Here is a 115,343-nt window from a genome sequence, read left to right as displayed (position 1 = left end):
GTCGTCGCCGCATTGATGCGCGAACGTGCGTGAACGCGCGCCCGTCGCGACGACGACATGATCGAAGCGGCGCGCCTCGCCGTTCATGCGCAACGACACGCCTTGCGCGTTCGGCTCGATCGCATCCACTTTCACGCGTTCGAGACGCGCGCCTTGCGCGGCAAGACGTTCGTATAAAGCCTGAAGAAACGCGGCCGGATCGCTGAAATGCCAGCTATCGCGAAACAGCACGCCGCGCTCGAAGATCGGCGCAAGCCGTGGCTCCAGTTCGCGGATCGCGCCGCTATCGAGCACATCGAAGCCCACGCCGAGCCGTTCGCGCAACGCGAGCGAATCGCGCGCCGCATCGAACGACGCCGCGCTCGAATAGAGATACAAGCATTCGCGCGGCCGGATAAAGCGCTGCAAACCGTCATCGGCGAGCAAAGGCGCATAGCCTTCCTGCGCACGCGACAACAGCGCCGCCAGCGCCTTCGCGCTCGCTTCGTAATTCGCGCGCCGCGAACTCATCAGAAAGCGCGCGAGCCACGGCGCGAGTTGCGGCAGATAGCGCCAGCGCAATCTGAACGGGCTGTCGTTCGAGAGCAGAAAGCGCGGGATATCGCGGAACACGGAAGGGTTGTTCACCGGCACGCAGCCGTAAGGCGCGAACGTGCCCGCATTGCCGAACGACGCGCCCTGCGCCACGCCCGACGGATCGAGCAGCGTGACGGCGTGACCGTCGCGCATGAGCCAGGCCGCGCTCGCCATGCCGATGAACCCCGCGCCGATGATCGCCACGTTCGACATCAGTCGCGCCCCTTCCATGCAAGGCCGTCGTCGCTCGACAGAAAGCCTGTCGCCGCCGCGCCTTCCTCATGCCGTTGATGACGCTTCGCCGCGACGACATACGCCGCCGACGCCACCGCGAGGCTCGCGAGACTCGCCATCAACTGGCCGCGCAGCTCGGCGTCCGCGCCCATCGCCGCGAGCACGCCCACGATCGCGATGACGACCGCATACGACAGCCACGGGAAGAGCCACATCTTCAGCGTGAGGCGCTCGGGCGCCTGCTTTTCGATGCGCCGGCGGATGCGGATCTGCGCGAGCGCCGTCGCCAGATAGACGAACAGCATCACCGCGCCGGATGCGTTCACGAGGAACAGGAACACGCCCTGCGGCGACACGATCGCGGCGATGATCGCCACATAACCCACCACGCTCGAGAGCAGCACCGCAAGACGCGGCACCTTGTGCGGCGTGAGTTTGAGCAGTGACTTCGGCGCATCGCCGCGTTCGGCGAGACGGAACAGGATGCGCGACGACACATACAGCCCCGAATTCAGCGCGGACAGCACGGCGACGAGCACAATCGCATTCATGATGTCGGCGGCGTAGGGAATGCGCATCGTCTCCAGCGCGGCGACGAACGGCGAATGGCCCGTCACGATGCTGCCCCACGGCACGATGCACGCAATCAGGAACAGCGAGCCGACATAGAACGTGATGACGCGCAGGATTACCGAGCGCGTCATCGCGGCGACGCTCTTCGCGGGGTCGTCGGATTCGGCGGCGGCGATCGTCGCGATTTCCGCGCCGCCCACTGCGAAGATCACCGTGGGCACGGCGGCGAACACGGACATTGCGCCGAACGGCAGAAAGCCGCGATTGCCGGTGAGATGCGCGAGTGCGCCGTGCGTGTGGCCGAAGCCGAGCAGATAGCCCGCGCCGATGGCGATGAACACGATGATCGCCGCAACCTTGATCGACGCGAACCAGAATTCGAACTCGCCGTACGACTTGACCGAAAGCAGGTTGATCGCGGTCATCACCGAGAGCAGCACGAGGCCGATGACCCAGACCGGCGCGGGGATCCAGCGTTGCAGGATGGCCGCGCCCGCGACCGCTTCCACCGCGACGACGATCACCCAGAAATACCAGTAGAGCCAGCCGCTCGTGAAGCCGGCCCAGTTGCCGAGCCCGATGCGCGCATATTCGGTGAACGAGCCGACGCCCGGCACCGCGAGCGCCATTTCGCCGAGCATGCGCATGACCATCAGCACGACGATTCCGGCGACGAGATACGACACGCACGCAGCCGGACCGACCGTCGCGAGCGTTGCGCTGCTGCCGACGAACAGACCCGCGCCGATGATGCCGCCGAGCGCGATCATCGTGACGTGACGCTGGCGCAGCGCCGAGCCGAGTTTCGGCGGGCTGCCGGACAGCGTCGATTGAGTGGATTGAGGCAAGGACATCGAGAAATCTCCCGCGGACAAAGATCGAATGATCGGAGAAGCGCCGATACAAAAACCGGGCACACACCAGACAAACTCTGATACTAGAATCACACAAGATTTTTTTGTGTGCAATAAAAGCGTGATTGTGTGGTGCCGGGACTTTCCCTAACGGAAGGCTGGAGCGGGTCTTGCAGAGCCTAATGAACGCTGCCGACACGCGCAGGAGCGTTGCACGCGCCCGACTCTGGGTTAGAATCGGCAGACTTCCGCACAAATCGCGGACAAAGCACGCTTTGTATGGAGACAGAGGTTCATGGCTTCCGGCAAGGATCAGACGCTGGCCAATGGCGAGACCGACGGCGCGGCGAAGCGATCGACGTATATCGAGGTGTCCAGCTCCATCGAAAAGGAGATTCGCAGCGGCATTTATCCGCCCGGCAGCCGTCTGCCGCCGCAGCGGCAACTGGCGAGCGAACTGGGCATCAACGTGTCGACGGTGTCGCGCGCGTACAAGGAATTGCAGTTGCGCGGCCTCGTGATCGGCAGCAAGCGGCGCGGCTCGCTCGTGACCGGCGGCGCCATGCCGAGCGTCGAGACGCCGGCGGCGAGCGCGGGCAGCACGGTCATCGATCTGACCGTGAACCGGCCCGCCACGGGCGAATATCTCAAGTGTCTGGCGCGCACCATGGCCGAGCTGCCGCGCGATCCGCGCTTCGCGCAATTGCAGGAATATCAGCCGCCGCAAGGGCCGTCGTGGGCGCGCGCGGCCGGTGCGCGCTGGATGAGCGCGCCGGGCTTCGCGCCGACAGCCGAGCAGGTCGTCGTCACGAGCGGCGCGCAGCATGGGCTGTATGCGGTGCTCAACAGCCTGATCGGCACCGACGGCGTGATCCTCGCGGATCAGCTCACGTATTACGGCCTGAAGGCGCTGGCGCCGGTGTTCCAGTTCGAGATCGTGGGCGTTCCGAGCGATCGCGACGGCTTGCTCGTCGAGGAGATCGAGCGCGTGTGCAAGCGCGTGCCGGTGAAGGCGATCTTCACCGTGCCGAATCTGCAGAATCCCACCGTCACGACCATGAGCCTCGAACGGCGCATGGCGCTCGTCGCGGTTGCGCGGCGGCACGGCGTGGCGATCATCGAGGACGATGTCTACGGTCCGCTCATCGCGCAGCGTCTGCCGACGATCGCGAGCCTGTGTCCCGAACTGACGTTTCATATCTCGGCGACATCGAAAATCCTCGCGCCGGGTTTGCGGCTCGGCTATCTGTCGAGCCCGCAGGACAATGCCGCGCTGTGCGCGGAGGCCGTGCGCACGACGGCGTGGATGCCCGCGCCGATATCGATGCTGATCGCGACCGTCTGGATGGAAGACGGCACCGCGCAGCACATCATGAATGCGCAGCTCGCCGAGATTCGCGCGCGGCACGATCTCGCGCGCGAGCTGTTGCCGCAGGAGCTGCTGCAGGCCGATCCCGCCTGCATGTTCGTGTGGCTGAAGCTGCCGCCGCCGTGGCGCGCGGACGATTTCGCGGCGAACGCGAAGGCGCGCGGCGTGGTGGTGATGCCGTCGTCGGCGTTTGCCGTGGACAGATCGGAAATCGAGCACGGCGTGCGCATCAACCTCGCGTGCGCGGAGAGCCGCGATCAACTCGTCAGCGGATTGCGGATGCTGGCGAGCACGCTGAAGGACCGGCCGCGGGCATTGTTCGGGCATTTATGATGCGCACGACTGATCGTCGGACGGCGCCCGGCCGGTCGCGACGAATCCGCAAACCATCCATATTCTCGTTCATCGTTTCATGAATCGGCGCGCCGCCCCGGCGCGCGCCGACGTCACCCCTGCCCCCCAGCGCCGAAAAAATCCCCACGCGGGCGTCGAACAGAAATGGCAATAAACGCTATGGCGTTTTCAGCCGAGTTCGGCTATTAGTAGACTCGATACAGACGTCACGCACGTCACGCTTACGCGACGGCGAAGCATGAGCAGCTCTCTCGTTAAAAATCGACGGTCAAAACCGGAGGCAGCTACGGCATATCACAAGCATCAGGCTCGCGCTCGTTGACGTCTTAAAGTCCTGTCCCGCGCGAGCATGTCGTGGCGAGGCGCACTGCACGCGCGCTCGCTCATCAACGATCGGCCACCCCAAGAGGGAGGCGCCTATGGCGTTCGTGTCGGAACAGATGCTGGACTGCTGCCGGTTCGCTCATCCGTCGCGCTCGATGCGTGCAATGCGTTTCATCGTTGCCGCCGCGATCGCGTCGCTCTCGCTCGCGGCGTGCAAGAAGCCGCCGCCCGAAGCGGCGAAACCACCCGTCGAAGTCACCGTCGTTACCGTCGCCGCGCAATCGACGCCCGTCGATTTCGAATTCACCGCGCAGACACAAAGCTCGCGCGAAGTGGAAATCCGTGCGCGCGTCGACGGCTTTCTGGAAAAGCGCATGTACACCGAAGGCTCGCTCGTCTCGGCGGGCCAGGTGATGTTCATCATGGACAAGCGCCCGTTCGAGGCCGCGCTGCAAACCGCGAAAGGCTCGCTTGCGCAGCAGCAGGCGCGGCTTCTCGTCACGCAGCAGAACCTCGCGCGCGTCAAGCCGCTCGCCGCGATGAACGCGTTGAGCAAGAAGGATCTCGATGACGCCGTCGGCAACGAAAAGAGCGCCGAGGCCGCCGTTATCGCCGCGAAGGGCGAAGTGCAGACCGCCGAACTGAATCTCAGCTACACGACGATCCGTTCGCCGCTGAAAGGGCTGTCGAGTTTTGCGCGCGTGCAGGAAGGCAGTTACGTGACGCCGACGCAATCGGGCCTGCTCACCTATGTCTATCAGCTCGACCCGATGTGGGTGAACTTCAGCATCTCGGAGAACGAACTGCTCGGCTATCGCGAGCAGATTCAAAAAGGCCAGTTGCGCTTTCCGCCCGACAACCAGTTCGATGTGACCGTGATTCAGGCCGATGGCTCCGTCTACCCGCAGACGGGCCGTATCGACTTCACGAATCCGGCATTCAGCACGGAGACGGGCACCTTCCTCGTGCGCGCGGTGTTCGCGAATCCGAAGGGCTCGCTGCGCCCCGGCCAGTTCGTGAAAGCGCGGGTCGCGGGCGCGATCCGGCCGAACGCGATCCTGCTGCCGCAGCGCGCCGTGCTGCAGGGCGCGAAGAGTCATTTCGTCTGGGTGCTCGATCAGCAGTCGAAGCCGCATCAGCGCGTCATCGAAGTGGGCGAATGGCACGGCGACGACTGGTTCATCACGAACGGGCTGAAGGCGGGCGAACGCGTGGTCGTCGATGGCGCGATACGCGTCAGCGCGGATTCGAACATCCGTGTGGTCGATGCTCCCGCCTCGGGCGCCAAGGAGGCATCGCTCGGCGAGACGAAGAACGCAAGCGGCGGGACCGAAAAGTGACCTGATCTGACCATTATCGGAACCACGTCGCGCGGAAGAGGCCTATGAACATTTCACATTTCTGCATCGACCGTCCGATTTTCGCTTCGGTCATTTCGATCATCATCACGCTGGGCGGCGCGCTCGCGATGCTTGCGCTGCCCACCGCGCAATACCCCGACATCACGCCGCCGCAGATCACCATCTCCGCGACCTATCCGGGTGCGAGCGCGGATGTCGTCGCGAACAACGTGGCCGCGCCGATCGAGCAGCAGGTCAACGGCGCGGACAACATGATCTACATGAACTCGTCGAGCTCCTCGACGGGCAATCTCACGATCAACGCGTACTTCGAGATCGGCACGAATCCGGAACTCGCGCAGGTGGACGTGCAGAACCGCGTGAACCTCGCGATGCCGCAACTGCCGCAATCGGTGACGGCGCAGGGCGTGCAGGTGCAGAAGAAATCGCAGGCGTTCATGATGGTGATCGCCATCTATTCGCCCGACGAACGCTACGACGCGACCTATATCGCCAACTACGCGAACGTGTATGTTCTCGACGCGCTCAAGCGCATTCCCGGCGCGAATCAGGCCGCGATCTTCGGCACGCCCGATTACGCCATGCGCATCTGGCTCAAGCCCGACCGCATGGCGCAGCTCGGTATCACCGCGTCCGACGTGCAGCGCGCCGTGGCCAACCAGAACCAGCAGTTCGCCGTCGGGCGGCTCGGGCAATCGCCGACGGGCGCGGCCGTCGAGCAGTCGTTCGCGGTAACGACGACGGGCCGGCTCACGGAGCCGTCGGAGTTCGAGAACATCATCATTCGCGCGGAATCGGGCGGCGCCGCGATCGTGCGCCTGAAGGACGTGGGCCGCGCGGAGCTGGGCCAGAAAGACTATTCGATCCGCAGCCGCTTCCAGGGCAAATCCGCGACGGTGCTCGCCGTCTATCAGCAGCCCGGCGCGAACGCGCTCGACGTGTCCAAGCAGGTGCGCGCGTCGCTCGCCGAGATGAAAAAGACCTTCCCGCAAGGCATCGATTACGAAATCGCGATGGACACGACGGAGTTCACGCGCGCGTCCATCTCCGACGTGGTGCACACGTTCTTCGAAGCGGTCGTGCTGGTGGTGATCGTCGTGTTCGTGTTCCTGCAAAGCCTGCGCGCGACGCTGATTCCGGTGATCGCGGTGCCGGTGTCGATCGTCGGCACGTTCATGGGCATGGAAGCGCTCGGCTTCTCCATCAACATGCTGACCTTGTTCGGCATGGTGCTCGCGATCGGCATTGTCGTGGACGATGCGATCGTGGTGATCGAGAACGTCGAGCGCAACATGACGGTCTTCAAGCTCGATCCGAAGACCGCCGCCAAGAAAGCGATGGACGAAGTGGCCGGGCCGGTCGTCGCGATCGTGCTCGTGCTGTGCGCGGTGTTCGTGCCGGTCGCGTTCCTCGGCGGCATCACGGGGCAGATGTACAAGCAGTTCGCCATTACCATCGCGATATCGGTGGTGATATCGGGCATCGTCGCGCTCACGCTGTCGCCGGCGCTTGCCGCGCTATTGCTGAAACCGGGGCATCACGAGAAAAAGGGCTTTTTCCGCTGGTTCGACAACCAGTTCGAGCGCATGACGCACGGCTACACGCGCATGGTGCGGCTCATCATCAAGCGCTTCGTGATCGCGCTGCTGCTGTTCGTGGGCATGATCGCGCTCGCCGTCGTGATGATGAAGGACATTCCCACCGCCTTCCTGCCGCCCGAGGATCAGGGCTATCTGCTCGGCGCGGTGATCATGCCGGACGCGGCCTCGCTCGATCGCACGGGCGCGGTGTCCGAGCGTGTCACCGAGTACTTCATGAAACAGCCGGCGGTGGGCAGCATCACGACCATCGATGGCTTCAGCATTCTCGACAGCCAGAACAAGAACAATTCGTCGACTTTCTTCGTCGGTTTCAAGAGTTTCGATGAACGCTACAAGTCCGCGAATATCCGCACGCAGAACGCGCGCGCGGTGCTCATCGACGCCTACAAGAATTTGTCCGAAATCAGGCAGGGCATCGTGATACCGCTGAATCCACCGTCGATACCGGGTCTCGGCACGACCGGCGGCACCGAAATGTGGATTCAGAGCAAAGGCGATGCGACCACCGCCCAGTTCGCGGGGATCGTCGACGATTTCGTCGCCAAGGCGAAAGCGCGGCCGGAACTGACCGGCGTCACGTCCACGTTCAACGCGTCGTCGCAGCAACTGCTCGCCAACGTCGACCGCGACAAGGCCGAGACGCTCGGCGTGCCCGTCGAGGACGTGTACAGCGCCATGCAGACGATGTTCGGCTCGCTCTACGTGTCGCAGTTCAACCGGTCGAGCCGGCTGTGGCAGGTCATTCTGCAGGCGGAGCCGCAATACCGCCTGAAACCCGACGACCTCACGCAGATTTTCGTGAAAAGCACGAGCGGCCAGATGGTTCCGCTCAAGTCGGTGGTCAGCACGCGTTACGTCACCGGGCCGGACCTCATCACGCGCTTCAACAATTTCCCGGCGGTGAAGATCACGGCGAACGCCGCGCCCGGCTATGCGTCGGGCCAGGTGATCCAGGCGCTCGAAGACATCGCGGCAGGCTTGCCGACCGACTACGGCATCGGATGGAGCGGCGAGGCGTACGAGGCGAAGAAATCGGGCGGCACGTCCGGGCTCGTATTCGTGTTCGGCCTCGTGATGGTGTTCCTGATCCTCGCCGCGCAATACGAAAAGTGGAGCCTGCCGTTCGGCGTGCTGATGGCGGTGCCGTTCGCGCTCTTCGGCGCGCTGCTCGCGATTCTCCTGCGCGGCCTCAACAACGACGTGTATTTCCAGATCGGCCTCACGATGCTGGTCGCGCTCGCCGCGAAAAACGCGATTCTCATCTTCGAGTTCGCCGTGCTGAACCGCGAGCAGGGCAAATCCGTTTTCGATGCGACGATGACCGCCGCTGAAGAACGCCTGCGCCCGATCGTGATGACCTCGCTCGCGTTCATTCTCGGCTGCGTGCCGCTCGCGATCGCGACGGGCGCATCGGCGAACAGCCGGCATTCCATCGGCACCGGCGTGATCGGCGGGATGCTCGGCGCGACGGCCATCGCCGTGTTCTTCATCCCGATGTTCTTCTGGGGCCTCGAAACGATGTCCTCGCGCTCGAAGAAAAAAGGCGGCGAGACGCCCGCCGCCGATGCGACGCCAGAGTCGAAGGCATCGGGAAGCGGCCCGAACGCCACGCCGTCCGCTCCGGACAAAGGACACTGACATGCGGCGCGCCCGGCTCATCCACTCTTTCGCGGGCATGGCGGCCGCGCTGTCGCTCGGCGGCTGCCTGCTCGGCCCGAACTACACGCGCCAGCCGGTCGAGACGCCTGCGACGTATCGCTTCGCCGCGGCCGAAGCCGCCGATACCGCCAACACCGAATGGTGGAAGCAGTATCAGGATCCCGTGCTCGACGACCTGATCGCCACCGCGCTCGCGAACAACAAGGACGTGAAGATCGCGGCGGCGCGCGTCGATCAGTTCATGGGCCAGTTCGCGACGACGCGTTCCGCGCTCTTTCCGCAGATTTCCGCGGGTGCGCAGGCGGCGCGTCAGCGCACGCCGCTCGCCCTGTCGAACGGATTCGGGCCGGTTTACAACAGCGTCGAGCTGTCCGTTTCGGCGGCGTGGGAAATCGATGTTTTCGGCCGCAACCGGCGTCTGACCGAGGCTGCGCGCGCGAATCTGCTGTCGAGCGAGGAAGGACGGCGCGCGACGATCCTCTCGCTGGTGGCGTCGGTGGCGACGTCGTATCTGAATCTGCTGAGCCTCGACAAGCAGCTCGATATCGCGAAGGCGACGACCCAGAGCCGCGCCGAATCCGTGCATGTGTTCACGCTGCGCTTCGAAGGCGGCGAAGTCTCGCAGATGGAACTGGCGCAGAGCCAGTCCGAGTACGAAGCCTCGCTCGCGACGATTCCGCAGCTCGAAACGCAGATCGCGCAGCAGGAAGACGCGCTCTCGATCCTGCTCGGCGCGAACCCGGGGCCGATCGTCCGCGGCCGCCCACTCGGCGAACTCGCGACGCCCGTGGTTCCGGCGGGCCTGCCTTCCGACCTGCTGGAGCGACGCCCCGATCTGTTGCAAGCCGAACAGGATCTGGTCGCGGCGAACGCGCTGATCGGCGCGGCGCGGGCGCTCTACTTCCCGCAGATTTCGCTGACCGGCCTCTTCGGCACCGCGAGCACCGCGTTCTCGTCGCTCTTCACGGGGCCCGCGCGCGTGTGGTCGTTCGCGGGTCAGGTCACGCAGCCGATCTTCACGGCGGGCAATATCTCGGGCCAGGTGCAGTCGGCCGAGGCGCAGCAGCAGCAGGCGCTGCTCACTTATCAGAAAGCGATACAGGTCGCGTTCCAGGAAGTCGACGACGCGCTCATCGCATCGCGCAAGCTGCACGAGCAGCTCGAAACGCAGGGCCGCCAGGTGGTCGCGCTCAGCACCTATTCGCGCATGGCGCGGGCGCGCTACGAAGGCGGCTATACGAGCTATATCGAAGTGCTCGACGCCGAGCGCAGCCTCTTCAACGCGCAGCTTTCGCAGACCCAGACGCAGGCCGCCGCGCTCGCGTCGTTCGTCACGCTCTACAAGGTCATGGGCGGCGGCTGGGTCGTGGCCGCCGACAAGATGACGACGCAAACCAGCGACGCCGCTAAAGCCGCGCAACCGAGCCCGCAGGCGGTCCAATGAACGCGCCGACATCCGCATCCGGCGACCGCCCAGCGCGCGCGCTGATCGCGTGTCACGAGTGCGATCTGATGCAGCGCGAAAGCGACGTCCCGCCCGGCGGCATGCTGCGCTGCTGCCGCTGCCGCGCCGTGCTCTACCGGCGCCGGGGCCGCGGCTTCGACCGCGCCCTCGCCTATGCGCTCGCGGCCTGCGCGCTGTGGGTCATCTCCAACGCGTTTCCGATCGTCGGTCTCGCGGTCAACGGCGATCTCGTCGAAACCACGCTCATCGGCGCGGTGCGCGTGCTCTATCGCGACGGCATGTGGCCGCTCGCCGGCCTCATCTTCATCACGACGATTCTGATGCCCGCGCTCCAGTCGCTCGGCATGGTGTGGCTGCTGCTGCCGCTGCACCTGAACCGCAGGCCGTGGCGCGCCGACGCCGTGTTTCGTGTCCTGCGCATCGCGCGCAACTGGGGCATGACCGAAGTGCTGATGCTCGGCCTGCTCGTCGCGCTCGTGAAGCTCGCGCATATCGCCGCGGTCGTGACGGGACCGGCGCTGTGGTCGCTCGCCGCGCTGATGCTGCTGCTCGTCGCGGCGGCCTCCGCCTTCGACGAGCGCGCGATGTGGATGCGCATCGAAAAAGCGCCGCCCGGCATGCCCGCCGACACGCCGCTTGCCGGGCGCACGGCGGCCGCGAGCGGCATCTGCGTATGTCACGACTGCGGCCTGAGTACGCGCGGCGTGCAGCGCCATGCGCATTTGTGCTGCCCGCGCTGCGGCGCGCGTCTGCATCTGCGCAAGCCCGCGAGCCTGTCGCGCACGTGGGCGTATCTGATCTCGGCCGCGATCCTGTACGTCCCCGCGAACCTGCTGCCGGTGATGAACACGAGTTCGCTTTTCGGCGCGCAGAAGGACACGATCATGAGCGGCGTCGCGTACCTGTGGCAGTCGGGCTCCTGGCCGCTTGCGATCATCGTGTTCATCGCGAGCATCGCCGTGCCGATGCTCAAGATTCTCGCGATCGGCTATCTCGCCACGACCGCGAATCTGCGCATGACGCAGCAGAACGTGCAGCGCGCGCGCATCTATCGCGTCGTCGAGCTGGTGGGCCGCTGGTCGATGCTCGATATCTACGTGATCGCCGTGCTCGTCGCGCTCGTGCAGTTCAGCGCGATGGCGACGATCGAAGCCGGGCCGGCGTCGATCGCGTTCGGCGCCGTCGTCGTGCTGACCATGTTCGCGGCGATGTCTTTCGATCCGCGCCTCATCTGGGACACGGAAAGAACACCCTCGCCGCCCTCTGCCGAAGGATCGCGATGAGCACGCCCGACGAAACGCCCGACGCCGAAGTCGTGCCGAAAAAGCGCTGGCGCATACCGTGGGTCTGGGTCGTGCCGGCCGTCGCGGTAGCGGTCGGCGTCTGGCTCGCGGTGCAGGCCGTGCTCGCGGAAGGCCCGACCGTCACCATCAGCTTCAAGTCCGGCGAAGGGCTCGAAGCGGGCAAGACGAAGATCAAGTTCAAGGACGTCGATATCGGTCTCGTGAAGACGGTCGCGCTCTCGAAGGATTACAAGCGCGTGATCGCCACCGCCGAATTGACGCGCGACGCGACCAACATGCTCGTCGACGACACCCGCTTCTGGGTCGTGCGTCCGCGCGTGGCGGGCGGCTCGGTGTCGGGCATCGGCACCTTGCTGTCGGGCGCGTATATCGGCATGGACATCGGCCACACGAAGGAGACGCGGCGCGATTACACCGGCCTCGAAACGCCGCCGGTTTTCGCGAGCGACGTGCCCGGACGGCGCTTCGTCCTGAAGGCGGTGGATCTCGGTTCCGTCGATGTCGGCGCGCCGGTGTATTTCCGCCGCCTGCAAGTGGGCCAGGTCACGTCGTTCGAGCTCGACAAGGACGGCGCCGGCGTGACGCTGCACGTTTTCATCAACGCGCCTTACGACCGCTATGTGAACGCCGATTCGCGCTTTTGGCAGGCGGGCGGCATCGACGTGACGCTCGGCACCGACGGGCTCAAGGTCAATACGCAATCGCTCGTGTCGATCCTGATCGGCGGGCTTGCGTTCGAGACGCCCGCGGTCTCGCTAAGCTGGGCCGAGGCGCCGCCCGATACGACGTTCAAGCTCTTCTCCACGCGCGCCGACGCGCTGCGCGTGCAGGAGCGCATCGTCGAAACGTATATGTTCAGTTTTCAGGGCTCGGTGCGCGGGCTTGCGGTGGGCGCGCCTGTCGAGTTCCGCGGCATTCAGATCGGCGAAGTGTCGGCGATTTATACGCGCTTCGACCAGGCGACGAAGCAGATCAGCATTCCGGTCGAAGTGAAGCTTTATCCGGAGCGCTTCACGTCGCGCTTCGCGAACGAGCCGAAAGGCGGGCGCGTGGCGAGCGATCCGAGAGCGCTCGCGGATTTCCTCGTGTCGCGCGGATTGCGCGCGCAATTGCGCACGGGCAGCCTGCTGACGGGCCAGTTGTACGTGTCGCTTGATTTCTTCCCGAACGCGAAGAAGGCGAGCATGGACTGGAACAGCGTGCCGCCCGAAATGCCGACGACGCCGAGCGGCCTCGACTCGTTGCAGGATTCGGTGAACCGCATCATGACGCGCATCGACAAGCTGCCGATCGAGGAACTCACCGCGAGCGCGCGGCAGACGCTCAACAGCACGACCGCGCTGATGCAGGGTCTCAACACGCAGGTCGTGCCGCAAGCCGCGACGACCCTCGCCGCCGCGCGCGCCGCGCTCGATGCCGCGCATTCCACGCTGATGCCGGATTCGGGTCTGCAGCAGGACACGGCCGAAGCGATCCGCGAACTGACGCGCACTGCTGTTTCGTTCCGCAGTCTCGCGGATTATCTGCAGCAGCATCCGGAAGCGTTGCTGCGTGGCAAACCGGAGGACAAGAAGTGATGCGGCCCGCTCTCGTTCTCTTTCTTTTCGCGCTGCTCGCCGCATGCAGTTCGCCGCGCGCGAGCTTCTACCGCTTGAGCGCGGACCCCACGCTCACCGCGGCCACCGCGCGCGCGCCCGCGCGGCCCGTGATCGTCGGGCCGGTGACGGTGCCCGATCTCGTCGATCGTCCGCAAATCGTCACGCGCAATACGAACAACGAAGTTTCGCTCAACGAGTTCGCGCGCTGGGGCGAGCCGCTCAAGAGCAGCATCGCGGACGCCATCGCGGCAGACCTCGCGGTGCTGCTCGCCTCGGATCGCGTCGCGCCCGCCTCGCGCGCGATCGCCGATCCGGACGCGTTGCGCGTGCGTGTGGATATCCAGCAGTTCGAGTCCGTTCCCGGCGATGCCGTTTCGATCGACGCGCAATGGACGGTGCGGAGATTCGGCGACGAGAATGCGATGAGCGGGCGGTCGAAAGTGCGCGAGCCGGTTAGCGGGCCTGATTACGATGCGCTCGTGGCCGCGCATAGCCGTGCGTTGGCGGGGGTGAGCCGGGATATCGCGGCGGCGATTGGAAGGGGTGGGAACTAGCGTCGGCGCGATTAACGGCCAATTCCCTATTGGCTCGCTTCTTTTTTATTTAGGATAAGCAACTATCAATTGCCGAAAGCCAATTATCTAGCCTCTGCTTTCACTAAAATCCACACACGCGTCGTCTTGTAAACGATAGCGTTTCAGGCCCGCCAGTGTTGGCGCTTCCTGATAATGAATAACAAGATGGTCATGCCAGTTCATCTGTCCTTGAAAGACGATCAAGGACGCGACCTTCGAGGGTCCTCCACAGTGCAAGGTCGTGAAGGAACGATCGAAGTAATTGCCCTCTCGCATTGTTTCAGCGTGCCCGTGGATCCTCTCACAGGACGAGTGGTCGGACAGCGGACACATACGCCCTTCACAATTCATAAAGAAATCGATTCATCGACGCCGCTGCTCCATCAAATGTTGCGCGATTCAAGAACGCTGCAATCGGCCGATGTCGTTTTCTTCCGGATCAATCACGCGGGCATGGAAGAAGCGTATTACACGGTGCATCTGGATAACGTGAAGATCGGTTCTATCATGACCCTGATGCCGAACATGAAGGATGCAAGCTGTGCGCTTTTCAATCACATGGAAAGCATTGAATTGTTCTACGAGAATATCTCGTGGCATTACCACGATGGCAATCTGAAGGTGTCGGATGCGCTGAGCGCTGCACGCGAACAGGCGGTATGACATGCCGGTGAATTGCACGTTCAAGCTAAACAACAGGGAAACGTCTACGCTCGTATGCACGGGATACGGCACGGTAGAAGCGTTTTCCGGTCAGAAGCACGGCCGCGACAATCCCGATGCAGTCACCATCGCGAAAATTGGTCCGATTCCACGCGGTACGTATTATCTTGTCGATCGCCAGTCCGGGGGGCTGCTTGGAAGGGTGCGAGATGCGCTAGCGCCTTATGTCGGTTCAACAGAGCGCACAAAATGGTTCATGCTTTGGAATCCGGAAACAGGAGATATGAGCAACATCAAGGGCGTGATGCGCGGTCAGTTTCGACTGCATCCTGTAGGAAATGAAGAACGAAGTGAAGGCTGTATCACCCTCGTCAATCCTGCCGAGTTCGAGCTATTGCAGCGCTTTATTCGCACTTCCCCGCCCATTCTTCCTGTGCCAGGTTCCACGCTCAAGGCCTACGGCATGGTCACGGTGAAATGACACGCGAAAGACTCATAACGCTCGCCCGAATCGTGTTGCTGATTTTCGTGTCATTTCTCGTAGCCAGCGCGATGACTCGATTCACCTACACATGGGCGCCTGCGATTCCCGACTGGATAGCTGACACCATACGCGCTTCGTACGAAGCACTGGGCTATCAAGGCGTTGGGATCGAGGACATCATGGACGGCGACATTCTAGGAAGGCTGAGTGTCTGCTGGTTTTTCGCTGCGCTTTTCATCGGCGTGTGTCGTCGCTCGACTCGCAGAACCATTCCGCGTACTTCATGGTTTCTTGCGTACATCGTTGGCACTTTCGCCAGCGCGTATCTGCTTGCAGATTGCATTTGTCAGGTGGTGCCTGGACCGGTGCATGACGGGACGCTGGGAAGTGAACTGGATCCTCTTCGGGTGATTCATGTATTGGGCGTACTCATGGTGTGCTGGATCGGCATGTTCATCGTCTTGCGGCCACTTCTCGCAGCGCTTAATCGACTTCGCGCACGCCCGCGAGGCGATGCGAGAAACTCTTGAAAGACACACTCTTTGGCCATTCTCTTCGAGTGCCAACGGGTCCTACAACACCATCCGCTCCGCCTCCGCAAACCGCGCCCCCCCAGCCGGCACATCCCGCCGCGCGATACGCACGATCTCCACAGCCCGCGTCTGCGGCGGCTGTGTCGGAAGACGCGCCAGATGAATCGCGATATCGGCGTGCGGCTCATCGCAGCGCGTGTCCATCAGCAGATTCATATGATTCAGGCACAGCGTGCGCTCGGTGACGGAAATCATCCTCACCGGTTCGTCGAGCACGTCGAGAATGGTCTGAAGCTGCGTCTCGATGGAATCGGCGGGCGAGCCGAGCGCGGCGAGCGCGGCCTCGTTCTCTTCGACATCGCGCTGCAGCCGCGTGGCGTCGCCGGCGAGATCCGCCGAAGCTATCAGGCTGCTCATGCCCGCGCCGCGCCGGCCAAGCATCTGCATACGCGCCGCGAGCAGCGCGCGATGTTCCTGCAGCGCATCGCGTCGCGCTTCCGTCTGCGCGACGCGCGACATCGCTTCGAGCGCGAACTGCTCGACGATCCGCTGCACGAGATCGCCCCTGAGCGCGTCGTCGGATTCGTGGCAGAAGCGCATGCGCTTGTCGTCGAAGCCGATCGCCGTGCGCGCAACATCGGAGCGCATCGTGCCGCCTTCGAGCGCCGCGACGAGCACCTGCCGCTCGACGAGCGTCGCGCCCAGAATCGCGAAAGCGTGGTCGGCCGCGATGTGATCGCCGAACCAGTCACACACGTCGCGCGACTCGCCGATCACGCGCGCGATGTCGTCGGGGGTCGCGAATTTCGCGCGCAAGTACGGATCGTCCGACCATGCGCCGGGCGTCGCATCGCGCGGCGCGGGCAGCGCGGCGACCAGTTCGCGCACGTGATCGATCGTCTTGCCGACGGCAGGTGCAAGCCGCGCCTCGTAGCGGCTCGCGAGGCGCACCTGAGGCGCCACCGTCACGATGCGCGCGAGCGCCTGCCGCACGTCGTCGCGCGTGGCGCTATCGTCGCGTTTGAAGAGCCAGTTGAACATGCTCATCCCATGATGTGCACGCCGCCATCCACGTACAGCGTTTCGCCCGACAGACGGCGCGCGTAAGGCGTCGCCAGAAAGGCGCAGGTGAACCCCACGTCCATGATGTCGACGAGCTCGCCGAGCGGCGCGCGCTGCGCGGCTTCCGTCAGCAGCAGATCGAAATCCTTGAGCCCCGATGCGGCGCGTGTCTTGAGCGGGCCCGGCGAAATCGCGTGCACGCGGATGCCCTGCGGACCCAACTCGTAGGCGAGATAGCGCGCGCACGCTTCGAGCGCGGCCTTCACCGGGCCCATGACGTTGTAGTTGGGGACCACCTTGTTCGCGCCGTGATAGCTCATCGTGAACATCGTGCCGCCGTCTTTCATGAGCGGCGCCGCGAGCCGCGCCATGCGCACGAACGAATGACAGGAGATGTCCATCGCTTTCGCGAAGCCGTCCGCGGAGCAGTTCAAAAGGCCGCCCTGCAGATCGTCCTTCGGCGCCCACGCGATCGAATGCACGAGGATATCGAGCTCGCCCCACTCGCTGCCGATGCGCTCGAACACCGCGTCGAGCTGATCCTGCCGCGACGCATCGAGCGGCATGAAGATGCCAGCGTCGAGCGCTCGCGCAACCGGCTCGACATAAGGCCGCGCCTTGTCGTCGGCATAGGTGATGGCGAGATCCGCGCCCAGTTCGCGAAACGCCTTCGCGCAGCCGTATGCGATCGAATGCTCGTTGGCGATGCCGGTGACGAGCGCCTTTGCGCCCTTCAGCACGGCATGCGGAACATGCTCCATCATGTGGATGCTCCCTCGCGTTTGTCGTCGATCAGCGCGAATGCATGACGCGCGATCATCAATTCCTCGTTGGTCGGAATCACCCACGCGCTCACCTTGCCCGACGCCTTGCTAATGCGCGGGCCGCCGCTTTCGTTCGCCGCTGCATCGAGCTCGATGCCCCACCACGCCGCCTGCTCGCACACGCGCTGGCGAATCTCCTTCGAATGCTCGCCGATGCCCGCCGTGAACACGATCGCATCGAGCCCTTGCAGCGCGGCGCTCATCGAGCCAAGCTCGCGGCCGATGCGATACACGTAGAGATCGATGGCGAAGCGCGCGCGTTCGTCGTCGCTTGCGAGCAGGGCGCGCATGTCGCCCGACACGCCCGAGACGCCGAGCAATCCCGAGCCGCGATACAGCAGGTCTTCGATCTCGCGGGGGTTCATGCCGAGCTCGTCGAGCATGTAGAGGATCACGCCGGGATCGAGATTGCCGCAGCGCGTGCCCATCATGAGGCCGTCGACGGCGGTGAAGCCCATCGTGCTCGCCACGCTCTTGCCCGCGTGCATCGCGCACAGGCTCGCGCCGTTGCCCAGATGCGCGACGACGGTGCGCCCGCGCGCCGCGTCGGGCGCGATCGCCGGCAGCGCGCTCGCGATGTATTCGTACGAGAGGCCATGAAAGCCATAGCGCCGCACGCCGTTTTTCGTGATCGACTCGGGCAGCGCGAACGCCTGCGCGATGGGCGCCTGTGTCGCATGGAACGCCGTATCGAAGCAGGCGACTTGCGGCAGGCCCGGATTGCGCTCGGCGATGATGCGTATCGGCTTGAGATTATGCGGCTGATGCAGCGGCGCGAGCGGCGTGAGCTTGTCGAGTTCGTCGAGCACCTCGGGGGTCGCCAGCACCGGCTTCGTGAAACGCGCGCCGCCATGCACGACGCGATGCCCGACGCCGATCAGACGATGCCCCGCGCCATGCCCGCGCAGAAACGTGCCGAGATACGCGATGGCATCGGCGTGCTGGAGCGTTTCGCCGTCGCCCCATTGATGCTCGCCGGTCTTCTCGCCCTTCGCGTCGAACGCGACGAAATGCGGCGAGCTGAAGAGGCCTTCCACCTGCCCGCGCGTGACGAGTTCGAGATCCTCGCCGTCGACGTCGAACGCGCTGAACTTGATGCTCGACGAGCCCGCGTTGAGAACCATGATGACGTCGGCCATGTCATCACCCCGTCACTTGCGCTTCTTCGCGACGCTTGGACGCCACGAGCGCCGCCACGGCGCACGACGCCAGGCGCGAACGCAGCGTATCGGCGCGACTCGTGAGAATGATCGGCACGCGCGCCCCCAGCACGATGCCGGCCGAATGCGCGCCCGCGAGAAACGACAGGCTCTTCGCGAGCATGTTGCCCGCTTCGAGGTCCGGCACGATCAGCACGTTCGCCCGGCCCGCGACGGGCGAGTCGATTTTCTTCGTCTGCGCCGCTTCGAGGTCGATCGCGTTGTCGAGCGCAAGCGGGCCATCAACGAGCGCGCCCGTAATCTGATGCCGGTCCACCATCTTGCACAGCGCGGCGGCTTCGAGCGTGGAAGGCACTTTCGGGTTCACCGTTTCCATCGCCGACAGAATCGCGACGCGCACCTCCGGGAAGCGCAACGCGTGTCCGAGGTCGATCGCGTTTTGCAGGATATCGACCTTGTCGGCAAGCGTCGGCGCAATGTTGATCGCGGCGTCGCTGATGATCAGCACGTTCTCGTGCCCCGGCACATCCATGATGAAGCAGTGCGACACGCGCCGCTGCGTGCGCAGACCGCCTTCGCGCTTCACGACCGCGGCCATCACTTCGTCGGTGTGCAGGCTGCCTTTCATGATCGCCTCGGCCTTCGCCTCGCGCACGAGTTCCACCGCCTTGTCGGCGGCGGCGTGACTGTGCGGTGCATCGACGATAGGCAGGCCGGTGATGTTCAGCCCGCATTCCTCCGCGACTTCGCGGATACGCTCGCGCGGCCCGACGAGCAGCGGCGCGATCAGGCCCAGCTCATGCGCCTTGACCGCGCTTTCGAGCGAGGTGCGGTCGCAGGGATGCGCAACCGCTGTCGCGAGCGGCGGCAGCGCGCGGCAAATCTCGATGAGCCGTTCGTACTTCTCTTCCTTCTGATTCATATCGCCTCCCGGGAGAACGTGAGATGCGCCGCCGGCGCATCAGTGCGCGGGTGCGGAACGCCGGGGCGCGCGCGCGGGCTTGAGGGGCAGCGCCGCGCGAATGCGCGCGAGCGTGTCGTGTTGCGTCGCCGTGGGCTCGTAGCCTTGCAGACGGCTATCGTCGCGCAGCTTGTCCATGAAGGTGAGGAGCTTCTTGCGGTCCTCGTTGTCGTTGAGAAGATCGGGCAAGGTCGACAGCGCCTGTTCCGGTTCGTAGCGTACGATGATCTCCTGCTCGCCGCGAATGCGCCGCCATTCGTCGCGCGGCTTCTCCGGCAGATAGTCGGCGTAGGCGGCCATGAGTTCCTGGCGCAGCACCATGCGCGCGAGCGGCAGCGGTTCGTCGTGATCGACGAGCAGGCATGCGACGCGTGCGACGGCTTCCGCATACCCGCCATGCGCGATCGACGCCAGCGCGTCCTGCACGAAAGGCAGTTCGCGCGGATCGGTCTTGTGCTCGTGCGCTTCATGCTCCTGCGTCTGCGGCTGATGCGCCGAGAACATGTTGCCGTACACGGAGAAGAACATCGCCTCGGTCGCCGCATCGCGCATGGCGCGGTAGAAGTCGAGGCTCGCGCTGATCATGTCGGAGCCACAATGCTCGGCTTTTCGCAGCACGTCGCGTTCGGTCGCGGGCACAGAGGCAGGCTTGCGCGCGGCCTTCACCGCATCGGCGGCGGGGCCGAGCCACGCGAGCCACGGGTTCAGGTCGGAGAGCATCCAGCGTTGCGCGCGCAACGGATGGAATGCGCGCAGCATGGCCGCGGTGGTGTCGTTGGCCATCGACTGCACGAAGGGCTGCGCGAAGAGTTCATACGCGCGCTGATTGAAATCCGATACCTGTTTTACCGCCTGAAACGGCAATTCGTCGGCGCGCTCGAAGCGATTGAAGCGCGCGGTGAGGTCTTCGAGACGGCGCTCGTGAAAGCTCACGTCGTACTCTGTCTTGCCGTCCGCGCCTTTGCGCTCGGCGATCTCCATGCCGTACAGCCCCGGCGGAAACGATTCGATCGCCTCCAGCACCGACGCGATCTGCGTATGCTCCTTCTTCGCGACCTTGCCGCTCACGAAAATGCCCAGATGCCCGATGTTCTTGTGCATCAGCCCGACGATCACCTGCCCGCGCGACTTGATCTCGTCGGTGCTGCCGTAGATGTCCGCGACCCAGTTGAACGCCTGTTGCGGCGGCGTGATGTTGTCGCCCATCGAGGCGAACAGAATGATCGGCGTCTTGATCGCGCGCAGATCGAACGACGTGCCCGAAAGACCGCGCGTTTCGCCCGACCACAACTGATTGCCGACGAAGAGATTGCGCGTGATCCATTCGATCTCTTCGCGGTTCATCAGGTAATAGCCGCCCCACCAGCGCTCGAAGTCGAGAAAGCGCGGCGGCTCGGTGTCGATCTTGTCGAACAGATGGTAGTACTTGTCCCACAGGCTATTCGCCGGATTCAGGTTCTCGAAGTTCTCGACGAGATACGCGCCGTCGAACTTGCCGTTGCCGAGGTCGGCCGTCAGCGACGCGAGCCACGTGCCGCCCAGCATGCCGCCCGAATAGCGCATCGGGTTGTCGCCCTCGCCTTCGCTCCACGCGCCGCTCCAGTACGACATCGGCGCGCCGTTGATGACGATCGGACCGGTATCGTCGGGCTGCGAGCTCGCGATCATCATCGCGGCCCAGCCGCCCTGGCAATTGCCGACGATGGCGGGCTTCGGGCTCTCGGGATGCAGCTCGCGCACGTGCTTCACGAAGCGCTGCTCGGCCGCGCAGACATCGAGCAAGGTTTGGCCCGGCTGCGGGTCGCGGAAGAACGTGACGAAGTACACCGGATGGCCCGCGCGCAATGCGACGCCCACTTGCGAATCGTCCTTGAAGCCGCCGATGCCCGGACCATGCCCCGCACGCGGATCGATGACGAGATACGGCCGCTTGAGCGGATCGACGACGACGCCTTCGGGCGGCACGATACGCAGCAGCGCATAGTTCACGGGCCGCTCGAACGTGCGGCCGTCCATCAGCGTGTCATAGGCGAAATGCAGCACGGGTTCGAGGCCGCGCTTGGTCTGCTCGATGAAGTTGTTGCCGCGCTGACGCAGCGTGTCCCAGAAGAGCACGGTGCGCTGCATGACGTCGACGGCGTACGCGTAGCCGTTGAAGGGGCTCACCCCGCCCGCGGCGCCGGCTTGATCCGCGCCGCCGTTGCCGAACAGGCGCAGGCCGGCATCGCGCGCGCGTTCGCTGAACTGATGCTGCGCCGTTTCCGCGCGCTTCTGAAACACGCGGGACACTTTGTCCGCGATCTCCTTGCTTCGATGCAGTCGATCTGCATGCGTCATGACGTGACCTCCGCGACGAAAACGTGCATGGGATGACGAACTTCCCTGGACAGATGATCTGGATAACATCATTAAAATATAAGCGCAACGTGCGACAGCAAGGTGGCAAAAAAGGCGACCTAATGACGCGCAATAGGGCCCGCGCCGGACGAAACAAGCTCCTGATATTTCGTCACCACATGCTCCAGGTTGTAGAACATGCGCGCTTCGCCGAGCGCCTGGCCGAGCGGCGCGCGCCTGACCGCCGCGAGCACGCCGGGATTCAGGCCCGCGAGCCAGAGCGTCGTGCCGTTCGCGGCGAGGCGCGCGTCGGCTTCGGTCAGCATCTTGAGCGCGGTGTATTCGACATCGAAGACGCGGCTGAGATCCAGCACGACGATGCTTGCGTGCGAATCGCGCACCAGCGGCCGGATTTTTTCGGCGACACGTTGCGCATTCGCAAAGAATATCCGTCCTTCGGTACGCAACAGCAACAGTCCGGGAAAGGCTTCGTCTTCGGGATGGCGCGGCGAATCGCGCCGGAAAACGTTGGTGCCCGGTATGCGTTTAAGGGCATACACCGGCGGATTCGACACCTGATGCGCGAGCGCGAAGAGCGACACGACGATCGCGACGAGAATGCCTTCCAGCGTGCCCAGCAGCACGACGCCCGCGCATGCGGTCAGCGCCCACACGAATTCGGTACGGCGAACCTTCAGGATGGCGCGGAACTCGGCGGGACTGAAAAGCCCGATCGAATAGAACACGACGACGGCGGCGAGCGTCGCATGCGGCATCAGCGCCATCAGGGGCGCGAACAGCAGCATGACGGCGAGCGCGATCGACGCCGTCACGAGGCCCGCGAGTTGCGTGCGCGCGCCCGCCTGCCGGTTGACGGCCGTCTGGCTCGTGCCGCCGCCCGCCGCCATCGCGCCAAGGAGCGCGCCGCCCGCGTTCGCCAGTCCGGTCGCGAGCAGTTCGCGGTTCGCGTCGGGCGCGGGCTCGTCGTTGCGGGAGAACGCGCGCGCGGCCGCGATGCTTTCGGTGAAGCTCATCAAGGCGATGCCCAGCGCATCCGGCCACAGTTTCAGCGCGAGCGAGAGATCGGGCGGTGTCCATGACGGCAGACCCGCGGGCACTGCGCCGACCGTTTCGACGCCATGCGCGCGCAGACCGAATGCGGCCACCGCGATAATCGCCGCCGCGACCACGAGCAACGGCGCCGGCGCGCGCGGCGTGAAGCGTTCGAGCAGCACGAGCGCGGCGAGCGTGAGCGCCGCGAGGGCGAGCGTGCTCACAGACAAGTGTGGCAAGCTCGCGACGAACGCGCCCACGTTATGCGGAAACGAACCTTTCGGATAGTGCAGGCCGAAGAGCTTCGGCAACTGATCGACGACGATGACGATCGCCACGCCCGCCTTGAAGCCGACGAGCACCGGCTCCGAGATGAAGTTCGCGACGAAGCCGAGCCGCAGCACCGCCGCCGCGACGAGCAGCGCGCCGACGAGCAGTGTGAGCGTCGCATTGGCGGCGGCGAGCGCCTGCGGATCGCCGTTCGCGACGACGTTGCCGAGCGCGTTCGCCGCGAGAATCGCGAGCGTGGTCGTGGTGCTGACGGAGAGCGCGCGTGACGATCCGAAGACCGCGTAGACGATCATCGGCACGCACGCCGTATAGAGCCCGACCTGCACCGGCAGGCCGGCGATGGTCGCGTAGGCGAGCGCCTTCGGTATGACGACGGCACCGGCCGTCAGCCCGGCGACCACATCGGCGCGCGCCCACTGTTTCTCGTAGCGAAACAGCCATTCCGCGACGATGGGCGCGCGCTGCGTCATGGCCGCTCAGAAGCGCTCGGGCACGTAGCGGAGCGGCCTGGTGCTTTCGCGATAGCCCTCCGGCTTCTGCCGCTTGGGCAGCTTCACCTTTTCGCGCGGCACGGACTTGTACGGAATGCTCTTCAGCAAGTGGGTGATGAGGTTCAGACGCGCGCGGCGCTTGTCGTCCGAGCGCACGACGTACCACGGCGCGCGCTCGGTGTCGGTGGCTTCGAACATCTCGTCGCGGGCGCGCGAATAGTCGTACCAGCGGCTGTACGAACGCAGGTCCATCGGCGAGAGCTTCCAGATCTTGCGGCCGTCGTCGATACGGTCTTCGAGCCGCCGCGTCTGCTCGTCCTCGCCGACTTCGAGCCAGTATTTGAGCAGGATGACGCCCGAATGGATGATGGCCTCTTCGACGAGCGGCACGCTCTTCAGAAAGGCCTGCGCCTGCTCGTCGGTGCAAAAACCCATCACGCGCTCGACGCCCGCGCGGTTGTACCAGCTTCTGTCAAAAATGGTGATTTCGCCCGCCGCGGGCAAATGCGGCAGATAGCGCTGCAGATACATCTGCGTTTTTTCGCGGTCGGTCGGCGCGGGCAGCGCCACCACGCGAAAGACGCGCGGACTCACGCGCTCGGTGATGGCCTTGATCGTGCCGCCCTTGCCGGCGCCGTCGCGCCCCTCGAACACGATGCAGATTTTTGCGCCCGTATGCACCGCCCATTCCTGCAGCTTCACCAGTTCGACATGCAGGCGCGCCAGTTCCTTGTCGTACTCCTTGCGGGAGAGACGCCCGCCCGCGCCTTTCGACTCGCTGATGTTCTTGTCTTCTTTCTTGTCTTCTTTCATCGGCTTCCCCTCGGTATTTATCCGGTATGGACCGCGCGGCCACGCCGATGCCGCCATCGCGGCGATACGCGCGGCGCGCGGTGCGGACGTTTGCCGTCCGTCAGGTTTCGTTGCGCTCGGGCACGACCTGCACATTCAAGGTGCGGTCTTTCCAGAACATGTTATGAATGCGCGGCTGAAACGTGCGCAGCACGTGCGGCTCGATCGCATCGAAGCTCACGACCGCGGCCGGATGCTCGCCGGTGCCGGTCACGCGCTGAATCGAGTCGTACGGCGGGAAGCCGTAGCGGCAGAGGAAGTCCCGGATTTCGTCGTCGGTCGTGGACTCGTCGACATTGCCCATCCAGAGGTCGCCCATTGCGAAGTTCTCCATTGAGTAGTCCTGCGCTATTGTAGCCGCATCGCCCGGATGGCTGGCTCACGTCGACCGGTCGCGCTTGTCCGGGCGTCGCTGCGCGAGCGGATTCAATGCAACGACAAATATCACGATGCCGATGCCGAGCGCCCACATGCCATAGTGAAATTCCCGGCTCACGTCGTATATCAGACCGTGAATCGTGAAGTACAGCCCGGCAAGCCAGATGAAAACCCCGATCGAGGCAACCACCATGCGCGGCTCGTTGAATTTCATCGGCGTCTCCCAGATGTGTTGCACGAGATAACTTCAGTTTAGGAAATCCTGAACGGTCGTGTGAACAGAGTCGAAGCAACAGGCTTGGCGCGCGCCCGTCCGTAAGCTACATTCTTTGCGTGTCACCGTGGGATCGGGCCCCGGCTGCGTTCGCGCGATCGAGAAGCGGCGCAGCGGCCGAATGCAACGTACGCGATGTAACGACCAACCAGCCGTACAACGTTCAAGCGGACGCAGCCCATGCGAAAGCCGATTCTCTTCTCGACGCTCGCGTTCCTGCTTGCGGCGGCGCCCGGCGCGGCGTACGCGCAGGCCGCGCCGGAGCGTGCCGTCGTCGGCACCAATGTGAAGAATTACGCGAACGCCGTGCTCGCGATCATGTCGTACACCGCGGTGCCGGATGTCACCACCAGCTCGCTTTCCATCAACAGCGGCACGAGCGGCAATCCGGGCTTCGGGCAGACGCAGCTCGGCGGCGGCTTCACCCTCAGCCGGTCGTTTCCGCTCTATCTCGAAGGCACGCTCGCCTACAGCCGCTACGATCCGACCTTCATCGCCAGCGACGGCAATCAGGAGCGCCCCGTGCCCGCGAAATGGAACACGGCGAGCACGACCATCGGCGTGGGCTGGGACTTTCCGATCACGGACGAATTGCGCATCAGACCGATTCTCAATGGCATGATCGGCCGCGTCGCGAGCGATCTGCGCGTCGCGCAAACGGTTTTCAATCACGTCGCGGACGCCAACCTGCAGTTTCTCGAAGACGGCGCGCTCAATGCTTACGGCCTCGGCGGCTCGCTCATGCTCGATCTGGAGCACTATCGCGAGCACTATGAAATCGACCTCGAATTGCGCGCCACCGACATCTATATCCGCAGCTTCGGCGGATCGTCGCCGGCCGTGCAAGGGTCGGCGACCGCGCAGCAGTTCAGCCTGTGGGCGCGCTGGCGAGCGCCCACGGGCCTCGCCGCGCTCGACCGCCCGGTGCGCTACGTGCTGGAAACCGCGTACTCCCACTATTTCGGCGAGAGCGCCGGCGTGCTCGGCTTCAACGACCTGACTTCCGTCGGCGTCGGGCTCGAACTCGACAGCAGCCGGTATCCGGTCATCGTCACGCGCACGCGGGCCATGGTGCGCTATGTGTTCGGCCACAACGTGCATGGCGTGTCGTTCGGGTTCGCGGTCAGCTTCTAGCCGCCGGGCCACTGCATTTCACGTCACTGCTTCTCGATTTTCCAGTCGCCGCCGTCCTGCTTGCATGCCGTGGGTGTCCAGGACTGCGTCTGCCCCTTCGCGACGGCGGTGAGCGTGACCTTGCGGCATGTCCTGCCTGCGTGCTTCACGGTATCGCGCGGGGTCACGGTGCCCGCTATGCGCACCGAATTGCCCGTGCCTTCGTTGCTCCATCTGACCGATTCGCCATCTTTCTTCGTGTCGAGCACATCCTGCGCCGCGCGGTTGAGCGCCTTGCGGTCGGCGGGCTTCATGTAGCTGATCGGCGTGTCCTTGAGGAAGTTCAGGTTGGTCGCATGCGCGAACGTGCATGCCAGCATGAGCGCGGCCAGTAAGCCGCACGCGATGCGGTTCGGATGAGCGCGCATGTCCGCCTCCCCTCAAAACTTGTTGCGCTGGCTCGGATCGAATTTCGGGTCGGGCTGCTTCTGCGTTTGCCTGAGCACGCCTTGCGGATCGAAATAGAAGTTGAAGATCATGTGATTGATGTTGTTCTCCATGTACCGGTATGACCACACTTCACGATCCATCCGTTTGAAATACGCCGTCTCGAAGGGCCTGCCGAACGCGACCATCACGTCGTTGCGGGTCCATTTGTTGACTTCGGCGCGATAGAACTCGTTTTCCTGAAGCACTTGCCGCACGCTGATCGCGTTGCCCTTCGCATCGAGATCGACGGCCGTGGTCGTCGATCCCATCGGCTGCGTGGGCCACATGAGACGCTTGCCGCCGTTGGGCAGGTCGTAGGTTTCTTTCGGCGGACCGAGCTTCGCGATGATCGCCTGCTGGTCCATGCCCGTCTGCACGCGCTGCTCGGGCTGCGCGCACGCGGTGAGCGCGAGCACGATGGCGCACGCAAGGAGTGGTCTCATGGGTCTCTCCCGCAACGTTTCCGCTGGTGTTTCCGGCTATTTTTGCGCGGCGGGCTCCACGGAAATCGCGAGCGCTTCCGTGTAGACCGCTTTCACCTGATCGCCCTTTTTCACGCGTTTCAGGCGCTCGGGGTCCTCCACGTGCAGATCCACCGTGTGGCCGCGCGGACCGCGCAGCGTGACCGTCTTCGTGTGACGATCGACCGCCACCACATCGGCGATGATCGTCACTTCGCGGCCCAGTTCGCCGCCCGGTTTCGCGCCGGGCGGCGCGCGCTCGGCCGTGTCCTTTTCCGAACGCGACGGCTGCGCCTTCCTGTCGAGGAGACTCAGCGAGAGCGACTCGCGATACTGCGCGGTCACGACATCGCCGAGCGAGAGCTGCTCGAAGTTGCGCGCCTCCTTCGTCACTTCGAGTTCGATCACCTTGCCCGCGGCGGTTTTGAGCGTGACGGTGCGCGTCGCCGGATCGATGCCGACGATCGTCGCCGTGACCTTCGTGACGCCCTGCACGGTGGCGCCGCTCTGATCCCGCACGACGCTCACGTCGGTTTCGGGACCGGCGGAATATGCGCTCGCGGAGATCGCAAGGCATGACAAGACAACGAGGCTCACGCGCTTCATGATCGCGCTCCCTGTTTCGGTTGCCCGGCAACGGACCCTGCGACGGCCCGGACGCTGCGGTTACTGAATCGAGTAACCGCGGCCCTGCATGCACGCCGCCCACGCGCGGTAGTACGTGGACATCGCGCCCTGGCTCTGCGCCTGCGCATTGGCTTCCTGCGTGCGCTTGTTCTGCCGTGCGCGCATGCCGCCCGCCACCGTGCCCGTGGCCGCGCCGATGGCTGCGCCCTTGCCCGCATCGCCCGCGATCGCGCCGATCACCGCGCCGCCCGCCGCGCCGCGTGCCGCGCCGCCCACGCGTTCGCCGCCGCCCACGGCCGGCCCGCCTTGGGGCGGCGGCGCAGCCGATGCGGTCGTCGGATCGATGCCCGTGTTGCTCTTCGCCCAGCTATAGCATGCGCCGTCGTCCTTTTGCTGCTGCTGCGCGCTCTGACCTTTCGACGGATACGCGATCGGCTTGCTCTGCGCAACGGCGTCGAGCGTCATCATCGCGATCACGATGGCGCAGCACGCGCGCACTTTATTTACATTCATGGTGACTCCTTAACGAAGTTTGAGGAATTAAGGATTCTACGAGATCTCTCGCCGGTCGTTTATCAAGGTTCGTGTACGCGGGACCAGGATGCGTCGGGATCGAACTCGGTGAGCGGGCGTCGTTCACGGACAGATTTCCTCGATCGGGAAACCGGCAATCCGAAAATGAGTAAGCGAAGGCGAAAAGCAGATGCCTATTTGAAGATATCCGAACCCTTTAGCGATTTCAAGAATCGTGGTCTAGGTGTTTATTCGCTTCCTTTTCCCAATGCTCAAAACACTTCATTAACCGCCTAAAGCGATGATCGCCATGGTCAGCAGCACGCCGAGCGCCATCATCGAAAGTCCTGCTTTCCAGCCGCTCCAGCCCGCATAGCCGCCGAGTGCGAAGCCGCAGATGAACAGCATCGCGAGCGTGAGAACACGCGATATCAGCAAGGCCGTCGGCACATGCGTGAAGATGACGAAGGGCGCGGCAACGGGAAACGTCGACAGCACGATGATGATGAAAATAGCGAGCGCCGCGAGAAAATCGGCGCGCACGAAGCGCGCGCGTTCGGGCAAGGTTTCGCTCGCCGCGATGCGCTTGCGGATGGCTTCGAGATCGGCGTCGGAGATGAACGGATCGAGCGCCGCGGAGACGCGCTCGCGCAAGGCGCGCACGCCCGCCGCCGCATCGCGCTCGCGCTGCACGGCGAGCGCGAGCGCGTGCCTGCGCGCGCGGTCCGCGATCGTACGCACGAGATACATGACCGCGTCGGCGAGGCCCCACGCGAGATTGCAGCCGAGCGCCGTAAACAGCATCTTGCGGCCTGCGTCCTCGCCGCCCGTCGCCGCCGACACCGTGCCGACGAACGTCAGCGCCATGAAGAGGCCAAAACACATCTCCGATACGCGATCCACGGTATCGAGCACACGTTCGCGCTCGCGCGCCTGCGGCGGTTCGTCGGCGGACATGGCCGCGCACCGCTATTTGACCTTGACCTCGTTTTCGAGCGGCTGGCCATGTTCGAACGCGGTGATGCTCTCGAGCGTGGTTTCGCAGATCGTCGTCAGCGCCTCGCGCGTCAGATACGCCTGATGTCCCGTCACGATCACGTTCGGAAACGAAACGAGCCGCTGAAAGATATCGTCGGTGATGATCTCGCTCGATAGATCGCGGAAAAAGAGATCCGCCTCCTGTTCGTAGACATCGATCGCGAGACCGCCGAGCTGGCCCGTCTTCAGCGCTTCGATGACGGCTTCCGTATCGATCAGCGCGCCGCGGCTCGTATTGATGAGCAAGGCGCCGGGCTTCGCGCGCTTGAGCATCTCGGCGTTGATGATGTGATGCGTCTGCGGCGTCAGCGGACAGAACAACGCGATGATGTCCGACTTTCCGCCGATCTCGCCGGGCTGCGCGTAGCGCAGCCCGAGCGCTTCGAACTCCTTCGACGGATACGGATCGTAGCCGAGCACATGGCAGCCGAAGCCCTGCATGATCTTCGCGAACACGCAGCCGATCTTGCCCGTTCCGACCACCGCGACCGTCTTGCCGTACAGATCGAAACCGATGAGGCCATCGAGCGAGAAGTTGGAATCGCGCGTGCGGTTGTAGGCGCGATGCACTTTGCGGTTGATCGCGAGCAGCAGCGCGACCGCATGCTCGGCCACCGAATTCGGCGAGTAATTCACGACCCGCACCACTTTGATGCCGAGCTTCGCCGCCGCATCGAGATCGACATTATTGAAGCCCGTGCAGCGCAGCGCAACGAGACGCGTACCGCCCTTGTGCAGCGCTTCGAGCACTTCGGCATCGGCTTTGTCATTGACGAAAATGCATACGGCGCCATAACCCGCGGCAAGCCCGACCGTGTCCATGTCGAGCGACATGTCGTGGTATTTCAGCTTGTGCTGCGCAGACTTGTTCGCCTGGTCGAGATACTGGCGCTCGTAGGGCGTCGAACTGTAGATCGCCACTTCCATGATGTGCTCCTTACGATTGTGTCCGATAGCGCCAAGCCTACCCCGCTGCAAGCGATATGGCGATCTGCACGAAAAGCACCTTGACGATGGTCATCGAAGGAAAAATCATCGCGTACATGATGTCCGGCTGATCCGTCGGCGCGATGCGGTTGGCGAACGCGAGGATCGCCGGATTGCCGGTCGCGCCGCAGATCACGCCGACCGACGTATCGAAGGGCAGCTTGAAAATCCACAGGCAGCACACGGCCGTGACGGCCACCAGCACCAGCAGCGTGATCACGCCGTAGAGCAGCAGGAGCGGCCCGGCGGTGCCCACCGTCGCGACGAACTTCGGCCCGCATGAAATGCCGACTTGCGCGAGAAAGATCGTGAGGCCAAGATTGCGCAGCACGAGATTCGCCGAGAGCGGCATCACCCACACGAACGGCCCGTTGCGCCGCGCCTTGCCCAGACACAGCGCGACCAAGAGCAGCGCGGCGAGGCCCAGACTGAAGGCGCCGAGACCGGGCACGGGCAGCGGGATCGCGCCGACGAGCAGGCCCAACGCCGCGCCGATCCCCAGGCAGATGAAGCTGAGATCCGCCGTGCCCTTGATCGAATCGCCGAAGAACGTGCGCATCGTTGTCCGGTGCGCGCGGTTGACGAGCAGGCCGACGCGGTCGCCCGCCTCGAGGATGAGATCGGGCGTCGAGAGCATGTCGGCGTCGCCGCGGCGCACGTGCGCGATCGCGCAGTTCACGCCATCGGGGAAGCGTATGTCGCCGAGCGCCATGCCGACGACCGACGGATTCGACGCGAACACGCGCATGTAGTCCAGATCTTCGCGATGACTCGAAAAGCGCCCCGGCTGCGACTCGCCGCATAGCGCGGTCACTTCGTCCAGCAAGCGCCGCTCAGTCGAAGTGGCGAGCAGCACGTCGTCGCTGCGCAGCGTGAAATCGGGCGTGGGCAACTGGTTGTGATGCGCGCGGCGCACCGCGGCGATCGCCACGCCCGCGGGCAGGCGGCCCGTCAACTGCGCGAGGGTCAGGCCGAAGAGACTCTCGTTGCGCAGCGCGATCTCCGCCGTTTCCACGACCTTCGCGGCCGGCTTCTGGATCTTCACCTTCAGCGCGACGTTCAGGATGTACAGAAACAGGATCGGCCCGGCGACGCCGAACGGATATGCGACGCTGTAGGCCACGGCGGCATCGTTGTTTTTCATCGATGCGATCGCGACCTGAAGGCTCGCCGTGCTGGTGCCGCTGCCCGCGAACATGCCGAGCGCGTCGGCGAGCTTGATGCCGAGCGGAATGAAGCCCACCGACACGAGACCCGCGACGATCACGCCGATGCACGCGGCCACGTTCGCCTTCACGCCCTCGCGGCTCGTGAGCCCGCGAAAGAACTGCGCCCCGTACTGAATGCCGATGCCATACAGAAACAGCAAGAGCCCGAGCGTGCCCAGGAGCGCGGGCGGCGCGGACTTCGGCGCGAACGCGCCGATGGCGAGCCCGACGAACAGCACCGCGCCCGAACCGAGCGCCACGCCCTTGATATTGATCTCGCCGATGAGATACCCCAGCGCGATCGTCAGAAAGAGCGCGAAAAGCGACTGATTCTCGAGAAACGTCCTGACTGCCTCCATGCCGCCTCCTGTGGAAGGACAAGCTGCCCCGCAGTACAGGAACACTAATAAGCGCTTTGCGCCACGCAGTCCAGCACCGCCGCGCGCACAGATCAGCGCGATTCGAGCACCACGACGCTGCGCCCTTCGACACGGCATGCACCGCGTTCGACCGCCGCCGTTTCGATATCGGGAACAATATCGCCCGGCGCTTCAGCCGACGTATCGACGATGCGCCGCCAGGCCTGACCGTCGAGGACAGGCAGCGCGGCGTCGCGGGCGTCGTCGTTCATGTTGAAGACGATATGCAGCATCGCTTCGCCCGGCGTGCGCCCCGCGAGCGTCAACGCGACGAAGCGCGCGCCCCCGTCGTGCCACGCGGGCTCGTGAAGGCGCTCGCCGTGCCAGGCCACGTCGGGATGCGTCTGTCCGCCTTCGGCGAGCCCCGTCAGGAAGCGGCGGCGGCGCAGGCTCGCGTGACGCTTGCGCAGCGCGATCATCTCGCCCACGAAACGCAGCATGTCCTCGGCATCGGCCGAAAGACGCCAGTCCATCCACGACACCGCGTTGTCCTGACAGTACGCGTTGTTGTTGCCGCGCTGGCTGCGCAGGATTTCGTCGCCGGCGAGGAGCATCGGCACGCCCTGGCTCAGCAGCAGGATCGCCATGAAGTTGCGCGCCTGCCGATGGCGCAGGCCGATGATCGCGGCGTCGCCGGTCTCGCCTTCCGCCCCGCAATTCCACGACAGATTGTCGTTGCTGCCGTCGCGATTCTCGTCGCCGTTGGCCTCGTTGTGCTTCGCGTCGTAGCTGACGAGATCGTTGAGTGTGAAACCGTCGTGACACGTCACGAAGTTGATGCTGTTCGCGGGCAGCCTGCCGTCGTCCTGATAGAGATCCGCGCTGCCCGCGATGCACGTGCACACCTCGCCGACGAGGCCCGCATCGCCGCGCACGAAACGCCGGATCACGTCGCGATAGCGCCCGTTCCATTCGGACCACGCCATGCCCGGAAACGCGCCGACGTGATACAGGCCGCCCGCATCCCACGCCTCGGCGATGAGCGGCACGCGCGCGAGCACGGGCGAGGCCTCCATCGCCCACGGCAAGGGCGGCGTGCGCAGCAGTTCGCCCTGCTCGCCGCGCGCGAAGACGCTCGCGAGATCGAAGCGAAAGCCGTCCACGCCCAGCTCGCGCACCCAGTATTCGAGACAGCGCATGATGAACGCCGACACGAGCGGATGATTGCAGTTGACGGTATTGCCGCAGCCGGTGTAGTCGCGGTAGTGCCGCACATCGTTCGTATCGATCTGATAGAAGGCCTCGTTGGCGAACGCCTTGAAGTGAATCAGCGGCCCCTCCTTGCCCGCTTCCGACGTGTGATTGAACACCACGTCGAGCAGGATGCGGATACCGGCGGCATGCAGCGCATCGACCAGTTGGCGAAACTCCTGCGGCGCGCGCGCAGGCTCGACGCAGTAGCGCGGATGCGGGCTGTAAAAGCTATGCGTGCTGTAGCCCCAGTAGTTGCGAAGGCCGCGCGCGACGGCGGCGGCGGGAATGTCCTGCTCGTCGAAGGCCATCACCGGCAGCAGTTCGACATGCGTGACGCCGAGCGCCTTCAGATACGGGATTTTCTCGATCAGGCCCGCGAACGTGCCGGGATGGCGCACGCCGCTCGACGGATGCCGCGTAAAGCCGCCGACGTGCAATTCGTAGATGATGGCGTCGTCGAGCGTGCGGACGTCGATGCCTTCGTCGGGCAAATCGAGCGGCTCCGTGACGATCGCTCTAAGCGACGCATGGCCGGCCGTATCCGCACCGGCCGCGTGCCGGCGTTCATAGAAGCGGTCGCTTACGCCGCGCGCATGCGGATCGAGCAGTTCCTTTCGGCTTGCGGCTTCGTCGCTCATCTGCGGCACGCAGAGCGGTCCGTGCGCGCGCCACGTATAGCAGCAGCGCGGCGGAAGCGCCTCGACGAACACGTGCCAGAAGAAGTACGTGCGGTTCGCATCGAGCGTCAGCGTGACGATCTGAAACGGCTCGGCGCTTTCTTCCGATGCATACAGCAGCAACTCGACGCGCGTCGCATGGCGGCAGAACGTGCAGAAGTTGACGCCGCCTTGCACGACCGTCGCACCGATGGGAAAGCGCGAACCGGGCTGCGTGCCGTAGCTGCGGCGAAGGCGCGCTTCAGAACTCTCCAAGATCGTTCCTCACGGGACGCGTCACACCCACCAAGCATATGTGAGGAACCGGGGATTACAAGCGGCGTGTCATTGCACGCCTTCGAGCAGCCCGAGCGCGATGGCGCGCCGCACCGCATGCTTGCGCGAACTCGCGTCGAGCTTGCCGAAGAGATTCTTCAGATGCCACTTGACGGTGCCTTCCCCGCACGCCGCCGCGAGCGCGATTTCCTTGTTGCTCAGGCTGCGCGCGAGCAGTTCGAGCATCTCGCGCTCCTTCGGCGTGAGAATGACGCTCGGCAGCGCGCGCGGGCCGCCCGCGCCGGAAGGCGGCGGGCGCACCACGTGCGGCGGCACCGCCGGCCGCTCGCCGGGCGGCATCTCGCCCTCCTCGCTCACGCGCCGGGCCCAGTCGGCGAGCGCGGGATGCGCGTCGATCAGCACGCGCCCGAGGTGATACGTGCGCGCGAGATTCAAGGCTTCGACGAACGGCGCTTGGCCTTCGCCGCTTGCGCGTTCGAGCGCGAGCGCGCGCAAGGCCATCAACGCGATGCGCTGGCGGCCGAGCTTCATCGTTGTGGCGATGCGCTCGGCGCGCTCGAACGGTTCGATCGCGGCGCGCCAGTCCTGCCGCGCGATCTCCGCGCAGCCGTGCGCCATCGCCTGGAGCATCTGCACCGATTCGCGCCAGATCGGGCCGCGCGCGGCGGCATGTTCCTCGACGACGGCATCGATGCGCGCGACCAGCGCATCGCAGGTCTGCGCGCGGTAGCGGCCCGCGTGCACGCTCACCTGCTCGGCGAGGCTCGTCACGCACAGGCGCGGCAGGCCGCGCGCGACGCCCATCGCGTGGAGCATGTCGAGCAGATCGAGCGCGCGATGCTCGTCGCCGCGCAAGACCGCGATGCGCGCCGCCGTCCGGTACGCGAGCACGACGGTCTCGGGCAGCGCGGCGCGTTCGAGCACGTCGAGGCGATTGGCGAGCAGCGCGCCGGCCTCGTCGATGCGATCGTCCTCGTAAGCGATCGAGGCGCACGTCGCCGCGAACATGCAGGTGAGCGGATGACGCCTGCCGAGATCCTCTTCCGCGCTCGCGAGCGCGGGCAGCAGCACGCTTTCCGCGAGCTTGACCTGGCCCTCCCGCAACCACGTCAGGCCGACCATGTGATCGCCCCAGCGCACGAGATAGCCGTGGCCCTTGCCGATCTGCGCGCGCGGCGTCGCTTGTTGCAGGCGGCGCGCCTGCGCCGGCTCGCCGAGCAGCATGGCGCGGGCGGCAAGGCGGTTCGCGTGCGCCTGGGCGAGCCACGAGTCCTTCGCGGGCGGCCTCTCTGCCCACGGCTCGAAACGCGCGAGAAAGCCATCGGGATCGTCGGCGTACCAGGCCGCCGCGCTCAGGATCAGCGCGCATTCGTAGCGCAAGGCGTCGTCGCCGGCGGACGATGCCAGCACGCGCTCGACCTGCCGCTCCGCCTCGCCGTGACGTTCGCCGAGCGCGAGCGCCCACGCGACCGCGAGGCACAGGCGCGGGCGTTTCTCCAGTTCCGGCTCCGGCAGGCGTTCCAGCCAGTCGAGCACGGTGCCGAGCTGGCCTTGCTTTACGGCGTCGTGCAGCGACTGTTCCGCGAGCTCGTAAGCGTGCTCGCGCTCGCCCGCCGCATGCGCGTGGCGCGCCGCCTGTTCGAGCATGCCGCGCGCGCCGAGCCAGCGCGCCGCGCGCCGGTGCAGATCCGCGCGCTGCGCGTCGGTGAGCGCGGCGAGACGCGTCTGCAGCACGTCGCGCACGAGCGGATGCAGCCGGCACCAGTCGCTCTCTTCGGCGGTGACGAAAACGGGCGTGTCGCGCGCCAGATGCAGCAGACGCTGTGGCGCGCCGGCATCGCCGGTCAGGTCGGCGCACAGGTCGGGATGCAGCACGTCCACGACACTGATGCTCACGAGAAAGCGTTCATCGTCCGGTGAAAGCTCGGCGAGCAGCGCCGCGACGAGCGGCTCGCGCAAGCCGCGCGGCCCCGCCGCGAGATTGTCCAGGGCAGCGCGCGGGTCCTGCGCGCGCGACATCGCCGTGAGCGCGAGTTGCAGGCCAAGCGGCCAGCCGTCGGTGATTTCGAAGAGGCGCGCGCTCGCATCCGCGTCCACGCGCGCGCCGAAGCGCTGCGTGACGAGCGCGATGGTTTCGTCGACGCGAAAGCGCAGCGCCTCCGGACCGACGAGCCCCGCCTGCCCGTACGCGAGCAACTCCGCCGCGGGCTTGTCGAGCCCCTGACGGCCCGCCGCGACGATGCGCAGATTCTGCGGCGCGTTGTGCATCACGTAATCGAGCAGCGCCGCGCCCGATGGCGGCAACCGGTCCGCATCGTCGACGATCAGCACGACATCGAGCGAAAGCTGGGCCAGTTCGGCGAGCCACGCCGTCGCGAAATCGAAAGCGCCGGCGGCCGCATTCGGGCTTTCGGCGATCAGGCGGCCGAACACGGGGCGCGCGCAACCGGTGCGCACGGCGTGGACGAGCGCGCGTAAAAAGCGCCCGGCGTCGTCGCGCTCGTCGGCGAGCAGCCACGCGACGGCCGCGGCGCGCGCCAGGAACTCCCGCCGCCACTGCGCGAGCAGCGACGTCTTGCCGTAGCCCGCGCCCGCCTGCACGAGCACGATCTGGCTGGCCGCGCCCGGCATGCTCGCGGCGTTGAGGCGCGCGCGCGCAAGCAGGCCTGACGGCGCGCGCGGCGCCATCGTTTTCAGTACGAGCTCGGTGGATGGGGAATCGTTTGACATCGCGCGGTCTTGTTATGGATCCAAGGATGGTTCGGATGACACGCGCCCGTCAAGCCCTCCCGCCGCGAGAGGGGCGCAACGGCCGCGTGCGCACTACGATGCATTCAATCGTGTTACCGCAAGCCGAAGGATCGAAATGTACCGACATCTGCTCGTGCCCGTCGAGCGCAGCGACGCCTGCGTCGAGGCGATCGGCCATGCCGCCGAGCTCGCGCGATCGCTCGGCGCGCGCATTACCTTCGTCTGGCGCGACGACGGCAACGGCGACGCCAGCGACGCCCGCGCGCTGCTGGCCCGCGCCGAAGCCGCCGCGCGGGCGCAGGGCGTGCCGGCGTCGGTGTTGTCGCTCGATGCGCGCGCGCCGGCCGAGTATGACCTCGTCTGCATCGCGCAGGGCAGCGCCGTGCCGCCGGTGGCGGGCGTCGCCGTCTTGATCTGCCCGCGCGATGCACGCCCCGCGGTCGCGAAAGCGATCGGCGCGCTCCTGGCCGCGCATCGCGCGCGCTCGAACGCTTACGACGCCGCGCTCGCCATGAAGCGGCCCGATGCGCGGACCCTCGCGCGTCTTCAGCAAGCGCATGACGAAGAAACCGCATTGACGGCGGCCCTGCGCGATCGCACGTCCGCGCTCGACGCCGAACTCGACGAACTCGCGCGCCTCGCGCAACGCGAAGCGGCCCTGCTCACGCGCATCGCGGAACAGGCGGGGAAAGGCGAGGTGATCGAAGACAGCCTGCATGCCTGCGCGCGTTTCGCGTGGGAACGCATGGGACGTATCGAAGGCGCGGTGCTGCCCGCGGCGCGCCGCTATCTGCGCGACGACGACTGGCACACGCTGTCCGTCGCCGCACACTGAACACAGACTGAACGAGGAGACGAAAACGATGGCACATGCAATCCGCTTTCACGAAACCGGCGGACCCGAAGTCCTGCGCTGGGAGCAAGTCGAGGTGGGCGAACCCGGCCCGTTCGAAGTGCGCCTGCGCCACGAGGCGGTCGGCCTCAATTTCGCGGATACGTATTTCCGCTCCGGCCTCTATCCGGTGCCGCTGCCTTCGGGCATGGGCGTCGAGGCGGCGGGCGTCGTCGAGAAAGTGGGCGCGAACGTCACGCATCTGAAGGAAGGCGACCGCGTGACCTACACTGGCTTCATCAACACGCTCGGCGCGTACAGCACGGAGCGCGTCATTCCGGCCGCGCCGCTCATCAAGTTGCCCGATGCGATCGACTGCACGCGCGCCGCCGCCATGACCATGCGCGGTCTCACCGCCGCCTATCTGATGACGCGCATCCGCCGCTTCGAGCGCGGCGACACGCTGCTCCTGCACGCGGCGGCGGGCGGCGTCGGCCTGATCGTGTCGCAATGGGCGAAGCTGCTGGGCGTCACGGTAATCGGCACGGTGTCGAGCGATGCGAAAGCGCAGGTGGCGCGCGAGCATGGCGTGGCGCACGTGATCGACTACAGCCGCGAGGATGTCGCCGCGCGCGTGCGCGAACTCACCGACGGCAAGGGCGTCAACGCGGTGTTCGACAGCGTCGGCAAGACGACCTTCAACGCCTCGCTCGATTCGCTCGCGCGGCGCGGCCTGATGGTCTGCGTCGGCACCGCGTCGGGCCCGATTCCGCCGTTCGATCCGCAATTGCTCGCGATGAAAGGCTCGCTCTATCTCACGCGCCCGGCGCTCGCCGACTATATCGCCGATCCGGCCGAGAAGAACGCGCTCGCCGCCGAACTCTTCGATCATGTCGCGAGCGGCCGCATCCGCATCGAAATCAATCAGCGCTACGCGCTCGCCGACGCGCAGGACGCGCACCGCGATCTCGAAGCGCGCAAGACCACCGGTTCGTCCGTGTTCGTCGTCTGAGGAGACATCATGCATATCGAGCAACTCACTTGCGCCATCGGCGCCGAGCTCAAGAACGTGAGACTCGCCGACGCCGTTCATGACGACGGCCTCTTCGATGCGATCCGCACCGCGCTGCTCAGGCATCGCGTGCTCTTTCTGCGCGATCAGGAGATCACGCGCGCGGAGCATGTCGCGTTCGCGCGGCGTTTTGGCGAACTGGAAGATCATCCGGTCGCGGGCAGCGATCCCGAGCATCCGGGACTCGTGCGGATCTACAAGTCGCCCGATCAGCCGAACGACCGCTACGAAAACGCGTGGCACGCCGACGCGACGTGGCGCGACGCGCCGCCTTTCGGCTGCGTGCTGCGCTGCGTGGAATGCCCGCCGGTTGGCGGCGACACGATGTGGGCGAACATGGTGCTCGCCTACGAGAACCTGCCCGCGCACGTGAAAGAGCAGATTGCGGATCTGCGCGCGCGGCACAGCATCGAGGCGAGCTTCGGCGCGGCCATGCCGATCGAAAAGCGTCTCGCGCTCAAGGCGCAGTTTCCCGATGCCGAGCATCCGGTCGTGCGCATTCATCCGGACACGGGCGAAAAGGTGCTCTTCGTGAATGCCTTCACGACGCACTTCACCAACTATCACACGCCCGCGCGCGTGCGCTTCGGGCAGGACGCGAATCCCGGCGCGGGACAGTTGCTTGCCTATCTCCTGAGCCAGGTCGCCATTCCGGAGTATCAGGTGCGCTGGCGCTGGTCGAAAAACAGCATCGCGATCTGGGACAACCGCAGCACGCAGCATTACGCCGTGATGGACTATCCGCCCTGTCACCGGAAAATGGAGCGCGCGGGCATCATCGGCGACGTGCCGTTCTGACGATGGATCGACCGATGAACGCATCGACGATACTCATGGTGCCGGGCCTGCGCGATCACGTTGAAGACCACTGGCAGTCGCATTTCGCGAATGCGCATGCGAACGTGCGCACCGTGCCGCCGCTTCAGCGCGACAAGCTCGATTGCGGCGCGCGCGTGGCGGCGCTCGATGACGCGCTCGCGCACATCGACGGGCCGGTCGTGCTGGTCGCGCATAGCGCGGGCGTGATGATCACCGTGCACTGGGCCCTTCGTGCCCTTCCCGCCCGGCGAAAGATCGAGAGCGCGCTGCTCGTCACGCCACCCGATTTTGATGCGCCGCTGCCCGAGGGCTATCCGACGCCCGACGAACTCCGGCTGCACGGCTGGCTGCCGACGCCGCGTGAACGCCTGCCGTTTCCCTGTGTCGTCGCGGCGAGCCGCAACGATCCGCTGGCGCGCTTCGAACGCGTCGCGGGCATGGCGCAGGACTGGGGCGCGCGGCTCGTCGATCTCGGCTGCGCGGGCCACATGAACCCGGCATCCGGATTCGGCGAGTGGCGCGATGCGGGGCGTTACATCGCGTCATGCGTTTAATTTGCGTTTAGTGTGCGCAGCATATCCGCCGCCGCTCGCGCCGCTACCTCGCAACCCTTCACGATGTGCGCCTCGGCCGTATCCTCGATGAAGTCGTGACTCACGCCGCCGATGCTCGGCACGAACAGCATGCACGCCGGCATGTGATGCGCGATCACCTGCGCATCGTGCGATGCGCCGCTCGGCATGCGTTCCCACTGTCCCGGCGCGAGCGCTTCGGCGGCGTGCGCGAGATGCGCCTGCAACGCGGCGTCCATCTCGACGGGCTCTTCGGGCGGCTCGCTGTCGGCAATCGCCACGCCGACCTTGCCTTCGTCGTTGAAGTCACGGATCAGCGCGGCGAGCGCGGCTTCCATCGCGTGCAGGCGTGGCGCGCTGGCGTCGCGGAATTGCAGATACAGGTCGGCCGCGCCCGGCACCACGCTGAACGAGCCCGGATCCAGCTCGATGCGTCCGACCGTCCACACCGTATCCGCGTCGGCGAGCGGACGGAATGCTTCGTCCATGCGCGCGATGAACGCGACGAGGGCCGCGCCCGCGTCGCGGCGAATCGACATCGGCGTCGTGCCCGCGTGATTGCGCTGCCCCGTGAAACGCAGCCGCATCTCGCGTATGCCGACGATCGTCGTCACCACGCCGATCGACTTGCCGCGCGCCTCCAGCCGTCCGCCCTGCTCGATGTGCGGCTCCATGTACGCCTTGTGGCGCGTGGCGTCGAACTTCACGCGCGGCGCGCCGGCGAGACCGGCTTGCCGGAGCGCATCGGCGAGCGAAACGCCTTCGCGATTGCGCGCCGTGCGGATGCTTTCATCGACATCGTCGCCGACGAAACTGCGGCTGCCGAGAAAGCCCGAGTACGTGCCTTCTTCGTCGATCCACGATGCGACGTCCACCGCGTAACCGCGCGTCGCTTCGCATTCGGCGAGCGCGCGCGCGATTTCCAGACCGTAGATGACGCCGAGCGCGCCGTCGAGCCAGCCGCCCGTGGGCTGTGTGTCGGTGTGCGAGCCGATCAGGAGCGCCGGGCCTGCATTGCGCGAGCGGCCGAACACGGTGCCGACGCCGTCGACGCGCGCGTCGAGGCCCGCGTCGCGCATGCGGCCGGCGAGCCAGCGGCGCGCGTCCATATCGACCGGCGAAAGGGATAGACGCACGACGCCCGGCCCCGTGGCGCCGAACGTGCGCAGATGTTTGAGGTCGTTCAGCAAGCGGTCAGGGTCGATCTTCAGCACGGGTCGGTCCTCGTTATGCGGGGAAAGCGCGTACGTTATCAGACCTGCGAGCGCGCTTCGCGCCGCACTTCCTGCGGCGGCACGCCGAAGCCGCGCATGAACGCTTCGCGCATGTGACGCCGGTCCCTGAAGCCCGTTTCGAGCGCGATCGCTTCGAGCGAGTGCCGGCTGCTTTCGATCATCAAACGCGCCGCCTCCAGCCGCAATCCTTCGATGGCCTTCGCCGGCGACTGCCCCGTCTCCTGCGTGAACACGCGGCTGAACTGGCGCGGACTCAGATGCGCCTCGCCCGCGAGTTCCTCGACCGTCAAGGGACGGCTCAGATGCCTGCGCGCATAGTTCAGCGCATTCTGGATGCGATCCGACTTCGGCGCGAGATCGAGCATCTCCGAATGCTGCGACTGTCCGCCCGCGCGGCGCTGATGCATGACGAGCTTGTGCGCGACCGAACGCGCGAGCTCCGCGCCGAGATCCTTCTCGACCATCGCCAGCGCGAGATCGAGACCGGCCGTCATGCCCGCCGACGTCCAGATCGGACCATCGACGATAAAGATGCGGTCCTCCTCCACGCGCACGTCGGGAAAAAGCCGCTGCATGTCGCGCGCATAGGCCCAATGCGTGGTCGCGCGCCGGTTCGCCAGCAAGCCCGCCTCCGCGAGCACGAAGCCGCCCGTGCAGATGCCGGCGATGCGCCGTGCCCGCGTGCTCGCGCGGCGCAGGAACGCAAGCGCATCGGCCGAGGGGCCAAGCGTGAGCGGCGTGGTCACACCGACGGCGATCCACGTATCCGTGGCGGTGCGCGGCGTGATCTTGCGCGTGCCGACGAGCAAGCCCAGCGACGAGCGCACCTCGCCGCCATGCATCGAAAAATTCTCGACGGCATAGAACGGCTCGCCCGCCGCCTCGTTCGCCATTTCGAAAACCGTCTGCGACGCGAGCGCCATGATCTGAAAGCCGTCGCTCAACAAATAGCCGATCCGATGCATGTCGTGTCCCTTTTCACGCGATGTCTCGAATCCGTACCATATACGTCATTTGCGACACGGTCAAATCCGCTCAGAATGCACTCGTGCAATCAAACATTCATCTACGGACGGAGAAACAATCATGACGCAACAACATCCTGGCACGGCGCTTATCACGGGCGCGTCTTCGGGCATCGGCGCGGTCTACGCGGAACGGCTCGCGCGGCGCGGCTACGATCTCGTTCTCGTCGCGCGCAACCGCGATCGTCTCGCGGCGCTCGCCGCGCGCATCACGAACGAGACGCGCCGCGGCGTCGAGATCATCGATGCCGATCTGGGCGACCCCGCCGCGCTCGCCGCCGTCGAGGCGAAGCTGAAGAGCGACGCGAGCATCACGCTGCTCGTGAACAACGCGGGCGTCGGCACGCATACGCCGTTGCTCGACAGCAATGTCGATGCGATGACGCGCATGATCGACCTCAATGTGACGGCGCTCACGCGTCTGACCTATGCGGCGGTGCCGGGCTTCGTCGCGCGCGGCAGGGGCGCGGTGATCAATATCGCGTCGATCGTGAGCATTGCGCCGGAACTCCTCAACGGCGTCTATGGCGGCACCAAGGCGTTCGTGCTCGCGTTCAGCCAGTCGCTGCACAAGGAACTCGCGGGCACGGGCGTGCGCATTCAGGCCGTGCTTCCCGGCGCGACCGCCACCGAGTTCTGGGAGACGGGCGGCCTGCCGATCGAGAACCTCGACAGCGCGATCGTCATGTCCGCGGGCGATATGGTCGATGCGGCGCTCGTCGGCTTCGACAGGAACGAGCTCGTGACGATTCCGTCGCTGCACGACGGCGCGAAGTGGGACGCGTATGAAGCCGCACGTCAGGCGATGAGTCCGGAACTGTCGAGGGATCGGCCGGCTGCGCGCTATACGGTGTGATGCGGGTTCTGCGAGCGAAAGCGACGGGGCTGACCGCCTCAACCACCGCGTGAAGCCCCACCCACCACCGCCCTGCCGCACATCAGCAGCGGAATCAGCGCGAAAACCGCCCCCACGAAAAACGTCGCGGAAGCCCCACCGCGATCCCAGATCCAGCCCGCGATCGCGCTCGACAGCACCATGCACACGCCGCTCGCCAGATTGAACACGCCATACGCGGTGCCGCGCAGCGCGGGCGGCGCCGATTCCGCGACCATCGCGGCGAGAATGCCCTGCGTGAAGCCCATGTGCAGTCCCCACACGGCGACGCCCGCGAACAGCGCGGTCATCGACGTGCCCGCGGCGAGCAGCAGATCGGCCGCGATCAGCAAAACGAGACCGCACGCGAGCAACGCGCGCCGGTTCCAGCGATCGGACAGCACGCCCACCGGATACGCGCTCAACGCATAGGCGAGGCTCATCACCACCATCACGGCCGGAATCCACGCTAGGCCGAGCCCCGCCTGCTGCGCGCGCAGCACGAGAAACGCCTCGCTGAAACGCGCGAGCGTGAAGGTCGCGCCGATCGCGACGACATACCAGTAGCGCCCGGAAAATTCGCGCATCGCGCGCCAGTGTAGCGGCGAGCTAAACGCGCGTGGCGCACTCACGCGCTCCGGTTCGCGAACGCAAAAGAGAATGACGGCAACCGCGATGAACGCCGGCGCCGCCGCGAACCAGAGCACCGTGCGAATCTGGTCGGACAGCGCGAGCATCAGCGCGATCGCGAGCAACGGGCCGGCGAATGCGCCGATGGTGTCCATCGATTGCCGCAGGCCGAAACACGCGCCGCGAATGGCAGGTGGCGCGATATCGGCGACGAGCGCATCGCGCGGCGCGCCGCGAACGCCTTTACCGAAACGGTCGATAAGGCGCGCGGCCACGACCACGGCGGCTGTATCGGCGAGGGGAAAGAGCGGCTTGCTCAAAGCCGCGAGGCCGTAGCCGAACAGCAGCAGGCCCCGGCGACGGCCGAGCCAGTCGCTGAGCGAGCCCGAGAAAACCTTCACGATCATCGCCGTCGCTTCGGCCGCGCCTTCGAGCGCGCCGAGCGCGGTCACGCTCATGCCCATCGTCGTGACGAGGTAAATGGGCAGCAGCGCATGCACCATTTCGGACGACAGGTCCATGAAGAGACTGACGAAACCGAGCGCCCAGACAGTGCGAGGAATCCGTGCGCGATCGGTCGCTGCGGTGTCGGCGGTCATCGGCTAGGCTCGTCGGGCGCGTCGAATCGGCTCCAATAGCGCCAACATGCCACTCGCGCCTCACCGCGGCAAGCTCAACAGCTTCTCCGTGATCACGTTGCCCAGCTTCAATGCCGACATCGGCCCGCCGAATCCCCAGATATTCGGCTCGACGAGCGTCACGCGCTTGTCCTTTTTCGCGGGCACGAAACGCCAGACCGGCGAATCGAGCGTCGCATCGACGGAGGTCGCCGCAGCGGACGTCGTCACGAACAGCACCGCCACATCCTGGCGCTTCAGAAAGTCCGCTGAATTCAGATACACCGTGCCTTCGCGCGTCGGCTTTTCCGGCCAGAGCTTCACGCCGAGCGCGCGCGCGACGCCCGCCGCCGTGCTGTTGCCCGTGTACGCCCAGTAACGATCCGGCAAGCCGAGATCCTGCAAGAGCGCGAAGCGCGTGCCCGACAGGCCCGCTTCTTTCAGGCGCGCGGCGTCGCGAGCGAGGCCCGCATCGAGTTTCGCGTCGGCCTCGCGCGCCTCCTGCTCGCGCCCGGTCATGCAGGCGATCGTGTGAAAGATGCTACGGGTCCAGTCGAGCTGCGTGCGCGCGCCGTCGCCGCTGCCGTTCTCGACGTCGGGGCTGAACTGAAACAGCACGGTCGGCGCAATGCGGTCGAGCGCCGCGAAAATCGGCGCATGCCGATACCCCACGCCGATGATCAGATCCGGCCGCGTCGATGCAATCGCCTCCAGGCTCGGCTCCTGACGCGTGCCGACGGTCGGCACGCCCTTGAAGCGCGCGCTGTCGTAGCCGATCCAGCCGTCGTAGTACGCCGGATCGACCACGCCGACGGGCGTCAGGTCGAGCGCGGCCACGTCCTCCGCGAACATGAACTCCAGCACGACGATGCGCTTCGGATGCGCGGGCACGGTCTTGCTGAATTGCGAGACGGTCGGATTGCCGGCGAGCGGCGCGCAGGCAAGCGCCGCGCGACACGTCAACGCGAGACACAAACACGCGGCGAGCGCGATCAGCGGATGGCGTCCTGCAACGCGAGTTCGTCGTCGCGCATCGTCAACAGCAGCGGGCAGCTTGCGCACAGTTGCGTCTCTCCAGGAATCTCATAGCGCACGCAGCACACGCGGCGCGCGCGGAACGGGTTGGGCAGCAGCGGCGAACGCGGCGTCGTGTCGCGTATCGGCGTGCGCAGCGGATTGGCATCGTCGGAACGGAACAGCCATTCGGCGTCCTGGTCGGCATCGTTCAGGATCGAGGGGCAGTTCGCGAGCAGATAGTCGAGCAGATTGCCCGCGTTGCTCCACAGCACGCGCGGCGCGATCTTCGCCATGCCCGCAATCGTGCCGATGACACTCTCCAGATGCGCGATGAGGCTTTCATAACGGCGCTCGGGCGCGGCATCGACGGGCTGCAGCGCGCCGGCATCGAAATGCAGCGCGGCCGGCATGCCCTCCTTCAGCACGACGAACGTGCGCTCCGGCGCCATATCCAAAGGGCGCCCGAGCAGCCGCGCCGCCGCCACGCCTGCGGGCGCGGCAAGGCCAAAGTAATACTTGCTCCATTGCGACAGCAGCGCGCGCGCGTGAAGCTGCGCATCGCCGCCGTAGAGCGCGGTCATCGCGGCGAGCATGGCGTCGCGATGGCCGGCGAGCGATGTCAAAGGAATGCGCGCCGCGCCGTCGTCAGGCACGCCGAGCCATACGTCTTGCAGATACGGTGCAAGCGCGGGCGGCGCGAAATCGGCGAAGCGGCGCGCAGGCGGCTTCATCGCACGCGGCCTCGCGCCCTGTCGCGCCGCGTTTGCATGACGAGCAGCGCAAGCATGTACGGCGCGCCGATCAGCGCGGTCAGCACGCCCGCCGGAATCTCGCGCGGCGCGAGCAAGGTGCGCGCGGCGAGATCGGCGGCGGCGAGCACCAGCGCGCCCAGCAACGCCGCGAGCCAGAGCCGCGTGCCGTGCGTGCGCGCGCCGAGCATCGTGGCGAGATGCGGCGCCATCAGGCCGATGAAGCCGACCGGCCCCACCGCCGCCACTGCCGCGCACGCGGCCAGCGTCGCGATCGTCAGCACGAGCGGGCGCAAGAATGCGATCGGCAGGCCGAGCGCGCGCGCCTGCTCGTCGCCGAGCGCAAGCAGATCGAGCGGACGCGCAAGCAGCGCCAGGACCGGCAGCGCGAGCACGCACCACGGCAGGATCGTCGCGACCTCGCCCCAGCTTCGCCCGTACGTGCCGCCGACGAGCCACACGACGAAGCGCGCCGGCTGCACGCTTTGCTGCGTGATGAGCCACTGCGCGAGCGTCGTGCACAAGGTGCCGATGACGATGCCCGTCAACGCCACCGCGAGCGGCGCGTATTGATGCCGCCGGTTCAGCGACAGCGTGACGGCGAGCGTCGCGCCGCCGCCAACGAGCGCCGCCGCCGCGAGCGACAGATGCCCGGCAAGCGGCCAGAGCATGAGCGCGGCGAGCGTCGCGAGTCCCGCGCCCTGCGTCACGCCGAGCACTTCCGGTCCGGCGAGCGGATTGCGCACGATGCTCTGCATCAAGACGCCGCTCGCCGCGAGCATTGCGCCCGCCAGAAGCGCGCACACGAGACGCGGCACGCGCAGTTCGAGCAGCATGCGGGCGATGTCGTCGCGATGCGCGAGCGCATCGATCCAGCGCGCGGGCCCGAGCATCGTCGGACCGAGGGACGCGCCGAGCACGACCACCGCGCAGCCGATTGCCAGCAGCACCGCGGCGAGCGCCGGCCACGGCAGCGCCGACAACGCGCGCACCGCGCGCATGCCCCGCTTCGCCGACTCCGCCGCCTGGCCCCCGTGCAGGACGCCGGACCACGCCGCGCCGCTGCGGATCATCGCGAGCATCAGCGGCGTGCCGACGAAGGCGATGGCGACGCCCGTCGACAAGGTCGAATCGAGATCGAGCGCGAGCACGGCGCTGTCGGTGGCGAGCACGAGCGCGCCGCCCGCGAGCGCGGACAGCGGCACGAGCGCCGCCAGCTTCGACGCCTTCGCGCCGCGCAGATGCCGCAGCAGATTCGGCGCGATCAGCCCGACATACGACAGCGGCCCCGCGATCGCCACCGCGACGCTCGCGAAACCCACCGCGACGGTCATCGCGAAAAGACGCGTCGCATCGACGTTCACGCCCGCGGCGGCGGCGGCATCGTCGCCGAGCGCGAGCGGATCGAGCGGGCGCATCACGAAAGGCAGCGCCGCGAGCGGCAGCGCGAGCCACGCGAGCGCGGACATGAGCCCCGACGCGCCCGGCTGATACAGGCTGCCGCTCGCCCACAGCGACGCGCCGACGACCGTCTGCTCGAAGAACGCCAGCAGCAGCGTCGTGACGGCGGAAAACAGCAGCATGCATACGCTGCCCGCGAGCACGAGGCGCAACGGCGTCGCGCGCCAGCCGCCCGCCGCGGCCGCGACGCAGCCCGCCGCCGCCAGTCCGCACACGAAGAGCAGCGGCACGGAAGCCGGTCCGACGAGTTCCGGCGCGATCATCGCGGCCATCAACCCCAGTTGCGCGCCGCCCGTGATGCCGAGCAGATCGGGCGCGGCGAGCGGATTGCGCGTCAACGCCTGAAACAGCGCGCCCGCGACCGCGAGACAGCCGCCCGCGACGAGCGCCGCCGCCACGCGCGGCGCGTTCAGTTCGAAGAGGAAGACGTGCGCGAGCTGGGCGGCATCGCTGCCCGAGGGCGCATCGAGCCACGCGCGCACGTCCGGCCCGAGCCGCAGCGCGGTCAACGCGACGATCGATGCGATCAACGCGAGCGCGATCGCGCCGACGCGATTGCTTGCCGTCACGGGATGGTGCGAAACGAGCGTCGTCATGTCCGTGCGCGCCCCGCGATCAGGGCGAGCAACGCGCAAACGCGCTCCCAGAAGAATGCCGATCGATGCAAACGGCGGCGAGTGGCGAGCGTGGTCATGCGGCTTTCGTCGTTTGCCCGACGCCTTCGTAAGCGGGCACGCACATCGGCGCGCCGGTCTGGGGATGCGTGACGCGCAGCATGCGCACGCCGAAGGTCTCCTGCAAATGACGCGGGTCGATCATCGCTTCGGGCGTGCCTTGCGCGACGATGCGCCCCGCGCGCATCAGCACGATCTCGTCGGAGAATGCGGCCGCCTGATTCAGGTCGTGCAGCACCCAGACGATCGTGAGCCCGCGCTCGCGGTTCAGCCGCCGCAGCTCGTGCAGGATGTCGAGTTGATGATGGATGTCGAGATACGTGGTCGGCTCGTCGAGCAGCACGATGGGCGCTTCCTGCGCCAGCGCCATCGCGATCCACGCGCGCTGGCGCTCGCCGCCCGAGAGCGCGGCGACATCGCGCGCGGCGTCGTCGATGAGACCGCTCGCCGCGAGCGCCGCATCGATCGCGGCGTGATCCGCGCGCGTGAGGCCGCGCAGCCAGCCGCCGTGCGCATAGCGCCCGTACGCAACGAGCTCGCGGACCGTGAGGCCCGCGGGAATCTGGTTGAACTGCGCGAGCATCGTGAGCGTGCGGGCGAGCGCGCGGCGGCGCATCGACGCGAGCGGCTGGCCGTTCACGTCGATGCGACCCGCGCGCGCCGGCTGCAAACCGGCGAGCGCGCGCAAAAGCGTGCTCTTGCCGCAGCCGTTCGGCCCGCACAACGCGGTGACGCGCCCGGCGGCGATGTCGATATCGAGGTTCTCCAGCACGACATCGTCGCGATAACCCACGGTCAAGGAACGCGCCTGAAGCGCCGTGCGCAAGGTCATCGCGCCTCGCGGTAACTTTGCGCCATCGCGACGACGACCTTGCGCGGTCCCTCGAACGGATCGCGCGCGTGCGCCGTCAGCATGTTGTCGAGCATCAGGACGTCGCCGCTGAGCCACGGAAACGCGATGCGCTGAGCATCGAGCACCGCGCGGATTTCCGCGAGCGCATCGGCTTCGAGCGGCGCGCCGTCGCCGTAAAAGACGTTGCGCGGCACGTTGTCCAGGCCAACGGCGTCGATGAGCGCTTCCTGCATGTCCTCGTCGAGCGTCGAAAGATGAAAAAGATTCGCCTGGTTGAACCAGACATGATCGCCCGTGCGCGGATGACGCGCGACCGCCTGACAGCGCTCTTCGGTGCGCAGCAGCAGTTCGCCGTCGTCGCTGTCGCGCCATGCGCAGGCAATGCCGCGCGCCGCGCAGATGCGCTCCACTTCGCGCGGATCGTCCGTGCCGAAGGCGTTCTGCCACGGCAGGTCGAGCCCCTGGCCGAAGTTGCGCACATACAGCAGCTCGCGTTTCGCGAAGCGTTCGACGAGCGCCGGATCGAGCGCGCGATACACCGCGCGGCTGTCGGCGATCGGCGTCGCGCCGCCCGAGCGCGCCGCGAGCGCGCAGTGGAACCAGATGCGCATCGGCCATTCGCGCGTGTACGACTGCTCGTTGTGCAGTGGAATCGAGCGGTGCGGCGGATATTCCGTCGAGGTGTACACCGCGCCTTCGACCTGGCTGCGCGGTGTCGAGGCGAACTCGTAGCCGATCAGCGGATCGCCGAACGATGCGGCGAAGCGCTGGAACGCTTCGATCGATTCGACGCGAAAGCCGGTGAAGCGCACGCCGCCCGCGCGTTCGAGCGATTCGGCGACGATCGCGCGCAGGTGCGGCGCGGCCTCGTCGAGCGTGATGCCGGTATCCGCCCGCGGCGACACGACCACCGGCAAGCCCGGCTCGATGCGCAGATCGGCGAGTTCGGGCGCGGCTTTCGTAGCGGTGAGCTCGCTCATCAGTTCAGACTCGTGCGCGCTTGCGCCGCGATTTCGTCCATGTGGCGGCGCAGGCTCGCGGGGCGCATGTCCGTCCATGCGCTTTCGATGAACGCAAGACAGTCCGCCTTCGCGCCGCGCTTGCCGGCTTCGCGCCAGCCCGGCGGCACTTCGCGGAACGTCGGCCAGATGGAGTACTGCTCTTCGTCGTTGACGACGACCGTGTAGACGAGATCGTCCGCTGCGGGATTCTGCTGTTGCGTCATGGTGATGTCTCTCTCAACGAAATGGCCTATATCGACTAGACGTGCGGGCACGCCGCATTTTTACCGCCGCCGCGCGCGCCCGCCGACGAACTCGGGACATTCGGCATTGCGCTCGCAGGCGTCGAGGCAATCGGCGCAATGCTGCTGTGCGTCGCGCACCATGAAATGGACGAGCGTCTGTGAAACGTTTAACGCGCGCGCCGTGCTTTGCAGCGTCTCTTCGCGCAGACGCACCATCTCGAACGCCGTGCGGCTGCGGTCGGGCAACTGCGCGAGCGCATCGCAGACGCGGCGCAGCGTGTCGCGCGCCTGCGCACGCGCTTCGGGCGTGAGCTCCTGCGAGGGCACGTCGAGGCCGTCCTCCTCGTCCGCGCGATAGATGTTTTCGAGGCTCTGCCGCCGGCACGCATCGATCGACGCATTGCGCACCATGCGCGCGATATAGCCCATCGGCTGACGCACCGCGTCCTGCTGCGGCAAGTCGATGAGATTGACGAAGACGTCGTGCACCACGTCCTCGGCCCGGCTCGCGCAACCGACGACGCCGCGCGCCATGTTCACGAGCATCTGCCGGTTGGCGATGGCGAGATCGAGCAAAGTCGGCGGCGAAGGCGGCCGCGGTTCGACGCGCGCGATGGGGTGCTCTTCGTCCCAGTACGCGTCGAGAGACAGATTCGAAGGCAATGGCGAGGTCGGTGATCGTTTCGACGATGCCGGCTGGATACGCATGTAAGCCATAAATCCTGCTCCACTTTCGTTGGAGTCGGAAAGCTAGCGTAAACACGAATCATTCTCAACAGCAGCCCTACATGTTAGCAGGTTGTAAGACTAAGGACTTTTTTGCCGATATCCCGGCGGGCTGCGGGAGTCCGGGAAGCGGACAAAATGTCAAGAACGGCCTCGGGATGAATATTTTTTATCGCGTATGCGATGCCGATTGCACCGCAAACGTGCTTCGAGGAGCGCGGCTAAAGTTCGGATGCGCACGACCGTTATCCGAAGTGAGGCCCGGCTTTTACCGAAAGGTTTCAGCCATCGCCGGGCCGCCGCTCAAAGCCAACATGGATCATCAAACTGAGGTGTTCACCCTGCCGCGCGGACGTGCGGCGACGTGGTTGCTGCACGCGGGCGCCGATATCCCCCGCGCGATCCGCGTCGCCCTGGTCGGCAGCCTGTTCGGCACGCTGCCGATCTTCGCGGGCGGCGTACTGAACACGGTCGCCGTCGCATGGGTGCTGGCTCGGCGGCATCCGACGACGGCCTTCCACATCTGGCTCGCGCTCGAAATCGCCGTATGTCTCGCGCGGCTTTTCGTGCTGGTCGTGGCGCGCCGCCGCGCCCGCGAGCGCAAGTCCACGTTGACGGATGCCTACGTGCTGCTCGCGCCGCTTTGGGGCGCAACGGTCGGATACGGCGCGCTCGTTTCGGTGCTGTCCGGCGACTGGGTCGCGGCGACGCTCTCCTTTCTTTCGGCGGCCGCGATGGTCGGCGGCATCTGCTTCCGCAATTTCGGCGCGCCGCGTCTCGTCGCGGTGATGATCTTTCTGTCGCTCGGACCGTGCTGCCTCGGCGCGATACTGGCCGACGAGCCGACGCTCTGGCTCACGCTGCTGCAGATTCCCTTTTATCTTTTCGCGATGAGCGCCGCCGCGTGGCGCCTGAACGGCATGCTCGTCTCGACGATGAAAGCCGAACAGGAAAACGACCGCCGCGCGCGCCACGACGAGCTGACCGGCCTGCTCAACCGCGCGGGTCTGTTTCAGGCCGTGCGTTCACGCGCGCCGGTCCACGCCGCGCTGCTTTATCTCGACCTCGACGGCTTCAAGGCCGTCAACGATGCCCACGGCCACGAAGTCGGCGACACGCTGCTCGCGCTGGTCGCGCGGCGCTTGCGGCATCTGTCGGGCGAGGGTTCGCTGGTCGCGCGCCTCGGCGGCGACGAATTCGTGATCGTCACGCCGCCGCACGCCGATCCGCTCGTGCTCGCGGACCTGATCGTGCACGAACTCGCGAAGCCGTTTCAACCCGATGGCGCCGCGCCGCTCGAAATCGGCGTGAGCATTGGCATTGCGATGTTCGGCCATCATCACGACGAACTCGACGGCGTCCTGCGCGACGCGGACAACGCGCTCTACGAAGCGAAGCGCGCGGGCAAGCGCCGCTGGGTTTCGGCGGCCGAGCGCGAGGCGGTCGGGCTCGTCGCCTGACACGCGTGAGGCTTCAACCGGCGAGTTCGGCGCTCAGACTTTCCGCTTCCTTGGCGAAGCGCCGGCGTTCCTCGCCGTGCAGACGATCGTCGCCGGGCAATTCGACCGTGAGCGGGTCCATCGCGATGTCGCCGATACGGACTTCGTAGTGCAGATGCGGCCCCGTCGCCCAGCCGGTCTCGCCGACATAGCCGATCACCTGGCCGCGCTTCACCGTGTCGCCATTGCGGATGCCCTTCGCGAAACGCGACAGATGCGCGTACACGGTCGAATAAGGCGGCGGGTTTTCGAGCATGACCACCTTGCCGTAGCCCGTCTGCCTGCCGACGAAGGTCACCGTGCCCTGCGCCGTCGCGTGCACGGGCGTGCCGCTGGGCGCGGCGAGATCGACGCCGTCGTGACTCTGCCAGCGATGCGTGACCGGATCGAGCCGTCGCAGCGAGAAGTCCGACGATACGCGCGTGAAAGCCAGTGGATAGCGGGAGAACGCGGGTTTCGTGCTGTCGCCGTCCTTCGAGTAATAGCGTGTTTCGCCGTTCGAATCGCGATAAAGGAACACGTCGTGCGACGACGAACCCGTCGTGAGACGCACGGCGAGCGGTTCGCTTTGAGGCCGGTCGTAGATGACGCTCAGCGTGTCGCCCTGGCGCAGATCGCGCCGCAGATCGACGTTGCCGGCGAACGCCTCGGTGAGCGTCGCGATCGTGTCCGTATCGATGCCGAGACTTTGCGCGGTATCCGAGAACGTCTCATGGACCGTCGCGCTTTCGGTGATGCGCACGGGTGTCGGCGGCCCGACGAACTGCCCCGGCGCCGGAACCGCCGGTTGACGGAGCGAGACGGCGGGCGCGTCGTCCTTGTCCAGGGACGGCACGTGCGGACGATGAAGCGCGTTGCAGATCACGACGGTGCATACGGAACCGATCGCGCAAGTGAAAAGCAGTCTGCCTGCCTTGCCGGGCAAGGCCGTTGCGGGAAAAAACGGCATGGGAGGAAAGCGCGGACGAGCGGCGCGCGGTGTACGCGTCGGTCGGGAATAATGGGCGCGGCGTTCGGGCCGCGAGCGGCGGACAAGCGCGCGTTACTCGATTTGCCGCGAAAATGGGCCTATCGTCAGGTAAAACTGAGGATCGAGGCGGATCGGCATCGGGCGCGGCGAGGTCTGTCGGGGTCGGGTCGAGACTATGAGACGATTCTTAAGTGAAACTTAAGCTGTCACTTTTTATATTTTTGTACGATGTTAGCGGGCATTGTCAGGGGATAGCCCGCATAAGCCGTTTTCGGGAGCCTCACCGCTTCTCCACCTCCAGCGCCTTCCCATACCCCGTCAGTTCGAGATAACCCCGCCCTCGCCCGCCCTCTCCCTCCAGCGTCACCGCGCCTTCCCAATACAGCGCGCCGGTCGAATCGCGCGAGTCGAGTTCCTGATCGTCGATGAGCGGACTTAAGCGCCAGCGCATTGCGCCGACGCGTACGTTCATCGCCACCGGATAAACCGTGTTCGTGCGCGGCGAGCGCCATTGCCGCTCGGGCGTGAACTCGACCTCGCCCGGGCCGAACTGCTTCGTCTCGCCACCGGGCGCGCGCAGCGCGGCGTGCGCCCAGACCGCGCGCCCGTCGCGGCTGCGGACTTTGAACACCATCAGCGCGGAGCCGTCGTCGAGATTCGCGCCGAGCCAGTCCCAGCCGGCGGCGTCCGGCGAAAGCAGCGTGCTCGACCATTCGTGATCGAGCCACGCGCGGCCCGTCACATCGACACGCTTGTTCGTCGATGGCGGCGTCACGCTGCCCGTCACATTCAGTTGCGGCTCGCTGTAGTAGTAGCTCGCCTGCTCGGGCACCGGACCCTTGCGCGAATAGCCGCCGTCGCCCTGCATCATCGGCGGCTGCGTCGGCGTGAAGGTCAGATGAAGCGCGAATCCCGCCGCATCGGCGATCACCGAATAGCTGCCGTCCGCCGCGCGCGTCATGCGCCACGCGTCAAGCTTCACGTCCGTGTTGCCGTCTTTCGCGTACGCGAGGCCGAAGCCCTGCCGCGCGACGTTCTGATCGTGAACGAGGCGTCCGTGCGCCGGGTCCGACAACGCCGCGTGCGCGATGATCAACTGCGACGGATCGAACGCACTCGCATCCGCCTTCTTCCCAGTATTCGAGCGAAAAAACGTGATCTGAAAGCCGAGCGGCCGATGATCGGGCGTATCGAGCCAGCCCGTCGCGTACCACCATTCTGTGCGATACGCCGGGTGCGCGCCGCTGTCCCGCGGCCACTCGATGGCGCGCCCAGGCACGACAGGCGCGAAAACGGGTTCATCGGCAAATGCGCTCATCGACGACAGCAGCAACATCAGAAGCAACGTCCGCATCACCAGTCCTCCCGCACGGCGAGCACCGCATCCACGGACACAGCGCGCCGTCCCGACAGCACCGCCGTCGCGCAGGACGACACGAGCATCACGCACGCGATGACGGCGATCATCGTCCACGGAATGTGCAGCGACATGCTCCAGTGAAACGACTGCGGATTGACGACGAACACCAGAATCAGGCTGATCGCAAAGCCGAGCGCGCAGCCCATCGCGATGCCGAGCAGCGTGAGCCATCCGGCTTCGGACGCGAGCAGCGCGAGAATCTGCGCGCGCGTCACGCCGACGTGACGCAGCATGCCGAATTCGCGCGAGCGCGCGAGCGTCTGCATCGAGAACGTCGCGCCGACGCCGAAGAGGCCGATCACGATCGCCACCGCTTCCAGCAGATAGGTCACGGCAAAGCTGCGGTCGAAAATGGTCAGCGTGCGCGCGCGGATTTCGCCCGGCTCGGAAAATTCGAGCGCGCCGCCGAAGGGCAGCGCCCTGATCGCGCCGATGACCTGCGCCGCGCTCGATCCCGCCCGCAACGTGATGGCGATATCGGTCGCGGCCGTGTCGCCGGTGAGCCGCCGGTAATCGCCGATGCGCATCTGCAGCGCGCCCGTCTGCCGCACGTAGTCGCGCCAGATGCCCGCGACGACGAAGCGCTCGCCCGCCCCGCCCACCGGCAGGCTCACGCGCTCGCCGACGCGATACCCGTAGAGATCGGCCATCGCCTCGGAGGCCCACACGGGCGTCTCGCCTTCGCGCCACGACGAAGGCGGCAACGCGTCGCCGGTCATTTGCAGCGTCGCGCCGGGATCGGCGGCATCGAGTTCGCGGGCGATCAGCGCGACGGGCGGCTTCGCGGCATCGAGCGTCAGTTTCGACGCGCGCGTGAACGCCGCATGGGCGACGCCGTTCGCGCCCGCAATCTGCCGCTGCTGTTCCGGATCGAGGCCGCCCGTGTCGCCGCTCGACGCCATGCGCACATAGAGATCCGCTGACAGCAGATGCGCGAGCCAGTCTTCCACCGACACGCGAAAGCTCGTGACCATGATCGCCATCGCGACGATCAGCGTGAAACTCGACAGCACGCCGCCCATGGCGATCGACGCCTGCCCCGGCGCATTCGCGAGCCGCGCGAGCGCGAGCGTCGCAACGGCGCTGCGCGGCTTCGCTGCGCGCCGGAACACGATGGCCGTGACGCGCGGCATCAGCGCAATGCCGCCGACGAGCAGCAGCGCGACGGCCACGTAACCGGCGATGGGCGCATCGAAGACGGGCGGCGCCTGCGTCAGCGCGGCGCCCGCCGCGAGGCACGCGAGCGCGGGCCACGGCTTGCCGAGCGGCGTGAGCGCGGCCTCTTCGCTGCCGGCTTTCAGCGCGGGCGCGGGGCGGGCGCGCGCCGCTTCGAGCGCGGGAACGAGCGTGCCCGCGAGCGCGACGCCGATGCCGAGCGCAAGAACGATCGCGCTCGCGACCGGCTCGAACGCGACGCGCGGCTCGACGCCCGGAAAATAGCCGCCGCCGAGATCGCTGCCGAAAAAGCGCAGTGCGAACGCCGCCACGGCAAAACCGAGCGCGATGCCGAGCACGCCGCCCGCGACGCCGAGCAGCGCGCCTTCGAGCATGATCTGGCGCACCAGCGACGCGCGCGTCATGCCGAGCACGCGCAGCATCGCGAATTGGGCACGCCGGCGCACGACGCCCGCAGCCTGCGTCGAAAACACGAGAAACGCGCCGGTGAAAAGCGCGACCAGCGCCAGCACGTTCATATTGATGCGATACGCCCGCGAGAGCCGATCCGTGCGGCTTTCCACATCGCTTGTCCCGGTGACGACGAGCCTGCCGCCCAGTTCGCGTTGCAGCGTCTCGCGAAACGCGTCGCGATCGACGCCGCGCGCCAGTTGCAGATCGACGCGCGAGAGCTTGCCCGTCATCCGGAAATGGGTCTGCGCGGCGGCAATGTCCATGACCGCGATGCGCTGGCCGGGGCGCGTGCGCGTAATGCCGCCCGCGACGCGCAGGCGTACCGGCGACGTGCCGCTTTGCAGTTCGACCGAAGCGCCATCGCGCGCGCCGAGCCACGCGAGCGCTGCGGGCGAGAGGAAGATCGCGTCCTGATCGAGCGCGTCGAGCGGCGCATCCGGCGACGGCACGCCGGTCAGATCCGGCGCGATGCGTTTCGCGCGGAACACGTCGATGCCGAGCACCTTGAGCGGCGTGGTCTTGCCGGGCACGGCGACGTCGACTTCGAGCACCGGACTCGCGAGCGCGACGCCCGCGCGCGTCGCGAGCCGCGGATAGACGTTTTCATCGATGAACGGCTGCGCGCCGCGCACCTGCAAGTCCGCTTGCCCCGAGAGACTGCGCGCGGCGGCGGAAAACTCGTTGAAGGCCGCGCCGTTGATGAGTTGCACCGCGTAGCCCAGGCCGACGCCGAGCGCGATGGTCAGCATCGCGACGAGCGCGCGTCCGCGATGGCTGCGCCATTGCGCGCCGAGCAGCCAGCGCGTGAGGGTGTCGAGCGGTCGGCGGGCGGGCGTAATCGCGCTCATCGGGTCAGCGCCGCGGCGTGCAACGCGCCATCGGCGAGAATCAGCACGCGATCGGCGAAAGCGGCGGCGGCTTCGGAGTGCGTGACCATCACGGTCGCGGCGCGCGTCGCCTTCGTTTCGGCGCGCAGCAGTTCCAGCACCTCATGCGCGGTCTGCGGATCGAGATTGCCGGTGGGTTCGTCGGCGAGCAGGAGACGCGGCCGATGCACCAGTGCCCGCGCGATCGCCACGCGCTGCAACTCGCCGCCGGAAAGCTGGCGCGGCATGTCGTCGCCGCGCCCGTCGAGTCCGACCGCAGCCAGCATCGCGCGCGCGGGCGCGGCGGGCATGCCGTTCAGCAACAGCGGCACCGCGACGTTCTGATACAGCGTCAGGTGCGGCAAAACGTGAAACGCCTGAAAGACGAAGCCGAGCTTCTGGCGGCGAAGGCGCGTGGCGGCGTCGTCGGAGAGCGAAGAGATCGATGCGCCGTCGATCAGCACCTCGCCGCTGTCGGCGGTGTCGAGGCCCGCGATCAGATTGAGCAGCGTCGATTTGCCGACGCCCGAATCGCCCATGATCGCGACGAACTCGCCCGCGCCGAGCGCGAAATCGAGCGCGTCGAGCACGATGCGCCCGCCGCTGTAAGTCTTCGTCAGGCGGCGGCATTCGAGGGCGGGAGACACGTCGGAGTCGGCGGGAAGCATGTTCATCGGCGGGCAGGCTGATCGATTCGCAAGCATTGTGCCCATGAAAAGCCCGCGGCGCTTCGAACGTTCGTCGCGAGGGTTATCCCTTAGGCAGCGCGGATTGACTTAACGCGTCGAGGAAATCAAACTGTGATCACAGATCAAACAACACACGGGAATGCTGTCTTGCCTCGATCCGCATCGCAACCCATACCGCAACTCGAAGTCATTGCCACCGAGACGATGGCGACGAAGGTTTATCAGCAACTGCGCGAAGCGATCATGAGCGGCAGCTTCGCCGCGGGTCAGCCGTTGAGCCTGCGCGGCGTGGCCGAAGCCGTCGGGCTTTCGACCATGCCGGTGCGCGCCGCCCTCACGCGGCTGCGCGCGGAAGGCGCCCTGGTGGACGGCCCCTCGCGCGGTCTCATGGTCCCGCCGATGACGCCCGAGTTGCTCGAAGAGCTGCGCGACGTGCGCATCGCGCTGGAAGGCTGCGTCGCGGAACGCGCCGCCGCGCGCATGACGAACGGCGACGTCGCGGCCGTGCAGCGCATCTTCGATGAAATGGATGCCCACGTCGAAGCCGACGACGCGCGCGCCTATCTGCGCTGCAACTTCGCGTTCCACACGAGCATCTACCGCCACGGCGCGAGCGAGATGACGCTCGCGACGATTCAGAACATGTGGATGCGCATCGGTCCGTTCCTGAACATGGTCGCGCCCGATGTCGCGCACATGCGCGTGTCGATGCAGGCGCACCGGCAGATCATCGATGCGCTGTGGAAGCACGACGGCGCGGCGGCACGCGAAGGCATCGCGAAGGATATCCGCGACGCCGCCCGCGACCTCGAAACGCGCCTGCGATCGCAGCGCGAAGAACCGAGGCGTCACGCGCAAAGCTGAACACGAGAAGGCGCGCGCGGCGCGCCTTCAGCCACGATCATAAGCATGACTAATCGCTTGAGCGAGGACGGTGCACGTCCTTCGCAAACATAACCACAAAGGAGTCGCACGATGGATTTCATGAAACTGCTCACGCCGCGCCCGGGCTTGCGCGTGCTGATCACCGGCGGCGCATCGGGCATCGGCCTGGCCATCGCGAAGGCGTTCGTTTCGACGGGCGCGCGCGTGCACGTGTGCGATGTCGATGCGAAAGCCATCGACGCGGCATCGACGGTGTCGCCTGCCATCTCGGGCACGCGCGCGGACGTCGCGAACAAGGACGACGTGAAGCGCGTATTCGAAGACGTGCGGCGCGAACTCGGCGGGCTCGACGTGCTGATCAACAACGCGGGCATCGCGGGACCGACGGGCGGCATCGACGCGATCGATTCCGGCGAATGGGAACAGACCATCGACGTGAATCTGAACAGCCAGTATTACTTCTCGCGCGAAGCCGTGCCGATGCTGCGCGAGGCAACCGATGGCGGCGTGATCGTGTTCATGTCGTCGGTGGCGGGACGGCTCGGCTATGGCTTCCGCACGCCTTATGCCGCGACGAAGTGGGCCGTGGTCGGGCTCGCGAAGAGTCTCGCGATCGAGCTCGGTCCCGACAATATCCGCGTGAATGCGGTGCAGCCGGGCATCGTCAAGGGTCCGCGCATGGAAGGCGTGATCGCCGCGCGTGCCAAGCAACTTGGGATTCCTTACGAAGAAATGGAGAAGCAGTATCTCGCGAAGATCTCGCTGCGCCGCATGGTCACGCAGGAGGAAGTCGCCGCGAGCGTGCTGTATCTCAGCTCGCCCGCCGGCAGCGCGATCTCGGGGCAGGCGCTCTCCGTCTGCGGCAACGTCGAAACGCTTTGAAGAAAGAGGACATCATGGCAACGAAACGCAAGGTCATCATCACGTGCGCCCCGACGGGCGCAATCCATACGCCGTCGATGTCGCCGTATCTGCCGGTCACGCCCGACCAGATCGCCGAGGCCGCGCTCGCAGCGGCGAAGGAAGGCGCGGCGATCCTGCATTTGCACGCGCGCGATCCCGAAGACGGACGCCCGACGCAGGAACCCGCCGTGTTCGAGCGCTTCCTGCCGCGCATCAAGTCGCAAACGGATGCCGTTATCAATCTGACGACCGGCGGCAGCCCGCACATGACGGTGGCGGAGCGTCTGAAGCCCGCGCATCACTTCCAGCCGGAAGTGGCGTCGCTGAACATGGGTTCGATGAACTTCGGCCTCTATCCGATGCTCGATCGCTTCAAGGATCTGAAGCACGACTGGGAACGCCAGCATCTGGAAAAGAGCCGCGATCTCGTCTTCAAGAACACGTTTGCGGATATCGAATACATCCTGACGTCGTGCTCGGCGAACGGCACGCGCTTCGAATTCGAGTGCTACGACATCTCGCATCTGTATAACCTCGCGCACTTCGTCGATCGCGGACTCGTCAAGGGACCGTTCTTCGTGCAGAGCGTGTTCGGCCTGCTCGGCGGCATCGGCGCGCATCCCGAAGATCTCGCGCACATGAAGCGCACGGCCGACCGCCTCTTCGGCAACGACTACGTCTGGTCGATTCTCGGCGCGGGCCGCAATCAGATTCCGCTCGGCTCGATCGGGCTTGCGCAAGGATCGAACGTGCGCGTGGGTCTGGAGGACTCGCTGTGGATCGGGCCGGGCGAACTCGCCGAATCGAGCGCGGCGCAGGTGCGCAAGATCCGGCAGGTGATCGAAGGCTTGTCTCTGGAAGTCGCGACGCCCGCCGAAGCGCGCCAGATGTTGTCGCTCAAGGGCGGCGACAACGTGAACTTCTGATCGTCGCATGCGCGCGCCGTGCAGGCGGCGCGCTCACTTCATCACGCCATTAGAAATACAACGCCTACGGAGACTTTATCTTGTCCAAGCCCGACACGACGAGCGCCGCGCAGCACGCGTCGCTCAACAGCCTGATGCTGCGCAAGCTGATGCCCTTGCTGGTGATCGTCTATGTGATCAGCTTTCTCGATCGCACGAACATCGCGCTCGCGAAGCATTCGATGAGCATCGATCTCGGTATCTCCGCCGCCGCGTACGGACTCGGCGCGGGTCTGTTCTTTCTGACCTACGCGGCCTTCGAGATTCCGAGCAACCTGATCATGCACAAGGTCGGCGCGCGTTTCTGGATCACGCGCATCATGGTGACGTGGGGCGCGCTCTCCGTGGCGATGGCTTTCGTCACCGGCGAAACCTCGTTCTACGTGATGCGCCTGCTGCTCGGCGCGGCCGAAGCGGGCCTCTTTCCGGGCGTGATGCTGTATCTGACGTACTGGTTCGGCCGTGAGGAACGCGCCCGCGCAACCGGTTATTTCCTGCTCGGCGTGTGCGTGGCGAATATCGTCGGCGGTCCGCTCGGCGGCGCGCTGCTCGAACTCGACGGCTTGCTCGGCTTTCACGGCTGGCAATGGCTCTTCGTGATCGAAGGCCTCCCCGCGATCCTGCTTGCCTTCGTCGTCTGGAAACTGCTGCCCGATCGCCCGACGAGCGCGCCGTGGCTCTCGCGCGATGAAGCCGTCGCGCTGGAGCGCCGCCTCGCCGCCGAGCACGATTCGCAAGGCAGCGGCCACGGCGCGGGCGCGTTCCGCAGCGTCCTCGGCGATCGTCAGGTGTGGCTCGCGATTCTCGTCTACTTCTGCCATCAACTGACGATCTACACGGTGATCTTTTTCCTGCCCGGCATCATCGGTGCATCGGGACACTTCTCGCCGCTGACCATCGGGTTGCTCACCGCGACGCCTTGGGTTGCCGCCGCCATCGGCGCCGCCACGCTGCCGCGTCTCGCGAGCGATTCGTCGAAGAGCCGGCGCATGCTGATCGGCGGGCTCGTCATCATGGCCTCGGGCATGCTGATCGCCGCATGGTCGACGCCCGCGATCGGGCTGCTGGGCGTGTGCCTGTCCGCCTCGATGTTCTTCGTGGTGCAGTCGATCATCTTCACGTTTCCGTCGTCGCGGCTTTCGGGCAGCGCGCTCGCGGGCGGCCTCGGGCTCGTCAATTCGTGCGGCCTGCTCGGCGGCTTCGTCGGCCCGACGGTGATGGGCATCATCGAGCAGACGACCGGCCGCGCGATGAACGGGCTCGTGTGTCTCGCGGTGGCGCTTTTGATCGCGGCGGTATGCAGCGCGCGCCTGCGTCACGGCAACGAGGAACGCGCCGACGAGAAGCGCCGCGTGATGTCGAACGCGTGATGCTTCAGTTCTGCGGCATCGTCCCCGGCCGCAGATACGCGAACATGTGCGACACGTAATCCGGCTTGCCGAGCGGCACGCCGTGATTGCGCAAAATGCCGTAGGCGGTCACGGTGTGAAAGTAGAACTGCGGCAGCGACCAGTCGCGTGCGTATTGCTCGCCGGTCATGTCGAAAACCACGCCGTTCGGCAGCGTCAGCGCAATTTGCCTGTCGGCGCCCGCGTCGAGCGCGTCGTCCGGCAGTTCGCTGAGAAACGCGATCGCATCCGCGAGACGCGCGCGGGCGTCGGCGAGCGAGCCCGGCTGCTCGTTCGACTTCCACCCTTCCGCGCGCACGTTCAAGAGCGCCTGCGGCACCTCGATTCCGCGCAGCCGGTACGCCGGCTCCTGCGACTGAAAACACACGAAACGCACTTGAGCCGCGAGCGGATACATGTCCGGCGCGAGGCGCAGCGACATGAGCGCATCGGCCTGAAAATCCGCGTTCTTCGCGCTTTCGTGCGCCGTGGCTTTGTCGAGCCACGCCGAGAGGTTGTTCAACGTCTGCAGGAAGGTCGGAACGAGAAGACGGGTCAGTTGCATCGCAATGCTCCACGGGTCGAGAATCCGCGATCTTATATCGGTCCGGACCTTTTCCGCGCGGAACACCGCGGCGTCACAGCAGCCCGAATACCGCCACGCCGGTCTTCGTGCCGACGAACACCTTGCCATTCGCGATCGTCGGCGAGACGAACTTGTTGCCCGCGCCGAACTGATCGCGCGAGCCCGCCGAATTGCTGCTGTAGAGCTCGAAGAGATTGCTGGCGTCGTAGGCATGCAGCACGGCCGGCGTCACGTTTTCCACGCCCCAGACGATGCCGTTCGTGTTGCCGTTCGCGGAGATCACGGGCGCGAGGCCCGGGAAGCTCCAGTTCCCCGCCGGGCTCGTGCTCTGGCTCGACGCGGCCGTCGCCACCCGCGCGTTGACGACCGGCAGCGCCTTGAGATGATCGCCCGCCGGTCCGACATAGATCGTGTTGTTGTAGAACGCGGGCGCGCTGAACATCGGGCCGGTGATCGTCGTGAAAAGCTCCTGATAGATGTGGTCGCCGTTCGAATCGAACTTGCCCATGTTGTCGCGATCCACGATATAGAGCGCGCGCGTCTTGCCGCCGCCTATCGCGAGATGCCGCACGTTGCCGTTGATATCGGTGACGTCGGGCAGCACGAGCACGCCGCCGGAGCCGAGATCGAGATCCTGGCTCGACTGCACGACCGTGTCCGACGGCTGGAAGTAATCGGTCACTTGCAGCGTCGGCGTCGGCGTGACCTTGAGGAAGCCGTTGCCGAAGTCGTTGTGAATCGGCATGTCCTGCGCGTTGGTGGTCGGATCGAACGTGCCGTTGCCGTCGAGGAAATAGATCGACGTGCCGTCCGATGCGAGACCCGCGCCGCTCATCCAGATGCCGCCCATCTCGCCGTTCGGCGTGATGTTGAGAATGCTGGTCTGCTTCAGCGTGTCGGCGCTATAACCCATCACCCAGCCGGTGTACGGCAGCACGTCGCAATGCGAGCTCCATGACGTGTACACGATGCCGTTCAGAAGCAGCAGCGACGCGCGCTCGATATATTGGCCCGGCGTGAACGGCACGACGCCGTTGACGCTGCCCGACCCGGTGCCCGGATACGAGCCGGTGATTTCCGTCGGACCGCCGAAGAGCTGCGCGCCCGTCGCGATGTCGAGCGCGTGAATGCGCTGGTGATACGCGCCGCCCGCGTCCTTCGACATGGCGACGAGATAGATCGCGCCATTCGGCCCGCGCGCGCGATCGATGACGGGCGTCGACGTGATGCCGATGGTCGGCGTGGTCTGATTGCAGCTATGGTCGTCGCTCGGCGTTTCGCCCGGCAGCATCGCGGAGACGCGCCAGAGCACGGCGCCGGTGTCGGCGTCGAACGCATACGCGCTCCCGTTTTCGGTCATGACATATAGCACGTTATGCGTGGCGCCCGCGATCGGCACGTTCGCGAGATAGAGCGGCTGCGCATCGACGGCGCCATCGACGGGATAAAAGCCGAGCTTGCCGAAGGTCGTCGGATTGACGTTGGCGATGGTGAGCCGGGTTTCGGCAAGCTGCTGCGCCGTGCGGCCGATGTCGTTGTGATAGGTGGTGACGTCCACCGGAGTCGATGCAGACGGCGTGTTCGACGTGGGCGCGCTCGCGCCGGATGGCGCACTCGCCGCGCCGCCCGACGACGCCGGCGAAGGGCTCGATGCCGACGACGGGCCCGAGGCCGCCGGCGCACCCGACGCCCCCGATGCGGGCGCGGCGCCCGACTGCGCGGCCGTATCGGAGCTGGAACTGCCTCCGCTGCATCCACCGATGATCGCTGCAATCGCAACTGCAAACACGCCAATCGTCAAATGCCCTTTCATGTGCGGATCTCCGTTCCTGGAGGGGCGAGCCCGGTGCAACGCGATTATTGTCTGCGACGGCTTAAATCGGAAAACATTCGTCGGTGGAGAGCTAGGCTTTGTCGGAATGGTCGGCAGCGAGTGTGTATTCGTATGAAGCTTACAAGCAAGCGCGCGTTGCTTTTACCTGTAAGTTTCGGCGGCGCCGGAAAAAGGCGGACGATCGGGCAATCAGCGCCGACGCGCGGGCAAGACGGTCAAGCACCCTGAAAGGCACATTACACCGCAGGACGGGACCGCTTGCGACATCGCAGCTTCATTTTGGTCTTGCCCGGAATTCAGCAAGGTGAGACCGATGAAACGCCTGACCGCGCAAGTGATGTATCACCCGCTCGTCGCCCTGTCGTCGCTCTATCTGACGGAATTAATGAGCCGGCCCGATCTCGGCCTCTCCGGCACGCTATTTATGCTGGCGACGCGATCGATATCCCGCATCGTGACTGCGTTGCGGAGCAATACAGTCTGACTATAAAACCGTCTTACTTAAACGAGCACCGAAAAAAAGTAAAAAAGCTTAAATCGGGTAAGACAACAAAAGTTGAACGGTTACGCTTCTTCTTACGGAATGTAGGCAGCGTTGCGGAATTCGGCACTATCTGCCGTGCTGCGGCCTGCGAAAAATATTAGAGAACCTGAGAGAACGCATGACCGAACCCAATGATGTCGTCTATAAAGGACATCTACTGAGCGCGACCGCCGTATTGGAAGAAGACAGATACGCGGCGATGCTCGTCGTTCGAGATCCGAGCGGCACGCGCCGCGCAAGCGGCATGCTCGGCGAATTCGCGAGTGCGACCGGCGCCGTACGCTACGCATTCGCTTATGGCATGGCTGAAATCGATCATCGGCAGTCTGGGCAGAACCCCGCGCCACGCTGACGGCGCGAGCATTCGCTAGCACGCTTCATCTCGATTGCGAGCAGCCGCGCGCCGCTCGCGCCTTCCATCCTTTCCGGCGAGTCGAATCTATGATTATTTATCATCGGGGAGCGGCTTTTCAGCCCTCTGCCACCCGTGTGGGCAATGCTTTCGTCGCGACCGCTTCGATACTCGAAGAGGACGGGCATGCCACCTCGCTCGGGAACCTGGGCGCGTTCGCGAGCAAGGACGGCGCGCTCGGTTTCGCGGTTCGCTGCGCGACCGCGTTTCTCGACGGCGACGAATTGCCCTTGCCGCCGTTTCAGTTGACGCTGCAAAAGAGTTGCAACGCACCGAGCGTTGCATAACGCGCATTGAGAATCAGGCCGTGCCCGGCGAGGCATGGCCGCGTGCTTCGCGAAACCGGAAGAACCCGCTGCGCAGCATGACCGATGTCCCTCCAACCCGTTTGAGCAAGTGCTCGGCCGCGCCTTCGATCGACGATCGATGGCTTTCGAACGCAAGCTGCAAATCTTCCTCACGCCACGACGCGGCGCCGAAGTGATCTTCCAGCGCCTCGGCGGAAATGGTGCACTCGACGTGCTCGCCATCGGCAACCGCCGCGAACGTGAGCGAAGGGACATCGCCTTGATAGATGGGCGTCTGACTCGGGAACTTGATGTTCATGCCGGACCTCATGAGCGATGTTGCACGGGTTTGAACGAACGAAAGATATCCCTTCAGTCTCCGCGATGGCGCACTCGTCCGTATTGACACAGATCAATGCGGCCTCGCCTGGCATGCTTAACCGGTCTTCGGCGTGTACGATGGAAAGCGTCGATCAGCGAGTTTCAGGAGGCGCCATGAAAGCGGTGTGCCCGCTGCACGGGCCGACGACCATCATCCGCACGAATGCCTACGGCTTTCCGGTCTATGCGTGCTGTTGCGACGACGTGCCGTATGTCACGCCGCCGGATGCCTGCACGAGAGCGCCGACGCAACGCGGCGCGCCCGCCGAGCCTCGGTCGCCGCGGCAACCGAAGACCCGGCAGGAATAATCACGCCAAATCGGCTTTCGGCGCAGCCACGACCCTGTGGTCCTGTCGCGGCCGGCGCACGTTGATCAGGCAAACCGCAAGCATCGCGATAACACCCGGAATCGCGATAGCGACGAAGTTCTGCTGAAGCGGCAGTGCCTTGGCAACGAGAAAGCCGATCACGATAGGCGCGAGAATCGCCCCGCTGCGCCCGACGCCCGATGCCCAGCCAATACCGGTCGAGCGAATCGCCGTCGGATAGAACTGTCCCGCGAAGGCATACGTGACGATCTGCGTGCCGATGGTCGACGCGCCGGCGAGCCCGACGAGGAAGAACAAGACGCCCACCGGAACCTTCACGCCGAGCAGGCTGATGGAAACGGCCGCGAGCGCATACATCGCGATCAGCACGTATTTGATGTTGAAGCGGTCGGCGAGCCATCCGCCGCCGATCGCGCCGATCATCGCGCCGAAGTTGAGCACCAGCACGAACGTGAGCGCCGAACCGAGGCTGTGTCCCGCGCCTGCCATGAGTTTCGTCAGCCACGAGCTCAACGCGTAGACCATGAAGAGGCACATGAAGAACGCGATCCACAGCATCACGGTGCTCATGCCGCGGCCTTCCGCGAACAGTCTGCCGATGGTCGAGCCAGACGTCGAGCCAGGCGCCGGTTCCCGTTCGGACAGCGAGAAGCTATCGGCTTGTTGCGGCACGTAGGCCGGTTCGATGCGCGGAAGGATCTTCGCCAGCGTCTCGCTGCGGCCATTGCGCACGAGAAAACCGAGCGACTCGGGCATGTACTTGAGGATCACGGGCGCGAGCAGCGCGGGCAGCCCCGCCGCGATAAAGACGGATTGCCAGCCGTAACGCACGATCATCGCCTTGCCGACGAGCGCCGCGAGCATGCCGCCGACGGAATAGCCGCTGAACATCAGCGTCACCATCGTGCTGCGGATCTTGCGCGGCGAATACTCGGTCATTTGCGCGACCACGTTCGGCATGACGCCGCCGATTCCCAGCCCCGCAAGGAAACGCGCAATGCCGAAGGTCAGCGGATCTTTCGTGAAGCCCGCCGCCGCGGTGAAGACGCTGAAGAGCAGAAGGCAGATCACGATCGCGGGCACGCGGCCGATCTTATCGGCGATCGTGCCGAGAAACACCGCACCGATCATCATGCCGAGCAAGGCGGAGCTCACCATGAATCCGGCGCTGGTCGCCTGAACGCCCATATCGCTCATGATCGACGGCAATGCGATTCCGACGACGGCAAGATCATAGCCATCGAAAATAATGATGAGCGCGCACCAGAATAGAAGCAGCAAATGAAATTTCCTGAACCTGGCTTCGTCGCATAGCTTTTGAACGTCGATCTGACGCATGATGTCTCCTTGACTTTAAATACTCGATTAATTGCCGCGATTTTGTTTTTGGACTGATTCGACGGTTTTTCTGCGTTCGCTGCACGCGCGTGTTTTCGCTCGCCGCATAAGCAATGCGGCGAGGCGTGCCTGATCTGATGTCTTTTCTGCGTTGACGGAACTGCGTTGAGGGTGCGATCTGCTAGCGGGCTCAGAATATTCGAGCCGATATGCAGCGTCCAATACCGAATTGGTGTCCGGCTATACCTTGCGGGAATGAAAGGGCGCGGACATGCGCATCAGACGTCGCTCAGCGTGCGCTTGATCGTGTCGCAAAGCCATTGCTGCGCGGCGGTATCCTCCGCGTGCGGATACCAGTAAAGATTGACTTCGAAAGGCGGCGTGGGAAAGGGAAGCGGAAGCACGCGCAACCTGCCCTCTTCCGCGAACGCGCTCGCGATGCGCGTTGGCAGCGTGAGCAGCAGATCCGTCGATGCGATCGCCGAGAACAGGCTCGTGAAATGCGGCACGCGCAGGACGATTTTCCGGCTCAGCCCCATCTCGCTCATCACGTCTTCGACGAGATGATGCCCCGTGAACGGCGCGACGACGACATGACTGGCGGCGACATAGTCTTCGAGACTGAGGTTATTCCCGATAGCCGGATGCGAGGCACTGAGAAGACACGAATAACTTTCGCTGAAAAGCGCCGATTTCCTGACCTGCCCGCCGACGAATTGCAGATTGCCGACGGCGGCATCGACATAACCGGTTTGCAGCCATTGCGCGATCGATTCGCTGTCGATCTGCACGACTTCGAGTCCGATCGAAGGAGCAACCGACTGGAATTCGCGTAGGAGATGCGGCAGGAAATGCAGTTCGCCCAGATCGGATAGCGCGAGCCGGAACGAGCGTTCCGAGCGCGTGGGATCGAACTTCCGGGTCGCGGCAATGGCCGCTTCAATGCTATCCAGCGACTGCTTGAATGCGTTGAAGAGCTGCGTGGCGTTGAAAGTGGGCACCATGCCGTCGCGCGTGCGCGTGAAGAGCGGATCGTGCAGAAGATCTCTCAATCGCGTCAGCGAGTAACTCACCGAAGGCTGCGTGATGCTCAGACGTTTGGCCGCGGCACTGACGCTCTTCGTCTCGTAGATCGCGACGAACGTTCTTATCAGATTGAGATCCGTGCTCATGGTTTTCACTCATATAGACGGTCTCTATTATAAGAACGAAAAAACGATGATTGGTCTTATTCGATCCGTGCTCATACGATGGATGCACAGATAGGAACCCAGGCCATGAAGACGATCCATCAAGCTTGCTACGACATTCTCCGCACTCAGGGATTGACCACGTTCTTCGGCAATCCCGGCTCGAACGAACTGCCCTTCCTGAACGATTTCCCGGGCGATTTCCGCTATATCCTCGGTTTGCATGAAGGCGCTGTCGTCGGCATGGCCGATGGCTACGCGCAGGCAAGCGGCCGCACGACGCTCGTGAACCTGCATTCGGCGGCAGGCACCGGCAATGCGATGGGCGCGCTAGCGAATGCATGGAACTCCCACACGCCGCTCGTCGTCACCGCGGGCCAGCAGGTTCGCGCGATGGTCGGCGTCGAAGCCCTGCTCGCCAATGTCGATGCCACGACGCTGCCGCGTCCGCTCGTGAAATGGAGTTGCGAGCCGGCATGCGCGCAAGACGTGCCGCTCGCGCTCAGCCGCGCGATTCATACGGCGGGCACGGGCGCGAAGGGTCCGGTCTATCTGTCGGTTCCCTACGACGACTGGAAGCAGCAGGCCGCTTCGGGCGTCGATCATCTCGCCGGCCGGCGCGTCGGGGTCGCGGGACTGCCATCGGCTTCGGCCATCGAATCGCTTGCGCGCGAACTCGAACAGGCGAAGCATCCCGTGATGATTCTCGGCCCCGACGTCGATGCCAGCGCCGCCAACGACTTCGCAGTCGCTATCGCCGAGAAGCTCGCCATGCCGGTGTGGATGGCGCCATCCGCGCCGCGTTGCGCCTTTCCGACGACGCATCCCTGCTTTCAGGGCTTGTTGCCCGCGGGCATCGCCAGCATCAGCGGATTGCTGGAAGGTCATGATCTCGTGCTGGTCGTCGGCGCGCCGGTGTTTCGCTATCACCAGTACGAACCGGGCGAATTCCTGCCACCGGGCGCGCGTCTCATCGCCATTACCTGCGATATCAACGAGGCCACGCGCGCGCCGATGGGCGACGCCCTCGTCGCCGATATCGCCTCGACGCTCGAAGCACTGAGCCGCGCCGTTTCGAGCGCTAACCGCGCGATGCCCGCGCCACGCCGCCGCCCCGGCCCCGCGCCGGAAGAAGCCGGACCGCTCGCGCCGGAACGCGTGTTCGATATCCTCGACGACATGGCGCCGCGCGATGCGATCTACGTGAACGAATCGACATCAACCACCAACCTGATGTGGCAGCGCCTGCGCATGACGGAACAGGGAAGCTATTACTTCGCGGCCGCCGGCGGACTCGGCTTCGCGCTGCCCGCCGCGGTCGGCATTCAACTGGCGAAGCCTGAGCGGCGCGTGATCGGCGTGATCGGCGACGGCTCCGCAAATTACGGCATCCAGGCCTTGTGGACAGCGGCGCACTACGACATTCCCGCGATCTTCATCATCATGAAGAACGGCACGTATGGTGCATTGCGCTGGTTTGCCGGCGTGCTGCACGCTGACGGCGTGCCGGGTCTCGACGTGCCGGGAATCGACTTCTGCTCGCTTGCGCGCGGCTATGGCGTCGAGGCGCTGCACGCGGACTCCGGCGCGTCGCTGACCGCCGCGCTGCGCCGCGCGCTCGATGGCAACAAGCCCGTGCTGATCGAAGTGGAAACGCGAGCCTGAACGGCCATGAAAAAGCTCGTGAACGTCGCGGATTTCCGCGCCCGCGCAAAGGCGCGGCTTCCGAAGATCGTGTTCGATTACCTCGAAGGCGGCGCCGAGGACGAAACCGGCCTGCGTCACAATCGGGATGTCTACGGGCAAATCCGGTTTCAGCCGCGCCGGCTCGTGGACGTCAGCACGCGCACGCTCCACACGAGCGTCTTCGGAAAGCCGATGGCCGCACCCATGATCGTCGGCCCGACAGGCCTGAACGGCATCTTCTGGCCCAATGGCGATCTGGCGCTTGCGCGCGCGGCAGGCAACTTCGGCATTCCGTTTGCGCTGTCGACCGCGTCAACGTCTTCGATCGAAGCGGTCGCGAAAGCCGCAACCGGCGAACTGTGGTTTCAGCTCTATGTGGTCCATCGCAAGCTCGCGGAACTGCTGGTCAGGCGCGCGCTGAGCGCGGGTTATACGACGCTGATCCTCACGACCGACGTCGCCGTGAACGGCAAACGCGAACGCGATCTGCGAAACGGCTTCGGCCTGCCGATGCGCTATTCGGCAAAGACCTTCGTCGATGGCCTGCTGCATCCGCGCTGGTCGCTCGATCTTCTCAGGAACGGCATGCCGCAACTGGCGAACTTCGCAAGCCAGGATGTGCAAGACGCCGAATTGCAGGCCGCACTGATGAGCCGTCAAATGGATGCGAGCTTCGCGTGGGACGATCTGACATGGCTGCGCGATCTCTGGCCGCATACGCTGCTGATCAAAGGCATCAGCCGCGTAGACGACGCGCGGCGCTGCATCGCGCTCGGCGCGGATGGCGTGATTCTGTCCAATCACGGCGCGCGGCAGCTCGACAGCGCAATCGCACCGCTCACGATTCTGGCCGATACTGCGAGAAACGCCGGCGCGCCCGTGTTGATCGATAGCGGCATTCGTCGTGGCTCGGACATCGTCAAGGCGATCGCGCTGGGCGCGCGCGCCGTGCTACTGGGCCGCGCCACGCTCTATGGACTGGCCGCCGATGGCGAAGCCGGCGTCGATGCCGTGCTCGACATGCTGAAGAAGGAGATCGACACGACACTCGCGCAGATCGGGTGCGCATCCGTGCAGCAATTGAATGACGACTTCATCCGGCGCGGCGGCCGCCGAAACGACGCGGCGCATTCCAACGCCATTGCCGAATCGATATAACAAGGTGGGAGACATGGACGACATCAAAATCACCGGATTGCGCACGCGCGCAGTCAACGTGCCCTTGCAATACACGCTCAAGACCGCGTCGGGCACGATCGCCACGGCGCCGCTCGTGCTCATCGACTTGCTGACCGACGCGAACGTGACAGGTCATGCCTACGTGTTCACGTACACGCCGCTTGCGCTGAAGCCTGTTCAACGCATGATCGATGAACTCGGCGCCGTCGTGAACGGCCTGCCGCTCGCGCCGTTCGACATCGACCGGACGCTGAACGCGCGGTTCCGCTTGCTTGGACATACGGGCCTCGTGCGCATCGCGACCGCCGGCATCGACATGGCCGCGTGGGATGCGAAAGCCAAGGCGCACCGGCTGCCGCTCGTCGCGTTGCTCGGCGGCACGGCACGCCCCCTTCCCGCCTACGACAGCCACGGCATGGACGACGTGGAGCTCGGCACGAAGCGGGCGCGCGACGCCGTCGAAGCCGGCTTCAGGGCGATCAAGACGAAAGCGGGCTATGCGACGCTGGAACACGATATCGCGGTGATTCGCGCAATCAGGCAAGCGACGGGCGACGCTGTCGAACTGATGGTCGACTATAACCAGGGCTTGTCCGTGGCGGAAGGCAAGCGCCGCGGCCGCGCATTGGAGGCGGAAGGCATCGCGTGGATCGAGGAGCCTACGCTGCAGCATGACTATGCCGGCCACGCATCGATACGCGAGGCGCTGCGCATTCCGGTGCAGATCGGCGAGAACTGGTTCGGCCCCGAAGACATGCAAAAGGCGATCGACAGTCAGGCTTGCGATCTCTGCATGCCGGATGTCATGAAGATCGGCGGCGTGACGGGCTGGCTCAAGGCGAGCGCGCTCGCCGAACAGCACGGCTTGCCGATGTCCAGCCATATCTTCCAGGAATTCAGTGCGCATCTGCTCGCGGTGACGCCTACCGCGCATTACCTCGAACGCATGGATCTCGCCGGACCGATTCTCGACCCGGTGCTCCGGTTCAAAGACGGCCACGCGCTCATCGGCGATGAACCGGGCGCGGGCATTCGCTGGCGCGAAGACGAAGTCAGCCGCTTTATGGTCTGACTGCATGAATGGCCATCGCGCCGTTCTTATCAAAACTATTTCGTTATGCTAATGATGCGCCGGTCAGAGCGCAATCGATTATTTCTTTGGAGACAAGAAGATGGAACGTAACGCCGCCGCTGGCGATGCGCTGTACGACACGCGCCTCAATTCCCGTCATCTCATGGTCATGTTCTGGTGCTCCATGCTGATGCTCTTCGATGGCTACGATCTCGTGATCTACGGATCGATTCTGCCTCAGCTGATGCACGACTGGCAGCTTTCGCCCGTCACCGCGGGATTCATCGGCAGCAGCGCGCTTTTCGGCATGATGGTCGGCGCATTGACGCTCGGCAGTTCATCCGACCGGTTCGGCCGCCGGCGCATCATTCTGCTCTGCCTCGTCGTGTTCGGCGTCGCGGCCTTCGGCAACGCCTTCTGCACCAACACGACCGAATTCACGCTATGCCGCTTCCTGACCGGCGTCGGTCTGGGCGGCATGGTTCCGAACATCGTCGCGCTGATGACGGAAATGTCGCCGCGCAGCAAGCGCAACATCATGGTGACGATCATGCTCAGCTTCTTTTCCGTGGGCGGCGTCATCGCGGCGCTGTCGGGCAAGGCGATCACGCCGGCCTTCGGATGGCGCGCCAATTTTCTGATCGCCGGCATTCCGCTGCTGTTTTTCCCGGTCTTTTTCAAGTGGCTGCCGGAATCGCTGAGCTATCTGATCGCGCAAAGGCGTCACGCCGAAGCCGAACCGCTGTTGCGCCGCTATGCACCCGATTATCAAGGCACCGCTGCGAGCCTCGCGGGTATGAGCGACGACCTGGGTCACGCGCAGCCCCGCATGCGCGCCGCCGAGCTTTTTTCGCATGGCCGCGCAGTCGATACGGTCCTGCTCTGGATCGCATTCGGCATGTGCATGTTGATGGTGTACGGCCTCAATACGTGGCTGCCCAAGCTGATGGCCGCGAACGGCTATTCGCTGGGCTCCAGCCTCACGTTCCTGATTACCCTGAATATCGGCGCGGTGATCGGCGGGCTCTTCAGCGGATGGCTGGCGGACCGGCACGGCGGCAAACCCACGCTGATCCTGTTCTTCGCGGTGGCGGCCGTTTCCATCGGCCTGCTGGGTTACAGGCAATCGCCGCTCGTGCTGAACATCCTGCTGATGGCCGCCGGTGCAACGACCATCGGAACCCTGTGCATCGTGCATGCGTTCGCCGCGCAGCTCTATCCGGCGGGCATTCGATCGACCGGCGTAGGCTGGGCCGCCGCCGCGGGGCGGTTCGGCGCGGTCGCGGGTCCGGCGCTCGGCGGTTACTTGCTGAGCCAGCAGTTCTCGATCGGCTTCAACTTCCTCGTCTTCGCAATTCCGGGCGTCGTCGCGGCCATTGCCGTGCTGCTGATCTCGAACCGCCGCGTGCGCGCCGAGCATTCCGTAGCCGCCCTCGCCCCTCGCGCTGAATGATATTTCGAACGGAGCAACCTGAATGAGCAATAACCGTGAACCGCATGTGTGGCATGCGAACATCTACTCGAACGGCTGGCGGGCGTCCAAAGGCGGAACGGCCCCTGTCATCGAACCAGCGACGGGCGAGTGTATCGGCAGCATCGGCATTGGATCGCCCGAAGATATCGACGACGCGGCTTCGTCGGCGGCAGAAGCGCAGGAAAGCTGGGCCGCCATGCCATTCGACCGGCGCGCGTCCATCCTGCGCGAAGCAGCGCGGCTCCTGAAAGCGCGCTCGCAGGAAATCGACGACTGGAACGTGCGCGAATGCGGTTCGACGCGCGCCAAGGCCGAATGGGAACGGCATGCGGCCTGCGAACAACTGCACATGGCCGCGGCAATGACGATGCAACCCGACGGCGCGCTGTATCCCTCGTCCGTTCCCGGCCGCATGAATCTGTGCCGGCATGTTCCGGTCGGCACGGTCGGCGTGATCGCGCCGTGGAATTTCCCGATTCTGCTCGGCATGCGTTCCGTGGCGCCCGCGCTTGCGCTCGGCAATGCCGTCATCCTGAAGCCCGATCCGCAAAGCGCCGTTGCGGGCGGCCTGCTGCTCGCGCAGGTCTTCGAAGAAGCGGGCCTGCCCGCTGGCGTGCTGCACGTCGTGCCCGGCGGCCCGGCGACGGGCGACGCGCTCGTGCGTCATCAGAAGGTCGGCATGATCTCTTTCACGGGCTCGACGGCCGTGGGCCGCGCCATCGGCGAGGTATGCGGGCGCATGCTCAAGAAGGTCGCGCTGGAACTCGGCGGCAATAACGCCATCGTCGTGCTGGACGATGCGGACGTCGAAGCCGCGACGTCGAGCGGCGCGTGGGGCGCGTTCCTGCATCAAGGACAGATCTGCATGCAGACGGGGCGTCATCTCGTGCATCGCTCCATCGCGCAACACTATGCGGCGAGGCTTGCCGAACGCGCGCGAAGTCTCACGGTGGGCAATCCATTCAGAGCGAATGTTCACCTCGGGCCGTTGATCAACGAGAAGCAGCGCGACCGTATCGACGCTATCGTGCGCACGAGCGCCGATGCAGGCGCGACGATTCTCGCAGGCGGCCGCTTCGACCGGCTCTTCTACGAGCCGACGGTTCTCGCAAGCGTCACGCCCGACATGGCCGCGTTCAAGGAAGAGATCTTCGGGCCGGTCGCGCCCATCACGATCTTCGAGAGCGACGAGGAAGCCGTCGAACTCGTCAATGCATCGGAATATGGATTGGCCGCGGCGATCCACACGCGCTCGATGTCGCGCGGGCTGGCGTTGTCATCGCGCATTCGCGCGGGCATGGTGCACATCAACGATCAGACGGTCAACAACGAGTTTCATGTGCCGTTCGGCGGAATGGGGGCATCCGGCAACGGCGGGCGCTTCGGCGGACCGGCGAACGTCCATGAGTTCACGCAGACTCAATGGGTCAGCCTCACGGACAATCCGATCCGATATCCGTTCTGACCTGGCTTAGTCGAATTCGGACCGAAGCCGGTCGCTCAAACCGGCGAGGTCCGTTTCGCTCGTGCGCAGTAGCGCGTGCAAATGGGCCGCGCGTTCGGTCAGCTCTTTTATCGACGCTCGGCATTGTTCGGCGGCGCGGGCCGTGAGACTGACTATGCGATCGCGAATCGCTTTCACCAGTTCGGCATGAAGACGCGGATAGTCCATATCGCCGTTCACGTCTTCGAACCGGACTTCCGCGCATGAAACGATATAGTCGCCGAAGTGCCGCGCCACTTCGCGCGAGACCGACTCGACAATGCTTTGCGACAAGCTATCGAGTACCGCCTTCATATCACGCGTCGACGAATGCGCGTCGAGCAACGCGGGCAACGCCGGAGCGACATGACGCCATACCGCGTTGGCAATCTGCTCTTGCTGCCGTTCGATGACCGCCAAAGCCTCTTGCGCCGATGAACGCAGCGCCTCGATCGACGTCAGGACATCGCGGCACAGCGCGTCCATCACGTTCTCTTCGAGATGATGCAGGAAGACTTCGGCCTGCTTGCGCCGCTTATAAGCCAGTGTTGGTTCGATGACGGCGATCAGCGCGGCATAGAGTCTCTCGAATCCCGCATCGGCCATGGCCGCCTGTGTTTGCTGCTGCTCGCGCGCCAGATGAGCGGAGACGGACACGGGCGCTTCCAGAAGCCCTGTGTTCACGCCCATCGCAACGAGCTTTTCTTTCGCGCGCGTCGCGACATCGGCCTCCTGATCCGCGCGATTCTCCGCCGTCTTGTTGCGCAGGAATTTGCGGATCTCGCCGTCGATCTCGTCTTCTTCATACACGTCGCTGCGCGTCACGACCGGCAGCAACGGCTTGTTGCGATGCAGTTCGCGGCCGAGTTCGTCGAGCTCTTGCACCTGTCCCGGCGATGTCGAACTCGTGAGCCACAACACGCCGTCGGCGCTATCGGTGAAGCGCTGGGTCAGTTCCGCATTCTCGGGCGTGACCGAATGCAAACCCGGCGTATCGACGAGCACCAGTTTTCCCGCAAGTCTCACGCCTTGCATGCGCGCGGTGGTCTCCGTCACGCCCTCCCTGAAGCGCTCGGGCGTCTCGACGATATGACCGTCATCGAGATAGAAATACTCCACCGCTTTTCCATGAGCGGCGAATCGATCGGCGATGAGATTGCAGAAAGAACTCTTTCCCGCATTGAACTTGCCGAAGACCAATAGCAGGACTTTGTCGTCGAACGTATCGGCAAGCGCCTGAGCAGGCTGAAGACCGTGCCATTGCCGCGCCCACGCCAGCACGCTTTGCTCCAACACGTCGTTGATGGCTGCCGCCTGCGTCGCGAGCGCGCCTTGCTTCTTCAATCCCGGACATACGAGACGATTGGCATGCACATCGGCGCTCAGTTGCGCGAGCCACGCTTCCATCGCATGCAGAATGCGTTCGAGGTCGTGCGCGATGAATTCGAACGCATCGACATCGGCGATGAAGCGCTGTTCGTGACTCGCGTCCGCCTTCATGCGGTTTCGTCCAGTACGCGCGCTGCCTTTTCGGAAGCCTCGATCGCCCGCGCGGAATCCGCGATGAGCGCCGCCAGCGCCTGTCTGTCCGCCGAGCGTTCATAGTAGTGCGTGAACTCGCGCCGCATATTTTCGCGGCCCGCCTGCGTGCCGAACATCCTGTTCAGATCCTTGCGAAACTTCACCGAGACGCCCATGACCACGACCATCACGTTATTGAGCGCGCGCGCCACGGTTTGCTGTTCCGAGGGCAAGCCGATCACGCCCTGCCCGGCCAGAAAGCTATCGATTTCGATGCAGGCACGCGAGTAGGCGTTCTGAATGTGCGCGCGTTCCAGCTTGCCCGCCGTGATCGCGTAAGCGTCGCGTGCGCCATCCGGCACTGAAGCATGATCGACGCCCAGCGCGTTCAACATCGATTCGATGTCGCCGCTCACTTTATCGATGATGCGAAGCAAGCCCTCGTCGAAAGCCATGCGCTGCCGCCGCTGCAACGCGCACGAATCCGCGAGCGACTGTTTCAGCGTCGCCAGAAGCCGCGCCAGTTCGTCGCGCATGTCGCCCGAGAGCATCGCGGCTTCATGCGCGCGGGCTTCGGGCACGCGCGCGAGCGCGGTATCGATTTCAGCGCGCAGCGAAGGCATGCCGCTTCTTTCCAGCATCAGCGTCTTGCCTTCGTCCACGCCCTTTCGATAACGCGTCGAGGAAACGGCGTGCAACGCGACGTCAGGACATTGCGCGCTGATCGCATCGCGTACCTTCTGCAATTCGGCATCGTCCGCGAGTTGATCCACTTGCGACAGCACGAACAGGGTCTGCCGTCGCGAGCGTGCGCCATCGGCGTGGAGTTCGGCGAGCAAGGCCAGTTCTTTCGCGTCCAGTTCGCCTTCCTTCGCGGCATGCACGAAAAGGCGGATGTCCGCGTGCAGCCACGCCGCGTGCAGCGCGTAGCGATCGTCTTCCGTGCCCACGTCCGCATCGAGACCCGGCGCATCGAGCCAGCGCACGCCGCCATGAACACTGCCCGCGAGCTTCACCGTCTCGCGCCTGTCGGCAACCGAAAAGACGCTCGTGCCGATCAACTCGTTCAGCAAGCGGCTCTTGCCGTGGTTATATTTGCCGATGACGGTCACGATCGGCTCGCCGCGCTCCGAGACGATATCGAGCCGCGCCATATCGTCCGCGCGATGCGGCAGTACGGCGACGACATCGTGCATGCCGCCCAACGCGCTCACTTCCCCGATCCGGGCAACACCGCCACCGCCTTGATCTCGACGATATAACCCGCCGCACCGCCGAGCATATGCGCACCGATGGCCGTCCATGCCGGCAGCGGCTCCGTATTGAGGTAGCGCTCGCGCACCTGCATGTACAACGGCAGATCGCGCATATCGGTGTGGAACGTGGTGACATCCACCACATCGCGCAACGATGCGCCCGCTGCTTCCAGCACCAGCTTGAGGTTTTCGAATGCCTGCACGATCTGCGCTTCGCGGCCTTCCACCAGTTGCATGGCCGCGTCGCGACCGATCTGGCCCGACGCGTAAATCGTATTGCCCACTCTGATCGCGGGCGCGTAGCGAATCTTTTCGTACACCGCTTCCATTCCCGCGGGAACGATCGCTTTGCGTTCACTCATGTCCTGTGTCTCCTTCACGATCAACCGTTATCGCCGCCCGCGACCGGCAACACCGCGCCGGTGATATAGCTCGCCTCGTCAGACGCGAGGAAGAGAATCGGCGCGACCTGTTCGTCGAGGCTGCCGTAGCGCTTGAAAAAGGTCGATTCCCTGACCTGCTTCACCGCTTCGTTCATCCACTGTTGTTCCTGTTCGCTGTCGCCGGCCGCGTTGCGCGGCACGCGTCGCGGCGGCGCTTCGGTACCGCCCGGGGCCGCAGCGACCACGCGAATGTTGTGCTCTCCGTATTCCATCGCCAATGACTGCGTCATTGCATTGACGCCGCCCTTCGCCGCCGAATACGGCACGCGTCGAATGCCGCGCGTGGCGTTCGACGATACATTGACGATCGTCCCGCCGCCGCGCGCGATCAGATGCGGCAGCACCGCATGGCACGCGTAGAGCGTAGGCATGAGCGAACGGCGGATTTCCGCATCGATCTGCGCGGGCTCGAACTCCGCGAACGGCCGCATGCGAATTGCGCCGCCGACGCCGTTGACGAGAATATCGATGCCGCCGAACGTGCGCACCGCATACGCCATCGCCGACGCCGCGCCTTCATACGTTTCCAGATCGGCGACGAATCCCGCCGTCTGCCCGTCTTGCGCTTCGGCCGCCACTTCGGCGACGAAATCCGCGCGATCCACCAGCAGCACCTTCGCGCCCTCGGCCGCCGCGCGCAGTGCGACACCGCGTCCGATCCCTTGCGCCGCGCCCGTCACGACCATCACTTTGCCGTCGAATCGTCGCGCGCTCATGCTGTCACCGGCGCGGCGTTGGGCGTGAACTTCTCGTAGTGGAAGCTGTTGGGCTTCACGCCGTTATCGTCGAAGTGCTTGCGCACCGCATCGACCATCGGCGGCGGGCCGCAGAGATACACGTCCACATCGCCGTCGTTCAGCGACTCGGCAGGCATGTGCTGCGTCACCCAGCCCTTGCGCGGATGATCCGATTCCGCATCCGCGACGACCGTGCTGAACGTGAAGTTCGGCAGCTTCGCCGAGTACGCCTCGATGGCTTCGACCTGCACGAGATCGAGATCGCGCGTCACGCCGTAGATGAGATGCACCTTCTGCTGCGAGTTCGCACGCGCGAGCACTTCGAGCATCGAGAGGAACGGCGCGAGACCCGTGCCGCCCGCGAGGAACAGCAAGGGCCGTTCGACCGCGCGCAAATAGAAGCTGCCGAGCGGGCCGGTCAGTTCGACCGCGTGGCCGGCCTGCGCCGATTCGAGCCACGTGCTCATCACGCCGCCGGGAATCTTCTTGATGAGAAAGCTGATCTTCGTTTCGCCCGGCGCCGACGAGAACGAATACGAGCGATGCTGACCACTGCCCGGCACGTCGATGTTGACGTACTGGCCCGGCAGGAAGACCGGCGCGGTGGTGGCCGCATCGACGTCGAGTTCGAGCACGACAGCGGCATCGTTGTGCGGCTCGATCTTCGTGACCGTCGCGGCGAACTTGCTTTGCGCCGTCTTGCACGCCGTGGACGACGCCGGTACCGCGATCACGCAATCGCTCGACGGCACCATCTGGCACGTAAGGACGAGACCGCTTTCCTTCTCGTCGTCGCTCAATGCGTCTTCGATGTAGTCGTCACCGAGATCGTATGCGCCGCTTTCCGCGCGGCATTTGCAGGTGCCGCACACGCCGTCGGAGCAATCCATCGGCAGGTTGATCTTGGCGCGAAAGGCGGCGTCGAGCACCTTCTCGCCGGCCTTGCATTCGACAAAGCGCGTCACGCCGTCTTCGAAATTCAGTGCAATGTTGTAGCTGGACATAATGCCTCCTTCCTTCCAATCTCTTCCCGACACGGGGCTTCAGACGGCTTCAGACGTGATAGACGTCGAGCACCTGACGGATGTAATCGTTCTTCAGCACGATCTTCTTGTGCGCAATCACGAGGATCTCGTCGACCTTTCGCAGCGTCACGAAAATCGTGCCGAAGAAATGGTCGGTCGTCTTGTAGCGATGATTGAGCGTGTTGAAGTTGTAGCGCACATCGACTTCGTTATCGCGCTCGGCCAGCACTTCCACGTTGGTGACGTTGTGGCTCGTGCGCGGCTCGGGCATCGACGCGCCGCTGCGCTCGGTCTTGATGCGGAACACGCGGTCTTCAAGGCCGCCGCGATCCGGGTAATACATCAACGAGATCTGGCTTTCGTGATCGTCGGTGATCTGATCGTCGTCGTCCCAGGCGGGCATCCAGTACGTGACGTCTTCCGCATAGCAGCCGAGCCACTCGTCCCACTGGCGGTCGTCGAGGAAGCGCGCTTCGCGATACAGCGTCGCGCAGATCTTGTGGTAATCGAAGCTCATGCCGCCACCTCGCCTTGTTCCTTGTTGAGTGCGTCGCGCATGACGTTCACCCAGTATTCGTGCTGGACGACGAAGAGGCCTTCGTCTTCGCTGCGCTCGCCCGAGATGACGGGCTTCAGGCCCATGTTCTTCGCGTTGTCGTCGGCGCCGTGAATCCACAGCGGCGCGCCGCGCGAGAGGTCGTTCCACTTCGCCGTGATGCCGGCATAGCCCTGCTGACATGCGCGGAACTCTTCGAGGTCGTCGCTGGTGCCCATGCCCGTCACGTTGAAGAAGTCTTCGTACTGACGGATACGCGTCGCGCGGTCTTCGGCGCTTTCGCCCTTCGGCGCGAAGCAGAAGATGCTCACTTCGGTCTTGTCCACGCCCAACGGGCGCACCACGCGAATCTGCGTGCTGAACTGATCCATCAGGAACACGTTCGGATAGAGGCACAGATTGCGCGTCTGATTGACGATAAAGTCCGCCTGCACTTCGCCGACACGCGCCTTGATCTCCTCGCGATGCTGATACACCGGCCGCACTTCCGGATTCATCGTCTTGGTCCACAGCAGGATGTGGCCATAATCGAAGCCATACACGCCCGCGACCGACTTGCTCCAGCTATTCGCATCGACGGCCTTGGTGCCTTCGACCTTGCGGCGGCCCATCGTCGCGGCATAGTTCCAGTGGACGGTGCTGACGTGATAGCCGTCGCAGCCGTTTTCCATCTGCATCTTCCAGTTGCCCTCGTAGATATACGAGGAATTGCCGCGCAACACTTCGAGTCCGTTCGGCGCCTGATCGACGATCTGATCGATGATGACTTTCGTCTCGCCGAGATAGTCTTCGAGCGGCATCGAATCGGCATTGAGGCTGCCGAACAGGAAACCGCGATAGCTTTCGAAGCGCGGCACCTTGCGCAGATCGTGCGAGCCGTGCGAATTGAACTGAGCCGGATATTCGGTGGTCTTCTCGTCCTTCACCTTCAGGAGCTTGCCGGTGTTGGAAAAGGTCCAGCCGTGGAACGGGCACGTAAAGCTGCCCTTGTTGCCGTGCTTGCGGCGGCACAGCATCGCGCCCTTGTGGGCGCACGCGTTGATGACCGCGTTCAGTTGGCCGGTCTTGTCGCGGGTAACGACCACCGGCTGGCGGCCGATCCACGTCGTGTAGTAATCGTTGTTATTCGGAATCTGGCTTTCGTGCGCGAGATAAACCCAATTGCTCTCGAAGATATGCTTCATCTCCAGTTCATACAGATCGGCATTGGTGAAGATATCGCGGCGGCAGCGGAATACACCGCTTTCCTTGTCGTCCTGAACGGCGGTCTGGAGCAGTTCGTCGAGCTGACTGGCTTTGTCGGTAATGGCGGACATGTGTGCTCTCCCTATGCGTGCTTCGTCAGTGAAGCGCTGGCATCGGTGTCGAAAGATTCTTGCGGGAATTCGAGCGGCGACAGACCTGTCGCCGCCTGGTGATTTACGCCGTGGCGGAGACGCGCGGGCGATAGACGATCTGGTTATCCTTGCCCTGAACCAGCGTCGTCATCTGGATATCGAACTCGATTTCCTTGTACGCATCGGTCTTCAGTCCGAGCGCCTCTCCACCGGTCTTTTCGACCACGTGCGGGACCAACTCTTCGCGCGTTGCGTAGGCGAAGTCATCCCAGATCAGCGGATCGCCTTCGATGTTGATCTGCGTCGTCAGCTTGCGATGCTTCTCGCTCGTCGCGAAGAAGTGCACGTGCGCCGGACGGTTGCCATGACGCGCGATCGCGTTGAGCAATTGCTGCGTCGCGCCGTGCGGCGGGCAGCCATAACCCACCGGCATGAGCGTGCGGAATTCGTATTTGCCGTCCGCGCCCGTCTTCACCGCGCCGCGCAAGTTGAAGTCGCTCTGTGCGCCCGTCGGGTCGAAGTGCGAATAGAAGCCCTTCGAATTCGCATGCCAGCATTCGATCAGTGCATTGGCGACAGGCTTGCCGTCCGGACCCGTGACCGTGCCGCGAATGACGAGCGGGCCGGCGTTCTCATCGGGATCGAGGTCGATCTTCGAGACGCCTTCGCGAACCGGCGCGCCGGCGACATACAACGGGCCTTCGATGGTGCGCGGCGTGCCGCCGTGGATATCGGCTTCGCGATCTTCCGCGTCCATGCGAATGTCGAGATACTTTTCCAGCCCGAGGCCCGCGGCGAGCAACGCGGCTTCGCCATCCTGACCCAGCTTGTTGAAGTAATTGACGCCGGCCCAGATTTCATCGGGCGTCATGTCGAGGTCGTCGATCGCCTTGAACAGGTCGCTCAGCAGGCGATGCGTGATCTCCTTCGTGCGAGCACTGCCGTCCTGACTTCCGAGGTTGGCAGCGGCCTTCAGCAGGTCCTGCACTTCCTTCGTATCGAACACATTGATGCTCATGTCTGCTCCTGAATCTCGCAATTTTCTGGTGGGGTTAACCCTTGCTTCAGCACCGATCGTGATATGCTCGGAAGGTATAGTCGGGTGTTGAAACAGAGCGTGAAGGCAGGATAATGGACGTAAAGAAGCCCAGTCCAACACTGATTTAGTATTGGGCTATATCCAGGAGGTATTGAATGGAGCTGCGACACCTGCGCTACTTCGTGGCGGTGGCGGAAGAGCGGAACTTCACGCGCGCCGCGGAGCGGCTGCATATCGCGCAACCGCCCCTGAGCCGTCAGATACAGCAGCTCGAAGAGACGCTCGGCGTGCAGCTTTTCGAACGCAACTCGCGTCCGCTCAAGCTGACGGAGACCGGCAAGTTCTTTTATTCGCATGCCGTGCAACTGCTCGCGCAGACCGCCGAACTCGAATCCATGACCCGGCGCGTCGGCAATATCGAGCGCAGTCTTTCGGTCGGATTTGTCGGCTCGACGCTCTATGGCATGCTGCCGAAGATCATCCGGCGTTTCCGCGATGAAAACGCCACCGTCGAGCTGAGCCTGCACGAAATGTCGACGATGGATCAGATCCGCGCGCTGAAAGACGGCCGCATCGACGTCGGTTTCGGGCGCATTCGTCATGAGGATGCGAACATCCGCCGCGTGATTCTTCGCGAAGAAAAGCTGATCGTGGCGCTGCCCATCGGCCATCCGCTTTCCATGGCGAAGCCGGTGCTTTCGCTGCGCGATCTCATCAACGAGACGCTGATTATCTTCCCGAAGGCGCCGCGTCCGAGTTATGCCGATCAGGTGTTGGCCGCCTTCCAGGATCGCGCGCTCGCGCCTCGCAAGGTCTATGAAGTGCGCGAATTGCAGATCGCACTCGGGCTCGTCGCGGCGGGCGAAGGCATTTCCGTCGTGCCGAGCAGCGTATACGGACTCAAGCGCGACGACGTGAGCTACAAGGAACTCGACGATCCGACGCTCGTCTCGCCCATCATCATGAGCATGCGCGCGCTCGACGAATCGCGCGACATCAAGGAAATGCTCGAACTCATCTATCGTCTGTATGACGAGGAACGGATCCCCTACACGCCTCGTACAGATCGAGGGCAATGACGCGCCATACCTCCGGGGTATCGCACTAGACGTCAACGGTGTTGGACATGCGGCAAACGGGCGCGCAATACTTCAGCAACCCACCCATTCCGACATTTCAGGTATGAACGCCCAAATCACCTCCGTCGAAGCGATTCTGGTTGATCTTCCGACCATCCGCGCGCATCAACTCGCCATGGCGACGATGCAGCAACAAACCCTTGTCATTGTCCGCCTGCGCATGAGCGACGGCATCGAGGGCATCGGCGAGGCCACGACTATCGGCGGCCTGTCTTACGGCGATGAAAGCCCCGAAGGCATCAAGCTGACCATCGATACGTATCTGGCGCCCGCGCTCATCGGGCAGGATGCGACGAACATCAACGCGGCGATGCTGCGGCTCAACAAGGTCGCGCGCGGCAACCGCTTCGCCAAGTGCGCAATCGAAACCGCGCTGCTCGACGGGCAAGGCAAGCGGCTCAACGTGCCCGTCGCCGAACTGCTCGGCGGCGCGGTGCGCAAGACACTGCCGGTGCTGTGGACACTCGCGAGCGGCGACACGCAGCGCGATATCGACGAAGCGGAAATGCTGCTCGCCGAACGCCGCCACAATACGTTCAAGCTGAAGATCGGCCGGCGCAGCGTGCGCGACGACGTCGCGCATGTGTCGAAGATCAAGGCCGCGCTCGGCGACCGCGCGAAAGTCACCGTCGATGTGAACCAGGCATGGAACGAGGCCGATGCGGCGCTCGGCATCGAAGCGCTGCAAGCCGCGGGCATCGACCTGATCGAGCAGCCGACGCCGCGCGAACAGCGCAGCGCGCTTGCACGGCTCGCCGCGCGCTTCATCGTGCCGATCATGGCCGACGAAGCGGTCACGGGCCCGGAAGACGCGCTCGAACTCGTGCGCCATGCCTGCGCCGACGTGTTCGCGCTCAAGATCGCGAAGTCGGGCGGCATCTACGGCATGATGCGCACCGCCGCCATCGCCGATGCGGCCGGCGTGTCGCTGTACGGCGGCACGATGCTCGAAGGCAGCATCGGATCGATTGCGTCGGCGCATGGTTTCAGCGCGCTGCCGCAGCTTGCGTGGGGCACGGAACTGTTCGGGCCGCTCTTGCTGAAAGACGATATCGTCACGGCGCGCCCGCAGTATCGCGACTTCGATCTTCATCTGCCGGAAGGTCCGGGCCTCGGTCTTCAGATCGACGAAGACAAGCTTGCGTTTTATCGCCGCGACAAGAATAGCTAAACACAGGAGAAGACAGACATGCTTTATCTCGTACGAATGGACGTTCATCTGCCGCACGACATGCCCGCCGACAAGGCCGAAGAAATCAAGGCGCGCGAAAAGGCCTACTCGCAAGGACTGCAACGCGAAGGCAAGTGGCAGCAATTGCATCGCGTCGTTGGCGAATACGCGAACTACAGCGTCTTCGATGTCGAATCGCACGACGAACTGCACACCATTCTGTCCGGCCTGCCGCTCTTTCCGTACATGACGATGAAGGTGACGGCGCTCGCGCATCATCCGTCGTCGATCCGCTAAAACGGCATACGGCACGCATGAAACGCGCCGTGTTGTCGGCAGAGGGCATGGGAGACTGGTCTGTCTCCGCGGTCAGCGCGGGGCTGCTCGCCGTCATCATCTCGTATGCCGGACCGCTCGCGATCTTCTTTCAGGCCGCGCATGCGGCGCATGTCGGCAACGAGGTGGTCGCGTCGTGGGTATGGTCCATTTCGATGGGCGCGGCGCTCTCCGGCATCGTGCTGAGCGCGTGGCTGAAGCAGCCGGTCATCACGGCCTGGTCCGCGCCCGGCACGGCGCTGCTCGTCACGCTCTTTCCCGGCATGCCGGTGAGCGAGGCGATCGGCGCGTATATCGTGGCGGGCGCGTGCATCTTCGCGCTCGGCGTGTCCGGTTTCTTCGACCAGATCGTCAAGCGCATCCCCAAAGGTATCGCCTGCGCGATGATGGCGGGCATCCTCTTTCAGTTCGGCGTCAACGTGTTCAAATCGGTGGCCGTCACGCCGGCGCTCGCGCTGGGCATGCTGGCGAGCTTCATCGTGTTCCGCCGCTTTGCGCCGCGCTATTGCCTCATTCTGGTTCTCGCGTTCGGCGGCGTGCTCGCCGTGGCGCTCGGGCTGACGCATTTCGAATCGGTCAGCCTGCACATCACGCGGCCCGTGTTCACGATGCCCACGTGGAGCTGGCAATCCACCGTGAGTCTCGCGGTGCCGCTCGTCATCGTCAGTCTGACGGGGCAGTTCTTGCCGGGCTTCGCGATTCTGCGCGCCTCGGGCTACGAGACGCCGACGCGTCCCGTCCTCATGACGACGAGCCTCACGTCGATGCTGGTTGCGTTCTCGGGCGGCATCACCATCGTCATCGCGGCGATCACCGCGGCGCTATGCACGGGGCCCGACGCGCATCGCGATCCGCGGCGCCGCTATGTCGCGGGCATCGCCAACGGGCTCTTCTATCTCATCGGCGGATGCTTCGCCGGGACCGTCGTCATGTTGTTCGCCGCGCTGCCGAACGCGTTCGTCGCGGTGCTCGCGGGCCTCGCGCTGCTCGGCGCGATCGCGGCGAATATCGTCGGGCTGGTGCAGGACGAAGCGCATCGCGAAGCGTCGTTCATCACGTTCATCGCGACGGCTTCGAACATGAGCTTTCTCGGTCTCGGCTCGGCGTTCTGGGGCATCGTACTCGGCACGCTCGCGCATCTGGTGCTGGGCCGTGCGCGACACACGCGATGAGCGTCATCAGGAAGCGCTTTGCGAGTCGCCATCGACCGGAATGATCTGGCCGGATATCGAGCGTCCCGCACGCGACGCGAGAAATACCGCGAGCGCGGCGATATCGGCCGGATCGACGAAGCGTCTGATCGACTGATTCGCGAGCGCCGCGTCGCGCTCTTCGTCCACGCTGCGCCCGCTGACCGACGCGCGTCCCGCCAGAACCTGCTGAATGCGCGGGCCTTCCACGGCGCCGGGCAAAATGGCGTTGACGCGGATACCGAACTCGCCGAGCTCGCGCGACAGCGTTTTCGTGAAGCCGACGAGCCCCCATTTGGTCACGGCGTAGGGGCTGCGGTTCGGATAGCCGAACCGTCCCGCGATTGACGACATCACCACGATCGTGCCCGCGGGAGACTGCTTCAGATGAGGAATCGCATGTTGCGTCACGATGAACGTGCCGGTGAGATTCACGCGCAGCACGCTTTCCCAGGCATCCGGGTCCAGCGTCTCCACACTGGCGGCGGGACCGGCGATGCCCGCATTGTTGACGAGCACGTCGATGCCGCCGAGCGCGGCCGCGGCATCGTCGACCATGCGCGCCGCCGCGGCGCGATCGCCGATATCGCATACCGACGTAAGGACGCCGGGCGCGTGCTCCTGCAATCGCGAGAGCGCGGCTTCATCGATATCGCAAACGAATACCTTCGCGCCGGCGGCTACGAACGCCTCGGCGATCGCGCGGCCGATTCCGCTCGCGCCCGCGGTCACGAGCACGCGCTGAGCCGTGGATGTCGTCATGGCGCGCTCCATCAACCGCACGCGGCGCGGATGAACTCGGGCACGGGAACGGCCTTCAGCCGCCCGTCGGCCTGCTTGATGCACAATGCGCGGGTCGCGCGGCCTTCGCAGATCAAGGTATCGCCGCGCATGATGCGATGGTTCTGAATGAACACCTTGCCGCGCCATTCTTCGACGCTGCTATGCACCTCCAAAGTTTCCCCGTACGTCGCCGAAGTATGAAAGCGCGTGTGGATTTCCAGAAGCGGCGCGCCGATGCAGTTCGGCAGGTCCGTCATCGCGCGCCAGGGCGGCAGGCCGCACTGGATGAAATAATCGTGCGAGGCGGCGTCCATCCAGCGCGAGAAGTTCGGAAAGAACACGATGCCCGCCGGGTCGCAATCGCCGAATTGCACGTCGATACGGTAGATGGTTTCCTTGCTCATGAGTCCATGACCCTCCTTCGAATAGCCTCATTGTGCCCGTCCCGGCGTCGCGACACTGTCGATCGCGCGACAATCGTGAGCCCGAAGCCATGACCCGCCGCAAACGCATGTCCGCGCCGTCGCTCACCCTCGACGAACTGCTCGGGCAGTCGTCGTGGTTCGTGCGGCTCGACGCACCCGCGCAGGCACGCGTGCGCGCGCACGCGTCGGAGCGCGCCGTCGCCATGGGCCAGGTGCTCGGCCATCATGGCGAGCGGCAACACGTCTGGTTCGGCATGCTCGAAGGCCTCATCAAATGGTCGATCACCGCGCGCGACGGACAAACCGTGACGCTCGGCGGCCAGTCGGTCGGCAGCTGGTTCGGCGAAGGCACGCTGATCCGCGGCACGCCGCGCCAGTCCGATCTCATCGCGCTGCGTGACAGCCGCGTCGCACAGATTCCGTCCGCCACGTTCGACTGGCTGCGCGCGCATCAGCCGTCGTTCAACGAATTCCTGCTGTTGCAGGTCAACGAGCGCCTGCACTGGTTCATGGCCGTCGCCGCCGCGCACGGCCTGCTCGATACCGACAGCCTCGTGGCGCGCGCGCTCGTGGGCATGATTCATCCGCTGTCGAACCCGGGCGGCACGAATCATTTGCGCATCTCGCAGGAGGAGCTCGCGAATCTCGCGGCCGTGTCGCGCCAGACCTGCAACAAGGCGATGAGCCGCTTCAAGCAGGCCGGGCTCGTGCGCGCCGAGTACGGCGAAATCGTCATCCTCGATCTGCCGGGCTTGCAGGCCATCGCGCAATAGTTCTGCTCGTATACGCTGACCTTAACTGTCGCCCGATCGACAGTTGCGATCATGCGTGCCCGAAATAATGCGTGTCATACCCGATAACGGAGACACGCAATGAATCGCATTCGCTCGCTGACCGGCGCGCCGGCCATCGACAGTTCGCCCGGCCGTTCCGCCGAAGACGCCGTCTTTCGCAAGATCAGTGCGCGCGTCATGCCGCTTGTGCTGATCGCTTACGTGTTCGCCTTTCTCGATCGCATCAACATCGGCTACGCGCAACTGCAGATGAAGCAGGATCTCGCGTTTTCCGACGCCGTGTACGGTCTCGGCGCGGGCATCTTCTTCGTCACCTATCTGCTGTTCGAAGTGCCCAGCAATCTGCTGCTCGAAAAGATCGGCGCGCGGCTCACGTTCCTGCGCATCATGGTGCTGTGGGGCCTGACGTCCGCGGCCACCGCCTTCGTCTCGGCGCCGTGGCAGTTCTATGCGATCCGCCTGATGCTCGGCGTCTTCGAGGCCGGCTTCTTCCCCGGCATCATCCTGTATCTCACGTACTGGTATCCGAGCCAGCGCCGCGGCCGCGTGACGGGACTTTTCCTCTTCGGCATGCCGATCACCGGCGTGCTCGGCGGTCCGCTGTCGGGCATGATCATGAGCGGCATGGAAGGGTTCGGCGGCATGCACGGCTGGCAGTGGCTTTTCATCGTCGAGGGCTTGCCCACGGTCCTCCTGGGGTTCCTGCTCTACCGCATGCTGCCGAACAAGCCCGCCGAAGCGGCGTGGCTGAGTCAGGCGGAGAAAGAGACGGTGCGCGCGGCCATGACCGCCGACCACAAGCACGACGCCGCGCACGGCGGCCACGGCAAGCTGCTTGCCGCCCTCGCCGATCCGATGACCTACGTGCTCGCCTTCGTCTACTTCTGCGCGGCGTGCGCCGTCTACACCGTGACCTTCTGGCTGCCGACGATGATCAAGGGCATCGGCATCGCCAACTTGTCGACGATCGGCTGGTTCACCGCTGTCCCCTACTTCTTCGGCGCGCTCGGTGTGCTCGTCATCAGCCGCAGCTCGGACCGCTTCGGCGAACGCCGCTGGCATGTCGGCGGCACGCTCGCCATCGGGGCGATCGCGCTGGCATCGACTTCGTTCGCCGGGGCGGGCGTCGGTCCGGTCATGACGCTGCTGTGCATCGCTTCGTTCTTCATCTTCGGCGGCGGTTCGCTCTTCTGGTCGATTCCGCCGACTTATCTCGGCCGCGACGCCGCCGCCGCAGGCATCGCGGTCATCAGTTCGCTCGGCATTCTCGGCGGCTTCGTCAGCCCGACGGTGATCGGCTGGATCAAGGGCGCGACGGGCAGCATTCAGACCGGCCTGCTCGCGCTGACCGCGGTGGTGCTGATCGGCTGCCTGACGGTGCTGATCGGCCTGCCCAAGCGTGCGCTGCGGGTAGGAACGGACGCCGCGCATTCCTGAAAAAACTTCATTCGGAGACACACATCATGAGCAAACCCAAAGTCATCGTGACGGTCGCGCCCACGGGCGGCATGGCGACCAAGAAGATGAACCCGAACCTGCCGACGCAGCCGCGCGAGATCGCCGACGATACCTACCGCTGCTACAACGCCGGCGCGAGCGTCGTCGCCGTGCATGCGCGCCGTCCGGACGATCAGGCGACCTGCAACCCCGCGATCTACAGCGAGATCAACAGCCTCATCCGCGCCAGGTGCGACATCATCCTGAACAATTCGACCGGCGGCGGCATCAACGGCGACATGGTGCGCGCGCTCGACAACGGGCTGTGGGAAATCATGTGGGAGGAGCGCCTGAAGGGCATGCAGGCCGAAGGCGTCGAAATGTGCACGCTCGATGCGCAAACCGTGATCGCGAGCTTCGAAGGCAAGGAAATTCTGGTGGCCACGCCGCCGTCGCGCATCCGGCAGATCGCGGGCATGATGAAGGAACGCGGCATCAAGCCCGAATGGGAAGTGTTCGGCCTCGCCGACATCGTTCAGGACGTGCAGCGCGCGCTGAACGAAGGCCTCGACGACGCGCCGCATTTCATCAACATCGTCATCGGTGCGAATGCGTTTCAGGGCGCGCTGCCCTATACGCCGCGCCTCCTGCAGACGATGGTCGATCATCTGCCGGCGAACACCGTGTTCAATGTCAGCGCGATCGGGGCGGCGCAGTTGCCGGCCGCGATGAACTCGCTGCTGCTGGGCGGACACGTGCGCGTCGGGCTCGAAGACAATCTGTACTATCGGCAGGGGCAACTGGCGACCAACGTGCAACTGGTCGAACGGCTCGTGCGGCTGGTGCGCGAGATGGGCTACGAGCCGGCCACGCCCGCCGAAGCGCGCGAGATCATCGGCCTCGCGCCATTGCACGACGAAGCCGCCGCCGAGTCGCTGGAGACATGCAAATGACGGACCCAACAATCGAACGCGTCGCGGTGGTCGGCACGGGCGTGATCGGCGCAAGCTGGACCGCGTATTTTCTGGCGCGCGGGCTTCGGGTATCGGCGACGGACCCCGCGCCCGGCGCGCGTGAACGGCTCACGGCAGCCGTCGCGCGGCACTGGCCGGCGCTCGAACGGATCGGCTTGTCGAACGGCGCGTCGCAGTCGAATCTGACCTTTCACGAAGATCTGGAAAGCGCGCTGTCCGGCGCGCAGTTCGTGCAGGAGAACGGGCCGGAACGCGAAGACCTCAAGCTCGATCTGCTGCGCAGAATGGATGCGGCGTTGCCCGAGGACGTCGTGATCGCATCGAGCACGTCCGGTCTTCTGATGAGCCGCGTGCAGCGTGCATGCCGTCATCCGTCGCGCGTCGTGCTCGGGCATCCGTTCAATCCGCCGCATCTGATTCCGCTCGTCGAAGTGATCGGCGGCGAAGCGACCTCCGCGGTTTCGCTCGAACGCGCGATGGCGTTCTACCGCGCGATCGGCAAGCGGCCCATCCATCCGCGCAAGGAGCTGAAAGGTCACATTGCCAACCGCCTGCAGGCGGCGCTGTGGCGCGAGGCGTTTCATCTCGTGTCGATCGGCGCGGCCAGCGTCGCGGATATCGACGACGCCATCGCCTACGGTCCCGGCCTGCGATGGGCAGTGCTGGGACCGTTCGCGAATCTGCATCTGTCGGGCGGCGAAGGCGGCCTGCAACATACGCTCGACCATCTGGGCCCGCCGATGCAAAGCTGGTGGGACGATCTGGGCACCCCCGAACTGACGCCCGAACTTCAGCGCAAAGTCGTCGACGGGATGAACGCGGCGCTCGACGGCCGCTCGCGGGAGTCGATGGAAACGGAACGCGACCGCGTCATGCTGGAACTGCTGAAGGCGCGGTGCGACCTATAGCGCCGCCCGTGCTTCAAGCCGCGTATTGCTCCTCGACCGGCCGCTTCGACGCATCGCGGAACATCCGCCCGATCCGCGCGCGGTCCACCTTGCCCTGCTCGGTCAGCGGCACGCGCGGCACGGCGATCATCCGCACGGCCTGCGCGACTCGCGCGCCGCACGCCGTTTCGAGCACGCGCAGGCAATCGTAGATGTCGATGCGCCTGCCCGGCCACGGCACGGCCACCACGTTCCACACATAGCCGCAGGTCGCGTCGCCGCTCGATACGGCACGCGCGTAACGCACGTCGGGCAAGGCGCATAGCGGCGCTTCGATCTGCGCCGGGCCGATGGCGCGGCCATCGATCTCGGCGACATCCGCCGCGCGCCCGAGCACATGCAGATTGAGCTTCGCGTCGATGAAGCCGACATCGCCCGTGAGGCACCAGCCGTCGCGGAATTTCTGCGCCGATTCGATCGGCTGGCGATAGTAGCCCTGCGCCATCGCCGCGGACCTCACTTCGATGAGGCCGTGCTGCCCCGTGCGCGCGAACGTGCCATCGGCGCGGCGCAGGCGCACGTCGACGCCGGGCCGGATGCGCCCGGCGCTGTCCAGCAGGCCCGGATCGGACCGATAGTCCGCAGGCGACAGCACGCTCACGAGCCCCGCTTCGCTCGCGCCGTACATGTGCGTGAGCACCGGGCCGAGCCGGGCAATCGCGCGCCGCCGCAGGATGGCGGGCGCCGACCCGCCGATATGCGCGATCGAGCGCAGCGAAGACAGATCGCGATGCCGGACGTCCGCGTGATCCATCGTCTCGAAGAGCTGCGGCTCGACGAGCAGGACATCGGTGATGCGTTCGGCTTCGATGGCCGCGAGCGTTCCGGCGGCGTCGTAGTGCGGTTCGAGCACGACCGTGCCGCCGCCCATCAGCGTGTTGTCGACGAGCACCTGCGAGAGATACGCCAGCGCGCCATTGACGAGCTGACGCCGGTCCGCCGGGCTCGGCGCGCTGACCATCGCCGAGTAGGTGGCGAAGCTGCGCCGGCTCGCTTTGGGCACGCCGGTCGAGCCGCCGGACGATACGACCACGGCAAGATCGTCGGGCATCGCTGAGCTTTGTAGCGGCGAATCGCACTGCACACGCGCGCGAATGTCCAGGCGCAGGCGCGCGGGACCGGCGCCGACATACGCGAGACGCGCCGCGCAACGCGGCGGCACGAGATCCGCGGTCTCGGCGAAAGCGACGAGCAGCGTTGGCTGCATGCGGGCCACGAAGGCCGCGCGGCGCTCCGCCGATGCGATTCCCGGCAGGAACATCGTGGCCGCGCCGAGCAGGTTCGTCGCATAGCGGATGGCGAGCGCATCGGGGCAATTCGGCGCGAACATCGCGACGAAATCGCCGCGCCCGATGCCGAGCGATTGCAGCGCGCGAGCGTATCGATAGACCGACGCGCGCAACGCGCCGGCCGTCACGTCTTCGCCGAGATAGCGCAGGACCGCGCGGCCGGCGTCTTCATCGAGCCGGTCGAGCAGGACATCGACATAGGTTTTCATGACTGCATCCCTCCTTGGTGAGCGATGGATGCAGTCTGCGCGCGCAGAATGAGCCGGAAATGAGCGGCTACGCGAACGCTTTCGAGAGCACGTCGCCGATGGCTTCAGCAGCCGTTTCGACGTTGCGCCCGTTGAGCGCCGCCACGCACATGCGGCCCGAGCGGATCAGATAGACGCCATGCCGCTCGCGCAGCGCATCGACCTGTTCGGCGGACAGCCCCGTGTAGGTGAACATGCCGCGCTGCTCCAGATAACGCGCGAGCATGGCATCCGGCACGTTGCCGCGCAAACGCGCGTGAATGGCGACGCGCATGCGTTCGATGCGCTTGCACATCGACGCGAGTTCGTCCTGCCATGCCTCGCGCAGCGCCGGCGTCGTCAGTACGCGCGCGACGATCTTCGCGCCATGCGTCGGCGGATTGCTGTAGTTCGAGCGCACCGCGCCCGTCAACTGGCCGAGCACGCGCGCGGCCGTTTCCGCCGATTCGCAGATCACCGAGAGCGCGCCGCAACGCTCGCCGTACAGCGAAAAGTTCTTCGAGAACGAATTGGCGACGAAGCCGGGCACGTTCTGACGGACCAGCTCGCGGATCGCGAAGGCGTCGGCATCGAGCCCCGCGCCGAAGCCCTGATACGCCATGTCGATGAACGGCAGCAGATCGCGCGCCTTCATCACGCCGATGAGCTCGGCCCATTGCGCATCGTTCAGATCGACGCCCGTCGGGTTGTGACAGCACGCGTGCAGCAGCACCACGCTCTTCGCGGGTAGATCGCGGATCGCCGCGAGCATCGCGTCGAACCTGAGGCCGCCGGTTTCATCGTCGTAGTACGGATACGTGCCGACGGTAAAGCCCGCGCGCTCGAAGATGAAGCGATGGTTGTCCCACGTCGGATCGCTGACCCAGACGTGGCTGCCGGGGAAATAACGCTTGATGAAGTCCGCGCCGATCTTGAGCGCGCCCGAGCCGCCCAGGGTCTGCACGGTTGCAATGCGGCCTTCGGCGCGCGCGGCCGAAGCCTCGCCGAAGACGAGCGATTGCACCGCGTCGCGATACGCGGCGAGGCCCGACATCGGCAGATACGGTTTCGCGGCGGGCTCGGCCAGCATTTGCGCTTCGGCTTCGCGCACGGCGTGCATGACCGGCAGACGGCCCTCGTCGTCGAAGTAGATGCCGATGCTCAAATTGACCTTGTCCTCGCGCGGGTCCTTCGCGAAGTCTTCGTTCAGCGTGAGGATCGGATCGCCGGGATAGGCATCGATGTGTTCGAACATGAAAGTCTCCTTACGTCAGACGCGCGACGGCATCGCCGCACTCGCGCGGCGACGATTGCGAACGGCATAACCCACGCCCAGCACGACGAGCCACACCGGAATCAGATAGACCGACATGCGCAGATCGGGAATCAGGCACATGATCACCAGAATGCCGCCGAGGAACGCGAGGCACAGATAGTTGGTGAGCGGATAGCCGAAGCTCTTGAACACGGTCGTTTCGCCCGCACGGGCTTTCGCGCGGCGGAATTGCAGATGGATGAGACTGATCATCGCCCAGTTGATGATGAGCGCCGACACGACAAGCCCCATCAGCAACTCGAACGCCTTGCCCGGCATCAGATAGTTGATGAGCACGCATGCAGCGGTCGCGAGCGCGGAGACGCCGAGCGCGATCAGCGGAATGCCGCGCTTGTTGACCTTGAGCAGCGCGCGCGGCGCATTGCCTTGCTGCGCGAGACCGTAGAGCATGCGGCTGTTGCAGTACACGCCGCTGTTATAGACCGAGAGCGCCGCCGTCAGCACCACTGCGTTGAGCACGTGCGCGACGATGTTGCTGTTCATCGCGTGGAAGATCAGCACGAACGGGCTGCCGCCGGTGACGACCTTCGTCCACGGATACAGCGAGAGCAGCACGCCGAGCGCGCCCACGTAGAAAATCAGGATGCGATAGATCACCTGATTGGTCGCTTGCGGAATGGTGCGCGAAGGATCGTCCGCTTCGGCAGCCGTGATGCCCACGAGTTCGAGCCCGCCGAACGAGAACATGATGACGGCCATCGCCATGACGAGACCCGACGCGCCGTTCGGGAAAAAGCCGCCGTGACGCCACAGATTGCTCACGCTCGCTTCCGGTCCGGCCGCGCCCGAGAACAGCAGATAGCCGCCGAAGCCGATCATGCCGACGATCGCCACGACCTTCACGATCGCGAACCAGAACTCCAGCTCGCCGTAGGACTTGACGCTCGTGAGATTGATCGCGTTGATGAGGCAGAAGCAGACGAGCGCGGAGACCCATGTCGGAATGCCCGGCCACCAGTACTGCACGTAGATGCCGACGGCGGAAAGCTCGGCCATCGACACGAGAATGTAGAGCACCCAGTAATTCCAGCCCGACAGGAAGCCCGCGTATTGCCCGCAGTATTTATCGGCGAAACGACTGAACGAACCCGCGACAGGCTCGTCGACGACCATCTCGCCCAATTGCCGCATGATGAAAAAAGCGACGATGCCCGCGATCGCATAGCCGAGCAGCACCGACGGTCCCGCCGATTTGATCGTCTGCGCGATGCCGAGAAACAAGCCGGTTCCGATCGCGCCGCCGAGCGCGATCAACTGAATGTGACGGTTCTTCAGGCCGCGTTTGAGCGTGCCGTGTCCCTCATGTGCCACGTGTCTCTCTCCTAATGCTCGATTTAGGGGAAACAGTGTAAATTTGTTGCCGCACAATATGATTTCCTAAAGCGCGCAGACAAACCCTAGTTTGCGAGCCCGGATTTCATCACCGGGCCCATAGGAGAAAGAAAATTGCAGACTATCGAGATCGATCGTATCGACCTGCGTTTGCTCGGGATGCTGCAGTCCCGCGGACGCATCTCCAATCTCGAGCTTGCGGAGGCGATCAATCTGTCGCCCGCGCAGACGCTGCGGCGGCATCGGCGGCTTGAGGAGCTGGGTGTGATCAAGGGCTATGAAACGCGACTCGACGCGCAGGCGCTTGGCTTTGGCGTCGTCGCGTTCATTCAGGTAACGATGGAACGCGGCCACGTGCGCGACCTCGCCAAGTTCAAGGGCGTGGTCGGCAGGCTCGCGGAGATACAGGAGTGCTTCGCCGTCACGGGCGATATCGATTACATGCTGAAGGTGATCGCGCGGGATCTCAAGGGCCTGTCGGAGTTTCTGCTCGACACGCTGATGCGCATTCCCGGCGTGAGCGGCGTGAAATCGAGCGTCTGTCTCGACGAACTGAAGTGCGTGAGCGCGGTGCCGCTGGAGACGTGACGCTCAGGCCCGCTGCAGCACGCGCGCGAGCACGCGTTCCTCGAGTTCGGCGAAACCGGGCGCCGTGCGCGTGCGCGGCCTGGGCAAAGGCACGTCGGTATCGAGCGTGATGCGTCCCGCATCGATCAGCACGATGCGATCGCCGAGCGACACGGCTTCCTGCACGTCGTGCGTGACGAGCAGCGCAGTGAGCTTGTGCTCGCGCCATAGCCGCTCGATCAGGCCTTGCATTTCGATGCGCGTCAACGCATCGAGTGCGCCGAGCGGTTCATCGAGCAGCAGCAGATCCGGCCGGTGCACGAGCGCGCGCGCCAGCGCCACACGCTGACGCTGACCGCCCGACAGGCGCGACGGCCATTCCTTCTCGCGCTCGGCCAGCCCCACTTCGGCGAGCGTCGCGCGGGCTTCGTCGCGTTTGTCGCGCGGCAGGCCGATCATCACGTTGTCGAGCACGCTTTTCCACGGCAACAGGCGCGCGTCCTGGAACATGATGCGCATCTGCAAGCCGTTGCGCTGCACGGTGCCATGCGTCGGCCGGTCGAGCCCGGCAATGAGCCGCAGCAAGGTGGACTTGCCGCAGCCGCTGCGGCCGACGATCGATACGAAGCTGCCGCGTTCGATCGAGAAATCGAACTGATCGAGCACCGTGCGTTCGCCGAAGCGCTTTTCCACGCCGCGCAGCGACACGGCGAGATCGCGGCCCGCGAACGGCGCGCGCGCATGCGGTTGCGGTTGCTCGCGCCTGAACGCGGGCGCCAGCGTGTCGAACTCCATCAGGTTCATGATTGCGCCTTCGTTTGGTAGGACGGATGCCAGCGCAAGGTCGCGCGTTCGATCGCGCGCGCGAGGGAATCCGCGAGCTTGCCGAGCAGCGCGTAGAGCAGGATGCCGACCACGACGACATCGGTTTGCAGGAATTCGCGCGCGTTCATCGTCATATAGCCGATGCCCGATTGCGCGGAAATGGTTTCGGCGACGATCAGCATCACCCACATCAGCCCGAAGGCAAAGCGCACGCCGACGAGAATCGACGGCAACGCGCCCGGCAGGATCACATGGCGATACAGCGCGAAGCCGGACAGGCCATAGCTCTTCGCCATCTCGATCAGATCGCGATCGACCGAGCGAATGCCGTGATACGTGTTGACGTAGACCGGGAAGAACACGCCCAGCGCCACGAGCACGAGCTTCGCTTCCTCGCCGATGCCGAACCACAGGATGAGCAGCGGGATCATCGCGAGCGCGGGAATGTTGCGGATCATCTGCACGGTCGAATCGAGCGCGACTTCGGCCGGCTTGAAGAGACCGGTCGCGAGACCGAGCACGAAGCCGATGCCGCCGCCCATCGCGAAGCCCGCGAGCGCGCGGCCCGCGCTGACCTTCACGTTGGCCCACAGATCGCCGGATTCGATCAGCGCCCACGCCGCCTTCACGACCGCGAGCGGCTCGGGCAGCACGCGCGACGACAGCCCGCCCGTGCGCGCGGCGCTCTCCCAGGCGACGAGGATCAGCACCGGCACGAGCCACGGCAGCGCGCGGCGGGCGATGGCTTGCAGCTTCATGATGCCGATACCTTCGGCAGTTCCGACGTGCCGATGACTTCGCCGAACGGCCCCGACAACGGTCCGCTCGCCTGCTCGCGCTGCTTGCGCGGCAACAGCGGAAACACCAGTTCGGCGAACCGGTACGACTCTTCCAGATGCGGATAGCCCGACAGGATGAACGTGTCGATGCCGAGTTCCGCGTACTGCTTCATCAAGCCGGCGACCTGTTCCGGATTGCCGACGAGCGCGGTGCCCGCGCCGCCGCGCACGAGCCCGACGCCCGCCCACAGATGCGGATACACCTCCAGCTTGTTGCGATCGCCGCCGTGCAGCGCGGCCATGCGGCGCTGGCCTTCCGAATCCATCTTCGCGAACGAGGCCTGCGCGCGGCGGATGGTTTCATCGTCGAGCTTGCTGATGAGCTTGTCGGCGTCGGCCCAGGCTTCCTGTTCCGTTTCGCGCACGATCACATGCAGGCGGATGCCGAACTTGATCGAGCGGCCTTCGTCGGCGGCGCGGCGGCGGATATCGGCGAGTTTCTTTTCGACGGCTTCGGGCGGCTCGCCCCACGTCAGATACGTGTCGATATGCTTCGCCGCGATCTCGTGCGCCGCCGGCGACGAGCCGCCGAACCACAGCGGCGGATGCGTCTTCTGCACCGGCGGATACAGCACCTTGCCGCCTTGCGATTGCAGATGCTTGCCGTCGAAATCGAAGCTGCCGTTCTCGTGCGATTGTTCGAGCAGGCCGCGCCAGATGGTGAGGAATTCGTCGGTGATTTCGTAGCGCGTGTCGTGATCGTGGAAGACGCCGTCGCCCGCAAGCTCGTTCGGGTCGCCACCCGTCACGACGTTGATGAGCAGGCGCCCGTTCGAAAGCCGGTCGAAGGTCGAGGCCATGCGCGCCGAAAGTCCCGGCGAACTCAGGCCCGGCCGGATCGCGACGAGGAACTTGAGGCGCTTCGTCGCGGGAATGAGGCTCGACGCCACCACCCATGCGTCTTCGCAGGAACGGCCGGTGGGCAGGAGCACGCCTTCGTAGCCGAGCGTATCGGCGGCCACGGCGATCTGGCGGAAGTAGTCGTAATTCGCGGCCCGCGCGCCTTGCGACGTGCCGAGGTAACGGCTGTCACCGTGCGTGGGAATGAACCAGAAAACATTCATCGCTGAATACCTTTTTCGATTTCGTGATGGCCGACGTTCAGGCGACGTTCCAGCGCGCCTCGGTCACGTCGAGTTTCTTGGGAATGAGCTTGAGCTCGGTGAAGGTGTCGGCGATCTGCTGCTGATACGCGAGCGTGGCCGGATCGATCGGCTTCACGCCATACGACGTGCGCCTGAGCGCGGTTTCCAGCACGCCCGCGTCGAGGCCGACGAGCGGCGACAGTTGCGCGGCCACGGCGGGCACGTTCTCGCGCGCCCAGCGATCGACCTGATCGAGTTCTTCGAGCACGGCGTGCACGAGTTGCGGCTGCGCCGTCGCGGTCTTGCGCGTGGCGAGGTAGTACTGCACGTTGCGCACGATGCCGCTCGCGTCGGTAAGCTGGCGCGCGCCGGCCTGCTTTTCGACGGCCGCGAGATACGGGTCCCAGATGACCCATGCATCGACGCTGCCCTGCACGAAGGCGGCGCGCGCATCGGCGGGGGCGAGATAGACCGGCTGAATGTCGGACCAGCCGAGCTTCGCTTTCTTGAGCGCCTCGACGAGCAGGTAATGCACGTTCGACCCTTTGTTGAGCGCGACTTTCTTGCCGCGCAACTCCGCGACCGATCGAATGCCCGAATCCTTCGGCACGACGATGGCTTCGGCGTGCGGCGCGGGCGGCTCCGCGCCGATATAGACGAAATCGACGCCCGCGGCCTGCGCGAAGATCGGCGGCGTCTCGCCGACCGTGCCGATATCGACCGCGCCCGCATTGAGGCCTTCGAGCAATTGCGGCCCAGCCGGGAATTCGAGCCATTGCACGGTGACGCCCTGCGCGGCGAGACGCTTGTCGAGCGTGCCGCGCGCCTTGAGCACCACAAAGTTGCCGTACTTCTGATAACCGATGCGCAGCGTTTTCGGCGCATCGGCGGCGCGCGCGATGCCTGAGGCGACGCCGCCCGAGAGCCCCGCGCCGAGCGCGGCGAGCGTGAGAAGCGTGCGGCGGCGCGCCGGGACGAAGCGCGCGTTGTTGCGGTCGGACATGCGTAATTCCTCGTTGTGCTGAGACATCGTTGTCGATGTTAGCAACGCGATTAGCGTGAGCTAAACGAGGAATCGTGCTATCGATAGCGGCGTTTGCGTGCTTGCGGTCGATGGAAAAGTAATAAGGACGCGAACCGCGCCAACCCGCGCGCACTCACTCCGCAAACAGGTCCGGTCCGAAGACTTCGTAGTGAAGCCGCGTTTCCGGTATGTCCATCGCCTTCAGCGCGTCATGCTGGATGCGCATGAACGGAATCGGCCCGCAGATGTAGTAATCGGCGTCCGGCTGGAGGATCAACGCCTTGAGTTCGTTCAGATCGACGAAGCCCTTGCGGTCGTAATCCTCGCCTTGCACGTCGGCGGGCAGCGGGTCGTCGTAATAGACGAACGCCTTGAAGTTGGCGTACGTCGCCGCGGTTTGCCGCAGCCGGTCGCGCATCGCGTGCACCGCGCCATTGCGCGCGCCGTGCACGAAGACCACCTGCCGCTGCGGGTTCTGTATCGCGCGCCTGAGCATGCTGACCATCGGCGTGAGGCCGACGCCGCCGCTGATCAGCACGATCGGCGTGGTGGCGTTGACATCGATATAGAACGTGCCGAACGGTGCGGCGAGCGCGAGTTCGTCGCCCACGCCGACATGCTCGTGCAGCAGCGACGACACATAACCGGGCGGGCGCGTCGCGTCGCCTTCCTCGCGCTTGACCGATATGCGATAGCTGTGACCGTTCGGCATGTCCGACAAGCTGTATTGCCGGATCTGCTGCAGCTTGAGCGCGGGCACCTCCACCGCCACGCTGACAAACTGGCCGGGTTCGAAGTTCATCACGGGCTTGCCGTCCACCGGCTCCAGCACGAACGACGTGATCACGCTGCTTTCGGCGCGCTTGTCCTTCACGACGAAGCGCCGCCAGCCGTTCCATCCGCCGAGCTGGGCCGCGGAGGTTTCGCGCAGCTCGCTCTCCATGCCCATCAGCACATCGGCGAGATTGCCGTAGGCCTGCGCCCAGGCGGCGATGATCTCGCCGGTGGCGGCATCGCCGAGAACGTCCTTTATCGCGCCCAGAAGATGCTCGCCGACGACCGGATAGTGCTCCGCGCGCACGTCCAGGCTCGCGTGCTTGTGCGCGATGTTGCGCAGCACGGCCGCGAGACTCTCGGGGTTCTCGATGTTCTCCGCATACGCGTACACGGCGCGTGCGAGCGCCTGTTGCTGCTGGCCCTGCTCCTGATGCGCCATGTTGAAGACGTTCTTCAACTCGGGATGCGCCTGAAACAGCCGCGAATAGAAACGCTGGATGATCGGATAGCCGTGCTCGGCCAGCACGGGCGCGGTGGCCTTGACGATGTCTTTCGTTTTTTGCGTAAGCATGATCGCTCCTCTGCCGCAAAAAAATCATCAGATGAAAATCTCGCGGAATAAATCCGCGCCAGAAATCGGTATGAATGACGACGCGCGCTGAGACGAAATTCGTTTTTCAGCGGACACCTAACACCTGTTCGCATACTTCTGACCGATTCTCGCACCGAGCCGATGCGTTCTGTTTACCACCGCACATTGTCCTGCGATCTGGCTGGATACGCTTTTGTCGATGGAATGAGGTCTGCCCGGAATCGGACCTCGATAAAGCCAGAGCGCTCAGCGCCGGACATGGATCGACCGTTTCAACAAATAAAAAAAGCAAGCCGGCCGTGTACGGTATTGCCGCAACCATTGAGGGAGTCCAATGATGAATCGTTCGGAATCGCCCAACGAGGCGAGTTCGCGTCTGCCGATTTTCGACCGGGATCCCGCGCGCGCCGCGGATTCACAGATGACCGCGTTCACCGCGGCGCTGCAGGCACGAACGGGGCAGTCTTTCGCGCGCTATGGCGCACTGCATGATTTTTCGGTCAGGGAGTATCGGGAATTCTGGAAGTGCTTCATCGACTGGTCGCACGGACTCGCATGGTCCGGCGAAGCCGAACCGGTGTGTGTCGGCGATGAGTGCGAAACCGCGAGCTTCTTTCCGCGCGTATCGTTGAACTACGCAGATAATCTGCTCGGCTTTGCGATTGCCGGCCCCGACGCCCCCGCGCTCACCGCCTGTCACGCCGACGGCCGCCGCGTGCGCTACACGCGCGGCGAATTGCGCGAGCGCGTGGCGCGTCTCGCCGACGCGCTCACGCAACTGGGCGTGCGCGAAGGCGACCGCGTCGCAGGCGTGATGCGCAACGACGCGAACGCGATCGTCACCGCGCTCGCCGTCACCGCGATCGGCGCGACGCTTTCGACCGCCGCGCCGGAGATGGGCATCGAAACGCTGCTCGACCGCTTCTCGCAACTCGCGCCGCGCTTTCTGTTCGCGCACACCGAAGCGAAAGCGTTCGATACCGGCACGCCGCTCGTCGACAAGATGGTCGCACTCGCGCGGGCGTTGCCGTCGCTCGAAGGCATCGTCGCGATCGATGGCGACCCCAGCGCCTTGCGCGCCGCGCGGCCCGTCAATGCGCTCGACGTGCTCATCGCGTCCGGCGATGCGAGCCGCCTGGAATGGAAGCGCTTCAACTTCAATCATCCGCTCTTCGTGATGTTCTCGTCGGGCACGACCGGCAAGCCGAAGTGCATCGTGCACGGCGCGGGCGGCAGCCTGCTCGAACATCTGAAGGAGCATCGGCTGCATTGCGACCTGAAGCCGGGCGAGCGCATGTACTTTCACACGAGCTGCGCGTGGATGATGTGGAACTGGCAATTGTCGGCGCTCGCGTCGGGCGTGGAAATCGTCACTTACGACGGGCCGATCGCATCGGTCGATACCTTGTGGCGCCTCGTTGCCGACGAGCGTGTCAACGCCTTCGGCACGAGCCCCGCCTATCTGAAGATGTGCGAGGACGCCGGCCTCGTGCCCTCGCGCGAATTCGATCTGCACGCCCTCCGCTCGATGATGTCCACCGGCGCGATTCTCTTCGACTCGCAGTTCGAATGGGTGCGCGACAACGTGAAGCCGCTGCGCCTGCAATCGATTTCCGGCGGCACCGATATTCTCGGCTGCTTCGTTCTGGGCAACCCGAACCTGCCCGTCTATTCGGGCGAGGCGCAGTGCAAGAGCCTTGCGCTCGACGTGGAGGCGTGGCGCGACGGCGCGCGCGCCGAGGGCGTCGGCGAGCTGGTGTGCGTGAATCCGTTCCCGTCGCGCCCGCTCGGCTTTCTGAACGATCCCGAAGGCGAGCGTTTCCACAAGGCGTACTTCAGCGCCAATCCCGGCGTCTGGACGCACGGCGACCAGATCGAGTTTCCGCCGGAAGGCACGGCGCGCCTGCATGGGCGCAGCGACGGCGTGCTCGTCGTGCGCGGCATCAATGTCGGGCCGGACGAGATTTATCGCGTGCTGAACGACATTCCGGAAATCCGCGACGGCATCGTCGTGCAGCAACGCATTCGGCCCGCCGGCGGGCCGGGCCACGCCATCGGCGAGCGGCTCGTGCTGCTCGTCACGCTCAAGCCCGGCGCGCGCTTCGGCGGCGCGCTGATCGCGCGGATTCGCCGCGACATCGTGCGCCGCGCCTCGGCCGCGCACGTGCCGGACGTGATCGCGGCCGTCGACGACCTGCCGATCACGCATAGCGGCAAGCTCACCGAGACCGCGGTGCGCAATGCGGTGAACGGACTCGATGTCACCAACACGTCCGCGCTGCGCAATCCGGCCTCGCTCGATTCGATCCGCAATCACCCCGCCCTGCAGCCGCCCGCGGACGACATCCCGCAGACCTACACGACGCGCGCGGAACTGGAACGGCTGCTGCAATTGAAGTGGGAGCAGCTTTTCGCGTTCGCGCCGATCGGCCGCGACGACAACTTCTTCGAACTCGGCGGCCATTCGCTGCTCGCGGCGCGTCTGCTCGCGGAATTGCAGCCGGTCGCCGGCCGCCCGATTCCGCTCTCGACGATGCTGCGCGCGCCGACCATCGCGAAACTTGCCGACGTGATCGAGAAAGGCACGCTGCCCCAGACCTCCGAAGTGCTCGTGCCGATGCGCGAAGGCGAAGGCACGCCGATCTTCCTCATGCACAGCGTGACGGGATCGGTGCTCGAATGCACCCGGCTCATCGGCACGATGCGCAAGTCGCGTCCGGTGTACGGCCTGCAGGCGCTCGGGCTCGACGGCGAAACGCCGCCGCAGCACCGCGTCGAGGACATGGCGAAGACCTACGTCGAACAGATTCGCAAGGTTCAGCCGAAGGGGCCGTATGCGCTCGCCGGTTTCTCCTTTGGCGGCCTGATCGCGCTCGAAGTCGCGCAGCAACTGTTCGTCGCGGGCGAGCAGACGGAATTCGTGTGCCTGCTCGACACCTACGTGGAGGAACGCTGGCTGCCGTGGTTCGCGATGGTCGGATTCCGGTGCGACTATGTGAAACGCCTGTGTAAGACGCTCGCGGAGATGTCGCCGCGTGAACGCGCCGGGTTCGCCGCGACCAAGTACGCCGCCGCGCGCAACAAGCTGGCGATGCGCCTCGGCCGCGTGCCGCAGGTGCAGGCCGCGCCGGGTCCGAACGCAGCCGCCGATCCGATGCCGCCGGTCCTGCGCCAGTTGCGCAACACGTTCCGCACCGCGATGAACAACTACCGGCCGAGGCCGTTCGACGGCGGGCGGATCGTCTATGTGCGCGCATCCGGGCGTGAGGAAGACCGGGGGGATCCGCTGCCGCTGTGGCGCAAGATCGCGCGCCGCGGTCTGACCGTCGCGGAAGTGCCGGGCGATCACGGCGGCGTCATCGAGGATCCGGGCGTGTATGCCGCCGCCGCCGCGCTGGACGGCGAGTATGGCGTCGCGGAGGGCTCCGGTGCGCAGGACATCGCGCCTCGCGGCGTGATTCGCAACGCGTAGTTGTCACGGCCTCTCGACATCAGCCGCCCGCAGGTCCGGGGCGGCTGATTTTTTTGGGGCGTCGAAAAGAAGCGCTCAGCCCTTCACCGGTCCGTGCCGGCGTCCGGTGCATAAGGCGGCGCGAATCGCGTCCAGAAGAGATAGCACGCCATCACGCTCGCCGCGCCCACGCCCGTGCCGAGCGGCACGCCCAGCGGGCCGAGGAAGCGCACCAGCACCGCATTGGCGGCCAGCTTGGCCGCGAAGCCGATCACGGATATCACGGTGATGGCCTTGTAGCGCGCCTCGCCCGCGAACAACTGGATGAGCACGCACATGCCGAAGGAAAACGGAATCTGCGAAAGCCCGAAGCGGAACAGGCGCGTGACCGCGATCGTGTCCTCGCTCGTGAACGCGCCCTTCTGGAACAGCAGCGCGATCGCGTACGGCGCGAGCGCATAGGCGATGCCCGCGCCGACGGTCCCCACCGCCAGCATCACGAAGGACCATTTCAGCGCCGTGCTGCGCGCCCGCGTATGATCGCCGCGATGCAGGATCTCGGAGAGAATCGGCAGCGTCGCCCGGCTGATCGCGATCGCGCCCATGCTCACCAGGAGCGACAGCAGGCGATTGGCGTAGCCGAGCGTCGCAATGGCGCCGTCGCCGAGTTGTGCCATGAAATACTGGTCGACGGGCAGCCACAGGTTCGCCACGACCGAGCCGATCAGCAGCATGGCGAGCGAGCGCATCATGCGCGGCCACTGCGGCGCGCTCAGAGACAGGCGCGGCCGGGCGGGCGCGGCATCCGCCTTGCGCGCCAGGATGCGCAGCCACGCGGCCTGTATCGCGATGCCGATGGTCGTGCCGAGCACGAGCGGCATGATCGATGCGTGCTCGCGCGCGCTCAGCACGAACGCCAGCAGCGCGATGGCCGGCACGCATTCGAGCAGCGTGTTGATGTGCTTTTCCGACGCCTGCAGCCGCGCCGACGAGATGCAGATCGTGAAGGCGAGCACGCCGGCGGGCGTCATCCCGATGACCATCTGACGGCACATTTCGCGGGTCGAATCGGAGAGGCTTCCCGAGAAGAAGCCCACCATGTGCGGCCAGAAGAAATACAACAGCAGCGAAACCACGATGCCGATGGCGAGTCCCGCGCCTTCCAGTTCGCCGAGAAACCGGTCTTGCTGCGCCTTGTCCTTTCTCAGCGCGACGAGCGCGGTGACGAGCAGGACGCTCAGTTCGTTGGTGATGGTCGAGGGCAGCCACGTGACGAGCGTGAGCGCGAGCTGATAGGCGTCCACTGCGCCGCTGATGCCATAGCGGTACGCGATCGCCATTTCCTTCGATGCGCCGATCAGCTTTCCGGCGAGCACGAACACGAGCAGGACGAGCGCGCTTCTCGCGATGCGCTTGTGGTCCTGATGAACGCCGCCCAGACGATTTCTTACCCGGTCTCTTACCGATTGCACGGTTGCGGTCAGCACCTTTCCTCCGGCATGGCTTCTTTTGTTGGATGAATCGAAAAGGAGCGTGCAGCAAAGACAAGGCATCGACTGTTCGACGCGCCACCCGTTTTCGCGGAAGACCAATCCGCAGAGGTTTTTCACGCGGGAAGTGAGTTATCGCACCGATGGCGCGGCCGCGCCGGGTAAATCTTCGGGATCATTCGGCGGCCCGCGCATTCGGCGGCGCGCGCCACGCGAACTATCATGGACGGTCGGAATTGAAATTCGTTTATAGGATGGGGGACACGCAATGAGACGACCCATCGTGATCGGCGTGCTGGTCGTTGGCGTTGTCGCCTTCGCGGCGGCCGTGCCGGGCGTGAAGACGCAGGTTCACGCCGCCTACGCCGCATGGGACGAAGGCCGCTTGCAGGACCACTTCTCGCGCGGCGGCTTCATGCGCTGGTGGTATCGCACGACGGGCTGGGGCAGCGGCATCCACGCGAGCCTCGACACGTCGCCCGTCCCGGCCACGGCCAGTTGCCCGCAGACCGCGTTTGTGCCACCCAAACTGGTCAATCCGCGCAGCCCGAAGGACTTCGGCGCAAAGGGCAACGGCACCACCGACGACACCAGGGCGTTCCAGGCCGCGGTCGACGCCGGCGACGTGCTCGTGCCCGCAGGCACGTATCTGCTCAATCACACGGTCGTGGTCACGGCGAGCAACCGGCATATTCAGTGCGAGCCCGGCGTCACGCTCAAAAAGACGGTTCGCGCGGACAGCAACATGTTCAATTACGAAGGCCCGTCGACGGGGAACAGTCTCGTCGGCTGCAACTTCGTGGGCGCGAATCCGACGCGCATCCGCGATTGGGAGAATCCCGGTCATTACGATATTCCTGTCCAGACGAACGGCGCGGTCGATCACTTTATTCTTGCGGGCAACAGCTTCCGCGACTTTTTCGGCCAGTCGATGTTTCAGACCGAAGGGCACGGCGGCGGCACCGGCGCGGTGCTGGTGTTCAACTCGTTCGCGAACTGCCCGCTCTACGGCGTCGCGCTGGTGGGATCGGTCAACGGACGCGTCGCCTATAACCTCGCCGACAACTGCCGCATGGGCCCCGAGAACAACGACGCCACGCAGGATACAGGCGGCAATGTCCTCGAATGCAATCGCATGATCAATGGCGGCAACATCACCGGCGGGTCGAATGGCGAGGGCGGCGTCGACTATAGCGGCAACGTCGTCCGCCATAACGTGCTCGACGGCGGCTATATGCAGATCAGCCCGCCGGAGAAAGGAAAGGCGGCCCGCTATATCGACAATACGTGCAACGACTGCGCGACCGAATAAGGTCCTTTCGCGCTGCAGCGCATCTTTCTTGCTTGCCGTTTCCAGGGGTCGCGGCTTCGATCCGCCTGACGATTCATCGTCCGGCCGAGAGCCGCCCTAACGAACGACGGAAGGACGAGCGATGCGTCATAGCGGAATTTCACTCGGCTTGCGCAAGGCAATTTCTGCCTTGCTGGTTGCATGGCTTACCGCATGCGGCGGTGGAAGCGACTCGGGCTCAGGCGGCTCGAGCGGCTCGACGGAGCCGGCGGGCGGCGTCAAATTGCAGGTTGTATCGTTCGGCGACAGCCTTTCGGACGTCGGAACCTATGCGCCCATCGCTGGCGCGGTCGGCGGCGGACGCTTCACGACGAATCCCGGCCAGGTGTGGACGCAGGACGTCGCGCAGTATTACGGCGACACGCTCACTGCGGCATTCACCATCGATCTCGGCCACGAACTGAAGGCGCGCGGCGGCCTGGGCTATGCACAAGGCGGCTCGACCGTCGCCACGCCGGCCAATCAGAATCAATTCCTGACCGACGTGATCGGCGATATCGAAATGCCCGTCAATCAGCAGATTGCGAGCTATCTGTCCGCTCACGGCAGTTTCAACCCGGGCCAGCTCGTGCTCGTCTGGGGCGGCGCGAACGACGTGCTGCGCGCCGGCAGCCCGCCCGCCGCCAACACGACCGTGCAGACGGCCGCCACGACGCTCGCGCAACTCGTCGGGCAGATCGTGCAAGGCGGCGCGACGCATGTGGTCGTGATCAATGTGCCGAACATCGGACTCTCGCCCGACGGCATCAAATCGTCGGATGGCGGCGCGAACTTCACGCAGCTCTCGCAACTCTTCAACACGACGCTCAACGCCGCGTTGCAGGCGAACGGTCTGCAAGGTAAGGTTATCCAGATCGACGCTTATACCTGGACGACACAAACCATCGCGAACTATCAGGCCAACGGTTTCACCGTATCCAATACCGCGCAGGCATGCGATCCTTCGAAGACGCCGCACGACACGTCGCTGCTCTGCTCGCCCGCTACGTATGCCTCCTCGAACGCGGACCAGACCTATATGTTCGCGGACGACCTTCATCCCACCACGCGCATGCATGCGCTCTTCGCGCAATACGTGGAGCAGCAGATCGCGGCAAACGGGCTTGGCCGTTGATCGCGTATCAGCCGCTTCACGCCATGTGAAATACATCGGCGTTCTGATCGATCTGCGCAATGCACGCATTCGGTTCTTCTTCGCGTGCGTGCGTTGCGCTTCACATCGTGAAAGCAGAACTGCTGAATAACCCTAGTACATACTCTTCGCATCCAAAGTAAACTCCTTGGGCGCAGTCGCCTTCCTGAATAAGCACTCCCGTGCAGTTAAAAGGGTAAAACATTCATGTCCGCACCGCCAAAAATCAGTGTTCTCGTGCCCGTGTATAAAGTTGAGCCGTATATCGAAGAGTGTCTCGACTCACTACTGTCACAAACCTCCACCGATTTCGAGATCATCGCCGTCGACGATAGCAGTCCTGACCGATCGGGCGAAATTACCTTGCGCATCCTCGAACAGCAATCGAGAATTCGCTGGCAGTTCATCAAAAACCCTGAAAACAAGGGCCTCGCGGAGACGCGAAGGATCGCGGCGCTTGCGGCCCGCGGCGAATATGTCCTGTGCGTGGACAGCGACGACCACGTTCATCACGATCTCGTGCGCAGGGTGATCGAAGAAGCCGAGCGGCACAATGCGGATGTCGTCATCTTTGCCGCGGAGAACATCAGCCCGGAAGGCAAGATCAATTATCGCGTCGAAGCCGGCGACGCCATCATGAGCGGCGTCGAGGCGGTCGAGAAGATTCTCGATCTGTCCATGCAGGCATATTGCTTCAATAAGCTCGTGCGCCGCTCCATCTTTCTTGCGATCAAACATCCCAGCGGACTGATTTACGAAGATATCTGCGTGTCCGTGCAGACGCTAGGCAAGTCGAATATCGTGCGGCTCATGCCGGATACCTTGTACTCGTACATGTATCGCGAATCGGGCATTTCGACGCGTTTCAATCCTAAGATCGTCGACATCTTTGCCATCATGGACCGCGTCGAAGAAAGCACGGCGTCGATGCCGATTCGAAATTACCGCAAACTTCTCTTCAGACTGAAATATGTCTACGGTTATCGCACCATCGCATTCCAGGCTGCGATCAAGGCGCCGACGTATGGGCTGGCGAAGCCTATCCTAGACAGCGTCGCCGAACGACTTCGCCTGGCGCATCTGCTCGGCATGTATTCGGACCATCGCCCGAAGCTGTCTTTTGTGATGGCCATGCTCAAAATTCATCCGTGGCTCTTCTACTGTTTCGTCAGACGTTTTGGCCGTTAGACGCTGCATTTCCGTACTCCTGCTTATCCTGTTTCGACCCTTCTGCGTTGTTAGCGTCCGAAGCCAGCCGCAACCCCCATTCCACCGATGAATAAGTAAGTTTTGCTGTGGCTAACTCAGCGAATGGATTTTTTTGCTGTTGCAGTCGTTTACATTCATCTCATAAGACGATAACCTTGCGTCCGTTGTCTGATTTTCGGCAACGGTTGCCGGCACGGTGTCAGCGAGTCGAAATAATCGGCATTTCTGACCGTCGCGACGCAAACGTTTCCACCTTCCGACGACGCCCGCCTTCGAATTGAGCTTGTTCGTCATTTCGTAGGTCCATGCGAGCGAACGCAACTGTTTGCTCGACTCCGCCATCCAGCGCTTGCCGTGTTGCGCGCTGGACCTTGTCAGCAAATCCGTGCCGTTCTGGCTACTTGCTACGCCCCGATTCTGGCGTCGCGTAGCCGGTCGTGTTTCGCCTGTCGTCTGGATGACTAACTAATGTCATACCGGCGGGGCCACGGATCCGCGTGATGCCAACATACCCTTGTTGGATCTCGCAATTGCCGGGAGGGTCCTGCAGCGTGCTGAGAATTCACGAGCATTGCGCAATAGATTAGCAATGCTAAACGCAATGACGAACCGCAAACACAACACTCCTCGCTCGTTCAACCTGTTTTCGGCGCGCAAGGCCGCCGCGATCGCGACCGCTGTGCTGACGAGCGTGCTGCTCGCCGCTTGCGGCGGCGGCAGCGATGTCGATCTCGCCGCGACCGACAAGAGCGCCCTGCCGGACTCGACCGCGAAGGCTTCGACCAGCACGTCGATCTTCTACGGCGCGAATGGCCGCAACACGAACGGCGGCGCGTACGATTCCACGGCCGTCGCGACGCAACTCGCGCAACTGCGCGATATCGGCGCGAAGATTTATCGTAACTCCGTGTACAACCTGGCCTCGGCGAAGGTCGTCGCCAAGATAGCGCAGACGATGGAAGCAGGCGGCGTGACGGTGTACCCCGTGATCATGCTGGGCACCGGCTTCAATAACGAGCAGGACGCCTATAACGCGGGCTACAACCTCGGCAAGCAGGTCGCGGGCACGTACAAGTACAAGTACTACGAAGTCGCGAACGAGCTGGAGGCGCAAGCGCTCAACGGCAACGTCGACGGAACGAAGTGGAACCAGTACAGGAACCAGCCGTTCGTGGTCGCGCGTGGCGTGATCCGCGGTCTGATTGCAGGCGTGAAGTCGGTGGATGGCTCGGCCAAGATCATCGTGAACGGTACGTGGCTGCATTACTCGTTCTTCCAGATGCTCATGGACGGCTCGCAACCCGACGGCACCCGCGGCCATCCGACCGTGAACTGGGACATCACCGCATGGCACTGGTATTCGGACCAGGGCGACATGACGCGCGCATGCGGCGGCACGGGCTGCTACGACATGCTCGGCGTGCTGCATTCCTTCGGCAAGCCCGTGTGGATCAACGAATTCGGCGTGCGTCCGAACTACGGCACCGATGCGCAGATCGCCTCGTACATGGCCGGCAACCGCATGATGGCCCAGTTCCAGAGCGTGGCCTCGAAGTACAACATCCAGTCGATTCAAGCGTTCGAATTGTATGACGACAGCGAAGGCGCATTCGGCCTGATGAAGTCGGACGGTCAGACGCCGAAGGATGCTTACTGGGCGTATAAGAACTTCGTGGCAAGCCACCCCATGTAATTTTCAGCGGGTCTGAAGATCCGTCGAGTTCGATTCGATTCGCTCATGCCCTTGGCGGCATGATTCAACGAGCGGCCCAATGTGGCCGCTCGTTTGCGTTTCAACGTCCATTTCCCGCTGTTCAATGTTATATGTCAGACGAATCTATCTGGATTAGTTTGCATTCCTTATCGTCATTTGCGGTCCATCACACACAAGGCGCTTGACGACGCCCCAACCATACAGATAGCCTACGATTCATCGATACAAAGCTTTCGAAACGATTTCGCCCAACGTGTTTCGACGCTTCGATGCTTCATGTGCGCGCACGCAATGTCCGCCGTTGCCGGGTAACGATCCGGCGCATGAAGCCACGATCGCTATCGCATTTCTCTTATCGCCGATCGTTCGCAAACGTTCTCTGCGAGGTCTCGCACGTCGTTAAATGACGACGCCCCAGCGCCGGGTTAAGTACCGCACAGAACGCGGCGTACAGCCTGTCATTCTTGCCCCACATCGCGTCTGATGCTTCACGTGGCGCGTGACGACGAAAGACTAAACGGGGCACACATGAGTAATCCTAAGAAAAAAACCTTGAACACGGTGATCAAGCTCAGCGCGATCGTAATCGCCGCGGCCGCCGCCAATTTTGCGTCCGCGCAAACGACGGCGATTCCTTGCAACAGCCAGTCTTCCGATGGGTGTGCGCCCGTCGGCCTGAGCGGGGCGATGACGGTTGCGGCGGCGGATTCGCCGGCGGGCATGTCGCCGTCGACGGAACCGTCGGTCGATACGCAGTCGTCGGTCGTCCTCTTGCTCGAAGGCGGCCGCGGCAGCGATGGCTCGCCGGGATCGCGAGCGGGCGGCGGCAACGCGGCCGGCTCGGGCTCGGGTCAGGGCACGGGCTCCGGTTCGGGCTCGGTCGGCGCGGGGCCGGGTTCAACCGCGGGCGCGGGCGGCACGAACGGCGCGGGGGGGACGGGCGGGTCCGGCAGCACCGGGGGCGGCACGGGATCGGGATCGACCGGAAACGGCAGCTCAGGCCCCGGCAATTCGGGCGGCGGCAATTCGGGCGGCGGCGATTCCGGCGGCGGCGATTCCGGCGGGGGTGATTCCGGCGGCGGCGATTCCGGCGGAGATACGGGGGGTCATGGTCATCACGGACACGGTCATGGTGATGGCGACGGTCATGGCGATGGCCACGGTCACGGGCACGGCGATGGCGACGGGCATGGTGATGGCCACGGTCACGGCGATGGCCACGGTCACGGCGACGGTCATGGCGATGGCCACGGTAATGGGCACGGCGATGGTGACGGGCATGGTGATGGCCACGGTCACGGCGATGGCCACGGTCACGGCGACGGTCATGGCGATGGCCACGGTAATGGGCACGGCGATGGTGACGGGCATGGTGATGGCCACGGTCACGGCGATGGCCACGGTCACGGCGACGGTCATGGCGATGGCCACGGTAATGGGCACGGCGACGGCGGCCATGGCGACGGTGGTCACGGCGACGGCGGTCACGGCGACGGTGGCCACGGCGACGGCGGTCACGGCGACGGTGGCCACGGCGGCGCTGGTCATGGCGACGGTGGTCATGGCGACGGTGGTCACGGCGACGGTGGTCATGGCGACGGCGGTCACGGCGACGGTG

103 protein-coding genes and 1 pseudogene (1 of these 104 running past the window's edge) are annotated in these 115,343 nt (G+C 64.8%); 44 read left to right on the top strand and 60 right to left on the bottom strand.

The features are described 5' to 3' along the window. Positions 1-789 carry the 5' portion of an NAD(P)/FAD-dependent oxidoreductase gene (locus AWB70_RS06910; RefSeq protein ID WP_053572052.1) on the bottom strand. Its footprint begins 444 nt before the window's first position, so only the first 789 of its 1,233 coding nucleotides appear in the window; it begins with the start codon at positions 787-789; its stop codon lies beyond the left edge, outside the window. Further along, positions 789-2,237 carry an amino acid permease gene (locus AWB70_RS06905; protein WP_053571141.1) on the bottom strand — a complete coding sequence of 483 codons (1,449 nt, stop codon included), beginning with the start codon at positions 2,235-2,237 and terminating at the stop codon, positions 789-791. The genes AWB70_RS06910 and AWB70_RS06905 overlap by 1 nt, the downstream gene beginning before the upstream one ends. Positions 2,238-2,532: 295 nt before the next feature. Between AWB70_RS06905 and AWB70_RS06900 the strand changes: the two genes are divergently transcribed. The 10 genes from AWB70_RS06900 to AWB70_RS06855 all read left to right on the top strand — a co-directional run bounded on the left by AWB70_RS06900 (position 2,533) and on the right by AWB70_RS06855 (position 15,524). After that, positions 2,533-3,939 carry an aminotransferase-like domain-containing protein gene (locus tag AWB70_RS06900; protein ID WP_053571140.1) on the top strand — a complete coding sequence of 469 codons (1,407 nt, stop codon included), beginning with the start codon at positions 2,533-2,535 and terminating at the stop codon, positions 3,937-3,939. A 440-nt stretch (positions 3,940-4,379) separates the two neighbouring features. Continuing rightward, positions 4,380-5,624, top strand: coding sequence for an efflux RND transporter periplasmic adaptor subunit (locus AWB70_RS06895; RefSeq protein ID WP_060854063.1), 1,245 nt, complete (start codon positions 4,380-4,382; stop codon positions 5,622-5,624). Between the two features lie 44 nt (positions 5,625-5,668). Continuing rightward, positions 5,669-8,884 carry an efflux RND transporter permease subunit gene (locus AWB70_RS06890; RefSeq protein ID WP_053571139.1) on the top strand — a complete coding sequence of 1,072 codons (3,216 nt, stop codon included), beginning with the start codon at positions 5,669-5,671 and terminating at the stop codon, positions 8,882-8,884. 1 nt (position 8,885) lies between these two features. Next, positions 8,886-10,349, top strand: coding sequence for an efflux transporter outer membrane subunit (locus AWB70_RS06885; RefSeq protein WP_053571138.1), 1,464 nt, complete (start codon positions 8,886-8,888; stop codon positions 10,347-10,349). Next, positions 10,346-11,653: a paraquat-inducible protein A gene (locus tag AWB70_RS06880; RefSeq protein WP_053571137.1), complete on the top strand. Its 1,308-nt coding sequence runs from the start codon at positions 10,346-10,348 to the stop codon at positions 11,651-11,653. The genes AWB70_RS06885 and AWB70_RS06880 overlap by 4 nt, the downstream gene beginning before the upstream one ends. Beyond that, positions 11,650-13,251 (top strand): PqiB family protein, encoded by a 1,602-nt coding sequence (locus AWB70_RS06875; protein WP_014252057.1) that lies wholly within the window; start codon positions 11,650-11,652, stop codon positions 13,249-13,251. Before AWB70_RS06880 ends, AWB70_RS06875 begins: the two co-directional genes overlap by 4 nt. After that, on the top strand, positions 13,251-13,826 hold the full coding sequence (locus AWB70_RS06870) for a PqiC family protein (RefSeq protein ID WP_053571136.1): 576 nt from the start codon (positions 13,251-13,253) through the stop codon (positions 13,824-13,826). Before AWB70_RS06875 ends, AWB70_RS06870 begins: the two co-directional genes overlap by 1 nt. A gap of 192 nt (positions 13,827-14,018) precedes the next feature. After that, a complete protein-coding gene (gene tssD / locus AWB70_RS06865) occupies positions 14,019-14,510 on the top strand; it encodes a type VI secretion system tube protein TssD (protein WP_235024154.1) in 492 nt (163 codons plus the stop codon). Between the two features lies 1 nt (position 14,511). Then, positions 14,512-14,991, top strand: coding sequence for a DUF2778 domain-containing protein (locus AWB70_RS06860; RefSeq protein WP_053571134.1), 480 nt, complete (start codon positions 14,512-14,514; stop codon positions 14,989-14,991). Then, the gene (locus AWB70_RS06855; RefSeq protein ID WP_053571133.1) at positions 14,988-15,524 is read left to right on the top strand and encodes a hypothetical protein; all 537 of its coding nucleotides are present in this window, start codon (positions 14,988-14,990) and stop codon (positions 15,522-15,524) included. The genes AWB70_RS06860 and AWB70_RS06855 overlap by 4 nt, the downstream gene beginning before the upstream one ends. A 42-nt stretch (positions 15,525-15,566) precedes the next feature. On the opposite strand, the gene AWB70_RS06850 is transcribed toward AWB70_RS06855, so the two are convergent. From AWB70_RS06850 to AWB70_RS06810, 9 genes and pseudogenes are all read right to left on the bottom strand, one after another. Next, the gene (locus AWB70_RS06850) at positions 15,567-16,574 is read right to left on the bottom strand and encodes a hypothetical protein (RefSeq protein ID WP_053571132.1); all 1,008 of its coding nucleotides are present in this window, start codon (positions 16,572-16,574) and stop codon (positions 15,567-15,569) included. After that, complete coding sequence (gene fabI / locus AWB70_RS06845) at positions 16,571-17,353, bottom strand: enoyl-ACP reductase FabI (protein WP_014252052.1); 783 nt, start codon at positions 17,351-17,353, stop codon at positions 16,571-16,573. Before fabI ends, AWB70_RS06850 begins: the two co-directional genes overlap by 4 nt. Further along, on the bottom strand, positions 17,350-18,552 hold the full coding sequence (locus tag AWB70_RS06840; RefSeq protein ID WP_053571131.1) for an acetate/propionate family kinase: 1,203 nt from the start codon (positions 18,550-18,552) through the stop codon (positions 17,350-17,352). The genes fabI and AWB70_RS06840 overlap by 4 nt, the downstream gene beginning before the upstream one ends. Before the next feature lie 4 nt (positions 18,553-18,556). Next, positions 18,557-19,498, bottom strand: a pseudogene (locus AWB70_RS06835) (phosphate acetyltransferase); the annotation flags it as partial. A gap of 36 nt (positions 19,499-19,534) precedes the next feature. Beyond that, positions 19,535-21,871 carry a DUF3141 domain-containing protein gene (locus tag AWB70_RS06830; RefSeq protein ID WP_053571130.1) on the bottom strand — a complete coding sequence of 779 codons (2,337 nt, stop codon included), beginning with the start codon at positions 21,869-21,871 and terminating at the stop codon, positions 19,535-19,537. Between the two features lie 119 nt (positions 21,872-21,990). Beyond that, the gene (locus tag AWB70_RS06825; RefSeq protein ID WP_053571129.1) at positions 21,991-23,685 is read right to left on the bottom strand and encodes a SulP family inorganic anion transporter; all 1,695 of its coding nucleotides are present in this window, start codon (positions 23,683-23,685) and stop codon (positions 21,991-21,993) included. A gap of 6 nt (positions 23,686-23,691) precedes the next feature. After that, the gene (gene ppk2 / locus AWB70_RS06820) at positions 23,692-24,519 is read right to left on the bottom strand and encodes a polyphosphate kinase 2 (protein ID WP_053571128.1); all 828 of its coding nucleotides are present in this window, start codon (positions 24,517-24,519) and stop codon (positions 23,692-23,694) included. Between the two features lie 100 nt (positions 24,520-24,619). Further along, the gene (locus AWB70_RS06815) at positions 24,620-24,877 is read right to left on the bottom strand and encodes an RNA recognition motif domain-containing protein (protein ID WP_041733279.1); all 258 of its coding nucleotides are present in this window, start codon (positions 24,875-24,877) and stop codon (positions 24,620-24,622) included. A 60-nt stretch (positions 24,878-24,937) separates the two neighbouring features. Then, positions 24,938-25,150, bottom strand: coding sequence for a DUF2964 family protein (locus AWB70_RS06810; RefSeq protein ID WP_041733277.1), 213 nt, complete (start codon positions 25,148-25,150; stop codon positions 24,938-24,940). Positions 25,151-25,390: 240 nt separating this feature from the next. Here AWB70_RS06810 and AWB70_RS06805 point away from each other — a divergent pair, with 240 nt between their 5' ends. Then, positions 25,391-26,344, top strand: a complete 954-nt coding sequence (locus AWB70_RS06805) for a hypothetical protein (RefSeq protein ID WP_045460044.1) — start codon at positions 25,391-25,393, stop codon at positions 26,342-26,344. A 23-nt stretch (positions 26,345-26,367) separates the two neighbouring features. Here AWB70_RS06805 and AWB70_RS06800 read toward each other — a convergent pair whose 3' ends face one another. From AWB70_RS06800 to AWB70_RS06760, 9 genes are all read right to left on the bottom strand, one after another. Then, a complete protein-coding gene (locus AWB70_RS06800) occupies positions 26,368-26,751 on the bottom strand; it encodes an RT0821/Lpp0805 family surface protein (protein ID WP_053571127.1) in 384 nt (127 codons plus the stop codon). Positions 26,752-26,763: 12 nt separating this feature from the next. Beyond that, positions 26,764-27,255: a hypothetical protein gene (locus AWB70_RS06795; RefSeq protein WP_052485863.1), complete on the bottom strand. Its 492-nt coding sequence runs from the start codon at positions 27,253-27,255 to the stop codon at positions 26,764-26,766. A gap of 36 nt (positions 27,256-27,291) precedes the next feature. Beyond that, positions 27,292-27,879: a hypothetical protein gene (locus AWB70_RS06790; RefSeq protein ID WP_045460040.1), complete on the bottom strand. Its 588-nt coding sequence runs from the start codon at positions 27,877-27,879 to the stop codon at positions 27,292-27,294. A 60-nt stretch (positions 27,880-27,939) separates the two neighbouring features. Continuing rightward, complete coding sequence (locus tag AWB70_RS06785; RefSeq protein WP_053571126.1) at positions 27,940-28,413, bottom strand: glycine zipper family protein; 474 nt, start codon at positions 28,411-28,413, stop codon at positions 27,940-27,942. Positions 28,414-28,698: 285 nt separating this feature from the next. Beyond that, positions 28,699-29,370, bottom strand: coding sequence for a VIT1/CCC1 transporter family protein (locus tag AWB70_RS06780; protein WP_053571125.1), 672 nt, complete (start codon positions 29,368-29,370; stop codon positions 28,699-28,701). Between the two features lie 12 nt (positions 29,371-29,382). After that, positions 29,383-30,378 (bottom strand): 2-hydroxyacid dehydrogenase, encoded by a 996-nt coding sequence (locus tag AWB70_RS06775; protein WP_014252040.1) that lies wholly within the window; start codon positions 30,376-30,378, stop codon positions 29,383-29,385. A gap of 37 nt (positions 30,379-30,415) precedes the next feature. After that, entirely contained in the window at positions 30,416-32,005 is a 1,590-nt protein-coding gene (locus tag AWB70_RS06770; protein WP_053571124.1) for an aspartate:alanine exchanger family transporter, read from the bottom strand. A 92-nt stretch (positions 32,006-32,097) separates the two neighbouring features. Beyond that, positions 32,098-34,191 (bottom strand): glycogen debranching protein GlgX, encoded by a 2,094-nt coding sequence (glgX, locus tag AWB70_RS06765; RefSeq protein WP_053571123.1) that lies wholly within the window; start codon positions 34,189-34,191, stop codon positions 32,098-32,100. Between the two features lie 69 nt (positions 34,192-34,260). Continuing rightward, entirely contained in the window at positions 34,261-36,942 is a 2,682-nt protein-coding gene (locus tag AWB70_RS06760; protein ID WP_053571122.1) for a winged helix-turn-helix domain-containing protein, read from the bottom strand. A 136-nt stretch (positions 36,943-37,078) separates the two neighbouring features. Here AWB70_RS06760 and AWB70_RS06755 point away from each other — a divergent pair, with 136 nt between their 5' ends. Genes AWB70_RS06755 through AWB70_RS06740 form a run of 4 tightly spaced genes read left to right on the top strand, consistent with a single transcriptional unit; the run spans position 37,079 to position 40,240 of the window. Beyond that, the gene (locus AWB70_RS06755) at positions 37,079-37,798 is read left to right on the top strand and encodes a universal stress protein (RefSeq protein WP_235024153.1); all 720 of its coding nucleotides are present in this window, start codon (positions 37,079-37,081) and stop codon (positions 37,796-37,798) included. A gap of 28 nt (positions 37,799-37,826) precedes the next feature. After that, the gene (locus AWB70_RS06750) at positions 37,827-38,807 is read left to right on the top strand and encodes a quinone oxidoreductase family protein (RefSeq protein ID WP_053571121.1); all 981 of its coding nucleotides are present in this window, start codon (positions 37,827-37,829) and stop codon (positions 38,805-38,807) included. 9 nt (positions 38,808-38,816) lie between these two features. Beyond that, positions 38,817-39,665, top strand: coding sequence for a TauD/TfdA dioxygenase family protein (locus AWB70_RS06745; protein WP_053571120.1), 849 nt, complete (start codon positions 38,817-38,819; stop codon positions 39,663-39,665). A gap of 14 nt (positions 39,666-39,679) precedes the next feature. Next, positions 39,680-40,240, top strand: a complete 561-nt coding sequence (locus AWB70_RS06740; protein WP_082378212.1) for an RBBP9/YdeN family alpha/beta hydrolase — start codon at positions 39,680-39,682, stop codon at positions 40,238-40,240. Here AWB70_RS06740 and AWB70_RS06735 read toward each other — a convergent pair. After that, entirely contained in the window at positions 40,237-41,472 is a 1,236-nt protein-coding gene (locus AWB70_RS06735) for a Zn-dependent hydrolase (RefSeq protein WP_053571118.1), read from the bottom strand. The genes AWB70_RS06740 and AWB70_RS06735 overlap by 4 nt on opposite strands. A 38-nt stretch (positions 41,473-41,510) precedes the next feature. Continuing rightward, positions 41,511-42,458: a GlxA family transcriptional regulator gene (locus tag AWB70_RS06730; RefSeq protein ID WP_014252031.1), complete on the bottom strand. Its 948-nt coding sequence runs from the start codon at positions 42,456-42,458 to the stop codon at positions 41,511-41,513. 121 nt (positions 42,459-42,579) lie between these two features. On the opposite strand from AWB70_RS06730, the gene AWB70_RS06725 reads away from it, so the two are divergent. Continuing rightward, the gene (locus AWB70_RS06725; protein WP_053571117.1) at positions 42,580-43,374 is read left to right on the top strand and encodes an SDR family NAD(P)-dependent oxidoreductase; all 795 of its coding nucleotides are present in this window, start codon (positions 42,580-42,582) and stop codon (positions 43,372-43,374) included. A gap of 38 nt (positions 43,375-43,412) precedes the next feature. Here AWB70_RS06725 and AWB70_RS06720 read toward each other — a convergent pair whose 3' ends face one another. The 8 genes from AWB70_RS06720 to AWB70_RS06685 all read right to left on the bottom strand — a co-directional run bounded on the left by AWB70_RS06720 (position 43,413) and on the right by AWB70_RS06685 (position 51,356). Then, positions 43,413-44,621: an MFS transporter gene (locus AWB70_RS06720; protein WP_053571116.1), complete on the bottom strand. Its 1,209-nt coding sequence runs from the start codon at positions 44,619-44,621 to the stop codon at positions 43,413-43,415. 60 nt (positions 44,622-44,681) lie between these two features. Beyond that, positions 44,682-45,614, bottom strand: a complete 933-nt coding sequence (locus AWB70_RS06715; protein WP_374730229.1) for an ABC transporter substrate-binding protein — start codon at positions 45,612-45,614, stop codon at positions 44,682-44,684. Between the two features lie 17 nt (positions 45,615-45,631). Further along, the gene (fhuF, locus tag AWB70_RS06710; protein ID WP_053571114.1) at positions 45,632-46,387 is read right to left on the bottom strand and encodes a siderophore-iron reductase FhuF; all 756 of its coding nucleotides are present in this window, start codon (positions 46,385-46,387) and stop codon (positions 45,632-45,634) included. Further along, complete coding sequence (gene fhuB / locus AWB70_RS06705; RefSeq protein WP_053571113.1) at positions 46,384-48,462, bottom strand: Fe(3+)-hydroxamate ABC transporter permease FhuB; 2,079 nt, start codon at positions 48,460-48,462, stop codon at positions 46,384-46,386. Before fhuB ends, fhuF begins: the two co-directional genes overlap by 4 nt. 94 nt (positions 48,463-48,556) lie before the next feature. Then, positions 48,557-49,372, bottom strand: a complete 816-nt coding sequence (locus AWB70_RS06700; RefSeq protein WP_014252023.1) for an ABC transporter ATP-binding protein — start codon at positions 49,370-49,372, stop codon at positions 48,557-48,559. Beyond that, positions 49,369-50,373 (bottom strand): TauD/TfdA family dioxygenase, encoded by a 1,005-nt coding sequence (locus AWB70_RS06695; protein ID WP_053571112.1) that lies wholly within the window; start codon positions 50,371-50,373, stop codon positions 49,369-49,371. Before AWB70_RS06695 ends, AWB70_RS06700 begins: the two co-directional genes overlap by 4 nt. Then, entirely contained in the window at positions 50,373-50,618 is a 246-nt protein-coding gene (locus AWB70_RS06690) for an MbtH family protein (RefSeq protein WP_053571111.1), read from the bottom strand. Before AWB70_RS06690 ends, AWB70_RS06695 begins: the two co-directional genes overlap by 1 nt. 60 nt (positions 50,619-50,678) lie before the next feature. Next, on the bottom strand, positions 50,679-51,356 hold the full coding sequence (locus AWB70_RS06685; protein WP_075644303.1) for an RNA polymerase factor sigma-70: 678 nt from the start codon (positions 51,354-51,356) through the stop codon (positions 50,679-50,681). Between the two features lie 323 nt (positions 51,357-51,679). On the opposite strand from AWB70_RS06685, the gene AWB70_RS06680 reads away from it, so the two are divergent. After that, on the top strand, positions 51,680-52,825 hold the full coding sequence (locus AWB70_RS06680) for a GGDEF domain-containing protein (RefSeq protein WP_053571110.1): 1,146 nt from the start codon (positions 51,680-51,682) through the stop codon (positions 52,823-52,825). Between the two features lie 13 nt (positions 52,826-52,838). On the opposite strand, the gene AWB70_RS06675 is transcribed toward AWB70_RS06680, so the two are convergent. From AWB70_RS06675 to AWB70_RS06660, 4 genes are all read right to left on the bottom strand, one after another. After that, positions 52,839-53,813: a peptidoglycan DD-metalloendopeptidase family protein gene (locus tag AWB70_RS06675; protein ID WP_235024152.1), complete on the bottom strand. Its 975-nt coding sequence runs from the start codon at positions 53,811-53,813 to the stop codon at positions 52,839-52,841. 301 nt (positions 53,814-54,114) lie between these two features. After that, positions 54,115-55,188 (bottom strand): lipocalin-like domain-containing protein, encoded by a 1,074-nt coding sequence (locus AWB70_RS06670; protein WP_053571109.1) that lies wholly within the window; start codon positions 55,186-55,188, stop codon positions 54,115-54,117. Next, positions 55,188-57,731 carry an FtsX-like permease family protein gene (locus AWB70_RS06665; protein ID WP_053571108.1) on the bottom strand — a complete coding sequence of 848 codons (2,544 nt, stop codon included), beginning with the start codon at positions 57,729-57,731 and terminating at the stop codon, positions 55,188-55,190. The genes AWB70_RS06670 and AWB70_RS06665 overlap by 1 nt, the downstream gene beginning before the upstream one ends. After that, positions 57,728-58,417, bottom strand: a complete 690-nt coding sequence (locus AWB70_RS06660; protein WP_053572048.1) for an ABC transporter ATP-binding protein — start codon at positions 58,415-58,417, stop codon at positions 57,728-57,730. Before AWB70_RS06660 ends, AWB70_RS06665 begins: the two co-directional genes overlap by 4 nt. Positions 58,418-58,642: 225 nt before the next feature. Between AWB70_RS06660 and AWB70_RS06655 the strand changes: the two genes are divergently transcribed. The 4 genes from AWB70_RS06655 to AWB70_RS06640 all read left to right on the top strand — a co-directional run bounded on the left by AWB70_RS06655 (position 58,643) and on the right by AWB70_RS06640 (position 62,561). Next, entirely contained in the window at positions 58,643-59,302 is a 660-nt protein-coding gene (locus tag AWB70_RS06655) for a GntR family transcriptional regulator (protein WP_053571107.1), read from the top strand. A 111-nt stretch (positions 59,303-59,413) separates the two neighbouring features. Next, positions 59,414-60,205, top strand: coding sequence for an SDR family oxidoreductase (locus AWB70_RS06650; protein WP_045459995.1), 792 nt, complete (start codon positions 59,414-59,416; stop codon positions 60,203-60,205). A 14-nt stretch (positions 60,206-60,219) separates the two neighbouring features. Then, entirely contained in the window at positions 60,220-61,152 is a 933-nt protein-coding gene (gene kce / locus AWB70_RS06645) for a 3,5-dioxohexanoate:acetyl-CoA acetone transferase (protein ID WP_045459993.1), read from the top strand. A 134-nt stretch (positions 61,153-61,286) separates the two neighbouring features. After that, a complete protein-coding gene (locus tag AWB70_RS06640; protein ID WP_235024172.1) occupies positions 61,287-62,561 on the top strand; it encodes an MFS transporter in 1,275 nt (424 codons plus the stop codon). A gap of 4 nt (positions 62,562-62,565) precedes the next feature. On the opposite strand, the gene AWB70_RS06635 is transcribed toward AWB70_RS06640, so the two are convergent. Beyond that, a complete protein-coding gene (locus AWB70_RS06635; protein WP_045459987.1) occupies positions 62,566-63,144 on the bottom strand; it encodes a DUF1993 domain-containing protein in 579 nt (192 codons plus the stop codon). Between the two features lie 73 nt (positions 63,145-63,217). Beyond that, positions 63,218-64,978 carry a PQQ-binding-like beta-propeller repeat protein gene (locus AWB70_RS06630; protein ID WP_053571106.1) on the bottom strand — a complete coding sequence of 587 codons (1,761 nt, stop codon included), beginning with the start codon at positions 64,976-64,978 and terminating at the stop codon, positions 63,218-63,220. 334 nt (positions 64,979-65,312) lie between these two features. On the opposite strand from AWB70_RS06630, the gene AWB70_RS38685 reads away from it, so the two are divergent. From AWB70_RS38685 to AWB70_RS06620, 3 genes are all read left to right on the top strand, one after another. After that, the gene (locus AWB70_RS38685) at positions 65,313-65,483 is read left to right on the top strand and encodes a hypothetical protein (protein WP_159680186.1); all 171 of its coding nucleotides are present in this window, start codon (positions 65,313-65,315) and stop codon (positions 65,481-65,483) included. 178 nt (positions 65,484-65,661) lie between these two features. Beyond that, a complete protein-coding gene (locus AWB70_RS06625; protein ID WP_045459982.1) occupies positions 65,662-65,895 on the top strand; it encodes a hypothetical protein in 234 nt (77 codons plus the stop codon). Between the two features lie 137 nt (positions 65,896-66,032). Continuing rightward, positions 66,033-66,242, top strand: coding sequence for a hypothetical protein (locus tag AWB70_RS06620; RefSeq protein WP_374730228.1), 210 nt, complete (start codon positions 66,033-66,035; stop codon positions 66,240-66,242). 13 nt (positions 66,243-66,255) lie between these two features. On the opposite strand, the gene AWB70_RS06615 is transcribed toward AWB70_RS06620, so the two are convergent. Next, positions 66,256-66,561 carry a DUF1488 family protein gene (locus AWB70_RS06615; protein ID WP_045459977.1) on the bottom strand — a complete coding sequence of 102 codons (306 nt, stop codon included), beginning with the start codon at positions 66,559-66,561 and terminating at the stop codon, positions 66,256-66,258. 176 nt (positions 66,562-66,737) lie between these two features. Here AWB70_RS06615 and AWB70_RS06610 point away from each other — a divergent pair, with 176 nt between their 5' ends. Beyond that, positions 66,738-66,932, top strand: coding sequence for a hypothetical protein (locus AWB70_RS06610; protein WP_053571105.1), 195 nt, complete (start codon positions 66,738-66,740; stop codon positions 66,930-66,932). Here AWB70_RS06610 and AWB70_RS06605 read toward each other — a convergent pair whose 3' ends face one another. Both AWB70_RS06605 and AWB70_RS06600 read right to left on the bottom strand, forming a co-directional pair. Next, positions 66,933-68,291, bottom strand: coding sequence for an MFS transporter (locus AWB70_RS06605; RefSeq protein WP_053571104.1), 1,359 nt, complete (start codon positions 68,289-68,291; stop codon positions 66,933-66,935). A gap of 278 nt (positions 68,292-68,569) precedes the next feature. Next, positions 68,570-69,463: a LysR family transcriptional regulator gene (locus tag AWB70_RS06600; protein ID WP_053571103.1), complete on the bottom strand. Its 894-nt coding sequence runs from the start codon at positions 69,461-69,463 to the stop codon at positions 68,570-68,572. 105 nt (positions 69,464-69,568) lie between these two features. On the opposite strand from AWB70_RS06600, the gene mdlC reads away from it, so the two are divergent. The 5 genes from mdlC to AWB70_RS06575 all read left to right on the top strand — a co-directional run bounded on the left by mdlC (position 69,569) and on the right by AWB70_RS06575 (position 76,357). Then, complete coding sequence (mdlC, locus tag AWB70_RS06595; protein ID WP_053571102.1) at positions 69,569-71,146, top strand: benzoylformate decarboxylase; 1,578 nt, start codon at positions 69,569-69,571, stop codon at positions 71,144-71,146. A gap of 6 nt (positions 71,147-71,152) precedes the next feature. Next, entirely contained in the window at positions 71,153-72,325 is a 1,173-nt protein-coding gene (locus tag AWB70_RS06590; protein WP_053571101.1) for an alpha-hydroxy-acid oxidizing protein, read from the top strand. A gap of 13 nt (positions 72,326-72,338) precedes the next feature. Further along, positions 72,339-73,418 carry an enolase C-terminal domain-like protein gene (locus AWB70_RS06585; protein WP_053571100.1) on the top strand — a complete coding sequence of 360 codons (1,080 nt, stop codon included), beginning with the start codon at positions 72,339-72,341 and terminating at the stop codon, positions 73,416-73,418. Between the two features lie 100 nt (positions 73,419-73,518). Further along, positions 73,519-74,871 (top strand): MFS transporter, encoded by a 1,353-nt coding sequence (locus AWB70_RS06580; protein WP_053571099.1) that lies wholly within the window; start codon positions 73,519-73,521, stop codon positions 74,869-74,871. 22 nt (positions 74,872-74,893) lie between these two features. Further along, entirely contained in the window at positions 74,894-76,357 is a 1,464-nt protein-coding gene (locus AWB70_RS06575) for a benzaldehyde dehydrogenase (protein ID WP_053571098.1), read from the top strand. Between the two features lie 6 nt (positions 76,358-76,363). Here the strand turns inward: AWB70_RS06575 and AWB70_RS06570 are convergent, their stop codons facing one another. From AWB70_RS06570 to catA, 8 genes are all read right to left on the bottom strand, one after another. Next, on the bottom strand, positions 76,364-77,875 hold the full coding sequence (locus AWB70_RS06570) for a dynamin family protein (protein WP_053571097.1): 1,512 nt from the start codon (positions 77,873-77,875) through the stop codon (positions 76,364-76,366). Continuing rightward, entirely contained in the window at positions 77,872-79,110 is a 1,239-nt protein-coding gene (locus tag AWB70_RS06565; protein ID WP_082378186.1) for a GTPase, read from the bottom strand. Before AWB70_RS06565 ends, AWB70_RS06570 begins: the two co-directional genes overlap by 4 nt. Continuing rightward, entirely contained in the window at positions 79,107-79,514 is a 408-nt protein-coding gene (locus AWB70_RS06560; RefSeq protein ID WP_053571096.1) for a RidA family protein, read from the bottom strand. The genes AWB70_RS06565 and AWB70_RS06560 overlap by 4 nt, the downstream gene beginning before the upstream one ends. Before the next feature lie 20 nt (positions 79,515-79,534). Then, complete coding sequence (gene benD, locus AWB70_RS06555; RefSeq protein ID WP_053571095.1) at positions 79,535-80,311, bottom strand: benzoate diol dehydrogenase BenD; 777 nt, start codon at positions 80,309-80,311, stop codon at positions 79,535-79,537. Beyond that, entirely contained in the window at positions 80,308-81,336 is a 1,029-nt protein-coding gene (benC, locus tag AWB70_RS06550; RefSeq protein ID WP_053571094.1) for a benzoate 1,2-dioxygenase electron transfer component BenC, read from the bottom strand. The genes benD and benC overlap by 4 nt, the downstream gene beginning before the upstream one ends. 49 nt (positions 81,337-81,385) lie before the next feature. Next, on the bottom strand, positions 81,386-81,874 hold the full coding sequence (gene benB / locus AWB70_RS06545) for a benzoate 1,2-dioxygenase small subunit (protein ID WP_053571093.1): 489 nt from the start codon (positions 81,872-81,874) through the stop codon (positions 81,386-81,388). Further along, positions 81,871-83,229, bottom strand: a complete 1,359-nt coding sequence (locus AWB70_RS06540; protein ID WP_053571092.1) for an SRPBCC family protein — start codon at positions 83,227-83,229, stop codon at positions 81,871-81,873. The genes benB and AWB70_RS06540 overlap by 4 nt, the downstream gene beginning before the upstream one ends. Before the next feature lie 103 nt (positions 83,230-83,332). Further along, positions 83,333-84,268: a catechol 1,2-dioxygenase gene (gene catA, locus AWB70_RS06535; protein ID WP_045459949.1), complete on the bottom strand. Its 936-nt coding sequence runs from the start codon at positions 84,266-84,268 to the stop codon at positions 83,333-83,335. A gap of 176 nt (positions 84,269-84,444) precedes the next feature. On the opposite strand from catA, the gene AWB70_RS06530 reads away from it, so the two are divergent. The 4 genes from AWB70_RS06530 to AWB70_RS06515 all read left to right on the top strand — a co-directional run bounded on the left by AWB70_RS06530 (position 84,445) and on the right by AWB70_RS06515 (position 88,107). Then, on the top strand, positions 84,445-85,368 hold the full coding sequence (locus AWB70_RS06530; RefSeq protein ID WP_014251991.1) for a LysR family transcriptional regulator: 924 nt from the start codon (positions 84,445-84,447) through the stop codon (positions 85,366-85,368). Between the two features lie 103 nt (positions 85,369-85,471). Next, positions 85,472-86,599 (top strand): muconate/chloromuconate family cycloisomerase, encoded by a 1,128-nt coding sequence (locus AWB70_RS06525; RefSeq protein WP_014251990.1) that lies wholly within the window; start codon positions 85,472-85,474, stop codon positions 86,597-86,599. An 18-nt stretch (positions 86,600-86,617) separates the two neighbouring features. After that, on the top strand, positions 86,618-86,896 hold the full coding sequence (gene catC, locus AWB70_RS06520) for a muconolactone Delta-isomerase (RefSeq protein ID WP_053571091.1): 279 nt from the start codon (positions 86,618-86,620) through the stop codon (positions 86,894-86,896). 17 nt (positions 86,897-86,913) lie between these two features. Further along, the gene (locus AWB70_RS06515) at positions 86,914-88,107 is read left to right on the top strand and encodes a benzoate/H(+) symporter BenE family transporter (protein WP_082378185.1); all 1,194 of its coding nucleotides are present in this window, start codon (positions 86,914-86,916) and stop codon (positions 88,105-88,107) included. Positions 88,108-88,113: 6 nt separating this feature from the next. Here AWB70_RS06515 and AWB70_RS06510 read toward each other — a convergent pair whose 3' ends face one another. Both AWB70_RS06510 and AWB70_RS06505 read right to left on the bottom strand, forming a co-directional pair. Beyond that, on the bottom strand, positions 88,114-88,887 hold the full coding sequence (locus tag AWB70_RS06510) for an SDR family oxidoreductase (RefSeq protein WP_053571089.1): 774 nt from the start codon (positions 88,885-88,887) through the stop codon (positions 88,114-88,116). Positions 88,888-88,898: 11 nt separating this feature from the next. Continuing rightward, on the bottom strand, positions 88,899-89,312 hold the full coding sequence (locus tag AWB70_RS06505; protein WP_014251986.1) for an acyl-CoA thioesterase: 414 nt from the start codon (positions 89,310-89,312) through the stop codon (positions 88,899-88,901). 89 nt (positions 89,313-89,401) lie between these two features. Here AWB70_RS06505 and AWB70_RS06500 point away from each other — a divergent pair, with 89 nt between their 5' ends. The 4 genes from AWB70_RS06500 (at position 89,402) to AWB70_RS06485 (ending at position 93,446) form a co-directional block, all read left to right on the top strand. Continuing rightward, positions 89,402-90,106, top strand: coding sequence for a Crp/Fnr family transcriptional regulator (locus AWB70_RS06500; protein ID WP_053571088.1), 705 nt, complete (start codon positions 89,402-89,404; stop codon positions 90,104-90,106). Positions 90,107-90,205: 99 nt separating this feature from the next. Continuing rightward, positions 90,206-91,564, top strand: coding sequence for an MFS transporter (locus tag AWB70_RS06495; protein WP_053571087.1), 1,359 nt, complete (start codon positions 90,206-90,208; stop codon positions 91,562-91,564). 26 nt (positions 91,565-91,590) lie between these two features. Then, on the top strand, positions 91,591-92,517 hold the full coding sequence (locus AWB70_RS06490) for a beta-keto acid cleavage family enzyme (protein ID WP_053571086.1): 927 nt from the start codon (positions 91,591-91,593) through the stop codon (positions 92,515-92,517). After that, positions 92,514-93,446: a 3-hydroxyacyl-CoA dehydrogenase NAD-binding domain-containing protein gene (locus tag AWB70_RS06485; protein WP_053571085.1), complete on the top strand. Its 933-nt coding sequence runs from the start codon at positions 92,514-92,516 to the stop codon at positions 93,444-93,446. The genes AWB70_RS06490 and AWB70_RS06485 overlap by 4 nt, the downstream gene beginning before the upstream one ends. A gap of 13 nt (positions 93,447-93,459) precedes the next feature. Here AWB70_RS06485 and AWB70_RS06480 read toward each other — a convergent pair whose 3' ends face one another. The 3 genes from AWB70_RS06480 to AWB70_RS06470 form a co-directional block, all read right to left on the bottom strand. Next, positions 93,460-94,983 (bottom strand): class I adenylate-forming enzyme family protein, encoded by a 1,524-nt coding sequence (locus tag AWB70_RS06480; RefSeq protein ID WP_235024151.1) that lies wholly within the window; start codon positions 94,981-94,983, stop codon positions 93,460-93,462. A 67-nt stretch (positions 94,984-95,050) separates the two neighbouring features. After that, entirely contained in the window at positions 95,051-96,256 is a 1,206-nt protein-coding gene (locus AWB70_RS06475) for an amino acid aminotransferase (protein WP_053571083.1), read from the bottom strand. A gap of 15 nt (positions 96,257-96,271) precedes the next feature. After that, positions 96,272-97,648, bottom strand: coding sequence for an amino acid permease (locus AWB70_RS06470; protein ID WP_053571082.1), 1,377 nt, complete (start codon positions 97,646-97,648; stop codon positions 96,272-96,274). Positions 97,649-97,783: 135 nt separating this feature from the next. On the opposite strand from AWB70_RS06470, the gene AWB70_RS06465 reads away from it, so the two are divergent. Continuing rightward, positions 97,784-98,257, top strand: coding sequence for an Lrp/AsnC family transcriptional regulator (locus tag AWB70_RS06465; protein WP_045459923.1), 474 nt, complete (start codon positions 97,784-97,786; stop codon positions 98,255-98,257). Between the two features lie 3 nt (positions 98,258-98,260). Here AWB70_RS06465 and AWB70_RS06460 read toward each other — a convergent pair whose 3' ends face one another. From AWB70_RS06460 to hmpA, 5 genes are all read right to left on the bottom strand, one after another. Continuing rightward, a complete protein-coding gene (locus AWB70_RS06460; protein WP_167351014.1) occupies positions 98,261-99,040 on the bottom strand; it encodes an ATP-binding cassette domain-containing protein in 780 nt (259 codons plus the stop codon). Beyond that, positions 99,037-99,819, bottom strand: a complete 783-nt coding sequence (ssuC, locus tag AWB70_RS06455) for an aliphatic sulfonate ABC transporter permease SsuC (protein ID WP_053571081.1) — start codon at positions 99,817-99,819, stop codon at positions 99,037-99,039. The genes AWB70_RS06460 and ssuC overlap by 4 nt, the downstream gene beginning before the upstream one ends. Then, positions 99,816-100,964, bottom strand: coding sequence for an FMNH2-dependent alkanesulfonate monooxygenase (ssuD, locus tag AWB70_RS06450; RefSeq protein WP_045459914.1), 1,149 nt, complete (start codon positions 100,962-100,964; stop codon positions 99,816-99,818). The genes ssuC and ssuD overlap by 4 nt, the downstream gene beginning before the upstream one ends. A gap of 37 nt (positions 100,965-101,001) precedes the next feature. Continuing rightward, the gene (locus tag AWB70_RS06445) at positions 101,002-101,988 is read right to left on the bottom strand and encodes a sulfonate ABC transporter substrate-binding protein (RefSeq protein WP_053571080.1); all 987 of its coding nucleotides are present in this window, start codon (positions 101,986-101,988) and stop codon (positions 101,002-101,004) included. Positions 101,989-102,142: 154 nt separating this feature from the next. Then, the gene (hmpA, locus tag AWB70_RS06440) at positions 102,143-103,357 is read right to left on the bottom strand and encodes an NO-inducible flavohemoprotein (RefSeq protein ID WP_053571079.1); all 1,215 of its coding nucleotides are present in this window, start codon (positions 103,355-103,357) and stop codon (positions 102,143-102,145) included. 358 nt (positions 103,358-103,715) lie between these two features. Here hmpA and AWB70_RS06435 point away from each other — a divergent pair, with 358 nt between their 5' ends. After that, entirely contained in the window at positions 103,716-106,850 is a 3,135-nt protein-coding gene (locus AWB70_RS06435; protein WP_053572045.1) for an acetoacetate--CoA ligase, read from the top strand. A gap of 83 nt (positions 106,851-106,933) precedes the next feature. Here the strand turns inward: AWB70_RS06435 and murJ are convergent, their stop codons facing one another. After that, complete coding sequence (gene murJ, locus AWB70_RS06430; protein WP_053571078.1) at positions 106,934-108,316, bottom strand: murein biosynthesis integral membrane protein MurJ; 1,383 nt, start codon at positions 108,314-108,316, stop codon at positions 106,934-106,936. Positions 108,317-108,587: 271 nt separating this feature from the next. Between murJ and AWB70_RS06425 the strand changes: the two genes are divergently transcribed. The 4 genes from AWB70_RS06425 (at position 108,588) to AWB70_RS06410 (ending at position 113,704) form a co-directional block, all read left to right on the top strand. After that, the gene (locus AWB70_RS06425) at positions 108,588-109,631 is read left to right on the top strand and encodes a glycosyl hydrolase family 28-related protein (RefSeq protein ID WP_053571077.1); all 1,044 of its coding nucleotides are present in this window, start codon (positions 108,588-108,590) and stop codon (positions 109,629-109,631) included. A gap of 121 nt (positions 109,632-109,752) precedes the next feature. Continuing rightward, entirely contained in the window at positions 109,753-110,784 is a 1,032-nt protein-coding gene (locus tag AWB70_RS06420) for an SGNH/GDSL hydrolase family protein (RefSeq protein ID WP_053571076.1), read from the top strand. A gap of 225 nt (positions 110,785-111,009) precedes the next feature. Next, entirely contained in the window at positions 111,010-111,990 is a 981-nt protein-coding gene (locus AWB70_RS06415; protein WP_053571075.1) for a glycosyltransferase family 2 protein, read from the top strand. Positions 111,991-112,612: 622 nt separating this feature from the next. Then, positions 112,613-113,704, top strand: a complete 1,092-nt coding sequence (locus AWB70_RS06410; protein WP_053571073.1) for a glycoside hydrolase family protein — start codon at positions 112,613-112,615, stop codon at positions 113,702-113,704. Between the two features lie 509 nt (positions 113,705-114,213). Here the strand turns inward: AWB70_RS06410 and AWB70_RS38680 are convergent. Next, on the bottom strand, positions 114,214-114,447 hold the full coding sequence (locus tag AWB70_RS38680; RefSeq protein WP_045459907.1) for a hypothetical protein: 234 nt from the start codon (positions 114,445-114,447) through the stop codon (positions 114,214-114,216). A gap of 274 nt (positions 114,448-114,721) precedes the next feature. Beyond that, on the bottom strand, positions 114,722-115,343 hold a 622-nt coding region (locus AWB70_RS38675; RefSeq protein ID WP_235024150.1), incomplete at its 5' end, for a hypothetical protein.

The organism is Caballeronia cordobensis, assembly GCF_001544575.2.
In the GTDB taxonomy this organism is placed as follows: Bacteria; Pseudomonadota; Gammaproteobacteria; order Burkholderiales; family Burkholderiaceae; genus Caballeronia; species Caballeronia cordobensis.
The sequence above is the reverse complement of the archived record's forward strand: the minus strand, read 5'-3'. Positions and strand labels throughout refer to the sequence as shown.

Excerpts from the sequence above, each read along its gene's own strand:
- AWB70_RS06905 (WP_053571141.1), bottom strand. The coding sequence starts at position 2,237 with ATGTCCTTGCCTCAATCCACTCAATCGACGCTGTCCGGCAGCCCGCCG.
- AWB70_RS06900 (WP_053571140.1), top strand. The coding sequence starts at position 2,533 with ATGGCTTCCGGCAAGGATCAGACGCTGGCCAATGGCGAGACCGACGGC.
- AWB70_RS06895 (WP_060854063.1), top strand. The coding sequence starts at position 4,380 with ATGGCGTTCGTGTCGGAACAGATGCTGGACTGCTGCCGGTTCGCTCAT.
- AWB70_RS06890 (WP_053571139.1), top strand. The coding sequence starts at position 5,669 with ATGAACATTTCACATTTCTGCATCGACCGTCCGATTTTCGCTTCGGTC.
- AWB70_RS06885 (WP_053571138.1), top strand. The coding sequence starts at position 8,886 with ATGCGGCGCGCCCGGCTCATCCACTCTTTCGCGGGCATGGCGGCCGCG.
- AWB70_RS06880 (WP_053571137.1), top strand. The coding sequence starts at position 10,346 with ATGAACGCGCCGACATCCGCATCCGGCGACCGCCCAGCGCGCGCGCTG.
- AWB70_RS06875 (WP_014252057.1), top strand. The coding sequence starts at position 11,650 with ATGAGCACGCCCGACGAAACGCCCGACGCCGAAGTCGTGCCGAAAAAG.
- AWB70_RS06870 (WP_053571136.1), top strand. The coding sequence starts at position 13,251 with ATGCGGCCCGCTCTCGTTCTCTTTCTTTTCGCGCTGCTCGCCGCATGC.
- tssD (WP_235024154.1), top strand. The coding sequence starts at position 14,019 with ATGCCAGTTCATCTGTCCTTGAAAGACGATCAAGGACGCGACCTTCGA.
- AWB70_RS06860 (WP_053571134.1), top strand. The coding sequence starts at position 14,512 with ATGCCGGTGAATTGCACGTTCAAGCTAAACAACAGGGAAACGTCTACG.
- AWB70_RS06855 (WP_053571133.1), top strand. The coding sequence starts at position 14,988 with ATGACACGCGAAAGACTCATAACGCTCGCCCGAATCGTGTTGCTGATT.
- AWB70_RS06850 (WP_053571132.1), bottom strand. The coding sequence starts at position 16,574 with ATGAGCATGTTCAACTGGCTCTTCAAACGCGACGATAGCGCCACGCGC.
- fabI (WP_014252052.1), bottom strand. The coding sequence starts at position 17,353 with ATGATGGAGCATGTTCCGCATGCCGTGCTGAAGGGCGCAAAGGCGCTC.
- AWB70_RS06840 (WP_053571131.1), bottom strand. The coding sequence starts at position 18,552 with ATGGCCGACGTCATCATGGTTCTCAACGCGGGCTCGTCGAGCATCAAG.
- AWB70_RS06830 (WP_053571130.1), bottom strand. The coding sequence starts at position 21,871 with ATGACGCATGCAGATCGACTGCATCGAAGCAAGGAGATCGCGGACAAA.
- AWB70_RS06825 (WP_053571129.1), bottom strand. The coding sequence starts at position 23,685 with ATGACGCAGCGCGCGCCCATCGTCGCGGAATGGCTGTTTCGCTACGAG.
- ppk2 (WP_053571128.1), bottom strand. The coding sequence starts at position 24,519 with ATGAAAGAAGACAAGAAAGAAGACAAGAACATCAGCGAGTCGAAAGGC.
- AWB70_RS06815 (WP_041733279.1), bottom strand. The coding sequence starts at position 24,877 with ATGGGCGACCTCTGGATGGGCAATGTCGACGAGTCCACGACCGACGAC.
- AWB70_RS06810 (WP_041733277.1), bottom strand. The coding sequence starts at position 25,150 with ATGAAATTCAACGAGCCGCGCATGGTGGTTGCCTCGATCGGGGTTTTC.
- AWB70_RS06805 (WP_045460044.1), top strand. The coding sequence starts at position 25,391 with ATGCGAAAGCCGATTCTCTTCTCGACGCTCGCGTTCCTGCTTGCGGCG.
- AWB70_RS06800 (WP_053571127.1), bottom strand. The coding sequence starts at position 26,751 with ATGCGCGCTCATCCGAACCGCATCGCGTGCGGCTTACTGGCCGCGCTC.
- AWB70_RS06795 (WP_052485863.1), bottom strand. The coding sequence starts at position 27,255 with ATGAGACCACTCCTTGCGTGCGCCATCGTGCTCGCGCTCACCGCGTGC.
- AWB70_RS06790 (WP_045460040.1), bottom strand. The coding sequence starts at position 27,879 with ATGAAGCGCGTGAGCCTCGTTGTCTTGTCATGCCTTGCGATCTCCGCG.
- AWB70_RS06785 (WP_053571126.1), bottom strand. The coding sequence starts at position 28,413 with ATGAATGTAAATAAAGTGCGCGCGTGCTGCGCCATCGTGATCGCGATG.
- AWB70_RS06780 (WP_053571125.1), bottom strand. The coding sequence starts at position 29,370 with ATGTCCGCCGACGAACCGCCGCAGGCGCGCGAGCGCGAACGTGTGCTC.
- AWB70_RS06775 (WP_014252040.1), bottom strand. The coding sequence starts at position 30,378 with ATGGAAGTGGCGATCTACAGTTCGACGCCCTACGAGCGCCAGTATCTC.
- AWB70_RS06770 (WP_053571124.1), bottom strand. The coding sequence starts at position 32,005 with ATGGAGGCAGTCAGGACGTTTCTCGAGAATCAGTCGCTTTTCGCGCTC.
- AWB70_RS06760 (WP_053571122.1), bottom strand. The coding sequence starts at position 36,942 with ATGTCAAACGATTCCCCATCCACCGAGCTCGTACTGAAAACGATGGCG.
- AWB70_RS06755 (WP_235024153.1), top strand. The coding sequence starts at position 37,079 with ATGTACCGACATCTGCTCGTGCCCGTCGAGCGCAGCGACGCCTGCGTC.
- AWB70_RS06750 (WP_053571121.1), top strand. The coding sequence starts at position 37,827 with ATGGCACATGCAATCCGCTTTCACGAAACCGGCGGACCCGAAGTCCTG.
- AWB70_RS06745 (WP_053571120.1), top strand. The coding sequence starts at position 38,817 with ATGCATATCGAGCAACTCACTTGCGCCATCGGCGCCGAGCTCAAGAAC.
- AWB70_RS06740 (WP_082378212.1), top strand. The coding sequence starts at position 39,680 with ATGAACGCATCGACGATACTCATGGTGCCGGGCCTGCGCGATCACGTT.
- AWB70_RS06730 (WP_014252031.1), bottom strand. The coding sequence starts at position 42,458 with ATGCATCGGATCGGCTATTTGTTGAGCGACGGCTTTCAGATCATGGCG.
- AWB70_RS06725 (WP_053571117.1), top strand. The coding sequence starts at position 42,580 with ATGACGCAACAACATCCTGGCACGGCGCTTATCACGGGCGCGTCTTCG.
- AWB70_RS06720 (WP_053571116.1), bottom strand. The coding sequence starts at position 44,621 with ATGACCGCCGACACCGCAGCGACCGATCGCGCACGGATTCCTCGCACT.
- fhuF (WP_053571114.1), bottom strand. The coding sequence starts at position 46,387 with ATGAAGCCGCCTGCGCGCCGCTTCGCCGATTTCGCGCCGCCCGCGCTT.
- fhuB (WP_053571113.1), bottom strand. The coding sequence starts at position 48,462 with ATGACGACGCTCGTTTCGCACCATCCCGTGACGGCAAGCAATCGCGTC.
- AWB70_RS06700 (WP_014252023.1), bottom strand. The coding sequence starts at position 49,372 with ATGACCTTGCGCACGGCGCTTCAGGCGCGTTCCTTGACCGTGGGTTAT.
- AWB70_RS06695 (WP_053571112.1), bottom strand. The coding sequence starts at position 50,373 with ATGAGCGAGCTCACCGCTACGAAAGCCGCGCCCGAACTCGCCGATCTG.
- AWB70_RS06690 (WP_053571111.1), bottom strand. The coding sequence starts at position 50,618 with ATGACGCAACAGCAGAATCCCGCAGCGGACGATCTCGTCTACACGGTC.
- AWB70_RS06685 (WP_075644303.1), bottom strand. The coding sequence starts at position 51,356 with ATGGCTTACATGCGTATCCAGCCGGCATCGTCGAAACGATCACCGACC.
- AWB70_RS06680 (WP_053571110.1), top strand. The coding sequence starts at position 51,680 with ATGGATCATCAAACTGAGGTGTTCACCCTGCCGCGCGGACGTGCGGCG.
- AWB70_RS06675 (WP_235024152.1), bottom strand. The coding sequence starts at position 53,813 with ATGCCGTTTTTTCCCGCAACGGCCTTGCCCGGCAAGGCAGGCAGACTG.
- AWB70_RS06670 (WP_053571109.1), bottom strand. The coding sequence starts at position 55,188 with ATGCGGACGTTGCTTCTGATGTTGCTGCTGTCGTCGATGAGCGCATTT.
- AWB70_RS06665 (WP_053571108.1), bottom strand. The coding sequence starts at position 57,731 with ATGAGCGCGATTACGCCCGCCCGCCGACCGCTCGACACCCTCACGCGC.
- AWB70_RS06660 (WP_053572048.1), bottom strand. The coding sequence starts at position 58,417 with ATGCTTCCCGCCGACTCCGACGTGTCTCCCGCCCTCGAATGCCGCCGC.
- AWB70_RS06655 (WP_053571107.1), top strand. The coding sequence starts at position 58,643 with ATGGCGACGAAGGTTTATCAGCAACTGCGCGAAGCGATCATGAGCGGC.
- AWB70_RS06650 (WP_045459995.1), top strand. The coding sequence starts at position 59,414 with ATGGATTTCATGAAACTGCTCACGCCGCGCCCGGGCTTGCGCGTGCTG.
- kce (WP_045459993.1), top strand. The coding sequence starts at position 60,220 with ATGGCAACGAAACGCAAGGTCATCATCACGTGCGCCCCGACGGGCGCA.
- AWB70_RS06640 (WP_235024172.1), top strand. The coding sequence starts at position 61,287 with ATGCTGCGCAAGCTGATGCCCTTGCTGGTGATCGTCTATGTGATCAGC.
- AWB70_RS06635 (WP_045459987.1), bottom strand. The coding sequence starts at position 63,144 with ATGCAACTGACCCGTCTTCTCGTTCCGACCTTCCTGCAGACGTTGAAC.
- AWB70_RS06630 (WP_053571106.1), bottom strand. The coding sequence starts at position 64,978 with ATGAAAGGGCATTTGACGATTGGCGTGTTTGCAGTTGCGATTGCAGCG.
- AWB70_RS38685 (WP_159680186.1), top strand. The coding sequence starts at position 65,313 with ATGAAACGCCTGACCGCGCAAGTGATGTATCACCCGCTCGTCGCCCTG.
- AWB70_RS06625 (WP_045459982.1), top strand. The coding sequence starts at position 65,662 with ATGACCGAACCCAATGATGTCGTCTATAAAGGACATCTACTGAGCGCG.
- AWB70_RS06615 (WP_045459977.1), bottom strand. The coding sequence starts at position 66,561 with ATGAACATCAAGTTCCCGAGTCAGACGCCCATCTATCAAGGCGATGTC.
- AWB70_RS06610 (WP_053571105.1), top strand. The coding sequence starts at position 66,738 with ATGAAAGCGGTGTGCCCGCTGCACGGGCCGACGACCATCATCCGCACG.
- AWB70_RS06605 (WP_053571104.1), bottom strand. The coding sequence starts at position 68,291 with ATGCGTCAGATCGACGTTCAAAAGCTATGCGACGAAGCCAGGTTCAGG.
- AWB70_RS06600 (WP_053571103.1), bottom strand. The coding sequence starts at position 69,463 with ATGAGCACGGATCTCAATCTGATAAGAACGTTCGTCGCGATCTACGAG.
- mdlC (WP_053571102.1), top strand. The coding sequence starts at position 69,569 with ATGAAGACGATCCATCAAGCTTGCTACGACATTCTCCGCACTCAGGGA.
- AWB70_RS06590 (WP_053571101.1), top strand. The coding sequence starts at position 71,153 with ATGAAAAAGCTCGTGAACGTCGCGGATTTCCGCGCCCGCGCAAAGGCG.
- AWB70_RS06585 (WP_053571100.1), top strand. The coding sequence starts at position 72,339 with ATGGACGACATCAAAATCACCGGATTGCGCACGCGCGCAGTCAACGTG.
- AWB70_RS06580 (WP_053571099.1), top strand. The coding sequence starts at position 73,519 with ATGGAACGTAACGCCGCCGCTGGCGATGCGCTGTACGACACGCGCCTC.
- AWB70_RS06575 (WP_053571098.1), top strand. The coding sequence starts at position 74,894 with ATGAGCAATAACCGTGAACCGCATGTGTGGCATGCGAACATCTACTCG.
- AWB70_RS06570 (WP_053571097.1), bottom strand. The coding sequence starts at position 77,875 with ATGAAGGCGGACGCGAGTCACGAACAGCGCTTCATCGCCGATGTCGAT.
- AWB70_RS06560 (WP_053571096.1), bottom strand. The coding sequence starts at position 79,514 with ATGAGTGAACGCAAAGCGATCGTTCCCGCGGGAATGGAAGCGGTGTAC.
- benD (WP_053571095.1), bottom strand. The coding sequence starts at position 80,311 with ATGAGCGCGCGACGATTCGACGGCAAAGTGATGGTCGTGACGGGCGCG.
- benC (WP_053571094.1), bottom strand. The coding sequence starts at position 81,336 with ATGTCCAGCTACAACATTGCACTGAATTTCGAAGACGGCGTGACGCGC.
- benB (WP_053571093.1), bottom strand. The coding sequence starts at position 81,874 with ATGAGCTTCGATTACCACAAGATCTGCGCGACGCTGTATCGCGAAGCG.
- AWB70_RS06540 (WP_053571092.1), bottom strand. The coding sequence starts at position 83,229 with ATGTCCGCCATTACCGACAAAGCCAGTCAGCTCGACGAACTGCTCCAG.
- catA (WP_045459949.1), bottom strand. The coding sequence starts at position 84,268 with ATGAGCATCAATGTGTTCGATACGAAGGAAGTGCAGGACCTGCTGAAG.
- AWB70_RS06530 (WP_014251991.1), top strand. The coding sequence starts at position 84,445 with ATGGAGCTGCGACACCTGCGCTACTTCGTGGCGGTGGCGGAAGAGCGG.
- AWB70_RS06525 (WP_014251990.1), top strand. The coding sequence starts at position 85,472 with ATGAACGCCCAAATCACCTCCGTCGAAGCGATTCTGGTTGATCTTCCG.
- catC (WP_053571091.1), top strand. The coding sequence starts at position 86,618 with ATGCTTTATCTCGTACGAATGGACGTTCATCTGCCGCACGACATGCCC.
- AWB70_RS06515 (WP_082378185.1), top strand. The coding sequence starts at position 86,914 with ATGAAACGCGCCGTGTTGTCGGCAGAGGGCATGGGAGACTGGTCTGTC.
- AWB70_RS06510 (WP_053571089.1), bottom strand. The coding sequence starts at position 88,887 with ATGACGACATCCACGGCTCAGCGCGTGCTCGTGACCGCGGGCGCGAGC.
- AWB70_RS06505 (WP_014251986.1), bottom strand. The coding sequence starts at position 89,312 with ATGAGCAAGGAAACCATCTACCGTATCGACGTGCAATTCGGCGATTGC.
- AWB70_RS06500 (WP_053571088.1), top strand. The coding sequence starts at position 89,402 with ATGACCCGCCGCAAACGCATGTCCGCGCCGTCGCTCACCCTCGACGAA.
- AWB70_RS06495 (WP_053571087.1), top strand. The coding sequence starts at position 90,206 with ATGAATCGCATTCGCTCGCTGACCGGCGCGCCGGCCATCGACAGTTCG.
- AWB70_RS06490 (WP_053571086.1), top strand. The coding sequence starts at position 91,591 with ATGAGCAAACCCAAAGTCATCGTGACGGTCGCGCCCACGGGCGGCATG.
- AWB70_RS06485 (WP_053571085.1), top strand. The coding sequence starts at position 92,514 with ATGACGGACCCAACAATCGAACGCGTCGCGGTGGTCGGCACGGGCGTG.
- AWB70_RS06480 (WP_235024151.1), bottom strand. The coding sequence starts at position 94,983 with ATGAAAACCTATGTCGATGTCCTGCTCGACCGGCTCGATGAAGACGCC.
- AWB70_RS06475 (WP_053571083.1), bottom strand. The coding sequence starts at position 96,256 with ATGTTCGAACACATCGATGCCTATCCCGGCGATCCGATCCTCACGCTG.
- AWB70_RS06460 (WP_167351014.1), bottom strand. The coding sequence starts at position 99,040 with ATGAACCTGATGGAGTTCGACACGCTGGCGCCCGCGTTCAGGCGCGAG.
- ssuC (WP_053571081.1), bottom strand. The coding sequence starts at position 99,819 with ATGAAGCTGCAAGCCATCGCCCGCCGCGCGCTGCCGTGGCTCGTGCCG.
- ssuD (WP_045459914.1), bottom strand. The coding sequence starts at position 100,964 with ATGAATGTTTTCTGGTTCATTCCCACGCACGGTGACAGCCGTTACCTC.
- AWB70_RS06445 (WP_053571080.1), bottom strand. The coding sequence starts at position 101,988 with ATGTCCGACCGCAACAACGCGCGCTTCGTCCCGGCGCGCCGCCGCACG.
- hmpA (WP_053571079.1), bottom strand. The coding sequence starts at position 103,357 with ATGCTTACGCAAAAAACGAAAGACATCGTCAAGGCCACCGCGCCCGTG.
- AWB70_RS06435 (WP_053572045.1), top strand. The coding sequence starts at position 103,716 with ATGAATCGTTCGGAATCGCCCAACGAGGCGAGTTCGCGTCTGCCGATT.
- AWB70_RS06425 (WP_053571077.1), top strand. The coding sequence starts at position 108,588 with ATGAGACGACCCATCGTGATCGGCGTGCTGGTCGTTGGCGTTGTCGCC.
- AWB70_RS06420 (WP_053571076.1), top strand. The coding sequence starts at position 109,753 with ATGCGTCATAGCGGAATTTCACTCGGCTTGCGCAAGGCAATTTCTGCC.
- AWB70_RS06415 (WP_053571075.1), top strand. The coding sequence starts at position 111,010 with ATGTCCGCACCGCCAAAAATCAGTGTTCTCGTGCCCGTGTATAAAGTT.
- AWB70_RS06410 (WP_053571073.1), top strand. The coding sequence starts at position 112,613 with ATGACGAACCGCAAACACAACACTCCTCGCTCGTTCAACCTGTTTTCG.
- AWB70_RS38680 (WP_045459907.1), bottom strand. The coding sequence starts at position 114,447 with ATGCCCGCCGGCGAATCCGCCGCCGCAACCGTCATCGCCCCGCTCAGG.